At 70.3% G+C, this 113124-nt stretch carries 111 protein-coding genes, 1 tRNA gene and 1 riboswitch (2 of these 113 cut by a window edge); of the genes, 68 read left to right on the top strand and 44 right to left on the bottom strand.

Annotated elements, in window-relative coordinates:
- Positions 1-54, top strand: partial view of a phosphate signaling complex protein PhoU gene (gene phoU, locus ACWZJV_RS10315; RefSeq protein WP_457181360.1) — the 3' end only. It extends 597 nt beyond the left edge of the window; the window shows 54 of its 651 coding nt (coding positions 598-651); its start codon lies beyond the left edge, outside the window; its stop codon occupies positions 52-54.
- 78 nt (positions 55-132) lie between these two features.
- Here the strand turns inward: phoU and ACWZJV_RS10310 are convergent, their stop codons facing one another.
- The 3 genes from ACWZJV_RS10310 to ACWZJV_RS10300 all read right to left on the bottom strand — a co-directional run bounded on the left by ACWZJV_RS10310 (position 133) and on the right by ACWZJV_RS10300 (position 2598).
- A complete protein-coding gene (locus ACWZJV_RS10310) occupies positions 133-873 on the bottom strand; it encodes a phosphoglyceromutase (protein ID WP_008360784.1) in 741 nt (246 codons plus the stop codon).
- Positions 873-1685 carry a hypothetical protein gene (locus ACWZJV_RS10305; protein ID WP_457181359.1) on the bottom strand — a complete coding sequence of 271 codons (813 nt, stop codon included), beginning with the start codon at positions 1683-1685 and terminating at the stop codon, positions 873-875. Before ACWZJV_RS10305 ends, ACWZJV_RS10310 begins: the two co-directional genes overlap by 1 nt.
- 67 nt (positions 1686-1752) lie before the next feature.
- Positions 1753-2598 (bottom strand): UbiA family prenyltransferase, encoded by an 846-nt coding sequence (locus ACWZJV_RS10300; protein WP_457181358.1) that lies wholly within the window; start codon positions 2596-2598, stop codon positions 1753-1755.
- 235 nt (positions 2599-2833) lie between these two features.
- Here ACWZJV_RS10300 and ACWZJV_RS10295 point away from each other — a divergent pair, with 235 nt between their 5' ends.
- Together ACWZJV_RS10295 and ACWZJV_RS10290 are read left to right on the top strand one after the other, a co-directional pair.
- Complete coding sequence (locus ACWZJV_RS10295) at positions 2834-3319, top strand: CarD family transcriptional regulator (protein ID WP_008360791.1); 486 nt, start codon at positions 2834-2836, stop codon at positions 3317-3319.
- A 92-nt stretch (positions 3320-3411) separates the two neighbouring features.
- Positions 3412-4020, top strand: a complete 609-nt coding sequence (locus ACWZJV_RS10290) for a 2-C-methyl-D-erythritol 4-phosphate cytidylyltransferase (protein WP_196872751.1) — start codon at positions 3412-3414, stop codon at positions 4018-4020.
- A 22-nt stretch (positions 4021-4042) separates the two neighbouring features.
- On the opposite strand, the gene ACWZJV_RS10285 is transcribed toward ACWZJV_RS10290, so the two are convergent.
- A complete protein-coding gene (locus tag ACWZJV_RS10285) occupies positions 4043-4735 on the bottom strand; it encodes an IspD/TarI family cytidylyltransferase (protein WP_457181357.1) in 693 nt (230 codons plus the stop codon).
- A 169-nt stretch (positions 4736-4904) separates the two neighbouring features.
- Here ACWZJV_RS10285 and nirD point away from each other — a divergent pair, with 169 nt between their 5' ends.
- The 5 genes from nirD to ACWZJV_RS10260 are packed head-to-tail and all read left to right on the top strand — an operon-like array spanning position 4905 to position 9755.
- Positions 4905-5267: a nitrite reductase small subunit NirD gene (gene nirD, locus ACWZJV_RS10280; RefSeq protein WP_457181356.1), complete on the top strand. Its 363-nt coding sequence runs from the start codon at positions 4905-4907 to the stop codon at positions 5265-5267.
- Between the two features lie 38 nt (positions 5268-5305).
- Entirely contained in the window at positions 5306-5788 is a 483-nt protein-coding gene (gene ispF / locus ACWZJV_RS10275; RefSeq protein ID WP_196872753.1) for a 2-C-methyl-D-erythritol 2,4-cyclodiphosphate synthase, read from the top strand.
- A gap of 30 nt (positions 5789-5818) precedes the next feature.
- Entirely contained in the window at positions 5819-7228 is a 1410-nt protein-coding gene (gene cysS / locus ACWZJV_RS10270; RefSeq protein ID WP_457181355.1) for a cysteine--tRNA ligase, read from the top strand.
- Positions 7228-8184, top strand: a complete 957-nt coding sequence (gene rlmB, locus ACWZJV_RS10265) for a 23S rRNA (guanosine(2251)-2'-O)-methyltransferase RlmB (RefSeq protein ID WP_008360801.1) — start codon at positions 7228-7230, stop codon at positions 8182-8184. The genes cysS and rlmB overlap by 1 nt, the downstream gene beginning before the upstream one ends.
- Before the next feature lie 50 nt (positions 8185-8234).
- A complete protein-coding gene (locus tag ACWZJV_RS10260) occupies positions 8235-9755 on the top strand; it encodes a metallophosphoesterase (RefSeq protein ID WP_457181354.1) in 1521 nt (506 codons plus the stop codon).
- A 25-nt stretch (positions 9756-9780) separates the two neighbouring features.
- On the opposite strand, the gene ACWZJV_RS10255 is transcribed toward ACWZJV_RS10260, so the two are convergent.
- Genes ACWZJV_RS10255 through ACWZJV_RS10245 form a run of 3 tightly spaced genes read right to left on the bottom strand, consistent with a single transcriptional unit; the run spans position 9781 to position 12615 of the window.
- Positions 9781-10902, bottom strand: a complete 1122-nt coding sequence (locus tag ACWZJV_RS10255) for an ABC transporter substrate-binding protein (protein WP_457181353.1) — start codon at positions 10900-10902, stop codon at positions 9781-9783.
- 13 nt (positions 10903-10915) lie between these two features.
- The gene (locus ACWZJV_RS10250; protein WP_457181352.1) at positions 10916-11719 is read right to left on the bottom strand and encodes an amino acid ABC transporter ATP-binding protein; all 804 of its coding nucleotides are present in this window, start codon (positions 11717-11719) and stop codon (positions 10916-10918) included.
- Positions 11716-12615 (bottom strand): amino acid ABC transporter permease, encoded by a 900-nt coding sequence (locus ACWZJV_RS10245; protein ID WP_457181351.1) that lies wholly within the window; start codon positions 12613-12615, stop codon positions 11716-11718. Before ACWZJV_RS10245 ends, ACWZJV_RS10250 begins: the two co-directional genes overlap by 4 nt.
- Positions 12616-12693: 78 nt before the next feature.
- On the opposite strand from ACWZJV_RS10245, the gene ACWZJV_RS10240 reads away from it, so the two are divergent.
- Both ACWZJV_RS10240 and ACWZJV_RS10235 read left to right on the top strand, forming a co-directional pair.
- Complete coding sequence (locus tag ACWZJV_RS10240) at positions 12694-13407, top strand: GNAT family N-acetyltransferase (RefSeq protein ID WP_457181350.1); 714 nt, start codon at positions 12694-12696, stop codon at positions 13405-13407.
- 69 nt (positions 13408-13476) lie between these two features.
- Positions 13477-13552: transfer RNA gene (locus tag ACWZJV_RS10235), tRNA-Thr, on the top strand.
- Between the two features lie 13 nt (positions 13553-13565).
- Here ACWZJV_RS10235 and pdxY read toward each other — a convergent pair.
- Genes pdxY through ACWZJV_RS10215 form a run of 4 tightly spaced genes read right to left on the bottom strand, consistent with a single transcriptional unit; the run spans position 13566 to position 16383 of the window.
- Positions 13566-14414 carry a pyridoxal kinase PdxY gene (gene pdxY / locus ACWZJV_RS10230; RefSeq protein ID WP_400467121.1) on the bottom strand — a complete coding sequence of 283 codons (849 nt, stop codon included), beginning with the start codon at positions 14412-14414 and terminating at the stop codon, positions 13566-13568.
- 23 nt (positions 14415-14437) lie between these two features.
- Positions 14438-15055 carry a rhomboid family intramembrane serine protease gene (locus tag ACWZJV_RS10225; RefSeq protein ID WP_008360816.1) on the bottom strand — a complete coding sequence of 206 codons (618 nt, stop codon included), beginning with the start codon at positions 15053-15055 and terminating at the stop codon, positions 14438-14440.
- Between the two features lie 14 nt (positions 15056-15069).
- A complete protein-coding gene (locus tag ACWZJV_RS10220) occupies positions 15070-15636 on the bottom strand; it encodes a hypothetical protein (RefSeq protein WP_008360818.1) in 567 nt (188 codons plus the stop codon).
- A gap of 57 nt (positions 15637-15693) precedes the next feature.
- A complete protein-coding gene (locus ACWZJV_RS10215; RefSeq protein WP_196872762.1) occupies positions 15694-16383 on the bottom strand; it encodes a uracil-DNA glycosylase in 690 nt (229 codons plus the stop codon).
- A 52-nt stretch (positions 16384-16435) separates the two neighbouring features.
- On the opposite strand from ACWZJV_RS10215, the gene ACWZJV_RS10210 reads away from it, so the two are divergent.
- Together ACWZJV_RS10210 and ACWZJV_RS10205 are read left to right on the top strand one after the other, a co-directional pair.
- On the top strand, positions 16436-17428 hold the full coding sequence (locus ACWZJV_RS10210) for an LLM class F420-dependent oxidoreductase (RefSeq protein WP_196872763.1): 993 nt from the start codon (positions 16436-16438) through the stop codon (positions 17426-17428).
- A 64-nt stretch (positions 17429-17492) separates the two neighbouring features.
- Entirely contained in the window at positions 17493-19043 is a 1551-nt protein-coding gene (locus ACWZJV_RS10205; RefSeq protein ID WP_457181349.1) for an FMN-binding glutamate synthase family protein, read from the top strand.
- Between the two features lie 3 nt (positions 19044-19046).
- On the opposite strand, the gene ACWZJV_RS10200 is transcribed toward ACWZJV_RS10205, so the two are convergent.
- Together ACWZJV_RS10200 and ACWZJV_RS10195 are read right to left on the bottom strand one after the other, a co-directional pair.
- Positions 19047-20072, bottom strand: a complete 1026-nt coding sequence (locus ACWZJV_RS10200; RefSeq protein WP_196872765.1) for a Gfo/Idh/MocA family protein — start codon at positions 20070-20072, stop codon at positions 19047-19049.
- 41 nt (positions 20073-20113) lie between these two features.
- The gene (locus ACWZJV_RS10195) at positions 20114-21556 is read right to left on the bottom strand and encodes an alpha,alpha-trehalose-phosphate synthase (UDP-forming) (RefSeq protein WP_457181942.1); all 1443 of its coding nucleotides are present in this window, start codon (positions 21554-21556) and stop codon (positions 20114-20116) included.
- Positions 21557-21712: 156 nt separating this feature from the next.
- Here ACWZJV_RS10195 and ACWZJV_RS10190 point away from each other — a divergent pair, with 156 nt between their 5' ends.
- The 6 genes from ACWZJV_RS10190 to ACWZJV_RS10165 all read left to right on the top strand — a co-directional run bounded on the left by ACWZJV_RS10190 (position 21713) and on the right by ACWZJV_RS10165 (position 28416).
- Positions 21713-22009, top strand: coding sequence for a DUF3263 domain-containing protein (locus tag ACWZJV_RS10190; RefSeq protein ID WP_008360832.1), 297 nt, complete (start codon positions 21713-21715; stop codon positions 22007-22009).
- Entirely contained in the window at positions 22010-22531 is a 522-nt protein-coding gene (locus ACWZJV_RS10185) for a LytR C-terminal domain-containing protein (RefSeq protein ID WP_457181346.1), read from the top strand.
- A gap of 92 nt (positions 22532-22623) precedes the next feature.
- On the top strand, positions 22624-23475 hold the full coding sequence (locus tag ACWZJV_RS10180) for a trehalose-phosphatase (protein WP_008360836.1): 852 nt from the start codon (positions 22624-22626) through the stop codon (positions 23473-23475).
- Positions 23476-23557: 82 nt separating this feature from the next.
- Positions 23558-25882, top strand: coding sequence for an endopeptidase La (gene lon, locus ACWZJV_RS10175; RefSeq protein ID WP_457181344.1), 2325 nt, complete (start codon positions 23558-23560; stop codon positions 25880-25882).
- 159 nt (positions 25883-26041) lie between these two features.
- A riboswitch (SAM riboswitch) is annotated at positions 26042-26180 on the top strand.
- An 11-nt stretch (positions 26181-26191) separates the two neighbouring features.
- Entirely contained in the window at positions 26192-27463 is a 1272-nt protein-coding gene (gene thrC, locus ACWZJV_RS10170; protein ID WP_008360838.1) for a threonine synthase, read from the top strand.
- 41 nt (positions 27464-27504) lie between these two features.
- Entirely contained in the window at positions 27505-28416 is a 912-nt protein-coding gene (locus tag ACWZJV_RS10165; protein ID WP_457181342.1) for an SGNH/GDSL hydrolase family protein, read from the top strand.
- Between the two features lie 111 nt (positions 28417-28527).
- Here ACWZJV_RS10165 and ACWZJV_RS10160 read toward each other — a convergent pair whose 3' ends face one another.
- From ACWZJV_RS10160 to ACWZJV_RS10135, 6 genes are all read right to left on the bottom strand, one after another.
- Positions 28528-30126, bottom strand: a complete 1599-nt coding sequence (locus tag ACWZJV_RS10160) for an AMP-binding protein (RefSeq protein WP_457181340.1) — start codon at positions 30124-30126, stop codon at positions 28528-28530.
- 78 nt (positions 30127-30204) lie between these two features.
- Positions 30205-31773 (bottom strand): AMP-binding protein, encoded by a 1569-nt coding sequence (locus tag ACWZJV_RS10155; protein ID WP_196872770.1) that lies wholly within the window; start codon positions 31771-31773, stop codon positions 30205-30207.
- 17 nt (positions 31774-31790) lie between these two features.
- Positions 31791-33050: an RNA polymerase sigma factor gene (locus ACWZJV_RS10150; RefSeq protein ID WP_457181337.1), complete on the bottom strand. Its 1260-nt coding sequence runs from the start codon at positions 33048-33050 to the stop codon at positions 31791-31793.
- Positions 33051-33057: 7 nt separating this feature from the next.
- Positions 33058-33396, bottom strand: a complete 339-nt coding sequence (locus tag ACWZJV_RS10145) for a YciI family protein (protein WP_008360842.1) — start codon at positions 33394-33396, stop codon at positions 33058-33060.
- A complete protein-coding gene (locus ACWZJV_RS10140) occupies positions 33393-33740 on the bottom strand; it encodes a YciI family protein (RefSeq protein WP_457181335.1) in 348 nt (115 codons plus the stop codon). The genes ACWZJV_RS10145 and ACWZJV_RS10140 overlap by 4 nt, the downstream gene beginning before the upstream one ends.
- Positions 33740-34099 (bottom strand): YciI family protein, encoded by a 360-nt coding sequence (locus ACWZJV_RS10135; protein WP_196872773.1) that lies wholly within the window; start codon positions 34097-34099, stop codon positions 33740-33742. The genes ACWZJV_RS10140 and ACWZJV_RS10135 overlap by 1 nt, the downstream gene beginning before the upstream one ends.
- A gap of 212 nt (positions 34100-34311) precedes the next feature.
- On the opposite strand from ACWZJV_RS10135, the gene ACWZJV_RS10130 reads away from it, so the two are divergent.
- From ACWZJV_RS10130 to ACWZJV_RS10045, 18 genes are all read left to right on the top strand, one after another.
- The gene (locus ACWZJV_RS10130) at positions 34312-38151 is read left to right on the top strand and encodes a Pls/PosA family non-ribosomal peptide synthetase (protein ID WP_457181332.1); all 3840 of its coding nucleotides are present in this window, start codon (positions 34312-34314) and stop codon (positions 38149-38151) included.
- Positions 38152-38166: 15 nt separating this feature from the next.
- Entirely contained in the window at positions 38167-39501 is a 1335-nt protein-coding gene (locus ACWZJV_RS10125; protein WP_457181330.1) for a M1 family metallopeptidase, read from the top strand.
- A gap of 26 nt (positions 39502-39527) precedes the next feature.
- On the top strand, positions 39528-40061 hold the full coding sequence (locus ACWZJV_RS10120; RefSeq protein ID WP_457181328.1) for a GNAT family N-acetyltransferase: 534 nt from the start codon (positions 39528-39530) through the stop codon (positions 40059-40061).
- 210 nt (positions 40062-40271) lie between these two features.
- On the top strand, positions 40272-41903 hold the full coding sequence (gene groL / locus ACWZJV_RS10115) for a chaperonin GroEL (RefSeq protein ID WP_196872777.1): 1632 nt from the start codon (positions 40272-40274) through the stop codon (positions 41901-41903).
- Between the two features lie 98 nt (positions 41904-42001).
- A complete protein-coding gene (locus tag ACWZJV_RS10110; RefSeq protein WP_457181325.1) occupies positions 42002-43036 on the top strand; it encodes an alpha/beta hydrolase family protein in 1035 nt (344 codons plus the stop codon).
- Between the two features lie 272 nt (positions 43037-43308).
- Entirely contained in the window at positions 43309-43884 is a 576-nt protein-coding gene (locus tag ACWZJV_RS10105) for a hypothetical protein (RefSeq protein ID WP_040755985.1), read from the top strand.
- The gene (locus tag ACWZJV_RS10100) at positions 43881-44429 is read left to right on the top strand and encodes a nucleotidyltransferase family protein (RefSeq protein WP_457181322.1); all 549 of its coding nucleotides are present in this window, start codon (positions 43881-43883) and stop codon (positions 44427-44429) included. The genes ACWZJV_RS10105 and ACWZJV_RS10100 overlap by 4 nt, the downstream gene beginning before the upstream one ends.
- A 73-nt stretch (positions 44430-44502) precedes the next feature.
- Positions 44503-45381, top strand: a complete 879-nt coding sequence (locus tag ACWZJV_RS10095) for an AAA family ATPase (RefSeq protein ID WP_008360861.1) — start codon at positions 44503-44505, stop codon at positions 45379-45381.
- Positions 45378-46484, top strand: coding sequence for a vWA domain-containing protein (locus ACWZJV_RS10090; RefSeq protein WP_457181320.1), 1107 nt, complete (start codon positions 45378-45380; stop codon positions 46482-46484). Before ACWZJV_RS10095 ends, ACWZJV_RS10090 begins: the two co-directional genes overlap by 4 nt.
- On the top strand, positions 46477-47607 hold the full coding sequence (locus ACWZJV_RS10085; protein WP_457181318.1) for an XdhC family protein: 1131 nt from the start codon (positions 46477-46479) through the stop codon (positions 47605-47607). Before ACWZJV_RS10090 ends, ACWZJV_RS10085 begins: the two co-directional genes overlap by 8 nt.
- Positions 47608-47706: 99 nt before the next feature.
- Positions 47707-48930 carry a sigma-54-dependent transcriptional regulator family protein gene (locus tag ACWZJV_RS10080; protein ID WP_008360865.1) on the top strand — a complete coding sequence of 408 codons (1224 nt, stop codon included), beginning with the start codon at positions 47707-47709 and terminating at the stop codon, positions 48928-48930.
- Positions 48931-49028: 98 nt separating this feature from the next.
- Positions 49029-49544 (top strand): (2Fe-2S)-binding protein, encoded by a 516-nt coding sequence (locus tag ACWZJV_RS10075; protein ID WP_008360867.1) that lies wholly within the window; start codon positions 49029-49031, stop codon positions 49542-49544.
- Complete coding sequence (locus ACWZJV_RS10070; protein ID WP_457181315.1) at positions 49541-52018, top strand: xanthine dehydrogenase family protein molybdopterin-binding subunit; 2478 nt, start codon at positions 49541-49543, stop codon at positions 52016-52018. Before ACWZJV_RS10075 ends, ACWZJV_RS10070 begins: the two co-directional genes overlap by 4 nt.
- Positions 52015-52869 (top strand): FAD binding domain-containing protein, encoded by an 855-nt coding sequence (locus tag ACWZJV_RS10065; RefSeq protein ID WP_457181314.1) that lies wholly within the window; start codon positions 52015-52017, stop codon positions 52867-52869. Before ACWZJV_RS10070 ends, ACWZJV_RS10065 begins: the two co-directional genes overlap by 4 nt.
- Positions 52870-52872: 3 nt before the next feature.
- Entirely contained in the window at positions 52873-53571 is a 699-nt protein-coding gene (locus ACWZJV_RS10060; protein ID WP_457181313.1) for an SRPBCC family protein, read from the top strand.
- Positions 53572-53696: 125 nt separating this feature from the next.
- Positions 53697-55193, top strand: a complete 1497-nt coding sequence (locus tag ACWZJV_RS10055) for a flavin-containing monooxygenase (RefSeq protein WP_457181312.1) — start codon at positions 53697-53699, stop codon at positions 55191-55193.
- Positions 55194-55351: 158 nt separating this feature from the next.
- Positions 55352-56320, top strand: a complete 969-nt coding sequence (locus tag ACWZJV_RS10050) for an AraC family transcriptional regulator (protein WP_008360877.1) — start codon at positions 55352-55354, stop codon at positions 56318-56320.
- A 96-nt stretch (positions 56321-56416) separates the two neighbouring features.
- Positions 56417-58309, top strand: a complete 1893-nt coding sequence (locus tag ACWZJV_RS10045) for a hypothetical protein (RefSeq protein ID WP_457181311.1) — start codon at positions 56417-56419, stop codon at positions 58307-58309.
- 27 nt (positions 58310-58336) lie between these two features.
- On the opposite strand, the gene ACWZJV_RS10040 is transcribed toward ACWZJV_RS10045, so the two are convergent.
- The 6 genes from ACWZJV_RS10040 to ACWZJV_RS10015 are packed head-to-tail and all read right to left on the bottom strand — an operon-like array spanning position 58337 to position 63442.
- Positions 58337-59071 carry a hypothetical protein gene (locus tag ACWZJV_RS10040; RefSeq protein WP_457181310.1) on the bottom strand — a complete coding sequence of 245 codons (735 nt, stop codon included), beginning with the start codon at positions 59069-59071 and terminating at the stop codon, positions 58337-58339.
- Positions 59068-59970: a VWA domain-containing protein gene (locus tag ACWZJV_RS10035; RefSeq protein WP_457181309.1), complete on the bottom strand. Its 903-nt coding sequence runs from the start codon at positions 59968-59970 to the stop codon at positions 59068-59070. Before ACWZJV_RS10035 ends, ACWZJV_RS10040 begins: the two co-directional genes overlap by 4 nt.
- Positions 59967-61046 carry a VWA domain-containing protein gene (locus ACWZJV_RS10030; protein ID WP_457181308.1) on the bottom strand — a complete coding sequence of 360 codons (1080 nt, stop codon included), beginning with the start codon at positions 61044-61046 and terminating at the stop codon, positions 59967-59969. Before ACWZJV_RS10030 ends, ACWZJV_RS10035 begins: the two co-directional genes overlap by 4 nt.
- Complete coding sequence (locus ACWZJV_RS10025) at positions 61037-61540, bottom strand: hypothetical protein (protein WP_196872790.1); 504 nt, start codon at positions 61538-61540, stop codon at positions 61037-61039. Before ACWZJV_RS10025 ends, ACWZJV_RS10030 begins: the two co-directional genes overlap by 10 nt.
- On the bottom strand, positions 61527-62414 hold the full coding sequence (locus ACWZJV_RS10020) for a DUF58 domain-containing protein (RefSeq protein WP_457181307.1): 888 nt from the start codon (positions 62412-62414) through the stop codon (positions 61527-61529). The genes ACWZJV_RS10025 and ACWZJV_RS10020 overlap by 14 nt, the downstream gene beginning before the upstream one ends.
- A 14-nt stretch (positions 62415-62428) precedes the next feature.
- On the bottom strand, positions 62429-63442 hold the full coding sequence (locus tag ACWZJV_RS10015; RefSeq protein WP_008360887.1) for an AAA family ATPase: 1014 nt from the start codon (positions 63440-63442) through the stop codon (positions 62429-62431).
- 197 nt (positions 63443-63639) lie between these two features.
- Here ACWZJV_RS10015 and ACWZJV_RS10010 point away from each other — a divergent pair, with 197 nt between their 5' ends.
- The 4 genes from ACWZJV_RS10010 to ACWZJV_RS09995 all read left to right on the top strand — a co-directional run bounded on the left by ACWZJV_RS10010 (position 63640) and on the right by ACWZJV_RS09995 (position 66364).
- The gene (locus ACWZJV_RS10010; RefSeq protein ID WP_457181306.1) at positions 63640-64380 is read left to right on the top strand and encodes an SDR family oxidoreductase; all 741 of its coding nucleotides are present in this window, start codon (positions 63640-63642) and stop codon (positions 64378-64380) included.
- 43 nt (positions 64381-64423) lie between these two features.
- On the top strand, positions 64424-65314 hold the full coding sequence (locus ACWZJV_RS10005) for an SDR family NAD(P)-dependent oxidoreductase (protein WP_457181305.1): 891 nt from the start codon (positions 64424-64426) through the stop codon (positions 65312-65314).
- A 74-nt stretch (positions 65315-65388) separates the two neighbouring features.
- Positions 65389-65712, top strand: a complete 324-nt coding sequence (locus ACWZJV_RS10000; RefSeq protein WP_457181304.1) for a nuclear transport factor 2 family protein — start codon at positions 65389-65391, stop codon at positions 65710-65712.
- A gap of 49 nt (positions 65713-65761) precedes the next feature.
- A complete protein-coding gene (locus ACWZJV_RS09995; RefSeq protein ID WP_457181303.1) occupies positions 65762-66364 on the top strand; it encodes a TetR/AcrR family transcriptional regulator in 603 nt (200 codons plus the stop codon).
- A 7-nt stretch (positions 66365-66371) separates the two neighbouring features.
- Here ACWZJV_RS09995 and ACWZJV_RS09990 read toward each other — a convergent pair whose 3' ends face one another.
- Positions 66372-66983: an alpha-ketoglutarate-dependent dioxygenase AlkB gene (locus ACWZJV_RS09990; RefSeq protein ID WP_008360896.1), complete on the bottom strand. Its 612-nt coding sequence runs from the start codon at positions 66981-66983 to the stop codon at positions 66372-66374.
- A 126-nt stretch (positions 66984-67109) separates the two neighbouring features.
- Here ACWZJV_RS09990 and ACWZJV_RS09985 point away from each other — a divergent pair, with 126 nt between their 5' ends.
- On the top strand, positions 67110-67844 hold the full coding sequence (locus ACWZJV_RS09985) for a GntR family transcriptional regulator (protein WP_008360897.1): 735 nt from the start codon (positions 67110-67112) through the stop codon (positions 67842-67844).
- Positions 67845-67854: 10 nt separating this feature from the next.
- Here ACWZJV_RS09985 and ACWZJV_RS09980 read toward each other — a convergent pair whose 3' ends face one another.
- On the bottom strand, positions 67855-68202 hold the full coding sequence (locus ACWZJV_RS09980) for a hypothetical protein (protein ID WP_008360899.1): 348 nt from the start codon (positions 68200-68202) through the stop codon (positions 67855-67857).
- A gap of 79 nt (positions 68203-68281) precedes the next feature.
- Here ACWZJV_RS09980 and ACWZJV_RS09975 point away from each other — a divergent pair, with 79 nt between their 5' ends.
- Entirely contained in the window at positions 68282-68548 is a 267-nt protein-coding gene (locus tag ACWZJV_RS09975) for a DUF4031 domain-containing protein (protein WP_008360901.1), read from the top strand.
- Here ACWZJV_RS09975 and ACWZJV_RS09970 read toward each other — a convergent pair.
- The 8 genes from ACWZJV_RS09970 to ACWZJV_RS09935 form a co-directional block, all read right to left on the bottom strand.
- Complete coding sequence (locus ACWZJV_RS09970) at positions 68545-69780, bottom strand: MFS transporter (protein WP_457181302.1); 1236 nt, start codon at positions 69778-69780, stop codon at positions 68545-68547. The two genes, ACWZJV_RS09975 and ACWZJV_RS09970, sit on opposite strands and share 4 nt — an antisense overlap.
- Before the next feature lie 40 nt (positions 69781-69820).
- The gene (locus ACWZJV_RS09965) at positions 69821-70438 is read right to left on the bottom strand and encodes an HD domain-containing protein (RefSeq protein ID WP_457181301.1); all 618 of its coding nucleotides are present in this window, start codon (positions 70436-70438) and stop codon (positions 69821-69823) included.
- Between the two features lie 17 nt (positions 70439-70455).
- A complete protein-coding gene (gene serA / locus ACWZJV_RS09960) occupies positions 70456-71652 on the bottom strand; it encodes a phosphoglycerate dehydrogenase (RefSeq protein WP_457181300.1) in 1197 nt (398 codons plus the stop codon).
- A 74-nt stretch (positions 71653-71726) separates the two neighbouring features.
- On the bottom strand, positions 71727-72596 hold the full coding sequence (locus ACWZJV_RS09955) for a L,D-transpeptidase family protein (protein ID WP_008360909.1): 870 nt from the start codon (positions 72594-72596) through the stop codon (positions 71727-71729).
- A gap of 97 nt (positions 72597-72693) precedes the next feature.
- Positions 72694-73350 carry an exonuclease domain-containing protein gene (locus ACWZJV_RS09950; protein ID WP_196872796.1) on the bottom strand — a complete coding sequence of 219 codons (657 nt, stop codon included), beginning with the start codon at positions 73348-73350 and terminating at the stop codon, positions 72694-72696.
- Positions 73351-73394: 44 nt separating this feature from the next.
- Entirely contained in the window at positions 73395-73805 is a 411-nt protein-coding gene (locus ACWZJV_RS09945; RefSeq protein ID WP_008360912.1) for a hypothetical protein, read from the bottom strand.
- 37 nt (positions 73806-73842) lie between these two features.
- Positions 73843-74139, bottom strand: coding sequence for a DUF2087 domain-containing protein (locus ACWZJV_RS09940; protein WP_196872797.1), 297 nt, complete (start codon positions 74137-74139; stop codon positions 73843-73845).
- Positions 74136-75134, bottom strand: coding sequence for a TIGR01777 family oxidoreductase (locus ACWZJV_RS09935; protein WP_457181299.1), 999 nt, complete (start codon positions 75132-75134; stop codon positions 74136-74138). Before ACWZJV_RS09935 ends, ACWZJV_RS09940 begins: the two co-directional genes overlap by 4 nt.
- Before the next feature lie 91 nt (positions 75135-75225).
- Here ACWZJV_RS09935 and ACWZJV_RS09930 point away from each other — a divergent pair, with 91 nt between their 5' ends.
- Together ACWZJV_RS09930 and ACWZJV_RS09925 are read left to right on the top strand one after the other, a co-directional pair.
- Entirely contained in the window at positions 75226-75837 is a 612-nt protein-coding gene (locus tag ACWZJV_RS09930; RefSeq protein WP_457181298.1) for a hypothetical protein, read from the top strand.
- Positions 75834-76457: a TetR/AcrR family transcriptional regulator gene (locus ACWZJV_RS09925; RefSeq protein ID WP_196872800.1), complete on the top strand. Its 624-nt coding sequence runs from the start codon at positions 75834-75836 to the stop codon at positions 76455-76457. Before ACWZJV_RS09930 ends, ACWZJV_RS09925 begins: the two co-directional genes overlap by 4 nt.
- A gap of 42 nt (positions 76458-76499) precedes the next feature.
- Here the strand turns inward: ACWZJV_RS09925 and ACWZJV_RS09920 are convergent, their stop codons facing one another.
- Positions 76500-76796, bottom strand: coding sequence for a DUF1905 domain-containing protein (locus ACWZJV_RS09920; protein WP_008360921.1), 297 nt, complete (start codon positions 76794-76796; stop codon positions 76500-76502).
- Between the two features lie 71 nt (positions 76797-76867).
- On the opposite strand from ACWZJV_RS09920, the gene ACWZJV_RS09915 reads away from it, so the two are divergent.
- The 3 genes from ACWZJV_RS09915 to ACWZJV_RS09905 are packed head-to-tail and all read left to right on the top strand — an operon-like array spanning position 76868 to position 78272.
- The gene (locus tag ACWZJV_RS09915; RefSeq protein ID WP_008360924.1) at positions 76868-77329 is read left to right on the top strand and encodes a pyridoxamine 5'-phosphate oxidase family protein; all 462 of its coding nucleotides are present in this window, start codon (positions 76868-76870) and stop codon (positions 77327-77329) included.
- On the top strand, positions 77319-77972 hold the full coding sequence (locus ACWZJV_RS09910) for a hypothetical protein (RefSeq protein ID WP_457181297.1): 654 nt from the start codon (positions 77319-77321) through the stop codon (positions 77970-77972). Before ACWZJV_RS09915 ends, ACWZJV_RS09910 begins: the two co-directional genes overlap by 11 nt.
- A gap of 42 nt (positions 77973-78014) precedes the next feature.
- On the top strand, positions 78015-78272 hold the full coding sequence (locus ACWZJV_RS09905; protein ID WP_008360926.1) for a hypothetical protein: 258 nt from the start codon (positions 78015-78017) through the stop codon (positions 78270-78272).
- A gap of 3 nt (positions 78273-78275) precedes the next feature.
- Here the strand turns inward: ACWZJV_RS09905 and ACWZJV_RS09900 are convergent, their stop codons facing one another.
- The 3 genes from ACWZJV_RS09900 to ACWZJV_RS09890 all read right to left on the bottom strand — a co-directional run bounded on the left by ACWZJV_RS09900 (position 78276) and on the right by ACWZJV_RS09890 (position 86764).
- Positions 78276-82940, bottom strand: a complete 4665-nt coding sequence (locus tag ACWZJV_RS09900) for a family 78 glycoside hydrolase catalytic domain (RefSeq protein ID WP_457181296.1) — start codon at positions 82938-82940, stop codon at positions 78276-78278.
- A gap of 109 nt (positions 82941-83049) precedes the next feature.
- Positions 83050-84699 (bottom strand): DNA repair helicase XPB, encoded by a 1650-nt coding sequence (locus ACWZJV_RS09895; RefSeq protein WP_196872803.1) that lies wholly within the window; start codon positions 84697-84699, stop codon positions 83050-83052.
- A 49-nt stretch (positions 84700-84748) separates the two neighbouring features.
- Entirely contained in the window at positions 84749-86764 is a 2016-nt protein-coding gene (locus ACWZJV_RS09890; protein WP_457181295.1) for a helicase-associated domain-containing protein, read from the bottom strand.
- Positions 86765-87046: 282 nt separating this feature from the next.
- Between ACWZJV_RS09890 and ACWZJV_RS09885 the strand changes: the two genes are divergently transcribed.
- From ACWZJV_RS09885 to ACWZJV_RS09875, 3 genes are read left to right on the top strand one after another with little or no spacing between them, the layout of a single operon-like run.
- Complete coding sequence (locus ACWZJV_RS09885; protein ID WP_008360931.1) at positions 87047-87874, top strand: PP2C family protein-serine/threonine phosphatase; 828 nt, start codon at positions 87047-87049, stop codon at positions 87872-87874.
- Positions 87871-89766, top strand: a complete 1896-nt coding sequence (locus ACWZJV_RS09880) for an FHA domain-containing protein (protein ID WP_457181294.1) — start codon at positions 87871-87873, stop codon at positions 89764-89766. The genes ACWZJV_RS09885 and ACWZJV_RS09880 overlap by 4 nt, the downstream gene beginning before the upstream one ends.
- Positions 89767-89812: 46 nt before the next feature.
- On the top strand, positions 89813-90976 hold the full coding sequence (locus ACWZJV_RS09875; protein ID WP_457181293.1) for an RDD family protein: 1164 nt from the start codon (positions 89813-89815) through the stop codon (positions 90974-90976).
- Between the two features lie 85 nt (positions 90977-91061).
- Here ACWZJV_RS09875 and lepB read toward each other — a convergent pair whose 3' ends face one another.
- Positions 91062-91823, bottom strand: coding sequence for a signal peptidase I (gene lepB, locus ACWZJV_RS09870; RefSeq protein ID WP_196872807.1), 762 nt, complete (start codon positions 91821-91823; stop codon positions 91062-91064).
- A gap of 126 nt (positions 91824-91949) precedes the next feature.
- Between lepB and ACWZJV_RS09865 the strand changes: the two genes are divergently transcribed.
- Both ACWZJV_RS09865 and ACWZJV_RS09860 read left to right on the top strand, forming a co-directional pair.
- Positions 91950-92795, top strand: coding sequence for an ATP-dependent sacrificial sulfur transferase LarE (locus ACWZJV_RS09865; RefSeq protein ID WP_457181292.1), 846 nt, complete (start codon positions 91950-91952; stop codon positions 92793-92795).
- A 79-nt stretch (positions 92796-92874) separates the two neighbouring features.
- Positions 92875-93582: a M50 family metallopeptidase gene (locus ACWZJV_RS09860; protein WP_196872808.1), complete on the top strand. Its 708-nt coding sequence runs from the start codon at positions 92875-92877 to the stop codon at positions 93580-93582.
- A gap of 25 nt (positions 93583-93607) precedes the next feature.
- Here the strand turns inward: ACWZJV_RS09860 and ACWZJV_RS09855 are convergent, their stop codons facing one another.
- Positions 93608-94006 carry a cold-shock protein gene (locus ACWZJV_RS09855; protein WP_008360941.1) on the bottom strand — a complete coding sequence of 133 codons (399 nt, stop codon included), beginning with the start codon at positions 94004-94006 and terminating at the stop codon, positions 93608-93610.
- 514 nt (positions 94007-94520) lie between these two features.
- On the opposite strand from ACWZJV_RS09855, the gene ACWZJV_RS09850 reads away from it, so the two are divergent.
- The 5 genes from ACWZJV_RS09850 (at position 94521) to ACWZJV_RS09830 (ending at position 100131) form a co-directional block, all read left to right on the top strand.
- Positions 94521-97787 carry a nitrate- and nitrite sensing domain-containing protein gene (locus tag ACWZJV_RS09850; RefSeq protein WP_457181291.1) on the top strand — a complete coding sequence of 1089 codons (3267 nt, stop codon included), beginning with the start codon at positions 94521-94523 and terminating at the stop codon, positions 97785-97787.
- Positions 97784-98179 (top strand): roadblock/LC7 domain-containing protein, encoded by a 396-nt coding sequence (locus ACWZJV_RS09845; protein WP_008360946.1) that lies wholly within the window; start codon positions 97784-97786, stop codon positions 98177-98179. The genes ACWZJV_RS09850 and ACWZJV_RS09845 overlap by 4 nt, the downstream gene beginning before the upstream one ends.
- A gap of 27 nt (positions 98180-98206) precedes the next feature.
- Positions 98207-98557: a DUF742 domain-containing protein gene (locus ACWZJV_RS09840; protein ID WP_008360948.1), complete on the top strand. Its 351-nt coding sequence runs from the start codon at positions 98207-98209 to the stop codon at positions 98555-98557.
- A gap of 13 nt (positions 98558-98570) precedes the next feature.
- Positions 98571-99149 carry a GTP-binding protein gene (locus ACWZJV_RS09835; protein WP_008360949.1) on the top strand — a complete coding sequence of 193 codons (579 nt, stop codon included), beginning with the start codon at positions 98571-98573 and terminating at the stop codon, positions 99147-99149.
- A 187-nt stretch (positions 99150-99336) separates the two neighbouring features.
- A complete protein-coding gene (locus ACWZJV_RS09830) occupies positions 99337-100131 on the top strand; it encodes a DUF3027 domain-containing protein (RefSeq protein WP_457181941.1) in 795 nt (264 codons plus the stop codon).
- On the opposite strand, the gene ACWZJV_RS09825 is transcribed toward ACWZJV_RS09830, so the two are convergent.
- On the bottom strand, positions 100128-100514 hold the full coding sequence (locus ACWZJV_RS09825; RefSeq protein WP_457181290.1) for a DUF2530 domain-containing protein: 387 nt from the start codon (positions 100512-100514) through the stop codon (positions 100128-100130). The genes ACWZJV_RS09830 and ACWZJV_RS09825 overlap by 4 nt on opposite strands.
- Positions 100515-100587: 73 nt before the next feature.
- Here ACWZJV_RS09825 and ACWZJV_RS09820 point away from each other — a divergent pair, with 73 nt between their 5' ends.
- The 10 genes from ACWZJV_RS09820 (at position 100588) to ACWZJV_RS09775 (ending at position 110139) form a co-directional block, all read left to right on the top strand.
- Entirely contained in the window at positions 100588-100737 is a 150-nt protein-coding gene (locus ACWZJV_RS09820) for a DUF1059 domain-containing protein (RefSeq protein ID WP_008360959.1), read from the top strand.
- Between the two features lie 77 nt (positions 100738-100814).
- On the top strand, positions 100815-101276 hold the full coding sequence (locus ACWZJV_RS09815; RefSeq protein WP_040756146.1) for a MarR family winged helix-turn-helix transcriptional regulator: 462 nt from the start codon (positions 100815-100817) through the stop codon (positions 101274-101276).
- Positions 101273-102523, top strand: a complete 1251-nt coding sequence (locus tag ACWZJV_RS09810; RefSeq protein ID WP_457181289.1) for an MFS transporter — start codon at positions 101273-101275, stop codon at positions 102521-102523. The genes ACWZJV_RS09815 and ACWZJV_RS09810 overlap by 4 nt, the downstream gene beginning before the upstream one ends.
- A 263-nt stretch (positions 102524-102786) precedes the next feature.
- On the top strand, positions 102787-103158 hold the full coding sequence (rpsL, locus tag ACWZJV_RS09805) for a 30S ribosomal protein S12 (protein ID WP_008360965.1): 372 nt from the start codon (positions 102787-102789) through the stop codon (positions 103156-103158).
- A gap of 1 nt (position 103159) precedes the next feature.
- Positions 103160-103630, top strand: coding sequence for a 30S ribosomal protein S7 (gene rpsG, locus ACWZJV_RS09800; RefSeq protein WP_008360967.1), 471 nt, complete (start codon positions 103160-103162; stop codon positions 103628-103630).
- Positions 103631-103713: 83 nt separating this feature from the next.
- Positions 103714-105828 carry an elongation factor G gene (gene fusA / locus ACWZJV_RS09795; RefSeq protein WP_008360969.1) on the top strand — a complete coding sequence of 705 codons (2115 nt, stop codon included), beginning with the start codon at positions 103714-103716 and terminating at the stop codon, positions 105826-105828.
- An 84-nt stretch (positions 105829-105912) separates the two neighbouring features.
- The gene (gene tuf, locus ACWZJV_RS09790; protein ID WP_196872811.1) at positions 105913-107106 is read left to right on the top strand and encodes an elongation factor Tu; all 1194 of its coding nucleotides are present in this window, start codon (positions 105913-105915) and stop codon (positions 107104-107106) included.
- 79 nt (positions 107107-107185) lie between these two features.
- On the top strand, positions 107186-107908 hold the full coding sequence (gene trmB, locus ACWZJV_RS09785; protein WP_008360974.1) for a tRNA (guanosine(46)-N7)-methyltransferase TrmB: 723 nt from the start codon (positions 107186-107188) through the stop codon (positions 107906-107908).
- A gap of 57 nt (positions 107909-107965) precedes the next feature.
- The gene (locus ACWZJV_RS09780; protein ID WP_040755996.1) at positions 107966-108589 is read left to right on the top strand and encodes a hypothetical protein; all 624 of its coding nucleotides are present in this window, start codon (positions 107966-107968) and stop codon (positions 108587-108589) included.
- A gap of 86 nt (positions 108590-108675) precedes the next feature.
- Positions 108676-110139, top strand: coding sequence for a glycerophosphodiester phosphodiesterase family protein (locus tag ACWZJV_RS09775; RefSeq protein ID WP_008360979.1), 1464 nt, complete (start codon positions 108676-108678; stop codon positions 110137-110139).
- Position 110140: 1 nt separating this feature from the next.
- Here ACWZJV_RS09775 and ACWZJV_RS09770 read toward each other — a convergent pair whose 3' ends face one another.
- Entirely contained in the window at positions 110141-110998 is an 858-nt protein-coding gene (locus ACWZJV_RS09770; RefSeq protein WP_457181287.1) for an RDD family protein, read from the bottom strand.
- 23 nt (positions 110999-111021) lie between these two features.
- Between ACWZJV_RS09770 and ACWZJV_RS09765 the strand changes: the two genes are divergently transcribed.
- Entirely contained in the window at positions 111022-112017 is a 996-nt protein-coding gene (locus tag ACWZJV_RS09765; RefSeq protein WP_008360982.1) for a stage II sporulation protein M, read from the top strand.
- A 2-nt stretch (positions 112018-112019) separates the two neighbouring features.
- On the opposite strand, the gene ACWZJV_RS09760 is transcribed toward ACWZJV_RS09765, so the two are convergent.
- Positions 112020-113124, bottom strand: the 3' portion of a protein-coding gene (locus ACWZJV_RS09760) for a DUF58 domain-containing protein (RefSeq protein ID WP_008360983.1). It continues 197 nt past the right edge of the window; the window shows 1105 of its 1302 coding nt (coding positions 198-1302); its start codon lies beyond the right edge, outside the window; the stop codon is at positions 112020-112022.

The following is a 113124-nucleotide window of genomic DNA, read 5'->3' as shown; positions in this document are numbered from 1 at the left end:
GTGGCCAACCGGGTCGTCTTCGTGGTCACCGGCGAGGTCCCGGCCGACTCCTGACCCGCCGAGTCGGCTGGTCCTGACGCAAGAACCCGCCGAGTCGGCTCGTCTTGACGAGCCGACTCGGCGGGTTTGTTGCTACTGCTTGCCCTGGTTGGCGACAGCCTCGGCCGCGGCGGCCGCAGCCTCGGGGTCGAGGTAGGTGCCGCCGGTGACGACCGGCTTCAGCGACTCGTCGAGCTCGTAGACCAGCGGCTGGGCCGTGGGGATGTTGAGCTTGGCGATGTCGGTGTCGGAGATGTTGTCGAGGTGCTTGACCAGCGCGCGCAGGCTGTTGCCGTGGGCGGTGACCAGGACGGTCTTGCCGGCCTGGAGGTCGGGCACGATCGCCGACTCCCAGTAGGGGATCATCCGGGCGACGACGTCCTTGAGGCACTCGGTGGCGGGCACCTCGATGTCGGCGTAGCGCGGGTCGCCGGCCTGGGAGAACTCGGAGTCGGCCTCGATCGGCGGGGGCGGGACGTCGTAGGAACGACGCCACAGCTGGAACTGCTCCTCGCCGAACTTCTTCAGCGTCTCGGACTTGTTCTTGCCCTGCAGCGCGCCGTAGTGGCGCTCGTTGAGGCGCCAGTCGCGGCGCACCGGGATCCAGTGGCGCTCGGCGGTGTCGAGAGCGATGTTGGCGGTGTTGATCGCGCGACGCAGCAGGCTGGTGTGGACCAGGTCGGGAAGGATCCCGGCCTCGGCGAGCAGCTTGCCGCCGTTGACGGCCTCGGCGCGACCCTTGTCGGTGAGGTCGACGTCGACCCAGCCGGTGGACAGGTTGAGCGCGTTCCACTCGCTCTCGCCGTGACGCAGCAGGACGAGCTTGTAGGTCATCAGTGGGCTTCCTCGGCGCCGGGGAGGGCGGCCGGGGGGAACTCGCAGGAGTAGGGGTCCTCGGAGATCGTGCCCGCGGACTCGCCGTGCTCCTCGGTCTCGCCCTCGGCACCGGCCTCGGTCTCGGTCTCCGTGGCGTGCTCGCCCTCGGCGGCCTCACCCTCGGTGGCGTGCTCGTCCTCGGTGGCGGTCTCGGCCGGCAGGGTCGAGGCCTCCTCGCCGGTGGCCGCACCCTCGGACGCCTCGGCCTCGGCGTTCTTGCCCTTCTTCGCGGGCTTGGTGGTGGTCTCGTCGACCGCGGCGACGACCTCGGCGTAGGGACCGCACTGGGTGACCACGGGGACCGAGATGGTCCGCTCCTCACCGTCGGAGAAGGTGAAGGTCATCGGGATGCTGTCGCCGGGCTTGAAGTCACCGGTGACCGCGATCCCGCCGTTGGCCGGGTCTGCCAGGTTGATGATGCCGGCGGTGGGCAGCTCGATCGGGGTGAACGACTCGGGCGTGACCGTCTTGCTGGCCTCGGAGCCGGTCGCGATCGAGGTGACCGACGGCAGCGCCTCGCCGGCGACCGCCGGGTTGATCGCCGGGTCGAGCGAGAAGGTGCCGACCAGGATGCCGGAGCCTTCCTGCGCGGTCACGATGCGGGCCGCGTTGATCCGGATGGCACCGTCGAGCGTCGAGCCGCCGTGGGCGATCTCGTTGGGCCGGTCGGTCGCGTAGTCGAAGCTGCTGCAGGCGGTGAGCGCCGGCAGGGCGAGAGCCACGAGGGCGCCCGTCACCGCGAGCCGCTTCCGCATAACCTTGGTCGTCACGCGCGACACTCTATCCGCCCGATCCGGTGATCTCGGAAAAGGGTCAGGCACGCAGGTCAGGCGCCGGTCACGCACGCAGTCCGACGGCGCTCGCGGCGTACAGCATCGCGCCGATCACGGCGGCGATGTAGACCAGCGTGACGCCGAGCAGCTTCCCGGCCCCGAGCTGGAGCCCGGCCTTGAGCGGCAGGTACGTCCAGCCGTCCTCGTTGTCGGCGACGAGGCCCCACAGGGCGGTGAGGAAGTGGACCCCGACACCCAGCGCGGCGGCGAGCACCACCATCGCCCAGTGGGGCGGGCCGCCGGTGGTCTCGCCGGCCCAGCCCGCGTACGAGATGTATCCGGGGTAGCAGGCGAAGGCGGCCGCCCACAGGACCCAGGAGAAGAGGCCCTTGCGCAGCAGTACGTTGGCGAGCATCCCGATCACGAGCGAGCCCAGGTAGAACAGCCCCGCGACGGTGCCCGAGGTGACCGAGAGCGGGATCACGAGGAGCACGCCGCAGCACAGCGCGAACCAGACGCCTCCGGCTTCGAGGCGGCCGTCCGAGATCGGCTTGCCCTCACGCTCGTGACGGCGGTCGACGGCCTGGTCGACGAGGTCGTTGTGCCAGCCGAGGACGGCCTGGCCGACGAGCACGGTGACCGCGATCAGGGTGACCTCGCGGGTGCTCAGCCCGGCGAGGACCGCGGCGACCGAGAGGCCGATCGCCGTCAGCACGGCCTGACGGGGGTGAGTGGTGCGGATGAGGAGGAACGGGGCCCAGTTGCCGATCCTGTCCATGACGCTCTGACTGCTCGCCGGGGCATCAGGAACGGCCGACGCGCTGGGCTGCGTTTCTTCCGGGTCCTGATCCTGGGCGTGCGACGACACGGTGAAGATGGTCTTGGGGGCGCTCTGCGATGCATTCGCCATGGCGGCAGTATCGGGCACTCCGCCGACACGCGCAGGACAACAGGCTGGCTACGACGAGATTTCGGCCCCGTTTCGAAATCAGCCATGCTGCCACTCTTCACCGGCCTGCGCGCGCGGAACCACACAAGTTGTCATTCTGTCAACCCCAGATTGAGCCCCTGACCTGCAGAAACGCGGAATCCGAATTCTAAGATCCGTGGTAGACTTATGGTCCTAGGAAGGGGTACCTAAAAATATGACTTTCACCGTCGGCGAGACCGTCGTATACCCGAACCATGGCGCGGCCGTCATCGAAGACATCGAGATGCGCACCATCAAGGGCGAGGAGCGGCAGTATCTGGTCCTCCGCATCATCGCTCAGCAGGACCTCGTGGTGCGTGTTCCGGCCAACAATCTCGAGCTCGTCGGAGTTCGAGACGTCGTAGACAAGGACGGGCTTGATCGAGTCTTCGAGGTGCTTCGTGCGGAGCACGTCGAAGAGCCGACCAACTGGTCGCGTCGTTACAAGGCAAACCTGGAGAAGCTGCACAGCGGCGATGTCATGAAGGTCGCCGAGGTCGTGCGTGACCTGTGGCGTCGTGAGCGTGACCGTGGCCTCTCCGCCGGGGAGAAGCGCATGCTCGCCAAGGCACGCCAGATCCTCGTCTCGGAGCTCGCACTGTGCGAGCACACCAACGAAGACAAGGCTGAAGTCCTCCTCGATGAGGTGCTGGCCAGCTGACGCTGGTTTCGGTCTGCGTTACAGGCTCCGGGTCATCCCGGGGCCTGTTTCGCGTTTTCAGAGCGATCAGCCCGGCCGATACGGTGACCCCCATGGAGGACCCCTACGCCGACTACGACGAGATCGACGAGACCGCCGAGCTACCGCCGGCCCTCGGGATCGTCGCCGACGACGGCCGGGGCTCGCTGCCGTTCGCGCTGATCCACGGTGAGGCGCTGGTCGCCGCGGCGACCTGGTCCCTCGGCGAGTCCGGCGTGACCCCCGTCGACTTCACCACGTCGTGGGAGGGGATCGTCGCGGCCGAGGAGCCGCTGGTCCTGCACGACTCGCTGTGCCCGATGACCCCGCCGGCCTTCATCGCCCACTGCGTCTCGACTGCGCTCGCGCGCGAGGCGGTCGTGGTCGGCGTACGCCCGGTCACCGACACGGTCAAGAAGCTCACCGCCGAGGACGGGGTGCCGGTGCTCGGTGAGACCGTCGACCGGTCCGCGCTCGTCTCGGTCGCGGCGCCGATCGTGCTGCCTCCGGCCGTGGTCGCCGCGCTCGACGCCTGGCCCTCCGGCGACTTCGCCGAGATCGCGGGTGCCCTGGCCCGCCGGTTCCCGGTCGTCTCGGTCGAGGCGCCGCCGGTCGGTCGCCGGGTGACGTCGCCGGATGACGTACGCCTGCTGGAGGCGCTCTCGCGCAGCCGGATCAGCTGAGCTGTCTGCTTCGGGCTTCGCTTCAGCCGAGCAGCGCCGCGGCCGCCTGGAGGTCGTCCGCGAAGGTCACCTTGAGGTTCAGCGGCGAGCTGGGCACGGCGACGATGCGTACGTCGGAGGCGTAGCGCTCCAGCGTCGCACCGGTGTCGGTGCCGTCGAAGCCGTCGGCCGCGGCCTGCGCATAGGCGGCCAGGAGGTCGGCCGCCCGGAACGCCTGCGGTGTCTGTACGCCGACGAGAGCACCACCCACCGGCTGGAGGTCGCGCGCCGAGAGGTGAGTGAGCGGGGCGGCGGGGATGGCGCCCCCGTGCTCGCGGGCGACACCGATGACCGCGGCGTAGAGCTCGGGAGCGGCCAGCGGCCGGGCGGTGTCGTGGATTGCCACCACGTCGACCCGGTCGGCCTCGATGTCGGCACGGAGCACGCCGAGCGCGGCCTGCTCGGAGGCGTGGCGGGTGGCGCCGCCGGTGACCATCGCGACCTCGCGCTCGCCCAGCAAGGGTTGCGCGACAGCGGCGACCGCCTCCTCGTCGCCGCTGCGTACGACCAGGACCAGGCGGTGCACGTCGGGCACCTCGAGGGCGGTCCGGAGGGAGAGACCGAGGGCTGAGGAGGCCGGATCGTCGGACCCGTCGAGCGGGAGCAGCACCTTGTTGGTGGCGGCTCCGACGCGGGTGCCGGATCCGGCGGCCAGGAGTACGAGAGCGGCGGGCACCCCTGGAGGCTATCCGTTCGGTGGCGGAGACGGCCGAGGGGCTGGGCGCTGGTGTTTACGCACCCGTAACAGAGCGAAACAGGAGGTGTCCCTCACGCGTCCTACGGTTCAAATCCACCGAAGGGAGGACCCGACGAATGTCGACGAAGCGGCTCGGGCCGGCGACGTCATGAGTGCTCACGCGCAGCGGGACGACCACGCAGAGTGGCAGTCCGTCTGTCCCGTCGATGCGCTCGAGGTGAAGCGCGGCGCCACGGCACTGGTCCACGGGCAGGCCATCGCCATCTTCCGGATGCCCGACGACGCCGTCTATGCGCTGGGCAACCACGACCCGTTCGCCAAGGCATCGGTGATCGCCAAGGGCATCGTCGGGGTCCGCGACGGCGTGCCGTTCGTGGCCTCGCCCGCCCACCGGCACGGGTTCGACCTGCGTACCGGGCAGTGCCTGGAGGACCCGCACGTGTCCATCCCGGCCTACGAGGTCCGGGTCGTCGACGGGCTCATCCACGTCGGGCACCGGAAGGTCGCCTGACTGCACCCGATCGGCAGGCTGTCTGGGAGACTGCGGTCGTGCAGCTTCCTCTGGTCGGCATCGGGACCGACGTACACAGCCTTGCCGACGGTGTCCCGATGCACGTGGCCGGCCTCGCCTTCCCCGACGAGAAGCAGGGTCTGGCCGGGCACTCCGACGGCGACGTGGCCGCCCACGCCTGCTGCGACGCGCTCTTCTCCGCGGCGGGTCTCGGTGACCTGGGGTCGAACTTCGGCACCTCCGAGCCCGAGTGGGCCGGCGCGGCCGGGGTCGTCCTGCTGGCGGAGGCCGCGCGCCGGGTCCGGGAGGCCGGGTTCGAGATCGGCAACGTCGCGGTCCAGGTGATCGGCAACCGGCCCAAGATCGGTCCGCGGCGCGACGAGGCCAACCAGGCGCTCTCCGCGGCGGCCGGTGCGCCGGTCACGGTGACGGCGACGACCTCCGACGGTCTCGGGCTCACCGGACGCGGCGAGGGTGTCGCTGCCATCGCAACCGCGCTCATCGTGCGTCGCGATAGGTAGGGAACACGCGTCCGTCCCTAGACTTGGGGCATGGCACTCAGGCTCTACGACTCGGCGACCCGTGAAGTACGTGACTTCACCCCCTTGCAGCCCGGCAAGGCGTCGCTCTATGTCTGTGGCCTGACCGTGCAGAGCGAGCCGCATGTCGGGCACGTCCGCAGCGGGGTGAACTTCGACGTGCTGCAGCGCTGGCTGCGGGCGTCGGGGTATGAGACCACCTTCATCCGCAACGTGACCGACATCGACGACAAGATCCTGGCGAAGTCCGCCGACCAGGGGCGCCCCTGGTACAACCTCGCCTACGACATGCACCGCGAGCTCGACGCCGCCTACGCCTCGCTCAACGTCGCCCGGCCGACCTACGAGCCGCTGGCCACCGGTCACATCCCCGAGATCATCGCGCTCATCGAGGAGCTGATCGCGAAGGGTCACGCCTACGCCGCCGAGGACGGTTCGGCCGACGTCTACTTCGACGTGCGCTCCTGGCCCGCCTACGGCGAGCTGTCGGGGCAGAAGGTCGACGACATGGAGGCCGCCGCCGACGCCGACCCGCGCGGCAAGCGCGACCCGCGTGACTTCGCGCTGTGGAAGGGCCGGAAGGTCTCCGAGCCGGAGACCGCCTCGTGGCCCTCGCCCTGGGGGCTGGGACGTCCCGGCTGGCACATCGAGTGCTCGGCGATGGCCGGGAAATACCTCGGTCCCGCCTTCGACTTCCACGGCGGCGGCCTCGACCTGCGCTTCCCGCACCACGAGAACGAGCAGGCCCAGTCGCGCGCTGCCGGCCGGCCGTTCGCGAGCTACTGGCTGCACAACGCCTGGATCACCACCTCCGGCGAGAAGATGTCGAAGTCGCTGGGCAACTCGCTGGTCATCCCCGAGGTCCTGAAGAAGGTACGCGGCATCGAGCTGCGCTACTACCTGGTCGCGGCCCACTACCGGTCGCACGTCGAGTTCTCCTTCGAGGCGCTCGACGAGGCGGCTGCCGGGTTCCAGCGGATCGAGGGCTTCCTCGACCGGGCGGCTTCGGTGATCGGTGAGATCCCGGCCGACGGCGCCCCGTCCACCGACTTCGTCGCCGCGATGGACGACGACCTCGGCACTCCCGCTGCGGTGGCCGCCCTGCACGAGGTCGTCCGCGAGGGCAACAAGCTGCTCGCCGACGGCGACAGCCCGGCGCTGCGCGGGGTCGCCACGAGCGTCCGCGCGATGCTGGACATCCTCGGTCTGGACCCCGCCGACCCCTCGTGGGGTCCGGAGAGCGGTGCCGAGGAGAAGCTGACCGGTGCGCTGGACGTACTCGTCCGCGGGGTCCTGGACGAGCGCGCGGAGGCGCGCGCCGCCAAGGACTGGGCCCGCGCAGATGCCATGCGAGACCGGCTCAAGGACGCCGGGATCGAGATCGAGGACACCCCTGAGGGTCCGAAATGGAGCGTTAACTGATGGCAGGCAACTCCCAGCGTCGCGGAGCGATCGCGAAGGGACGCAAGAAGGGTGCCCAGGTCGGGTCCGGCGGCAACCGCCGTCGTGGGCTCGAAGGCAAGGGCCCGACGCCGAAGGCGAAGGACCGGCCCTACCACAAGGCCCACAAGGCGGCCCAGGCCGCCGAGCAGCGGGCCGGCAAGGGTCCGCGCAAGCGGGCCGCGGGCGACGCCGAGTGGATCATCGGACGCAACTCCGTGGTCGAGGCACTGCGCGAGGACGTACCGGTCAACGGGATCTACGTCGCCGAGGGCGCCGAGCGTGACGGGCGGCTGCGCGAGGCGTTCCTGCTCGCCTCCGAGAAGGGCATCTCGCTGCTCGAGGTGACCAAGGTCGAGCTCGACCGGCTCACCGGCTTCAACGGCCACCAGGGCCTGGCGGCGCGCATCCCCGCCTACGAGTACGCCCACGCCGACGACCTGATCGACCGTGCCGCCGAGATCGGGGAGAAGCCGCTGATCGTGGCCCTCGACCAGGTCACCGACCCGCGCAACCTGGGCGCCATCGTGCGTTCGGCCGCCGCGTTCGGTGCCCACGGCGTGGTGATCCCGGAGCGTCGTGCGGCCGGGATGACCGCCGCCGCCTGGAAGACGAGCGCCGGCGCGGCGTCCCGGATCCCGGTCGCCCAGACGGTCAACCTGACCCGACAGCTCAAGGCCTACCAGGACGCCGGCTGCATGGTCGTCGGACTCGACATGGAGGGCGACATCACGCTGCCCGAGCTGGGCGCACCCGACGGTCTCGCCGACGGTCCGCTGGTGATCGTCGTCGGTGCCGAGGGCGGCGGGCTCTCGCGTCTGGTCCAGGAGACCTGCGACCAGATAGTCTCGATCCCGATGGCCAACTCGGTGGAGTCCCTCAATGCCGGCGTCGCTGCGTCGGTCGTGCTCTACGCCGTCGCGGAGGCGCGCCGCTGATCTCCCGCCGCAGCCTGCTTCATGGCCTCGCCGTCTGGGCGGGGCTAGGAGTGCTGTGGCTCGTCCTCGCCGTGGCGCTGAGCGCGTGGCTGTTCCTGTCCAGCGAGCGCCAGGTGGTCCTGGCCGGGCACGACTCGGTCCTGCGACCGACGCTGTCGGGGAAGGCGATCATCCACACCGGACCGGTGCTTCCCGACGTACGTCTGGACGTGGCCGGTCCGGTCGGGGTCGACGTCACCCTCGGGAAGACCGAGCTGAGGTCGATGGACGAGCTCTTCGAGCGCTACGCGGTGCTCGGCTCGGCACCGGACGGTCAGCGCGCCGTCGTGGTGGAGCAGGTCGAGTCGATGCTCACCGCCGCCGTGCTCCGCGGCGCCGCGGTCTCCCTGGCGATCGTCGCCGGGGGAGTTTTGCTGTGGTGGCTGCCCGGCTCCGAACGCCGCGCCGAGCTGCGTCGGCGCACGGCGGAGGCGGTCCGTACGCGGCACGGTCTCACCACCGTGGGCGTCGGTGTGGTGACGGTGGCGGTGCTCGCCGTCGCGGTCTGGCAGCCGTGGGCCGAGTCCGCGGCGCCCACCGCGGACAGCAAGGCCGAACCGGTCGCCGGTGACTGGACCCCGCTGGGCGACTTCCTCGGCCCGGGGATCCCCGTGCCCGACGAGCTGGCCGGGGTGGAGGTGCGCGGCGACGCCTACGCGAACCAGACCCGGAGGCTGGTGGCCAGCGCCGTGGACACCTACAACTCCAGCCGCACCTTCTACGAGAAGGTGGTGGAGAAGGTCCCGGACCTGGCCCTGCGCGAGCCGGCCGAGGACGAGACCGTGGTGGCTCTGGTCTCCGACCGCCACGACAACGTCGGCATGGACTCGGTGGTGCGCGCGGTCGCCGACGAGGGCGGCGCGACCGGGATCCTGGACGCGGGCGACGACACCTCGACCGGGTCCGACTGGGAGACCTTCTCCCTCGACTCCCTCACCGACGCCAGCGACGGCCTGGACAAGTGGGCGGTCACCGGCAACCACGACCACGGCCCGACCGTCGGCGCCTACCTGGCCGACAAGGGCTGGACGATGCTCGACGGCGAGGTCGTCGACGGCCCCGGTGGCTCGACGCTCCTCGGCGTCCCCGACCCGCGCACCAGCGGCCTCGGCAACTGGATCGACGAGAAGGGCGTCACCCTCGAGGAGGCCGGCGAGAAGCTGGCCGACATCGCCTGCGACTCGATGGACGACGGCAAGCCGGTCGCGACGCTCCTCGTCCACGACCCGTCGCTGGGTCGCGAGACCCTGCGCCGAGGCTGCGCGACCCTCGTCGTCGGAGGCCACCGCCACGTGCACCAGGGTCCGAGCGAGGTGGCCGGCGAGAACGGCCAGGTCGGCTGGACCTACACCAACGGCACCACCGGCGGTGCTGCGTACGCCTTCGCGATGGGGAAGATCCGCCGCACCGCCGAGGTCTCCCTGATCACCTACGCCGACGGGCAGCCCGTCGGTCTCCAGTCGGTCGAGCTGGAGACCAACGGCGCCCTCACCGCCCACGAGTACGTCCCGCTGGAGGGTGCCGACCGGTGAGCCGGGCCGGGTGGTGCTCAGCGTGTCACTGGTTCTCCAGTGGCAGGCCGGGCGGGTTGATCTCGGACTTCTCCACGGCCTCGTTCGACAGGCCGTAGGTCTCCAGCCAGGTGGCGTACTGACCGTTCTCGATCAGGTAGTTGATCGCGTCGGCCAGCGCCTCGACCAGCCCGCTGTCCTTCTTGGTGGTCGCCGCGATCAGACCCTGCAGCGACTCGCCCGCACCGGAGAACGTGCCGGCGTTGCGGAAGGTGTCGCCGGTCCCGGCGATCTGGTAGGCGATGCCCGGGTTGGGTCCGAAGTACGCGTCGATCTGACCGGACTCGAGGGCGGTCCAGGTGGCCGGGTTGTCGGGGAAGTACGTGACGTCCAGCTTCTTGCCCTCGGCCTTCAGCTTCGCCTGCCACTCCAGCAGGATCTTCTCCTGGTTCGTGCCCGAGCCGACGGCGACCTTCAGGCCGTCGAGCGTGCGGTAGTCGCCGCCGAACTCCCAGGTCGAGGTGCCGACCGTGGCGAAGCCCAGGTTGTCCTGGCGGTAGGACGCGAAGTCGTACTTCTGCTTGCGCTCCTCGGTGTCGGTCACGTTGGAGATCGCGACGTCGCTGGTGCCGGCGTCGAGGCCGACGAAGAGGTTCTGCCAGGTCGCGTTGTTGAGCTCCGGCTTCAGGCCGAAGACGGCCGCGATGAGGCGGGAGAGGTCGGGTTCGGCTCCGGTGAGCGTCTTGTTGTCGGTGCCGACGAAGGCGAGGGGCGGGAACCCGGCCGGCAGTGCGCCCTGGCCGATCTCGAGGGTGCCGCGGTCGAGGATCTCCTGCGGCACCTTCTCCCGGATCTCGTCGACGACCGGGACCTCGATGGTGGTCGGCTTCGCGGCCGCGCCGGCCACCTCGCCGATCTTGACCTCGGTCACATCTCCGGACTCTGTCGCGGTCTCCTCGTCGGCCCCGCCGCCGAGCACGACGGCGGCGATGACGGCGATCACGGCGATGATCGCGACGGCCGCGATGATCAACGGGGTCCGGCGGCGTGGCGGGATCCCGGGGGTCTCGGGCTTCTCCGAGGTGGGGTCGGGGTCGGTCTTGTCGGGTGCGGTCTTGTTGTCGGGTTCGGTCTTGTTGTCGGGATCGGTCTTGGTGTCGTCGGACATGGCTGTTCTTCTCCTAGGTGGTGGGTTGGCGGACCTTGCCGAGAAACTCGCGGGTGCGAGCGTGCTGGGGGTGGTCGAGCACCTGGGCCGGCGGGCCCTGCTCGACCACGACGCCGCCGTCGATGAACACGACGTGGTCGGCGACGTCACGTGCGAAGCCGATCTCGTGGGAGACGACGACCAGCGTCCTTCCGCTCCGGGCGAGCTCCTTGATGACGGCGAGCACCTCGCCGACCAGCTCGGGGTCGAGGGCGGAGGTGGGCTCGTCGAAGAGCAGCAGCTCGGGCTCGAGGGCCAGGGCGCGGGCGATCGCCACCCGCTGCTGCTGACCGCCGGAGAGCTGGCGGGGATAGTCGGTGCAGCGGTGCTTCAGCCCGACCCGGTCCAGCAGCTCGTACGCCTTCGTGTAGGCCGCATCCCAGCCGGCGACCTTGTGCGCGAGCAGCGGTTCGGCGACGTTGGCGGCGACGGTGAGGTGGGGGAAGAGGTTGAAGCTCTGAGCGACGAACCCGATCCGGGCGCGCTGCCTACGCACGTGCCGTGGGCTGAGCTCGTGGAGGCGGCCGTTGTGCTCGCGTACGCCGATCAGCTCACCGGCCACCGAGACGTAGCCCAGGTCGAGCGTCTCGAGGTGGTTGAGCGTACGCAGCAGCGTGGACTTGCCCGATCCGGACGGCCCGATGACGACCGTCACCGTCCCCGGAGCCAGGTCGAGGTCGATGCCCTTCAGGACCGGGTGGGGGCCGAAGGACTTGTGCGCGTTGCGGACGCGTACGCCCTCGGTGGTCTTCTCGGCGGTCTCCTTGGTGGCGGTCATGAGCGGACCTCCCAGCCGCGGGAGTAGTGACGCTCGACGTAGTGCTGGAGGACGGAGAGGACGGCGGCGATGAGGAGGTACCAGGCGGTGCCGACCAGCAGGACGGCCACCTTGTCGCTCACGTGGGTGCTCTCGAGCTGGTAGACGATGCCGAAGAGGTCGACGAGGGAGACGTAGTAGACCAGCGAGGAGGCCTTGACCAGGCCGATCAGCTGGTTGACGTAGCCGGGGACGATGCTGCGCAGGGCTTGGGGGAGGACCACCTGGCGCAGGCGTCGCCACGGGGAGAGGCCGAGCGCGTTGGCCGCCTCGATCTGACCGTGGTCCACGGAGAGCAGACCGCCGCGGATGATCTCGGCGGCGAAGGCCGCCTCGTTGAGGCTGAGCCCGACGACCGCCGCCACGAACGGCACCAGCAGACCCTCGACGTCATAGGAGACCAGGCTCGGCCCGAACGGGACGTTGATCCCGATCTGCGGGAAGAAGAGGGAGGCGTTGAAGATGATGATGAGCAGTACGACCAGGGGCAGCGACCGGAAGAACCAGATGTAGAACCAGCTCAGGGCGTTGACCAGCGGGTTGCCCGACATCCGGCCGAGGGCCAGGACCACGCCGCCGACGAAGCCCACGACCGCGCTGACCGCGGTCACCTCGAGGGTGACCAGCAGCGCGTCGAGGACCACGTCGAGGGTGAAGTAGTAGGAGATCCGGTCCCACTGGTAGGCCGGGTTGGCCGCGAGCGCGCGCACCGCCTCGACGGTGAGGGCGAGGACGATCGCGGTGACGAGCCAGCGGCCGTAGCGGCGGCGTGGCGCGACCCTCCTCGTGGCCAACGGATCTTCTGGTGGCGCCGGCGGATCGGCCGCGGCCGTGGCCGGAGTGGCGGTGGTGGTCATGGCATCCTCGGGTCTCTGGGGGACCGCCAGACAAAACACATAATGTCTAGCGAGTTGCTAGAGAATAGGGTGCCGCGCGTGACCACTGACGCGCGACCGATTGCTGAGACAGGCTCCGGCCATGTGCTGGACAACATCGTCTGGGAGTCCCTCGTCGGGCCCAACCGGCATCTCGGGGAGATCTCCGGACTGGCGGCGCGCTACGACCCGCAGGTCGCCGCGTTCGCCGGCATCGCCGAGGACTCGCCGCAGGCCTGGGCCGACCTCGCCCGGCTCCTCGGGCCGGCCGGGACCTGCTTCTTCACCTCGTCGCGGCCGGTGCGCCCGCCCGTCGGGTGGGAGATCCTCGGCGGCGGCGAAGGTGTGCAGATGGTCGATGCCGGAGTCGTCGCCGTGCCCGATGCCGACGTCGCCGTCCTGGGCCCGGAGGACGTCCCGGAGATCCTCGACCTGGTCGCGCGCACCCAGCCCGGTCCGTTCGAGCCGCGCACGATCGAGATGGGCACCTATCTCGGCATCCGCGCCGGTGGTCGCCTCGTCGCGATGGCCGGAGAGCGCAACCACCCCCTCGGCTGGACCGAGATCAGCGCGGTCTGCACCGACGCCGCCTTCCGTGGGCAGGGGCTCGCCGGAAGGCTCGTGCGGGCGGTGACGTACGGCATCGACCAGCGCGGCGAGCGCGCCCTCCTGCACGCCAGCGGCACCAACGAGAACGCCATCCGGCTCTACCGCTCCCTCGGCTTCGCCCTCCGGCGGACCACCAACTTCGCCCACCTTCGTGCGCCGGGGTAGGGGCGTCGGATGCGCACAACGGGAGGTGACTGGCTACGATTGTCCCGCCGTCGCGGAGACGTACGGCATGCCGGTGTAGCTCAGTTGGTAGAGCGTTCGCCTTGTAAGCGAAATGTCGCGGGTTCGACTCCTGTCACCGGCTCCATCCACTACTTGCCTCAGCGGAGCTGGGTGACCTCGTACGTCGTCGGCGGGTTGGCGATGTCGTCCTGGGAGGCGACGAGCTCGAGCTCCCGGCGGCCCGACTTCAAGGTCCGGTCGAGGATGGCGAAGAGGGTGTTCGCGGTGCGGCCGAGGGCGGCCGGGGTGGAGCCGGTCGAGAGCAGGTGGGAGAGGTAGACCGCCGCGGTGACGTCGCCACCGCCGTTGGGGGAGATCGGGAGCAGAGGAGTGGTGACCGACCAGGCGCCCTCGTCGGAGACCGCGACCAGGTCGAGGTGGGTCGGGTCCTTGGTGATCACCGAGGTCACCAGCACGTTCGACGGGCCGGACTCGCGGACGATGTCGACGGCGGCGAGCACCTCCTGGAGCGTGTCGGTCGACTCGAGGCCGGCCAGGAAGTTCAGCTCGAAGTGGTTGGGCGTGATCACGTCGGCGGCGGGCACGACCTCGTCGCGCATGAACTCCGGGATGCCCTCTCGGACGAACATCCCGCGCCCGACGTCGCCCATCACCGGGTCGCAGCAGTAGAGGGCCCGCGGGTTGAGCGCCTTCACGCGGCGTACGGAGTCCAGGACGATCGCGCCGACGGCCGGGTCGCCCTGGTAGCCCGACAGCACGGCGGACACGGTGGAGAGACCGTCGCGCTCGGAGATCCCCTCGATGACCTCGGCGACCTGGTCGGCGGCGACGACGGGCCCGCGCCACTCGCCGTAGCCGGTGTGGTTGGAGAAGTTGACCGTGAGCACCGGCCAGACCTCGTGACCGAGGCGCTGGATCGGGAAGACGGCCGCCGAGTTGCCGACGTAGCCGAAGGCCACGTGCGACTGGATGGAGAGGATCTGCATGGGCCCAGTCTCCACCAGTCGGCTCAGGCGGCCTTCTTCTGGGCCTTGCTCTGGGCCTGCTTCTTGGGCGGGTCGTTGAGCAGCCAGGCCGCCAGCGCGCCGCCGATCGCGCCGAAGAGGTGACCCTGCCAGGAGACGCCGGTCTGTCCGGGGAGCACACCGAGGAGCAGGCTGCCGTAGGCCAGGAAGATGAGTACGCCGATGATGATCTGGCCGATGCGGTGGCTGAAAAGGCCCCGCATGATCAGGTAGACCAGCCAGCCGAAGATCAGCATCGAGGTGCCCGCGGTGATGCTGCCCGGAGGCGACATCAGCCAGACGCCGACGCCGCCGACCACCCAGATGATGAGCGTCGCCACGATCCCGCGGCCGACGCCCGAGGCGAGCACCAGGAACCCGAGGATGAGCGCGGGCAGGGTGTTGCCGTAGAGATGGGCCCAGCCGAAGTGGAGCACCGGGGCGAACACGATGCCGAGCAGGCCGGCGTCGGTGCGCGGCTGGATGCCGAGGGTGTCGAGCTGGTGGCCGCTGACGTAGTCGGTGGCTTCGAGCACCCACAGCAGAGCGACGAATCCGAGCGACCAAATGCCGGCCCGTAGCCAGTTGGCGCGTTGGGGCCGCGTGGGGGAATCCTGGCTCACGCCTGAAATCTTACCTACCGGTCAACAGCGGCGAGTCTCTGCTCGAGGCTCTCGTAGAGGTGGGGGACCGCGGCCGGGTAGGGCCCGGTCTCGTAGAGCTCGGTGGCCAGCCTGCGGGGCGACTCCCCGGTGTGCTCGTCGGCCCAGGTCTCACCGCCGTCGGTGATCCGGCCGCCGTCGAGGGGCAGGACCGCATCGGGCGCCAGCGCGACCCAGCGCCCGTCGCTGCCGCCGTCGTCGAGCCAGGCCACCGGCACGGCGTACGCCTCGCCCTCGGTCATCTCGGCCTCGACGGTGATCCGGCGACCGATCGGGTGGGCTCCCTGCCGGCTCCACAGGACGGTCGTCACGTCGAGCCGCCCTGCGTCGTCAGGGTCGGCGGTGCCCAGGACGAGGTGGTCGGCGAAGGTCGCCCAGTCGCGCACCTCGGTGGCGGGGTACTCCGGGGGACCTGCTCCGTCGAGCACCGCCCGGACGCCCAGCACGGCGGCCCAGGCCGCCAGCAGGACGACGACGATGGTGCCGGCGATCTTGAGCCGGCGTGGCACCGACAGCGTCGGCTCGTTCGTGTTCTCGCCCACGTGACCCCCGTTCACCGCGCCGATGGGTCGATGCGCCTGACCCTGATCCGACAGAGCCTAGTCCGGAAGGGACCAGTCGACCGGGGATCCGCCCTGTTCGACCAGGAGGGCGTTGGCGCGGGAGAACGGCCGCGAGCCGAAGAACCCGCGACGGGCGGAGAGCGGCGAGGGGTGGACGGACTTGATCGCGGGCACCCCGTTGAGCCGCGGCTCGAGGTTCTGCGCGTGCCGGCCCCACAGGATGGCGACCAGGGGTCCGCCGCGGCGGCCCAGGACGTCGATCGCCCGCCCGGTGACCTCCTCCCAGCCCTTCTTCGAGTGGGAGGCGGGCGCGCCGGGCCGCACCGTCAGCGAGGTGTTGAGCAGCATCACCCCGCGGTCGGCCCAGGTCGAGAGGTCGCCGTGCTCGGGCATCTTCAGGTCGAGGTCGGTGGCGAGCTCGGCGTAGATGTTCCGCAGCGACGCCGGCAGGGGACGTACGTCCTTCTCGACGGCGAAGCTGAGCCCGATCGGGTGCCCGATGGTCGGGTAGGGGTCCTGGCCGACGATCAGGACGCGTACGTCCCGCAGCGGGCGCCGGAAGGCGTTGAAGATGCGGTCGCCGTCGGGAAGGTAGGGACGCCTGGCCGCCAGCTCCTCGCGCAGGAAACGGCCCATCTGCTCGATCTGCGGCTCGGCCGGCGCCAGCGCCTCGGCCCAGTCGGCAGCCATCAGGCCCTTGTCCACGAGTCCGGCGAGTGCGCTCATTCCCTCAACATATCGTTCGCCACGCCCAGGGACCCTGGATAGGTTGTGGTGTATGAAGTTCGGACTCTTCATCCCGCAGGGATGGCGCTTTGACCTCGTCGGTATCGACCCGGCAGACCAGTGGACCACGATGAAGGACCTGGCACTCCACGCCGATGGCGGGAGCTGGGAGTCGATCTGGGTCTACGACCACTTCCACACCACCCCGGAGCCCTCGGACCAGGCGACGCACGAGGCCTGGACCCTGATGGCCGGCCTCGGCGCGGTCACCTCACGGGTGCGGCTCGGCCAGATGTGCTCCTGCATGTCCTACCGCAACCCCGCCTACCTGGCGAAGGTCGCCGCGACCGCCGACCACGTCAGCGGCGGCCGGATCGAGATGGGCATCGGCGCGGGCTGGTACGAGCACGAGTGGCGGGCCTACGGCTACGGCTTCCCGGAGGCGCGCGACCGGCTCGGGATGCTCCGCGAGGGCGTCCAGATCTTCCAGCAGGCCTGGACCAAGGGCGTCTCGTCCCTCGACGGGAAGTACTACCAGGTCGACGGCGCCATCTGTCAGCCGCTGCCGATCCAGAAGGGCCGTTCCGGGATCCCGCTGTGGATCGCCGGCGGTGGCGAGAAGGTGACCTTGAAGATCGCCGCTCAGTACGCCGACTACACCAACTTCGCCGGCGACCCGGAGACCTTCAAGGCCAAGTCGGACATCCTCGCGGCGCACTGCGAGAAGCTCGGCCGCGACTTCTCCGAGATCACCCGCTCCGCCAACTACAACGTCTTCATCGGTGAGACCGAGAAGGACGCCCAGGACAAGATCGACTGGTACGCCGACCACCTCACCACGTCGCTCGGGGAGGCCGCCGGCGCGGAGCACGCCCGCCGCAGCGGCAGCCAGGGGCTCGTCGGCACGCCCGAGCAGATCGTGGAGAAGCTGAAGTCGATGGAGGAGCTGGGGATGACGTACGCCATCACCTACTTCGGCGACGCCGCCTACGACCGCTCCTCGATCGAGCTCTTCGAGTCCCAGGTCCTTCCCGAGTTCGCCTGAGCGACGCCTGCCGACACCGCCACGGACGTTTACAACGCCGTGGCGGGCCGGTAGGAAGACGTACATGAAGATGTCGACCCTCCTCGGGGGCGCGGCGGTCGCCGCGGCCGTGGTCGCCGCGCGCGACCTGACCCAGCGCAAGCACGCGATCCTGCGGAACTTCCCGGTGATCGGGCACGCGCGCTATCTGATGGAGAAGATCGGGCCGGAGCTGCGGCAGTACATCGTCGCCGACAACGACGAGGAGCGACCCTTCAGCCGCGACCAGCGCCGCTGGGTGTACGCCTCGTCCAAGGAGCAGAACAACTACTTCGGCTTCGGCACCGACAACGACATCGAGCACACGCAGGGCCACATCCACATCAAGCACCGTACGTTCGCCGACAGCCTTCCCGACGACCACGACCGGGCCGCCAGGCTCCCGTCCGCGAAGGTGCTCGGAGGCCCGCGCGGGCGCGCGAAGGCGTTCCGACCGGAGTCGGTGGTCAACATCTCGGCGATGTCGTTCGGGTCGTTGTCCGGGCCGGCGATCACGGCGCTCAACCGGGGTGCGTTCAAGGCCGGCGCGATGCACAACACCGGCGAGGGCGGCATCTCGCCCTACCACCTCGCGGGTGGCGCCGACCTGGTGATGCAGATCGGCACGGCCTACTTCGGGTGCCGCGACGCCGACGGCAGCTTCTCGATCGACCGGCTCAAGGAGCGGGTCGCCACGGCGCCGGTCAAGGCCATCGAGATCAAGCTCTCCCAGGGCGCGAAGCCGGGGCTCGGCGGGCTGCTACCCGCGGCCAAGGTGACCCCGGAGATCGCCGCGATCCGCGGCATCGAGGCCGGCAAGGACTGCGCGTCGCCGTCTCGGCACTCGGCCTTCCACGACGTCGACTCGATGCTCGACTTCGTCGAGATGCTCGCTGCCGAGACCGGGCTGCCGGTCGGCATCAAGTCCGCGGTCGGCGAGATGGACTTCTGGCGGGAGCTCGCCGCCAGGATGCGGACGGGAGAGCGGGGTGTCGACTTCGTCACCGTCGACGGCGGCGAGGGCGGCACCGGCGCCGCGCCGCTGATCTTCTCCGACGCGGTCGCGATGCCCTACCGGATCGGCTTCTCCCGGGTCTACGGCACCTTCGCCGAGCTCGGCCTGACCGACTCGGTCACCTTCATCGGGTCGGCCAAGCTCGGCCTGCCGGAGAACGCCGCCGTCGCCTTCGCGCTCGGCGCCGACATGATCAACGTCGGCCGCGAGGCGATGATGTCGATCGGCTGCATCCAGGCCCAGAAGTGCCACGAGGACACCTGCCCGACCGGCGTCGCGACCCAGAGCAAATGGCTCTCCGGCGGACTGGACCCGTATGACAAGGGGGAGCGCTGCGCCAGCTACCTGCGTACCCTGCGCAGGGAGCTGACGAAGGTCTCCGCCGCCGTCGGTGTCGCCCACCCCGGACTGATCACGCCCCACGACATCGAGGTCATGAACGGCGACTACGAGTCACGCACCCTCGCCGGCGTCTACGGCTACAAGGACCCCTGGGGTGCCCTCGGCCCGGAGCTGGTCGGCGAGCTGCTCGACATCGTGCACCCGCACCGCACCTTCAACGAGAAGCCGACGACCGCCTGAGCCTCAGGACTCGTCGGCGAAGCGGGCGCCGATGGACTCGCGGATCATGTCCATCTGGCGCATCAGGCTGAGCGTCTGGCTGTGCGGCACCAGCGGGGACTCCAGCAGACCCTCGCGCAGACAGCGCTGCACCTCGACGATCTCGTTGCCGTACGCAGCGCCGATCACGGGCTCGTCACCGACGATCTCGACGGGCTCGTCACCGTTGGCGGGCTTGAAGACCGCCGAGGACGGGTGGTGGAAGTCGGTCAGCTCGATCCGGCCCTGGTCGGTGGCGATGGCGGCTGCCCGGGACGAGTAGGAGGTGACCGAGGAGACCATGGTGGAGAGCTCGTTGCCGGCGTACTTCCCGGTCATCACCAGGTCGAGGTCGAAGGTGCCGCCGTCGGCGCCCTTGCCCAGGTTGGCCTGGGCGGTCAGCGAGCGGGCCTCGCCGAAGAGCAGGTGGGCGAAGGTGAGCGGGTAGATGCCCATGTCGAGCAGCGCGCTGGCGCCGAGGGCCGGGTCGAGGAGCCGCTGGTGCCGCTCGGGGTCGGCGACGAAGCCGAGCTCGGCGTGCACGTGACGGGGGACGCCGAAGCGGCCCGACTTCACGTCGGCCACGAGGCGCCGGATGATCGGGTTGGTCGCCATCCACATGGCTTCCATGAGGAACAGCTTCTTGGAGGTGGCCAGGTCGACCATCGTCTGCGAGTCGGCGGCGTTGAGCGTCAGCGCCTTCTCGCACAGCACGTGCTTGCCCGCGTTGAGCACGAGGCTGGCGTGCTCGAGGTGGTGGGAGTGGGGAGAGGCGACGTAGACGACGTCGACGTCCTCGTCGGCGGCCAGCTCCTCGTAGGAGCCGTGCGCGCGGACCGGGCCGTCGGCGGCGGCGTACTCCTTCGCGAACGTCTCCGCGGACTCCTTGCTCCGTGAGCCCACGGCGACGAGTCGGCCGTCGGGGACGAGCATCAGGTCGGTGGCGAGGGAGTGGGCGATCCGGCCGGTGCCGAGAATTCCCCACCTGATCGGGTCAGAGTTGGTGGTCACGCGTCGACTCTAGCCACCTGAGCGGGGTCGGTGCGTCGCGGTCAGTGGCTGTTGGGCGGAAGGACGCTCTTGTTGTGGTTGCCCGGCACCGCGGCGAGCTCCTCGAGGAAGGTGTCGGCCCAGTGGCGTACGTCCCGGGCGGCGACCTGCTTGCGCATCGCCCTCATCCGGCGGGTGAGCTCCTTCGGCTCGGCCTCGTAGGCCTCGAGCAGGGCGGCCTTCATCCCGTTGATGTCGTAGGGGTTCACCAGCCAGGCCTGGCGCAGCTCCTCGGCTGCACCGGCGAACTCGGAGAGCACGAGGGCGCCGTCGTCCTCGTAGCGGCAGGCGACGTACTCCTTCGCGACCAGGTTCATGCCGTCGCGGTAGGGGGTGACGACCATGATGTCGGCGGCGCGGTAGAGGGCGGCCATCTCGGCGCGGGGGAGACTCGTGTGGAGGTAGGAGATGGCCGGGCGGCCGATGCGCCCCAGGTCGCCGTTGAGGCGGCCGACGAGGCGGTCGATGTCGTCGCGGAGCTTGCGGTACTGCTCGACGCGCTCGCGCGAGGGCACCGCGACCTGGACGAAGATGACGTCCTCGACGTCGAGCTTGGTGTCGCGCAGCAGCTCGCCGAAGGCGCGCAGCCTGGCGTAGATGCCCTTGGTGTAGTCGAGCCGGTCGACGCCGAGCATGATCTTCTTCGGGTCGCCGAGCTGCTGGCGGATCTCCTTGGCGCGCTGGTTGACGCCCTCGTCGTGGGCCATCTCGTCGAAGCCGATGAAGTCGATCGAGATCGGGAAGGCGGCCGCGTGCACGGTGCGCCCGTCGGGGAGGTAGACCAGGTCACGGTGGGTCTTGTGGCCGACGCGCTGGCGCACCAGGCGGACGAAGTTCTGGGCCGCCTGCGGAAGCTGGAAGCCGACCAGGTCGGCACCGAGCAGGCCCTCGAGCAGCTGTCTTCGCCAGGGAACCTGCTGGAAGAGCTCGGCCGGCGGGAACGGGATGTGCAGGTAGAAGCCGATGCGCAGGTCGGGGCGGAGCTCGCGGAGCATCTGCGGGACCAGCTGGAGCTGGTAGTCCTGGACCCAGACGGTGGCGCCCTTGGCGGCCACCTCGGCGCACTTCTCGGCGAAGCGCTTGTTGACCCGCTGGTAGCCGTCCCACCACTCCCGGTGGAACTCCGGCTTGGCCACGACGTCGTGGTAGAGCGGCCACAGGGTGCCGTTGGAGAAGCCCTCGTAGTGCTCCTCGATGTCCTGCGCGCTCATCGTCATCGGCAGCAGGTGGAGCCCGTCGTCCTCGAACGGCTCGAGGTCCTCGTCGGTGCCGCCGGGCCAGCCGATCCAGACGCCGTCGTTGGCCCGGAGGACCGGCTCGAGAGCGCTGACCAGACCTCCTGGCGAGCGGCGCCACGCCTTCGTGCCGTCCGGCATCTCCACTCGATCGACGGGGAGCCGATTGGCCACGATTACCAGGTCAGCCTGCACATCTCCGACTGTAATGGACCGGGGCCAGGTTCGGTGCGGTGCCGTTCCACTGGGTACTCTGCGGTCCCTCACAGGAATACCTGTCGAGTAACACGCCGGAGGGTGAACCACAGCGGTGTAGTTCGGCGCGTTAGTCTGTGGCCAGATGCAGACGACACCGGGGGACGAGGAATGAGCGCTGTAAACGTGCAGGTCACAGGCCCAGGCGAGGACCCCTCGAGCCTCAGTGAGCGCGACAAGCAGATCCTTGACTTCGAGCGCCAGTGGTGGAAGTACGCCGGCGCCAAGGAAGCTGCCGTGCGCGAGGCGTTCAACATGTCCGCCACCCGCTACTACCAGGTGCTCAACGCCCTGATCGACAAGCCGGAGGCCCTCGAGGCCGACCCGCTGCTGGTACGCCGGCTGCGGCGGCTCCGCGCGGCCCGGCAGCGCCAGCGCTCGGCGAGACGGCTGGGCTTCGAGGTCTGAATGACCGGCAGCGTACGTCCTTCGAAGGGGGAGCGTGGCGTCGCGCTCCCGACGCCCGTCATCGCGCTGAGCGTGGTGGCCGTCGTCGTCGCGGTGATCGTCTTCTGGGTCACCGGGGGCGACGGGGACGACCGGGACGAGAAGATCGCCCAGGCCGGTGGCAGCCCTTCTGCCTCGGCATCCGCATCGCCGAAGCCGGCCAAGACCGAGGCGAAGAAGCCGGCCAAGGCCGAGCCTTCGCCCGTCGACCGTGCCAAGGTCAGCGTCGAGGTCTACAACCAGTCCAACATCGGCGGCCTGGCCAGTGACGTCGCGGCGAAGGCGACCACGGTCGGCTGGAACGTCGTCGGCGAGGACAACTGGGTGGGCTCCGTCCCGGAGAACACCGTCTACTTCCCGCAGAAGATGAAGCGTGAGGGTGAGCAGCTCGCCGACGACCTCGGCATCAAACGCACCCATCTGTCGGTGGAGGGCTCGATGAAGGGCGACCGGCTGACGGTCGTCCTGACCGGTCCCCTCTGACGGTTCCCGGCCGTTCTCGACGGTGTGTGATCTGCCGCACGGCCCCGCATTCCCGGTCGGCCCGAAGGTCGTTGCCGTGTCACAGTTGAGGCATGGCCGAACTCCAGCCTGATGCCACTTCAGGAGAGCAGAAGTACGCCGCGGTGGCGGCTGCCGCCGCCGAGACCCTCATCGGTCTCGACTTCGACGGCACGCTCTCGCCGATCGTCGAGGATCCCGCCTCGGCCCGGATCCATCCGGACGCGGCCTCGGCCCTGATCGCGCTCGCGTCCCGGGTGAAGGCGATCGCCATCGTCACCGGCCGCCCGGCCGGACAGGTCGTCGAGCTCGGCGGGCTGGCCGCGATCGCCGACGGGCTCGCGGAGCTGGGCAAGGAGCTCTATGTCTTCGGGCAGTACGGCAACGAGCGCTGGAGCGGCTCGGACCGGGTCGTCGTCGGACCGCCGCCGCCCGAGGGGCTGGGTGCCTTCGAGGAGGCGCTGCCGGCGGTGCTCGCCGCGCACGGGGCGCAGGACGCCTACATCGAGGAGAAGGGCCTGGCCGTCGGGGTCCACACCCGTCGGTTCCCCGACCCGGACGGTGTCGCCGCGCGCCTGCTCCCGCCGTTGACCGAGCTGGCTGCCGAGCACGGGCTGATGATCGAGCCCGGCAAGCAGGTCATCGAGGTGCGCGCCCCCGGCATGCACAAGGGCCACGCCATCGAGACGCTGATCTCGGTGGTCGAGCCGGGCGCGATCCTGTTCGGCGGTGACGACCTGGGTGACATCGAGGCGTTCGAGGCCGTCAAGGCCTGGGGAAAGACCACCGGGTCGCCGACGCTGCTCGTCTACTCCCACGCCGGGCCCGACCGTGGCCCGCTCGCCGGGCTGGCCGACCTCGAGGTCGCCGGGCCGGAGGGTGTGCTGGGGCTGCTGCGTCGGTTGGCCGACGACAGCGTCCGCTGACAGCGAACACGCTAACCGGAGGGAACATCCGGTTGCTCTCGGAAGTTGAGCCAGTATCACTCAACTTTCTAGGAGGGTCCGCATGGACAAGCTTCCTGTGCTGTTCGTCTCGGATGCCGTGGTCCTGCCGGGGATGGTCGTGCCCATCGAGCTCGACGAGGCCGCGCAGGCTGCCATCGATGCCGCCCGAGCCGGCTCGGAGAGCCGGCTGCTGGTGGCGCCGCGGCTGGGGGACCGGTACGCGACGTACGGCGCTGTCGCCACGATCGAGCGCGTCGGCCGTTTCCGCGGCGGTGAGCCCGCGGCGGTGCTGAGGGCCGTCGGCCGGGCGAAGATCGGCTCCGGCGTGACCGGACCCGGCGCCGCGCTGTGGGTCGAGGTCGAGCCCGCCACCGAGACCACCACGGAGCACGCGAAGGAGCTGGCTGAGGAGTACAAGCGGCTGGTCGTCGCGGTGCTGCAGCGCCGTGAGGCCTGGCCGGTCATCGACCAGGTCAACCGGCTCACCGAGCCGTCCGAGATCGCCGACACCGCCGGCTACGCGCCCTACCTCGACGACGAGGCCAAGCGCGAGCTGCTCGAGACGCCGGACGTCGAGGAGCGGCTCGAGAAGGTGATCGCCTGGGCCAAGGACCACATCGCCGAGTCCGAGGTCAGCGACAAGATCGCCGAGGACGTCCGCGAGGGCATGGAGAAGACGCAGCGGGAGTTCCTGCTGCGCCAGCAGCTCGCCGCGATCCGCAAGGAGCTCGGTGAGGGCGAGCCCGAGGGCTCCGAGGACTACCGGGCCCGCGTCGAGGCCGCCGACCTCCCCGAGGCCGTACGCGAGGCCGCGCTGCGCGAGGTCGACAAGCTCGAGCGTGGCTCCGAGCAGAACCCGGAGACCGCGTGGATCCGCACCTGGCTCGACACGGTCCTGGAGCTGCCCTGGGGCGTGGTCACCGAGGACTCCACCGACGTGACCGCCGCTCGTGAGGTGCTCGACGCCGACCACCACGGCCTCGAGGAGGTCAAGGACCGCATCGTCGAGTACCTGGCGGTCAGGGCCCGGCGGGCCGAGCGTGGCCTGCAGGTCATCGGCGGCCGCGGCTCGGGTGCCGTGGTGCTGCTGGCGGGTCCTCCGGGAGTCGGCAAGACCTCGCTCGGTGAGTCGGTGGCGCGCTCGCTCGGACGGAAGTTCGTCCGGGTCGCGCTGGGTGGTGTCCGCGACGAGGCCGAGATCCGCGGTCACCGGCGCACCTACGTCGGCGCGCTTCCGGGCCGGATCGTACGGGCCATCAAGGAGGCCGGCTCGATGAACCCGGTCGTGCTTCTCGACGAGGTCGACAAGGTCGGCTCCGACTACCGAGGTGACCCCGCGGCCGCGCTGCTGGAGGTGCTCGACCCGGCGCAGAACCACACCTTCCGCGACCACTACCTCGAGCTCGACCTGGACCTCTCCGACGTGCTCTTCATCGCCACGGCCAACGTCGTGGAGCAGATCCCGAGCGCGCTGCTGGACCGGATGGAGCTGGTCACGATCGACGGCTACACCGAGGACGACAAGGTCGCCATCGCCCGCGACTTCCTGCTGCCCCGGCAGCTCGAGCGTGCCGCGGTGACGCCTGCGGAGGTCACGGTCGCCGACGAGGCGCTGCGTGAGCTGGCCGCGAACTACACCCGCGAGGCGGGCGTACGCCAGCTCGAGCGGCTCATCGCCAAGGCGCTGCGCAAGGCGGCGACGAAGCTGGCCACCGGCACGGAGCACGTCGAGGTCGACCTGGACAACCTCAAGGACCTCGTCGGACGGCCCCGGTTCACGCCGGAGTCGGCGGAGCGTACGTCGGTCCCGGGGGTCGCCACCGGACTCGCCGTCACCGGGCTCGGTGGGGATGTGCTCTTCATCGAGGCGTCGGCGTCCGACGGGCAGACCGGGCTGAACATCACCGGTCAGCTCGGCGACGTGATGAAGGAGTCCGCGCAGATCGCGCTCTCCTTCGTCCGCTCGCACGCCGCGGAGCTGGGCGTCGACCCGGCCGTGCTCGACCGTACGCTGCACGTCCACGTTCCCGCGGGTGCGGTGCCCAAGGACGGCCCGAGCGCCGGTATCACGATGGTCACCGCGCTCACTTCGCTCGCGACCGGTCGCCCGGTGCGCAGCGAGGTCGGCATGACCGGTGAGGTCTCCCTCTCCGGCCGGGTGCTGCCCATCGGTGGCCTCAAGCAGAAGCTGCTCGCCGCCCAGCGGGCCGGTCTGACCGAGGTCTTCGTGCCCCAGCGCAACGAGCCCGACCTGGACGAGGTGCCGGAGGACGTGAAGCAGGCGCTGAAGATCAACCTGGTGAGCGATGTCAGGGATGTCGTACGCGGCGCCTTGGCGCCCGCCGAGGGAGACACCACCGCGCAGAGCACGGTGGCCGCTGCCTGACCGGATCGTTCCGGATGCTGCCCGCTCGATGCCTCGTGCATCGAGCGGGCAGCTCGCATGTAGTCCGCGCTGAGCCCGCTTGTCCAGATAGCGGACGGATGGTCCGCGGAGTGGAACCCGAGTGTGTGGGGCGCCGGATACCTGCCGTACGATCGCTACTGCTCATCGAGAGGGACTGAGGGAACGGCCCAGTGAAGTCCCGGCAACCGACCGCGAGCCTCCTCCCGACCACGGGCAGGGCGCGGAGCAGGTGCTAATTCCGGCCCGGCGCGAGAGACGTGATCGGGGAAGATGAGGAGGAGGTTTCTCATGAGCGCTGCGACCACGGAGACGAAGGGCCTGCGCGAGGGTGCTTTCGGCAACGCCTCGGCGCTGTCGTGCCGGGAGTGCGGCAACCAGATCGACCTCGGTCCGCACTACGCCTGTCCGGAGTGTTTCGGGCCACTGGAGGTGGCCTATGACTTCCCGGCCGTGACCCGCGAGGAGATCGAGGCCGGACCCCGCAACATCTGGCGCTACAAGGCGCTGCTGCCGGTGCCCGACGACATCGAGCAGAGCCCCAACACCGAGCCCGGCTTCACCCGGCTCCTGGACGCGAAGAACCTCGCGCGTGAGCTCGGCGTCGAGAAGATCTGGGTGAAGGACGACTCGACCAACCCGACCAACTCGTTCAAGGACCGCGTGGTCGCCTGCGCGCTGAGCGCCGCCCGCGAGCTCGACGCCAAGGTCTTCGCCTGCCCCTCGACCGGCAACCTGGCCAACGCCGTTGCTGCTGCCGGTGCCCGTGCCGGGATCCCCACCGCGGTCTTCATCCCCAGCAACCTCGAGCAGCCCAAGCAGGTCAACTCGGCCGTCTTCACCGACAACCTGATCGCCGTCGACGGCAACTACGACGACGTCAACAAGCTCGCCCAGGAGATCGCCGCGGAAGAGGACGGCTGGGCGTTCGTGAACGTCAACGTACGTCCCTTCTACGCCGAGGGCTCCAAGACCCTCGGCTTCGAGATCGCCGAGCAGCTCGGCTGGCGCCTGCCCGACCAGATCGTCATCCCGGTGGCCTCCGGATCCCAGCTGACCAAGGTCGACAAGGCCTTCAAGGAGCTGATCAAGCTCGGTCTGGTCGAGGAGAAGCCCTACCGGATCTTCGGTGCCCAGGCGACCGGCTGCAACCCGGTCGCGACCGCGTTCAAGGCCGGCGTCGACGCGATCCGCCCGGTCAAGCCCGACACCATCGCCAAGTCGCTGGCCATCGGCAACCCGGCCGACGGCATCTACGTCCTCGACGCCACCCGCTCCTCGGGCGGCGCGGTCGAGGAGGTCACCGACGACGAGATCCGCGCGGCGATCGTGCTCCTGGCCCGCACCGAGGGCATCTTCACCGAGACCGCCGGTGGCACCACCCTCGCGGTCACCAAGAAGCTCGTCGAGACCGGCGCGCTCGACCCGAGTCTGGAGACGGTGATCATCAACACCGGCCACGGCCTCAAGACCCTCGACGCGGTCAGCGGCATCGTCGGCCCCCGCGCCACCATCGCCCCCAACTACGACGCCTTCGAGGAAGCCGGGCTCTCCCAGGCGTAGGTTGGCTTCGCGTTCACACTCGTGCGCTACAGATAAGGGATGTGAGCAGCGCGAAGACGAGTGAAGAGGCCAGGTGGCTCGGTATGGTCGCCGCCACCGCCGGAGTCGCCGGCGCGATCGGCGTGGTCGGGGCGGCGGCCGGTGCCGGGTTCGTGACGTTGCTGAAGAGACAGGCGGCGCACGCGCGCGACGTGATCGGCAAGCCTCTCGGCGAGGAGGCGATCGACGCCGACAAGGTCTACAAGAAGACCTATGGAGGTACGCCGGTTGAGCTCCTGATCCTCGGCGACTCGATCGCCGCCGGACTGGGCGCGGAGACCAGGGGCGGAACCCTCGGCGCCCGGCTGGCCAAGGGCACGGCCAAGGCGCTGCAGCGGCCGGTGCGGCTGCGTACGGCTGCGGTGGTCGGGGCCGAGACCTCGATGGTCCCGGCCCAGCTCGAGTCGCTGCCGGAGAGCTACCGGCCCGACGTCGCGGTGGTCATCGTGGGCGGGAACGACGTCACCCACCGGGTGCCGCAGAAGGACTCCACCCGCGTGCTCGGTGAGGTCATCGACGCGTTGCGCGAGCGCGGCGCCGAGGTGGTCGTCGGAACCTGCCCGGACGTCGGTGCGGTGCGGCCGCTGCCGCAGCCGCTGCGCTCGCTCGGGCGCAGGATCGCCAAGCAGCTGGCCGACGGCCAGCGTGAGACCGCGCTGGCCCGGGGCGCACACGTCGTGTCCCTCTCCGACGTCGTCGGCCCGTTCTTCATCACGAACCCCGACGAGATGTTCGCCATCGACCACTTCCACCCCAGCGCGATGGGCTACAAGCGCACCGCCAAGGCGATGCTGCCCTCCGTCCTGGCCGCCCTCGGCCAGCTCGAGCGGGTCCCGTTCGGCCACCACCTCCCCGAGCTCCCGCCCGAGGCGGAAGAGCCGCCTGCCCCCGACGACCCGGACCGGCAGCCCTGACCCGACGCGTCAGTCCCGAAAAATCGCGCCGAGTCGGCGCAACTGTCCCAAGCAGCTGGGACAGTTGCGCCGACTCGGCGTGTGGTGGCGGGACAGTCGCGCCGGCTCGGGCTACTCGGGGTCGGCCTCGTCCGTACGCTTGCCGCCGGTGCTGAGCAGGTCGGCGGTGAGGCCGGTGGCGGCGCGGTAGTCGACGGTCCCCGCCGGCGTACGCGGCACCGACTCGACCAGCAGGACGAGCTTGGGCTCGTGAGAGTCCCCGAGCACCGATCGGGCGTGCTTGCGCAGGTCGGCGGCGGCGATCTCGGAGCCCGGGGTCAGCTGCACCAGCGCCGCGACCTGCTGGCCCCAGCGCGGGTGGGGCATGCCGAAGACGGCGGCGTCGACGACGTCGTCGTGGGCGAGGAGCACGCCCTCGATCGTCTCCGGGTGGATCTCGAGATCACCGGTCCGCACCAACGTCGCGGCCCGGCCGAGCAGCGTGATCGAGCCGTCCTCCTCGCGACGGGCGAGGTCGCCGGGGAAGGTCCAGCGCCGGTTGTCGATCAGCTTGATCGCGGTGGCCGAGCGGGCGTTGTCCTTGTAGTAGCCGAGCGCGGCCGGGCCGGAGCGGGCCAGCAGCCCCTCGACGCCGGGAGCCGCCGGGGTGAGGTCGGGGTTGAAGACCTCCACCTCCGGGCCCACCATGAACCGCGCCTCACCGGGCGCGAGCGGCGAGCCGTCGTCGGCGCGGGACCCGGTGACGCCGGTCTCCAGGGTGCCGTAGGAGTCGACGATGACCCGGCGGGCGAACGCGTTGCGCAGAACGGCGAGGACGCCGTCGGAGAGCGGTGCCGCGGTGTTGGAGACGCCCGCCAGCGAGTGCAGCGGCCAGCGCTTCTTGCCGACGAGGCGCGCGGCCGCCACCGGCCGCGCCTGGGCGTCGCCGAGGAGGGTGATCGCGGTGGCACCGGACTTCTCGGCGAGGTCGAGGAACGCCTCGGCCGAGAACGACTCGGAGGTGTCGAGCACCGCGGTGCCGCCGGCGACCAGCGCCCGCAGGAGCAGCAGCTGGCTCTGGCCGTGCAGCAGCGGTCCACCGGCGAGCAGGACGACGCCCGAGTCGCGGGCGGCCGCCTCCGCGGCGAGCCCCTCGACCGACGGGATCGGCGCGTTGCGGCGGACGGTGTTCAGCGCCGCCCAGATCAGGTCCTCCTGGCGCCAGACCGCACCCTTCGGGGTGCCGGTGGTGCCGGTGGTGAAGATGATGTGCCAGTCGCCGGGCGTACGTCCGACAGTCGGCCGCTCCTTGGACGCCGCGGCGACCTTGGCGTCGTAGTCCGGGCCGAGGACGACCCGGTGGTCCAGCTTCAGCTCGAGCTCGTCGAGGTCGTCGGTGAACTCGGGGGAGACGATGGCCGCGACGCAGTCGGTGGCGGCGTACGTCCTGGCGAGCTCGTCGCGCCGGTAGGCGTGGTTGATGTTGACCGGGATCGTGCGGGCCTTGAGGCACCCGTAGAGGGCGTCGACCCATTCGATCCGGTTGGTCGCGTGGACGGCGACCTGGGCACCCGGCTCGAGGCCGACGCTCAGCAGGTGGTTGGCCAGGCGCGTGGCACGCTCGTCGATCTCGGCGTACGTGTAGGCGCGCTCGGTGGTGATGACTGCGGTGCGGTCGGGGATCGCATCGGCCATCGCTTCCAGGATGTCGGGCAGTGTGAGGGGGATCACGGCGGACACAGGGCGTATGTGCCTTCCAGTTGATAGAGGGCCGTACGGCACCGAACCGTACGTCGGATCAGCCGGTCGTCACGTACGCGCCTCGAGCAGCTCGGTAGCGACCGTAGCGCTCGCACGATAGTCCACCTTGCTCACGGGCGTGCGGGGGACTCGCTCCACGAGCAGGATGTCCTTGGGCACCTTGTAGGCCGAGATCAGGCTGCGGCAGTGCTCCCGGAGCGCGTCGATCGAGGTCGCGGCGCCCTCACGGAGCTGCACGAGCGCGGTGACCTGCTGGCCCCAGCGCTCGTGCGGCGTGCCGACGACCGCGGTGTCGAAGACGTCCGGGTGACGCAGCAGGACCGCCTCGACCTCCTCCGGGAAGACCTTCTCGCCGCCGGTGTTGATGCAGCCCGAGCCGCGCCCCAGGACGGTGATCGAGCCGTCCTCCTCGCGTCGCGCGAAGTCGCCCGGGATCGACCAGCGCTGCCCGTCGACCTCCTTGAACGTCGCCGCGGTCTTGACCGGGTCGTTGTAGTAGCCCAGCGGGATCGAGCCGGTGCGGGCGAGCATCCCGGTCTCACCCGGCGCGCACGGCTTCAGCTCGGTGTCGAAGACCTGGACGTCCATCCCGACCTGGAACTTCGGCGCGGCCTGTGCGCCGTCCTTGCCCTCGTCGACCTGCATGCCGGTCGCCCCGGACTCCGAGGCACCGTAGGAGTCGAGGATGTAGCGGCCCGGCAGCGCCTCCCGGAGCTGGGCGCGGACGCCTGCGGAGAGCGGCGCGGCGCCGTTCGAGACGGCGAACAGGCTGCTCAGGTCCCACCGCTCCGGCTCGCGCAGGATCGCCTCGGCGACCGGCCGGCCCATGGCGTCGCCGAGGAAGGTGAGCGAGTTGACCCCGGCGGCCTGGACGAGGTCGAGGATCGTCTCGGCCGACCAGGCCGGCTCGGTGTAGAGCGAGACCGTGCAGCCGGCGACATGGCCGTTGCCCATGATCCACTGGCTGCCGCCGTGCATCATCGGGCCGCAGGCCAGCAGCACCATCGGCGTCTCCTGCGCGGCGGCCTCCTCGGCGAGCTGCTCGACGGTGTCGAAGGGCGCTCCGAACCGGCTCGCGTTCAGTGCGGCCCGGATGATGTCCTCCTGGCGCCACACGACGCCCTTCGGCATCCCGGTGGTGCCGCCGGTGTAGATGACGTAGCGGTCGTCGGGGCTGCGCTCGATGTCGGGGCGCTCCTTGGACGCGGCGGCGACCGCGGCGTCGTACTCCTCGCCCAGCACCAGCGTCGGGATCCCGAGCCCGAGCGCGGCGACCGCCTCGACGTGCTCGGGACCGATGATCGCCATCACCGCGTCGGAGTTGCGGTAGAGGTGGTCGAGCTCGTCGTGGAGGTACTTGTGGTTGATGTTGATCGGCACGGCCCGCGCCTTCATGCACCCGTAGAAGGCGTCGACCCACTCGATCCGGTTGCGGGAGTGGACGGCGACGTGGTCGCCCGGCTCGATGCCCTGCGCGATGAGGTGGTTGGCCAGCCGGCTCGCGCGCTCGTCGATCTCGGCGAAGCTGTAGGCGTGTTCCATCGTGAACACGGCGGTGCGGTCGGGGACGGCGTCGGCCATCGCCTCGATGATGTCCGGAAGAGTGATCGGGGTCACAGCACCGAGTGTGGCAACTAGAACGTGTTCTCGTCTACCGGTCGGGATGCAAAACCTTGCAGAGCGTCCCGTCGTCGGGCGAGATCGGCCCGCTCCGGGCCGTGCGCGCAGAGCGCGATCGCCTCCTCGTAGGCCTCGATCGCGTCCCGGTGGCGTCCCGACCGCTCCAGCAGCTGCGCACGTACGGCAGGCAGCCGGTGCCCCGGCAGGGCGACCGAGTCCAGCTCCTTCAGTCCGGCCTCGGCGCCAGAGGCCTCGGCCACCGCGACGGCCCGGTTGAGACGTACGACCGGGGTGTCGCGCAGCGTGAGCAGCTCGTCGTAGCGCTCGACGATGCGGTCCCACGCGGTCGCCTCGGAGCTGGGCGCGACCGCGTGCTCCGCGGCGATCAGCGCCTGGAGCAGATAGGGCGCCGGTGCCGCATGGGCGAGCGGGGTGAGGATCGCGAGCGCCTCGGCGATCTCCTCCAGGCGCCAGGCGGTCCGGTCCTGGTCGGGGAGCAGCACCAGGCCCCCGTCGGGCCCGAGCCGCGCGTCCCGGCGCGAGTGCTGCAGGAGCATCAGGGCGAGCAGAGCGTCGACCTCCGGGTCCGGCGCCGGGAGCACCGCCCGCAGCACGCGGACCAGCCGGATCGCCTCGCCGGCCAGGTCGCTGCGTACGACGTCGGGGCCGGTGCCGGGCGCATAGCCCGCCGTGAACGCGAGATAGGCGACCTCGGCGACGATGCCGACCCGTTCCCGCAGGTCGGCGAGGTCCGTGGGTACCTCGAAGGAGGCGCCCGCGAGCCGCTTGCGTGCCCGGGTCAGCCGCGCCGCCATGGTCGCCCTCGACTGGAGGAACAGCCGCCCGATGTCCTCGGTGGAGACGCCGAGGACCAGCCGGAGGGTCAGCGCCGCGGCCGCCTCACGAGACAGCGTCGGGTGGGCGCAGAGCAGCACCAGCCGCAGCCGGTCGTCGGTGACCGCCTCGCCGCCGGCCTCGGCCGGCACCGTGGCCATCACCTGCTGGGCCTCCTGGGTGAGCCCGGCGTCGACCACGAGCAACGGCATCTTGCGAGCCAGCACCTCCTCCGAGCGCATCCGGTCGACGATCCGCCGGCGAGCGGTCGTGAGCAGCCAGGCGGGGCCGTTGTCCGGCTCGCCGTCGACCGGCCAGCGCGCGGCGGCCGCTTCGAAGGCGTCGGCGAGGCCTTCCTCGGCCAGGTCGAGACGGCGGAACTGCGCGACGAGCAGGGCCAGCAGGCGGCCCCACTCGTCGCGCAGCAGCGTCTCCAGCATCGCGTGGCTAGTCCGTCGCCCGGATCTCGATCGCCGACTCGACCGTGGCGAGCAGCCGGCAGCACTCGGCCAGGTCGTCGCGGTCCTCGGACTCCACGACGTAGAGCCCGGCCAGGTGCTCTGCCGTCTCGGTGTACGGCCCGTCGGTGATCCCGGAGGACCGTACGGTCACGGCCGTCGACGGAACGGCGAGCGCGGCGCCGTAGCCCTTCAGGACGGTGTGGCCGCGCTCGGCGAGCAGCGCCGCGAACTTCTCGTGCACGGCGAACAGCGCATCCTTCTCCGCCTCCGTCTTGGCCTGCCACTCGGCCTCGACGTTGGGGATGAGCAGGTAGTAGCGGGTCATCGGATCTGCACTCCCTGGGTGGGCCGGATCTCGACGGCGAAGTACTTCGGCAGCAGCTTCGCCAGGGCCACGGCGTCGTCGATCGAGGGCACGTCGATCACGTAGTAGCCGCCCAGCTGCTCGACCGACTCCGCGAACGGGCCCTCGGTCACGGCGCCGTCCTCGTGGACGGTCCGCGCCGTGGTGGCGGGCTGGAGGGCGTCGCCGTCGATCAGCTCGCCGCGCTCGGCGACCGCCTTCGCGAAGGCACCGAAGTCGGCGTACGCGGCCTGCTTCTGCTCCTCGGCGAGGGCGTCCCAGCGGGCGTGGTGGTCGGGGCCGCCGAGAAGGAGGAGATACCTCATCACATCTCCCCGTGCTCGACGATCTCGCGGACCTCGAGCGCCGTCTCGAGCTCGGCGAGCACCTTGCAGCACTCGAGCATGTCGGCGACGTCGTCGGTCTCGATCGTGTAGAAGCCGGTCACGTGCTCGACGGTCTCGGCGTACGGGCCGTCGGTGATCACCACCTCGCCGCCCTGCTTGCGCAGCGTCTTGGCCTTGCTGGAGTGGTGGAGCTCGGCGCCGCCGGTGACCTTGTGGCCGCGCTCGGCGAGCAGCTTGGCGAACTTGCCGTGCACCTCGTACCCGGCGGCCTTCTCCTCCGGCGTCGACTCGGCCCAGAAGGCCTCGTTCGTCGGCAGCAGCACCATGTATCTGGTCATCGTGGGTTCCCCTTCTCGTCTCGGTGTGAGTCTGTCACCGGGGATGACGGGTGGGACAAGGCCAAATCGACACCGAGAAGGACGGAAGATGTATGGCATCCGTTCAACTGACCCCGGAAGGCTCCGCGTGTGAGCGAGCGTCAGCGAGTGAACCATCCAAGCCTCACGCGACCGCGTCCGTATGATGGCGCTTGCGCTACGGACGTGGTCGCGTGAACGATCCCCTGCTGCGAGGCGATCTCGCGCCTGAGCCCCGGACTCTCGTCGACATCTTCCGGGCCACCGCTGCCCAGGTGCCCGACGAGCCGGCCGTCGAGGCGGGCAACGGCCTGCTGACGTACGCGGAGCTCGAGGAGGCCGCCGACGGGCTGGCCGCCGAGCTGAACGCTGCCGGGATCGGGCCCGGGGACAAGGTCGGGCTGCGGATCGCGAGCGGGACCACCGACCTGTACGTGGCGATCCTCGGCATCCTCTGCGCGGGAGCCGCCTACGTGCCGGTCGACGCCGACGACCCCGAGGAGCGGGCGCGGCTGGTCTTCGGTGAGGCGCAGGTCGCGGCGGTCGTGACGAACGACCTGCGGGTCACCACGACGGCCGGGCCCCGGGAGGCCCGCGAGCCGGAGGAGCCGTCGACCGGCGACGACGCCTGGGTGATCTTCACCTCCGGGTCGACCGGTACGCCGAAGGGGGTCGCGGTCACCCACCGCAACGCCGCCGCGTTCGTCGACGCCGAGTCGCGCCTCTTCCTCCAGGACGCCCCGATCGGGGTCGGCGACCGGGTGATGGCCGGCCTCTCGGTCGCCTTCGACGCGAGCTGCGAGGAGATCTGGCTGGCCTGGCGCTACGGCGCCTGCCTGGTCCCGGCGCCGCGGGCGCTGGTGCGCTCCGGGGTCGATGTCGGCCCGTGGCTGGTCGCCAACCAGATCACGATCGTCTCGACGGTGCCGACGCTGGTCGCGCTGTGGCCGCCGTCCTCGCTCGACCGGGTCCGGCTGCTGATCACCGGCGGCGAGGCGATCCCGCCTGAGCTCGCCGCGCGTCTGGTCACGCCCGACCGGGAGGTGTGGAACACCTACGGCCCGACCGAGGCGACGGTGGTCGCCTGTGGCGCCCGCCTGAGCGCGGAGGGGCCGGTGCGGATCGGTCTCCCGCTCGACGGCTGGGACCTCGCCGTCGTCGACCCGGCGACCGGTATCCCGGTCCCCGAGGGTGAGACCGGCGAGCTGATCATCGGCGGCGTCGGCCTGGCGCGCTACCTGGACGCGGCCAAGGACGCCGAGAAGTACGCACCGATGCCCACCCTCGGTTGGGAGCGCGCCTACCGATCGGGCGACCTGGTCGTCAACGACCCCGCCGGGCTGCTCTTCGGCGGTCGCGCCGACGACCAGATCAAGCTCGGTGGCCGGCGGATCGAGCTCGGCGAGATCGACAGCGCCCTGCTGCAGCTCGACGGTGTCGTCGGGGCTGCGGCCGCGGTGCGGAAGAGCACGGCCGGCAACAGCCTCCTGGTCGGCTACGTCACGGTCGACGAGACCTTCGACCAGGCCGCCTCCGTCGCGAGGCTGCGGGCCGACATGCCGGCGGCCCTGGTGCCGCGGCTGGCCGTGGTCGACAGCCTCCCGACGCGTACCAGCGGGAAGGTCGACCGCGACGCGCTCCCATGGCCGCTGGCGTCCACGGCGGGCGCGGGGGAGGGGCTGAGCGACACCGAGGCCTGGCTGGCCGGGCTGTGGAACGACGTGCTCGGTGCCGAGGTCTCCGGGCCGAAGGCGGACTTCTTCGACCTCGGCGGCGGCAGCCTGACCGCGGCCCAGATCGTCAGCCTGATCCGGGAGCGCTTCCCGGAGGTCGCGCTCGGTGACGTCTACGACCGGCCGAGCCTGGGCGCGCTGGCCGCCTATGTCGACGAGCTGGGCAGCTCCGCCACGGTCTCCGAGCGCGAGGTGCCGGCGGTACGTCTCGAGACCCAGGTCGCGCAGGTGGTCGCCACGATCCTGCTGCGCTGCCTGGCCGCGCCTCGCTGGCTGACCTGGATCGCGCTCGGGACGACGCTCGCGCAGCCGTGGGCGCCCTGGCTGCCCTCGCTCAGCTGGTGGGTCCTCGTCCCGGCCGCCCTCGCCTTCCTGACCCCGCCCGGACGGATGCTCCTCGCCGCGGGTGCGGCGCGGCTGATCCTGCGCGGCGTACGTCCCGGGCAGCACCCGCGCGGCGGCACGGTCCATCTGCGGCTCTGGCTGGCCACGCACGCCGTCGACGAGCTCGGGGCGCACGGACTGGCCGGGGCGCCGTGGATGCTCTGGTACGCCCGGCTGCTCGGCGTGCGGATGGGCAAGAACGTCGACCTGCACAGCCTGCCGCCGGTCACCGGCATGCTCACGCTCGGCAAGGGCTGCTCGATCGAGCAGGAGGTCGACCTCTCCGGTCACTGGATCGAGGGCGACGTGCTCCATCTCGGCGAGGTGTCGGTGGGCGATCGGGCCCGGGTGGGGGCGCGGTCGACGCTGCTGCCCGGCGCCCGGGTCGGTGACGACGCCGAGGTCGGACCCGGCTCGGCGGTCTTCGGCACGGTGCCGGTGGGCGAGTTCTGGTCGGGTTCGCCGGCCGTCCGCGCCGCCCGCGAGGCGCGTGGGCCCTGGCAGCCGCCGCAGGCACGGGCCCGGGTCTGGATGCTCCTCTACGGCATCGCCGCGGCCGTGCTCGCCCTGCTCCCCGCGGTCGCCATCGCCGTCGGCATCCTCGTCGGCGTCGCCCTGGCCGGCGTGCCCGGCTCCTACGCCGACATCGGACCGCTGCTCGCCTGGAGCCCGGTCGCGGTGGTGGCCGGCTTCGTCACCCTGGCCACCCTGATCTGGGCGGTGGTGCGCCTCGCCGGTCTGGCGATCCGTCCCGGCGTACATCCCGTACGCAGCCTGGCCGGTGTCGCGGTCTGGTCGACGATGCAGGTGCTCGACGAGGCGCGCACCTGGCTCTTCCCGCTCTACTCCTCGACACTGACGCCGCTGTGGCTGCGGGCGCTCGGCGCCAGGATCGGCAAGCACGTCGAGGCGTCGACGGTGCTGATGATCCCCGGGCTGACCCAGGTCAACGACCAGAGCTTCCTCGCCGACGACACCCTGATCGGTGGCTACGAGCTCGGTGGCGGCTGGCTGCGGGTCGAGCGGGTGAAGATCGGCAAGCGTGCCTTCGTCGGCAACTCGGGCATGGCGGCGCCCGGCCGCAAGGTCCCGAAGGCCTCCCTGGTCGCCGTGCTCAGCGCGGCTCCCCGTCGCAAGCGCGCGCAGAAGGGTGAGAGCTGGCTCGGCTCGCCACCCGCGCCGCTGCGCCGCGCGGCCGGCGAGGCCGACTCGGGACGTACCTATGACCCACCGGCACGCCTGAAGGTCGCCCGGGCGCTCGTCGAGCTGGCCCGGCTGGTGCCGCAGACGCTCGCGGCGCTGCTCTACGCCGGGGTGGCCTACGCCCTGATCGTGATCTGGGAGGCGACCGACCTGCTCGTTGCGGCCCTGGTCACCGGACCGGTGCTCGCGGCCGCCGGAGCGGTCGCGGCCGGCATCACCGTGGTGGCGAAGTGGCTGCTCGTGGGCAGGATCCGGGCCGGCTCGCACCCGCTGTGGAGCTGGTTCGTGTGGGCCAACGAGCTGGCCGACACCTTCGTCGAGGTGCTCGCCGCGCCCTGGTTCACCGGTGCCGTGTCGGGCACCCCGGTGCTCAACCTGTGGTTCCGTGCGCTCGGGGCGCGGATCGGCCGCGGTGTGTGGATCGAGACCCACTGGCTCCCCGAGACCGACCTGGTCGAGCTCGGCGACGGCGCCACCGTCAACGCCGGCACCGTCGTGCAGACCCATCTCTTCCACGACCGTGTGCTGGCCCTCGACACGGTCACGCTCAGGAGAGGCGCGACGCTCGGCCCCAACTCGGTGATCCTGCCCGCCGCCGCCATCGGCCGGCACGCGGTCGTCGGCCCGGTCTCGCTGGTGATGCGCGGGGAGAGCCTCCCGGACAAGACGCTGTGGATCGGCAACCCGATCGGTCCCTGGGACCAGGCCGGCTGAGCGGGTGCCCCTACGATGACCGCCGTGCCGAAGCTCCCCACCGCCGACCCTTACCTCCCGGGACACGGGGACCCGTCGTGGAGCGCGACCCACTACGACCTCGACCTCACCTACGACCTGGTCGGCAACCGGCTCACGGGCACAGCCACGATCCGCGCCGTCGCGGTCGACGACATCAACCGCGTCGTCCTCGACCTCGCCTACCTGCGTGTGCAGAAGGTGGCGATCGACGGCCGTCCGCCGGCCAAGTGGAGCCACCGCGACCACCGTCTGGTCCTGAACCTCCGCTCGAGGGTCGCGGCGGGCGAGGAGTTCGTGATCACGGTCAGGTACTCCGGCAAGCCCCGCCCGGTGGTGCTGCCACACCACGGCGACGCCGGCTGGGAGGAGCTCGACGACGGTGTCATCGTCGCCGGTCAGCCGCATGGTGCGCCCACCTGGTTCCCGTGCAACGACCGGCCCTCCGACAAGGCCCGCTACGCGATCAGCGTGACCACGGCGCCCGGCTATGCGGTCGTCTCCAACGGCGAGCTGACCTCCCGCGTACGCCGCGGCAGCGGGGAGACCTGGCGCTACTGGGAGGCCGAGCCGATGGCGACCTATCTCGCCACGGTGCAGATCGGCCGCTACCGGGTCATCGACATCGCGCCCACCGAAGGGCCGGGCGGTCGGGTGCCGATCCGGGCTGCGTACCCGGTCGACGCCGGCGCCGGGTTCGAGGCCTCCTTCGGGCGGCAGCGGGAGATGATGGCCTACTTCACCTCCGTCTTCGGGCCCTATCCGTTCGCCTCCTACTCCGTCGTGGTCACCGACGACGAGCTCGAGATCCCCCTCGAGTCGCAGTCGCTGTCGACCTTCGGGCGCAACCACCTCACCGGCGAGTGGTCGGAGGTACGCCTCGTCGCCCACGAGCTCGCCCACCAGTGGTTCGGCAACGCGGTGACGCTGCGCGAGTGGCGCGACATCTGGCTGCACGAGGGCTTCGCCTGCTACAGCGAGTGGCTGTGGTCGGACGCCTCCGGAGGGCGCGCGTGCGGCGAGCACGCGCGCCACCACCACCGCCGGCTGGCCGCGCTGCCGCAGGACCTGGTCCTCGCCGACCCCGGGTCCGCGGACATGTTCGACGACCGGGTCTACAAGCGCGGAGCGCTCACCCTGCACGCGCTGCGGCGCACGGTCGGGGACGACTCCTTCTTCCGGATCCTGCGCACCTGGGTCGCCCGGCACGGCGGCGGCTCGGTCACCACCGCCGACTTCGAGGCGCTCGCGGCCGAGGTCTGCGGCCGCGACCTCACCCCGCTCTTCGACGCCTGGCTGCGGCGGTCCGCGCTGCCGGACCTGCCCGCCTGATTGTCGCGCTGTCGTATCTTGGGCCCGTGCCCGAGCTGACCTTCCGTGACGCCACCTTTTCCGACGTGGAAGCCCTGGTCGGGCTGATCGAGTCGGCCTACCGCGGCGATGCCTCCCGCGCCGGCTGGACCACCGAGGCCGACCTGCTCGCCGGCCAGCGCACCGACCCGGAGGGCGTACGCGAGGTCATCACCGCGCCGGGCTCCCGGCTCCTGGTCGCCGAACCGGCCGCCGCGCGGTCGGGGGAGATCGTCGCCTGCTGCCAGCTGCAGAAGCGCGAGGCGTACGTCTACTTCGGCATGTTCTCCGTCGCGCCGAGCCTGCAGGGCGCCGGTGTCGGCAAGGCCGTGATGGCCGAGGCCGAGCGGATCGCGATCGAGTGGGGCGCCGAGGAGATCCGGATGACGGTGATCCGGCAGCGCGAGGACCTGATCGCGTTCTACGAGCGGCGGGGGTTCCGGCGTACGGGGCGCTTCGAGCCGTTCCCCTACGGCGACGAGCGCTTCGGCGTGCCGCTGCGCGACGACCTCGAGTTCGCGGAGCTCGCGAAGTCTCTCTGACCGTCGCCGCCCCGATCTTCTTGCACTCGCAGGGGCCGAGTGCTAAACATGAGGCTGGCACTCTTACCATGAGAGTGACAACAACCGGACCGGTGACGTTGAGGCGTCGCGAGCGGCAGGGAAGGGTTCTGCCGGGAGTGGCGTCGTCCGTCGCGGGCAACCCATCGGACCGGATCCAACGAACTTCCCAAGTGAAGGATCGCAGGAGCAATGCCGAAGCTCATCGCTTTCAACGAGGAGGCCCGTCGGGGTCTGGAGAAGGGTCTCAACACCCTCGCCGACGCCGTCAAGGTCACCCTCGGTCCCAAGGGCCGCAACGTCGTGCTCGAGAAGAAGTGGGGCGCCCCCACGATCACCAACGATGGTGTGTCCATCGCCAAGGAGATCGAGCTCGAGGACCCCTACGAGAAGATCGGTGCCGAGCTGGTCAAGGAGGTCGCGAAGAAGACCGACGACGTCGCCGGTGACGGCACGACGACCGCGACCGTTCTCGCCCAGGCGCTGGTCCGCGAGGGCCTGCGCAACGTCGCCGCGGGTGCCAACCCGGCCGGCCTGAAGCGCGGCATCGAGGCGGCTGTCGACGCCGTCTCCGAGCAGCTGCTCGCCCAGGCCAAGGACATCGAGACCAAGGAGCAGATCGCTGCTACCGCCTCGATCTCGGCCGCTGACACCACCGTCGGCGAGATCATCGCCGAGGCGATGGACAAGGTCGGCAAGGAAGGCGTCATCACCGTCGAGGAGTCGAACACCTTCGGGCTCGACCTCGAGCTGACCGAGGGTATGCGCTTCGACAAGGGCTACATCTCGGCCTACTTCGTGACCGACCCGGAGCGTATGGAGACCGTCCTCGACGACCCGTACATCCTGATCGTCAACTCGAAGATCTCCAGCGTCAAGGACCTGATCCCCGTCCTGGAGAAGGTCATGCAGACCGGCAAGCCGCTGGTCATCCTGGCCGAGGACGTCGACGGCGAGGCTCTCTCGACGCTGGTCGTCAACAAGATCAAGGGCACCTTCAAGTCCGTCGCCGTCAAGGCCCCGGGCTTCGGTGACCGCCGCAAGGCCATGCTGCAGGACATCGCGATCCTCACCGGTGGCCAGGTCATCTCCGAGGAGGTCGGCCTCTCCCTGGAGACCGCCGGCATCGAGCTGCTCGGCCAGGCCCGCAAGGTCGTCATCACCAAGGACGAGACCACCATCGTCGAGGGTTCGGGCGACCAGGGTCAGATCGAGGGCCGGGTCAACCAGATCCGCGCCGAGATCGAGAAGTCGGACTCCGACTACGACCGCGAGAAGCTGCAGGAGCGCCTCGCCAAGCTGGCCGGCGGCGTGGCCGTCATCAAGGTCGGCGCGGCCACCGAGGTCGAGCTCAAGGAGCGCAAGCACCGCATCGAGGACGCCGTCCGCAACGCGAAGGCTGCTGTCGAGGAGGGCATCCTCCCCGGTGGTGGTGTCGCGCTGATTCAGGCCGCGACCACCGCGTTCGAGAAGCTCGAGCTCGAGGGCGACGAGGCCACCGGTGCCTCGATCGTCAAGGCCGCCATCTCGGCGCCGCTGAAGCAGATCGCCATCAACGCCGGCCTCGAGGGCGGCGTCGTGGCGGAGAAGGTCGCCGGTCTTCCGGTCGGCCAGGGCCTCAACGCGGCCACGGGCGAGTACGTCGACCTGCTCCAGGCCGGCATCATCGACCCCGCCAAGGTGACCCGCTCCGCGCTGCAGAACGCCGCGTCGATCGCCGCGCTGTTCCTCACCACCGAGGCCGTCGTGGCCGACAAGCCGGAGAAGGCCGCCGCTGGCGACCCGACCGGTGGCATGGGTGACATGGGCGGTATGGGCTTCTGAGCCTCTTCCGCTAGAGCACACGTAGGTGCCCCCGCCGACCGGCGGGGGCACCTGTTCGTTTTCCCAGGGCCGTGGAGGTCAGGGCTACCCTCGACGGCATGGGCCTGAAGGCGGCGTCGGCGCTGGCGATCTCGGCCATGCTCCTCGCCGGCTGCGGCGGTGAGCCGGCCGCCGCGCCGTCCCGGACAGCGGCGCCGTCGGCGCCAGCGCCGGCCTCGTCGGCCGCACCCTCCCCGAGCCCGTCGGAGACGCTGCCCCCGGTGACCGACAAGGTCTCGCTCCCGCAGCTGATGCGCGAGGAGTTCCCGGGCGGCGAGGTGAAGGTGCTGCGGGAGTCGGGCAGCACGGACGCCTACCGACGCTTCGAGGTCAGCTACCCGAGCGGGCCGCTGACGATCACCGGGGTGCTCCTCCGGCCGCGCGGCGAGGGACCCTTCCCCGGCGTGGTCCTCGCCCACGGCCACATCGACACCGACATCTACGTCACCGGACAGGGTCTGAGGCGCGAGCAGGACCGGCTGGCCCGGGAGGGCTACGTCGTCCTGCACACCGACTACCGCGGCCACGCCGGATCCTCGCCCATCCCCGAAGGGACCGAAGAGGACGAGAGCCGCCTCGGCTACACCCGCGACACCATCAACGCCGTCCAGGCGATGAAGAGGCTTCCGTACGTCGACCCCGACCGCACCGCGCTGCTCGGCCGCTCCATGGGCGGGGCCGTGGTGATGAACGCGCTGGTCGCCCAGCCCGGCCTGGTGCGTGCTGGGGTGACGTACGCGTCGGTCTCCTCGGACATCGTCGACAACATCAACCGGTGGGCGGTGCCGTCGCGGCCCGAGGAGGTGGCCCGGCTCTACCGGCAGCACGGGGACCCGGAGCGGGAGCCGGAGTTCTGGGCGGGTCTTTCGGCCCGGACGTACTTCGACCGCATCGAGGTCCCGGTCCAGATGCATCACGGGACCGACGACGAGTCCTGCCCGATCCGGTGGGCCTACACGACGAGGGACCTGATGGAGAGCGCGGGCGTACGTCAGCGGCTGTGGGTCTACGAAGGCGAGCAGCATGCCTTCGGGCCGCAGTGGGACCTCTCGATGAGGCGGGTGATCGGGTTCCTCGATCGTCATCTGGGATGACCTGATCAGACGGAGCAGAGGGGTCCAGCGGTCCCATCCTTTTGGGGACTTTCGACACTGTCTCGACAACAGCTCGGTAACGCAACATGGGTGCTCCACACAGTGGCCGACTGCGGGGAAGCGTCTGGATCTGGGGGGCTTTGAAGCCCAAGGAAGTGTCCGGGTGAAGTTCTGCAGCGGCGGGCGGGGTCAGGGTCTTCGAGACCAGGGCCCCGCCTGCGTGTGTCAACCGGGTCCATGGATGACACCCAGCGGTGAGGCATGATGGCGGCATGAGTGTGGACGTCGGACCGAAGACCGGGATGCAGCCGCCGCGGTCACCATGGCGCTGGCTCGCGGCCGTCATCGCCGTCGCGGTCGTGCTCGTCGCCGTCGTCGCCTCCTTCGGCCTCCTCGGCTCCGACGACACCGCCGAGGACCCGGACGCCAAGCCACCCTCGCCGACCGCGACCGTCACCGAGACCGCGCCGGTCCCGTCGGCCTCCGCCCCGGCAGGCGGCGCGGGGACGACCGAGCTGACCGTCGTCGCCGACGCCGCCCGCTGCCTCCCGCCCACGTCGAAGTGGCTCTCCCAGAATGCCGCGCTGGCCTTCGAGGGCACCGCGGAGAGCGTGAGCGAGAGCGAGGCCGTGCTGAAGGTCAAGACCTGGATGTACGCCGACGGCTTCGGCGGCACCGACACCGTCCGGATCGTCCTGCCCGCGCCGAGCACGATCCCGATGCCCGAGTTCGAGAAGGGCAAGAACTACCTGGTCGCGGCCCAGGGCGACGCAGAGGTCATCGGCTGCGGCTACAGCGACGTCAAGAGCCCGAAGCTGCAGAAGCTCTACACCGCCGCGTTCAAGTGATCTCCGGGCTCCTCCTGGCCGCCGGCGCCGGGCGCCGGATGGGCAAGCCGAAGGCGCTCGTCGACGACTGGCTGGTCCGCTCGATCGGGGTCCTGCGCGAGGGCGGCTGCGACGACGTGCTCGTCGTGCTCGGGGCATCCGCCGAGGAGGCTCGGGCGCTGCTCCCGGCCGACCAACGGGTCGTCGTCGCCGAGGACTGGGACGAGGGCATGGGGGCCTCGCTGCGGGTCGGGCTGGAGGCTCTCGGGACGGACGTAGAGGCTGCCGTAGTTCATCTGGTCGACCTGCCCGACGTGGGTGCCGACGTGGTCGCCCGGGTGGTCTCGACAAGCTCGACCACCGGCACGGCCTCGTCGGCCGGGCTGGCGCGGGCCGCCTACCACGGGGTTCCCGGTCATCCGGTGCTGATCGGGCGCGACCACTGGGACGGGGTCATCGAGGCAGCCGTGGGAGACCAGGGCGCCCGGGGCTATCTCGAGGCTCATGACGTACACCTGGTGGAGTGCGGCGACCTGGCCGGCGGGGCCGACGTCGACCGCCGCTGACCGGCGACTCGTCCCTACCCTCGTAAGAGGTCGTCCAACCCTCAGCCAACGCTTCGCGTTCTAGGCTCAGGTCATGGACCTGACGCCCCGGGAGATCGCCGACCGCCTGGCGGCGACGGGATACCTGGCCGACCCGGAGCTGGCGACGGTGACGTTCCTCGCGCTCAGGATGCAGCGTCCGCTGCTGCTCGAGGGTGAACCCGGCACCGGCAAGACGGCGCTCGCCGAGGCCGTCGCCGAGGCGCTGGACCTGCCGCTTGTACGGCTGCAGTGCTACGAGGGGATCGACGCCACCCAGGCGCTCTACGACTGGGACTTCGCCCGTCAGATCCTGCACCTGCGCGCCCTCGAGGCGGCCGGTGGTGCGGGCGAGGTGGAGGAGGCCGAGAAGTCGCTCTACGACGAGCGGTTCCTGCTGGCCCGTCCGGTGCTGGCGGCGCTGCGGCAGTCACCGTCGGTGTTGCTCGTCGACGAGGTCGACCGGGCCGACGACGAGTTCGAGGCGTTCCTGCTCGAGGTGCTGTCCACCTACCAGGTGACGATCCCCGAGTTCGGGACGGTCGCCGCGGCGGTTCCTCCGGTCGTCGTGCTCACCTCCAACCGCACCCGCGAGCTCCACGACGCCCTCAAGCGCCGCTGCCTCTACCACTGGATCGACCACCCGGGCCTGGACCGCGAGATCGAGATCGTACGCAGCCGAGCCCCCGAGGTCGCCGAGGAGCTCGCCCGTCAGGTGGTCACGGTGGTCCAGCAGCTGCGCGGCGCCGAGGGTGCGAACGCCCTGCTCAAGCCTCCGGGCGTCGCCGAGACCCTCGACTGGGCCCGCGCCCTGCACCACCTCGGCACGACCGAGATGAACCTGGAGAGCGCCGCCGCCACGCTCGGCGCGCTCGTCAAGCACCGCGAGGACGCCGATCGCGTCCGAGCCGCGCTGGATCGGCTGCTGACGTGACCGTAGAACACGACGGCCCCGAGATCCTGCTCGGCTTCACCCGGGCACTCCGCGCGGCCGGGGTGCAGGTGACCCAGGACCGCGCCCACGGCTTCCTGCAGGCGACCGCGATCGTCGGCGCCGGCGACCCGGTCGCCACCTATACCGCCGGGAGGGCGACGCTGTGCGCCGGCCCCGACGACCTGCGCCGCTACGACCAGGTCTTCGAGGCCTGGTTCGGGCCGACGGCGACGCTGCCGAGACCACAGGGGCCGCCGCGTACCGTGTCGGTCACCTCCAGCCTCCCCGAGACCGAGCCGCAGGACGGCGAGGAGGCGGGGGAGGGGGAGAGCGACGCCATCCGGGCCCGCGCCAGCGAGATCGAGACCCTGCGACACCGCGACGTCGCGGACCTCGACCCGGCCGAGCAGGAGCGGGTGGCCGCGCTGATCGCCCGGCTCCGCCCACGGGCACCGCGAAGAAGGACACCACGGCAGGAGCAGTGGCGGCGGGGCCGAGTCGACGCCCACCGCACCCTGCGGGCCAGTCTGCGACACCTCGGCGAGCCGGCGGGGATCCACTACCGCAGGCGCGGCGAGCGGCCGCGCCGCGTCGTGTGGCTGATCGACGTGTCCGGGTCGATGAGCTCCTACGCCGACGTGCTGCTGCGGGTCGCCCACCGGGTGACCTCGACGACCGGGAGCGGCGCGGTGTTCACGATGGGCACCAGGCTCACCAACGTCACCCGCGCGCTGCGCCACCGCGACCCCGACCGGGCGCTCGTCGCGGCCGGCGAGACGGTGCCCGACTGGTCCGGCGGCACCCGGCTCGGCGACAACCTGCAGGCGTTCCTGCAGCGACATCAGGGACTGGCCCGAGGCGCGGTGGTGGTCATCGCGAGCGACGGCTGGGAGCGCGGCGACCCCGCGCTCCTCCAGGAGCAGACGGCGAGGCTGCACCGCCTCGCCCATCGCGTGGTGTGGGTCAACCCACACCGTGGCAAGGTTGGATATGAGCCGCTGCAGCGAGGCATCGTCGCGGTGCTTCCGCACGTGGACGACTTCGTCGCCGGACATTCGCTGGCGACGTACGAGGATCTGGTGGAGGTGATCGCGCGTGCGTGACGTGCTCGACGATCTGATGAAGTGGTGGGACGCCGGCGAGACCGTGGCGGTGGCCACCGTGGTCGCGACGTTCCAGTCGGCGCCCAGGCCGCCGGGCGCCTCGATGCTCGTCGGTCCTGACGACGCCGCGGTCGGCTCGGTCTCCGGCGGCTGCGTCGAGGGCGCCGTCTACGAGGTCGCCCGCGAGGTCGCCGAGTCCGGCGTCCCGGAGCTCCACCGCTACGGCGTCTCCGACGACGACGCGTTCGCGGTCGGCCTGACCTGCGGCGGCATCCTCGACGTCTTCGTCGAGAAGGTGTCGAAGGAGACCTTCCCGGAGCTCGGCGAGCTCGCCGAGGACGTACGCAGCGGCACCCCCGTCGCCCTCGCGACCGTCATCGAGCATCCCGACCCCGAGATCCTCGGGCGCCGCGTCCTGATCCGCCCCGAAGGAGTCAAGGGATCCCTGGGGAGCGCGAGGATGGACGACGCCGTCCACGACGACGCGCTCGGGCTCCTGGCCCACGGCACCAACCAGACGCTCTCCTACGGAATCGACGGCGAGCGCCGCGGCGAGGGCATGCGCGTCTTCGTGTGGTCCTTCGCGCCCAAGCCCCGGATGCTCGTCTTCGGCGCGATCGACTTCGCCGCCGCGGTGGCCAGGGTGGGAGCCTTCCTCGGCTACCACGTGACCGTCTGCGACGCCCGGCCGGTCTTCGCCACCAACTCCCGTTTTCCCGAGGCCGACGAGGTCGTCGTCGACTGGCCCCACCGCTTCCTGACCCAGGAGGTCGAGGCCGGCCGCATCGACCGGCGCACCGTGATCGCCGTCCTCACCCACGACCCGAAGTTCGACGTACCTCTCCTCGAGGTCGCGCTCCGCCTCCCCGACATCGCCTACGTCGGTGCGATGGGTTCGCGCCGCACCCACGACGACCGCCTCGCTCGGCTCCAGGAGGCCGGCCTCACCGAGGAGGAGATCGCCCGGCTGAGCAGCCCGATCGGCCTCGATCTCGGCGCCCGTACGCCGGAGGAGACCGCCATCTCCATCGCCGCCGAGATCATCGCGGGCCGTTGGGGCGGCTCCGGCGAGCGCCTCGCCACGACGCAGGGCCGGATCCATCAGGACGTGGAGTACCGCTGACGTTCATCAGGTACCACTGAGGGGATCGTGAGGTACGTCACAGGGTGCTACCTTGGGCAGGACCGAGCCTCGAGAGGCCGGACTCCGAAGGGGGATCTGATGGTCCGTAGCGATCTGCAGGAGCGTCGCATCAGCGCGGCGCGGGCGTGGACCGCCTTTGTGGAGAGCGGCGACGCCGCCGAGGACTTCGTGCGACCGGAGATCCTGACCAGCTGGACGCGCTCGGCGACGGCCATCAAGCCCGACGTGCGCGAGGCGCCGCTGGCGGACGAGGACGAGACCCGGGAGATGTGGCGCGGGTCGCCGCTCCAGGTGGCCGTCGAACGGGTCGAGGAGGAGCTGCGGTGCACCGCCGACGACGGCGACCTGGTCATCGCCGTCACCGACCCCGACACCCGGGTGCTGTGGACCTACGGCGGCCGGGTGATGCGCCACAAGGCGGAGTCGGTCAATTTCGTGCCGGGCGGCCGCTGGGACGACGAGAGCGCCGGCACCAACGCGCTCGACCTCGCCAACCGCACCAACTCCCCGTCGATGGTCTTCGGTCCCGAGCACTATGCCGAGGTCGTGCACAACTGGGTCTGCTGGGCCGCGCCGCTCCACGACCCGGTCACCGGCACGCACCTCGGCGTCCTCGACCTCTCCACCACCTGGGACCGCACGCACCCGATCGGGATGGCCACGGCCCGGGTGATGGCGCGCCTCATCGAGGGCGCGCTGCCGAAGATCCCGACCCCGCGGGCGGACGAGGCGATCGCCGAGCCCGGCCTGGTGCTGACCCTGCTGGGCACCGCGGAGACCTGGCTCGATGGGCAGCGGCTGCTGCTCAACCGCCGCCAGACCGAGATCCTCGCCCTGCTCGCGCTCCACCCCGAGGGCCTCTCGCTGGAGCGGCTGCACGCGATGGTCTACGGCGACCAGGCGGTCACCTTCTCCACGCTCAAGGCCGAGGTCTCCCACCTGCGCCATGCTCTCGGCGGCCAGGTCGCCTCCAGGCCCTACCGTCTGCTGATGCCGGTCGCGACCGACGTCGATCAGGTGCTCACGCTGATCCGGCACGGCCGGGTGGCCGCCGCGGTGGAGGCGTACGGCGGTGATCTCCTGCCCGGCACCAACAGCCCGGCGCTGGCCGAGATGGCCGAGTACGTCGCGGTCGCTCTGCGCGAGGCGCTGATCGCCGACCCGCAGCCGGATGCGGTGCTGCGCTACAGCGAGCTGGCTCCGTACGACACCGAGGTGGTCGACGTCTGTCTGCGGCGCCTCGGCGGCAGTGCTCACCCCGCGTTGCCCCTGCTCAGGGCACGTTTGGCTGCCAGCCGCTGACCAAGAAGAGGTAACCGGCAGCAGCAGCCAACCGGAGCCCAACCCTGCGCGTCCTACTGTGATCTGGCCCACACAGTGACGTCTGGCAGGGAGACAACATGGCCCGGATCAGCATGCGCGTCGACGGTATGAAGGTCACCGACGACGTCGAACCGCGGACACTGCTCGTGCAGTATCTGCGCGAAGGACTCGGCAAGACCGGCACGGTGATCGGTTGCGACACCAGCAACTGCGGCGCCTGCACGGTCCATCTCGACGGCGACTCGGTGAAGTCGTGCAACGTGCTCGCGGTGCAGGCCGACGGGTGCGAGGTGACCACGATCGAGGGCCTCGCCGACACGGTCGAGGGCGACCTCCACCCCGTCCAGGAAGCGTTCCGCGAGTGTCACGGCCTGCAGTGCGGGTTCTGTACGCCCGGCATGATCATGCAGTCGGTCGACCTGCTCAAGCGCAACCCGCAGCCCAGCGAGGAGGAGATCCGCGAGGGCATCGAGGGCAACCTGTGCCGCTGCACGGGCTACCACAACATCGTCCGCGCGGTGCAGTACGCCAGCGGCCACCTGGCCACCGCCGCCAGCCCGCGCGGCGCGACCGAGGAGGTGGACGCGCTGTGACCGCCGTCGAGGCTCGTCCGGAGCAGACCAACGAGATCGGCCGCGACCGGCGCCGCAAGGAGGACGCGCGCCTGATCACCGGCCGGACCCGCTGGACCGACAACATCAACCTGCCCGGGATGCTGCACCTGGCGATGGTGCGCAGCCCCTTCGCCCACGCTCGCATCACCGGCATCGACACCAGCGCCGCGGCGGACGCCGAGGGCGTGGTGACCGTGCTGGCCGCCGGGGACTTCGACGAGACCCTCGGCGTCTGCATCAACGCCTGGCCGATCACGCCCGACCAGAAGACGCCGGCCCACCCGCCGATCGCCACCGACCGGGTCACCTTCGCCGGCGAGATCGTGGCGGTCGTGGCCGCCCGGTCCGCGGCGGCCGCCCGCGACGCCGCCGAGATGGTCGAGGTCGACTACGAGGAGCTCCCCGCGGTCGTCTCCCTCGAGGACGCGGTCAAGGACGAGGTGCTCGCCCATCCCGACCTCGGCACCAACAAGTCCGCGCTGTGGGTCTTCGACAGCGCGCAGGCCGGCACCGGCAGCAGCGTCGACGAGGCCATCTCGGCGGCCCGCGACGACGGGATCGTGATCGAGCGGACCTACCGCCAGCAGCGCCTGATCCCGGCGTTCATGGAGCCACGCAGCGTCGTGTGCGACCCGACCGGTGAGCAGATCACCGTGTGGAGCGCCACCCAGATCCCGCACATCCTGCGGTTCGCCTTCGCCGCGACCACCGGGGTGCCCGAGTCGAAGATCCGGGTGATCGCGCCCGACGTCGGCGGCGGCTTCGGCGGCAAGCTCCAGCAGACGCCGGAGGAGATGATCGTCTTCGCGCTGGCCCGCCGGCTCGGCAAGCCCGTGAAGTACACCGAGACGCGCTCGGAGTCCCTCCTCAGCGCCCACCACGGCCGCGACCAGATCCAGAAGCTGACCCTCTCGGCCACGAAGGACGGTCAGGTCACCGGCCTCAAGGTCGAGCTCGACGCCAACCTGGGCGCCTACGTCGCCATCGTCGGCGGTGGTGTTCCGGTGCTCGGTGCGTTCATGTTCAACGCGATCTACAAGTTCCCGGCCTACCAGTTCAACTGCCAGACCCACTTCACCAACACCACCTGGACCGACGCCTACCGCGGCGCGGGGCGGCCGGAGGCGACGTACGCCGTCGAGCGGCTGATGGACGAGCTGGCCGCCGAGGTCGGGGTCGACCCGCTCGAGATCCGGGAGAAGAACTGGATCACGCACGAGGAGTTCCCGTTCACGACCGTCGCGGGGCTCACCTATGACAGCGGCAACTACGAGGCGGCGACGGCCAAGGCGAAGGAACTCTTCGGCTACGACGAGCTCCGTGCCGAGCAGCAGCAGCGGCGGGCGAACAACGACCCGGTCCAGCTCGGCATCGGCGTCTCGACCTTCACCGAGATGTGCGGCCTCGCCCCGTCCCGGGTGCTCGGCAGCCTCGACTATGGCGCCGGCGGCTGGGAGCACGCCCAGGTGCGGATGACGCCGACCGGCAAGGTCGAGGTCATCACCGGTGCGAGCGCGCACGGTCAGGGGCACGAGACGGCGTTCAGCCAGATCGTGGCGGACCGTCTCGGCGTACCGTTCGAGGACGTCGAGGTGCTGCACGGCGACACCCAGATCGCGGCCAAGGGCTACGACACCTACGGGTCCCGGTCGCTGGTCGTGGGCGGCGAGGCGCTGGTCAGGGCGGCCGACAAGGTGCTCGAGAAGGCCAAGCCGATCGCGGCCCACCTGCTCGAGGCGAGCGTCGACGACCTGGAGTTCACCGGTGGCAGGTGGACGGTGCGCGGCACCGACCAGGGCATGTCGATCGGCGAGCTGTCCACCGCGGTCTTCGCGGCGCACAACCTGCCCGACGGCGTCGAGGCCAACCTCGACTCCGAGGCCACCTTCGACCCGGAGAACTTCAACTTCCCGCACGGCACCCACCTGTGCGCGATGGAGGTCGACACCGAGACCGGGCAGGTGAAGATGCGGAAGTACGTCTGCTGCGACGACATCGGCAACATCATCAACCCGCTCATCGTCGCAGGTCAGGTCCATGGTGGACTGGTCCAGGGCATCGCCCAGGCGCTGTGGGAGGACGCCGTCTACGACGACGCCGGCACGCTGGTCGCCGGGTCCTTCGTCGACTACCTGCTCCCGACCGCCGCCGACACGATCAGCTTCGAGATCGACCACACCACCTCGCCGGCGACCACCAACACGCTCGGCACCAAGGGCGTCGGTGAGGCCGGCACGATCGCCTCCACCCCGGCCGTGGTCAACGCGGTCGTCGACGCGCTGCGCCCGCTGGGCGTGCACGACGTGGCCATGCCCTGCACGCCGGAGCGGGTGTGGCGGGCGATCAACGAGGGCTCGGCCGGTGGCGAGACCACCGGCGCGGCCGCCGCACACTTCGATCCGTCGACGGGCATGTCCGGGAACGTCGACCGCACGGAAGGAGACGTCCAGTGATTCCCGCATCGTTCGACTACGTCGCCCCGACCACGGTCGAGGAGGCCCTGGCCGCTCTCGCGCAGTACGGCGACGAGGCCAAGATCATCGCCGGCGGACAGAGCCTGCTGCCGGTGCTGAGGATGCGCCTCAACGCTCCGGAGTGGGTCATCGACCTGGGTCGCATCGACTCCCTCAAGGGCGTACGCGACGAGGGTGACTCGATCCTGATCGGCGCCATGACGCGCCACTGCGACGTCGCGGCCGATCCTCTGGTCGCCGAGCACGCGACCCTGGTCGCCCGTGCCACGGCGACGGTCGCCGACGAGCAGGTGCGCCACCGCGGCACCTTCGGTGGCGCGCTCGCCCACGCCGACCCGGCGGGCGATCTCGGAGCCCCGGCCCTGGCCCTCGACGCCGAGTTCGTCATCGCCGGGCCGGCCGGCGAGCGGGTCGTCCCGGGCTCAGAGTTCTTCCAGGGGCTCTTCGAGACGGCCGTCTCCGAGGACGAGCTGCTGGTCGGCGTACGCATCCCGAAGCACACCGGATGGACGGCCCACTACGAGAAGTTCGTCCGGGTCGCCCACCAGTGGCCGATCTGCGCGGTCGGCGCGACCCTCAAGGTCTCCGGCGGCGTGATCGAGGGCGCGGCGATCGGTCTCACCAACATGGGCTCGACCCCTCTGCGGGCCGCCGGCGTCGAGCAGGCGCTGATCGGCCAGCAGGCCACCGAGGAGGTCGTACGCAACGCCGCGGCCCTGGCCGCGGACGGCGCCGAGCCGCCCTCCGACCTCAACGGCGACGCCGACTACCGGCGCCACCTGGTCACGGTGCTGGCCCGGCGGGCGATCACGAAGGCACTCGGGGGCTGACGCGTGGATCTGACGCATCAGTTCACGGTTCCGACCTCGGTCGAGGAGACCTGGGACAGCTTCCTGGACATCGGCTCGCTCGCCGAATGCTTCCCGGGAGCCCAGGTCACCTCGGCCGAGGGCGACACCTTCACCGGCACGGTGAAGGTCAAGCTCGGTCCCATCGCCATGGTCTACGCCGGCTCCGGCACCTTCGTCGAGAAGGACGAGACCGCCCGGAAGCTGGTCGTCGAGGCCAAGGGGCGCGACAAGCGCGGCAACGGCACCGCCGGTGCCAACGCCACCCTGACGATGGCTCCGGAGGGCACCGGCACGAAGGTCGAGATCGTCACCGACCTCGCCGTCACCGGCAAGCCCGCCCAGTTCGGTCGTGGGGTCATGCAGGACGTCTCCGACAAGCTCCTCGGCCAGTTCGTCGCGTGCCTTGAGTCCAAGTCGGCCCCGGCCGCCGCCCCGGAGACCCCGGAGGCACCGGCCGCGGCGGAGCCCGTGGGTGGGGAGAGCTCGGAACCATCGCCGGCTGCCCCGTCGCCAGCCGCGGCGCCGGCGCCGCAGGCGCCGAGGCACGCCAAGCAGCCCGAAGCCATCGACCTGGGCGCGACCGTGGTGCCGGTGCTGATCAAGAACTACGGCAAGAAGATCGCCATCGGCGTGGCCGTGATCGCGGCGGCGGTGATCGTCTACAAGCTCCTGCGGGGCTGAGACCGGTGTGCGCGACAATCCGTCGCGCAAACCGGATACCTCTCGCGCAACCTGGATAGCGGAGCGCTGTTCCACCTCTCTAGCGTTTTGCCTACGCAGACCCCGCTGCGAGAGGAAACAGAAAAGTGAAGATCGCGGTCATCGGTGCCGGGTTCGCAGGTATTGCCTCGGCCAAGGTGCTCACCGAGCTCGGGCACGACATCACCGTCTTCGAGAAGACGCCCGATGTCGGTGGTGTATGGAGCCGCACCCGTCGCTACCCGGGCCTGACGACGCAGAACAACAAGGACTCCTACACGCTCTCGGACCTGAGGATGCCGAAGGTGTTCCCCGAGTGGCTCAGCGGCGAGCAGGTGCAGAGCTACCTCGAGATGTACGTCGAGAAGTTCGAGCTCGCCCCGATGATCAGGCTCTCCACCGAGGTGTTGAGCGCCCAGCCGGCTGGAGGGGGCGGCTGGGCCCTCACCTCGCGAGCCAGTTCCACTGCGGGGGCCGACGCCGAGACGACCGAGCACTTCGACCACCTGGTCGTGGCCAGTGGTGTCTTCTCGGAGCCGTTCTCCCCTGCGTACGACGGGGTCGAGGAGCTGAAGGCCGCCGGCGGCCAGATCCTCGCGGCGAGCGAGCTGCACGACCTGGAGACCGTCAAGGGCAAGGACGTCGTGGTCGTCGGCTACGGGAAGTCGGCCTGCGACGTGGCCGTCGAGATCGCCAAGGAGGCGTCCTCGACCACCGTGGTCGCGCGCCAGCTGCTGTGGAAGATGCCGCGCAAGATCAAGGGCGTCCTCAACTACAAGGTGCTGCTGCTCACGCGCATGGGGGAGGGGCTCTTCCCCTACCAGAACATCCGTGGCGCCGAGAAGGTGCTGCACGCGGGCGGGTCGAAGATGGCCGGTTCGATGGTCGGCAGCGTCGAGTCGGTCACCTCCAGCCAGCTGAAGCTGAAGAAGCTCGGACTGCTGCCGAAGGGCCAGTTCACCGACATCGCCCGCTCGACGGTCTCGCTGGCCACCGAGGGATTCTTCGAGGGCGTCGAGGCCGGCGACATCGCCGTCGAGCGCGACACCGAGATCGCCGCCTTCGTGACCAAGGACGGCAAGCCGTACGCCGAGCTCGCCAACGGCCGCGCGGTGCCTGCCGACGTCGTGGTGACCGCGACCGGCTTCAAGCAGGAGCTCCCGTTCTTCTCCGAGGAGATCCAGGACCAGCTCACCGACGACAACGGCGACTACCAGCTCTACCGCCAGATCCTGCCGCTGCGGGTGAAGGACCTGACCTTCGCCGGCTACAACTCCTCGTTCTTCTCGCCGCTCTCGGCCGAGATGAGCGCCGTCTGGATCGGCTCCCACCTCGGTGGCGGCCACGAGGTCCCGCCGGTCGAGGAGATGGAGGCCCACGTCGCCGCGCGGCTCGCCTGGATGCGGGAGCGCACCGACGGTCACCACGCCCGCGGCACCAACATCATCCCGTTCTCGATGCACAACATCGACGAGGTCCTCGGGGACGTCGGCCTCGACGTCGGCAGGCTGACCAAGGCAGCGCAGTGGCTGCTGCCGATCAACCCGAAGGCGTACGCCTCGGTCACTCCCAGGCTCGTGGAGAAGCTGGCGGCGAGGAGCTAGTACGGCGCGAGATGCCGGTTTCCTGGGTGGGACCGGCATCTCGACCGGGTGAGGACCTGGGCTGGGACCTTAGACAGTGATTGCGCCGTGTTCGCGTCGACGCGGCGCCGGCTCCGCTACGCTCTTCGGTCAATCGAGCCACGGTCCAGGAGCCTCCCTTGCCCCGTCCCCTGCTGAGCCGCCACACCGTTGTCGCCACCACTGACGTGGACCAGGCTCGAGAAGCCGTGGCGGAACGTTTCTGCGCCCACTACCTGGCGCTGACGAAGGCCGGCTCGCAGCTCGACATGGTGCACAACGCCGCGCCGCTGGGCGAGGACGTGATGCTCAACTACATGCGCTACGGCGACGAGGTGCGGATCACCCCGGGCACCTTCGACGACTTCTATCTCATCCAGCTCCCGCTCGCAGGCAGCGCCAAGGTCAAGGTCGGTGAGCACGTCGTCCTCGCCGACCGCACCCGCGGCTCGATCGGCTCGCCGACCGAGCCGGTCGACATGCTCTGGTCCGACGGCTGCGAGAAGCTGCAGGTCTACATCCGGCGCAGCGCGGTCGAGGAGGCGGCGGCGGGCATCGGCGGCTCCGGGCCGGTCGTCTTCGACCCGACGCTCGACCTGGGCCGACCCGAGGTGCGCGACTGGCTCAAGATGGTCCGGCTGGCCTACGACAACGTCGAGGCCGGTGGCTCGCTGATGAGCTCACCGCTGGTCGCCGCGCCCTACGAGCAGGCGCTCATCGGCGGCCTGCTGACGATCCAGGCCAACACGTCCCTGGAGATCGTCTCCGAGGGTGCGACGCCCACGATCTCCCGAGCAGTACGCATGGCCGTCGACCTCCTCGAGGCCCACCCCGAGCGCCCCTGGAAGGTCGCCGAGCTCGCTCAGAAGGTCGGCGTCTCGACCCGTACGCTGCAGGAGGCGTTCCAGCGCGACCTCGACACGACGCCCTTGGAGTACTGGCGGCGGACCCGGCTCGACCGAGCCCACTCCGACCTGCTCGCCGCCGACGCGACCGCCACCTCGGTCACCGCCATCGCCGCCCAGTGGGGCTTCTTCCACCTCGGCCGCTTCTCCCAGGCGTACCGGGCGCAGTTCCAGGAGCTCCCGTCACAGACCCTCATGCGCTGAGCGTGAGTGCGCCGATTGCAGTGGCGGGACGAGCCGTCGTTGGTCTAAGTTGACCTCCCCAAGCCTCGCGTGAGGCGGCCCACCTGGAGGACCACCATGGCCCGACTCGCGAGCGCGATCGCCATTCTGCTCATCGCACCATTGCTCACCTTCGCCTCCGCGGCGGCCGAGGCCGTCGAGTCTGACGGTGTGACGATCTCCCGTGCCTCGGAAGGGCCGTACCTCTGGGGTGAGCCGATGCTGCTCGAAGGGACGGTGACCGAGGGTGGTGTCCCGGTCGCCGACGCGACTGTGGAGCTCACGCAGGTCTATTCGGGTGAAGAGCCGTTGGCCACGGTGGTCACCGATGCCGCAGGCCACTGGACCTTTCAGTTCACACCAGCCGAGCCCGGGCACTATGTCCTGTGGGCACGATACGACAGCGTGACAGGCACGTTCGAGGCCGCGACGATTTTCGACGTCGTCAAGCACCCGACGACCCTCACCTTCTCCGACACCGGCCTTCGCCAGACAGACGAGCAGATCTCGTTCGACGTCCTCCTGTCCGGCGACGGTGCAGGGTTGGCCGACCGGGTCGTGCACTGGGACCTGCAGTGCTGGTACTCCGAGACCAGCCCGTTCTCGGTCGGCCGCATCACGGACAGCACCACCTCAGCCGCCGGCACGTTCACCGTGACGTACGACCAGCAGTTCCCGTGTCCTGAATACGCACTCATTGCTTGGTGGGACGGCGACCAGGACTATCAGCCGGTCAAGAGTTGGGCGAGAGAGCCGACCGCGTGGCGCCGGTCGGACCTCAAGATCCACACTCCGGCATCCGCCTTCGTCAACGACGACCTGGACGCCAGCGTCACTGTTCTCGTCGACGGTGCGCCGGCTCCGAACCGCACCGTCCACATCCGTTACTTCGCGCCGAATGCGACAGGGCCGACCTACCTGGACGTCGTATCGGGTCCGGACGGTGTCGCCGCGATCCCGATCAAGGCGACCGAACCCGGCAACTGGAACATCTACGCGACCATGGACGCCACCGACGACACCATGGCGGCCGAGCGATCCGTCAGGGTGCCCGTGTCCCAGGTCACGACCGACCTCAGCGTCTCGCCGATGGTGTCGTCTGTGCTCGTCGGCAAGCCCGTCACCATCCGAGGAAGCCTCACCCGAACCGACGGTCGGAACGCCGGGGTGACGGTGGAGCTCTACGCCATCGACGACGAATCAGGCGTCCGGCGTACGTATGAGGCGACGTCGGGTGCGGACGGGACGTTCGAATTCGCCGACACACCGACCGTCGCCGGATCGATGTCCTACTACGTCCAAGTCCCCGGCGACGACCGCTACGTCAGCGCCTCCCATCCGGGCCAGACGGTGACGGTGCAGCCGCAGGCGCCCGCTGTGACGCTGACAGCCAACAAGACGTCATACGCCGCCGGCGAGACCGCCACGTTCCGGGTCAACCTCACCAAGACCGACAGCCGAAGGGTGCGGGTCACGTCGCAGGAGGCCGGCGGCACCATCAAGGTCCTCTACGACGGCAACGTCCCGTCGACCGGGCTGGCTCTCACCCGCACGATGTGGCGGAACACCACGATCGTGGCCAGCCACCCTGCCGACTCACGGAGCACGGCCGCCAAGGCCACGCTCAAGCGATCCGTACGCCTCGGGCTCGCCACGAAGGCGTTGAATCCGCTGCGACGGGTCGGGGCGTACGCCGTGTACCGGCCGTCCGCGGACCCCACCCTCGTCACGTCGGTTCGCCCGGTCCGCTCCGGCCTCTGCGTCCGGATGACCGTCCAGAAGTACAAGGACTCGGCCTGGCGAACGGTCGCGACCTCGACCTGCCGGACCACCAACGCCTACGGCAAGGCCCGATGGACGCTCACGCGCTACCACCCCAGCGGCTCGCGATTCCGCATCGCGGCTCGATTCGCGGGTGACTCGACGAACGCCGCCGGGACCGGCCCGTGGACGTACGTCCGATTCCGCTGACCGCCCTGACGTCGGGCGGCCAGCGCCTCACCACTGGGGCTCGTCGCTGAACCCGCCGTAGTCGTCGAGGTCGGCGTCGTCGCGGCGGTAGCTCTCGCCGTCGCCGTTGCGCTTGTCGAGCTTGTCCTCCTTCTTGCTCTGGTCCTGCGGCGGGTCCGGCGGGTCGTCCTGCTGGTCAGGCCTGATCGGCGTCTTCGGGGTCAGCTTCTCCTGGAGACGCTCCTCGACGGACTCACCCTGCTGGGACTGCTCGGGGCCCTGGCCGGCGTCGGTGGGGCAGTCGCCCTCCTTCAGCGTGGCGAGCGCCTCCTCGTAGGCAGCCTTCGCGCCCTGCTGGTTGCCGGCGTCGCGGGCGCGGTCGCCGATCGCCTCCTGGGTGAGCGACATGTTGATGCGTACGGTGCACTCGTGGTCCTCGGGCACCCGCTCCAGGGCTTCGCCGTAGTAGGCGATCGCGCGGGCGTTCTCGCCGAGGAGGAAGGCGGCGTTGCCGGCGTCGAAGTGGGCGATCCACGGCTGCAGGATGTTGAGCTCACGGTTGGCGGAGTAGTGCTCCATCGCGGTCGCGGCGTCGCGTAGGTCCCAGGCCTCGCGGCCCGCGCGGTCGTGGTGGCCCATCAGGATCACCTTCATCAGGAAGGCCAGCCCGATCACGACCGGCACGATCCCGGCCAGCAGGAGCGCGCGCCGCACCTGCTCGCGGGCGGTGCGTACGGGGGGCTGCGGCTCGGTCGCCTCGGCGGGTGTCTCGGTCAGCGTCACGACAGCACCTCCTCGGCCTCGTGCCCGCGGCGGCGGTGGCCCCACATCTCCCACAGCAAGAGTGCCAGCAGGGGGAAGCCGAAGATCCAGGCGCGGGACACCTCACCGCCGGCCGAGGTCTTCTCCGTCAGCATCTCGGAGTCCCAGGTGGAGGCCTCGGTGGCGATCTCCTTGGTCTCCTTCGTCGTGCGGTGAAGCGTCTGCAGGCCCATCTGACCTGCGATCTCGCGCAGGTTGGCCAGGTCGATCCGGGAGCGGGCGTCCTGGCCCTCGCCGTCCTTGAGGTAGCCGTCCTGGGGGCGTTCGTCGTCCCACGGCATCCGGCCGCCCTCCTCGGTGCCGTAGCCGAGCACCACGCCGCCGGCGGAGAGGCCGTCGATCTCGCTGAACGACTGCTGGTCGACGCCCTCGCGGGTGTTCTCCCCGTCGGAGGCGAACACCACGATCCGGCGCCGCTCGGGGAAGCGCTCCTGGTCGCGCTCGAGCGCCGAGATGACCTCGTCGCGCGGGGCGTCGACCATCGAGCCGGACCCGTCGAAGGCCCGCTCGGCGTAGAGACCGTCGACCCAGGCGTTGAAGGCCGTGGTGTCGTAGGTGAACGGCATCTCGGTGCGCACGACCTCGCCGCCGAAGGTGATCGCCCCGAACCGCACCGACGGCAGTGCCGCCGAGAGCGCCTTGAGGTCCTTCTTGAGCTGCGTCATCCGGGCCTCGCCGCCGGGCCCGTCCTCGGCAACCATCGACCGGGTGCGGTCGACCACGACGAGGACATCGAGGTCGGCCGTACGCATCTCCGACGGCGCCGCGCCCCAGCTCGGCCGCACCAGGACGATGACGGTGAGCAGGACGATCAGTACGCGGCGTACGAGCGTGAGGATCTGCCATCCCAGAGCGCTCATCGGCCCACCTCGCTCGGTGGGCGAGTCTGCTGGGGCCACGCGGCCGCCGGGGGAGTCGACCGAGGCCGCGAGGCCGGGGACAGCCGCCCGGAGCGGACCAGGGCGTAGACCCACCCGGCGATCAGCATCAGGACCCCGAGGACGATCGTCGCGATCGGCCAGCCGGGGGCGTCGCGGACCTGGTACTTCGGCGGCTCGACGACCTCGTCGGCCGAGAGCCGGTCGATGCCGGCCAGGATGGACTCGATCGAGCCGTCGTCACCGAGCAGCGAGAAGGTGCCGCCGGTGTCGGTCATCGCCTTGTCGAAGGTGGCGCGCTTGTCCTCCTGGAAGCTGAGGTCGGCGGAGCCGATGCCGTAGAGCTGGACGTCGCGCTCCTTGGCGAACTCGGTGGCCTCGGGCAGCGAGTAGACCGGCGGCCCGCCCTGCGGGTCGTTGTCGGAGGCGACGATGACCGCCCGGCCACGCTCGGGGTTGGACAGGTCGAAGCGCTTGACGCAGGAGACGATCCCGTCGCTGATCAGGGAGGCCCGCTCCTTGCCGAGGTAGGTGCCGGCGACGTACTCCTGGTCGCCGAGGGCGAAGGCCCGGCCGGCGCGCGCCAGCTCGTCCTGCACCCAGCCGTAGTCGTCGGTGAGGGGGAAGACGGTGACCGCGGCGTCGCTCCACAGGACCAGGCTGACCCGCTCGCCGTTGAGGCCGGCGACGAGCTGGGAGTAGGCCTGGGTGACCTGGGTGTCCTCGTCGAACATCGAGGTCGAGGCGTCCAGGCAGAGCACGATGTCGCGGGTGGAGTAGCGGTTCTGGGTGATGTCGGTGGTCTGCGGCCGGGCGATCAGCCAGATGCACCCGATCACGGCGAGCGCGATCCCCGCGGTCTGCCACCAGGACAGCCAGCGTTGCTGGGTCGCGAGCTCCCGGAACCGGGGGAGCCGCTTGAGGCGCTCGGTGTGGGCGACGAGCACGGCGTCGGCCGGGCGGCGATGCACCCGGGCGGCGAGCACGACGATCGCAGCGACGGCGATCACCGTGACGACCAGCATGATCACGCCGAGGACGGGCCATCTCAGGTCCATGTCGTCACCACCTGCCGGGCCCGGCCGAGCGCCTCGGGGAAGCGCTCGGCCGCCTGGCCCTCCTCCTCGGAGGCGAAGGCGGGCGGGTACATCACCTCGACGGCCATCGCCAACGGGCGGGTGCGGGGGTCGCTGCGTACGGTCGCCTTCAGGTCGGCGAGCACCATCTTGTCGGCCGGGATCTGGCTGACCTCGGCGACGTAGTCGCGCACGGTGCGGCTCAGGTGCTGGTGGCCGACCCGAGCCGGTACGTCGCCACGGTGCACCGCCCGCTCGATCCGGTCGATCTCGGCCAGGTGCTCGGCGCGCAGGTCGCGTGGCTCGGGGACCCACGGTGTCTCGACCTCGACCACCGTCCGGCGCTTGCGGGTCAGCAGGATGACGGCGAGGTAGTAGAGCGCCACCCCGGCGAGCAGCGCGAGCGCGAGCACCAGCCACCAGCCCGAGTGGGCCAGCGGCTGCTGGAACTCCTCAGGGACGCTACCGGCGCGCATGACGGTGCCTCTCCAGGAGATGGAAGACGGCGCCGATGGCGGTGGTGTCGTCGCGGACCCGCTGGTAGGCGATGCCGAGGCGGTCCAGCGTGCTGCGCAGGCCGTGCTCCTCGGCGGCGGCCAGCTCGGCGTACTGGGCCTGGAGGACCGCGTCGCCGCTGAGCCATCCCGGCAGGGCCGCGACGGTGTCGACGTCGACGGTCGGTGCTCCGCCGGCCACCGCGGTGGTGGGGTCGAGGTCGTCGATGCCCGCGACCAGCACCTCGTGCTGGACGGTGAGGCGGCGCAGGATTGCGGCCATCTCGTCGCTGACCGAGTGCTCGTCGGTGACGACGAGCAGGATCGCCCGGCGGCGTACGTTGGTGGCGATGTGGCGCAGGACGGCGACGATGTCCGCCTCGGCGGCGTCGGGGGTGATGGCGTCGTGCGCCTGCCCCAGCGCCCGCTCGAGCGCGACCTCGGTGTCGGCAGGTTTGGTGAGCTTCTGGGTCTCCGAGTCGCCGTAGGCGACCGCGACCTTGTCGCCGTGGCGCACGCCCAGCCAGCCGACCAGGCCGGCGCTGAAGATCGCCAGGTCGCGCTTGGTCGTGGTGCCGGTCGCCTGGGCCGCCATGCTCCGGCCCGTGGAGATGGCCAGCAGCACCAGATGCTGGCGCTCGGCGGTGAACCGCTTGACCAGCAGGCTCCGGGACCGGGCCGTCGCCTTCCAGTCGATGTCCTTCACGTCGTCGCCGGGGACGTACTCCCGCAGGTCGTGGAAGTCCATCGAGCGCCCTGTCTGAAGGGACGCGTACTCCCCGTCGAGCAGCCCGACCACCTTGCGGTGGGCATGGATCATCAGCCGCGTGCGGATCCGAGGAAGGTACGTCGCCATGTGCTCAGGGGAGATCAGGGGCTGGGAACAGCGCGGACCAGTGCGTCGACGAGCATCTCGGGCTGGACCTTCTCGGCCAGCGCCTCGAAGCTGAGGTGGAGCCGGTGGCGCAGGATGCTGTGGCGCAGCTCGCGCACGTCCTCAGGGGTGACGTAGGAGCGGCCGAGCAGCAGCGCCGCCGCGCGGGAGGCCTGCAGGAAGGCGATCGAGGCACGCGGGGACGCGCCGATCTCGACGTAGGAGCCGGTCTCCGGCCCGAGGAGCTGGCGGGCGTTGCGGGTGGCCTGGACGAGGGCGACGATGTAGCGCTTGATCGCCGGGTCGACGTAGACGCGCTTGGTCAGCTCCTGGAGCCAGATCACGTCGTCGGGGTCGGCGACCGGACGGGTCTCCTCGTGGTCGGGACCGAGCGTGCCGGCCTCGATGCGCTCCAGGACGATGAGCTCCTCGCCGTCGCTGGGGTAGTTGACGATCTCCTTGAGCAGGAACCGGTCCATCTGGGCGTGGGGGAGGACGTAGGTGCCCTCCTCCTCGATCGGGTTCTGCGTGGCGAGCACCATGAACGGGCGTGGCAGCGGGTGGACGTGGCCGGCGATGCTCGTCTGGCGCTCCTGCATCGCCTCGAGCATGGCGCTCTGGGTCTTGGCGGAGCTTCGGTTGATCTCGTCCAGCAGCACGAAGTTGGCATGGACCGGTCCGAGCTGGGTCTCGAACTCGTGGTTGCGCTGGTCGTAGACCTGGGTGCCGATGATGTCGCTCGGCAGCAGGTCGGGGGTGCACTGGATCCGGGAGAACTGTGCCTTCACCGTCTGGCTCAGCGTGCTCGCGGCAAGTGTCTTGGCCAGTCCGGGCACGCTCTCCAGCAGCACGTGGCCCTCGGAGAGAAGCGCGATCAGCAGCGCTGTCCTGAGCCGTTCCTGGCCGACCACACGGCTGCTGAAGGCGGTGCTGATCCGCCCGACGATCTCCTTCGCCCTGGCGATCTCCTCGGCGGACGGCGGGGCGAGGGTGGGTGCGGTGGTGGTCAAGGCGGCTCCAGAGGCGTCGGCTGTCGGTCCCATCCTTTCCTACCAGCGTACGGAACGCATCTGGGGCCCACTCGAAAGCCGTTTCCGGGCACCGTGAAGGGCCTTCAACGGGTGGCATGAACCACATATGTGGACAGAGAGTTCATATCTGTGGTTATATGGACACATCGTTCACATCAACTCCTGAAGGAGGCACCATGACCACCATCAACAACACCCGCGTCGCACTGGTCACCGGCGGCTCGGGCGGCATCGGAGCGGCTGTCGTCGAGCGACTGGCCCGCGACGGCTTCGCGGTCGCCGTGCACTACGCCGGCAACGCGGAGCGGGCCGAGAAGCTCGTCGCGGAGATCGCCGCGGCCGGCGGCCAGGCGATCGCGGTCGGCGGTGACGTCGCGGACGAGGTCGCGATGGCCGAGGCCTTCAAGGCCACCAGCGAGGCGTTCGGCGGCATCGACGTCGTCGTCAACACCGCCGGGATCATGGCGCTGAGCCCGATCGCCTCGCTGGACCTGGACGTCCTCGACCGGATGCACCGCACCAACATCCGCGGCACCTTCGTCGTCTCGCAGCTCGCCGCGAACCAGGTCCGTGACGGCGGCGCCGTCATCAACTTCTCGACCTCGGTCAAGAAGGTCGCGCTGCCGGGGTACGCCGCCTACACCGCGTCCAAGGGCGCTGTCGACGCGCTCACCATGGTGCTGGCCAAGGAGCTCGCGGGTCGCGACATCACCGTCAACGCGGTCGCGCCGGGACCGGTCGCCACGCCGCTGTTCCTGGACGGCAAGGACGAGGAGACCATCGAGCGGATGGCCAACATGAACCCGCTGCACCGCCTCGGCACGCCCGACGACATCGCCGAGGTCGTGGCCTTCCTCGCGGGCCCGTGCCGGTGGATCAACGGTCAGGTCGTGTACGCCAACGGCGGCATGGTCTGAGCCGCAGAGAACCCCACGAAGAACCCCAAGGAAGGACATCGTCATGAACCAGATCGTCGTCATCACCGGGGCCTCGAGCGGCTTCGGTGCCCTCACCGCCCGCGCGCTGGCGCGGGCCGGACAGACCGTCTACGCCGGGATGCGCGAGACCAGCGGCCGCAACGCCCCGGCGGTCCGGGCGGCGGCCGACTACTCGGCCGAGCACGGGGTCGACCTCCGCGCGATCGAGCTCGACGTCAACTCCCAGGACTCGGTCGATGCGGCCATCGCCCGGATCGAGGCCGACAACGGCCGCATCGACGTCCTCATCCACAACGCCGGTCACATGGTCGTCGGCCCGACCGAGGCGTTCACGCCCGAGCAGCTGGCCGAGCTGTACGACGTCAACGTGCTCTCGACCCAGCGGGTGAACCGCGCCGTGCTGCCGGGCATGCGGGCACGTGGTGCCGGCCTGGTGGTGTGGGTGTCGAGCTCCTCGGTCAAGGGTGGTACGCCGCCCTACCTGGCGCCCTACTTCGCCGCCAAGGCGGGCATGGACTCCCTCGCCGTCTCCTACGCCGGCGAGCTGGCCCGCTGGGGTGTGGAGACCTCGATCGTCGTGCCGGGCTCGTTCACCAGCGGCACGAACCACTTCGCGCACTCCGGCCGGCCGGCCGACACGGCGGTCGAGGCCGCGTACGAGACCCGCTACGCCGGGCTCATGGGCCAGGTGGCCGAGAAGCTCGCCGCGCTGGCTCCGGCCGACGCGGACGCCTCGATGGTCTCCGACGAGATCGCGCGGATCGTGTCCCTGCCGGCCGGTGAGCGTCCGTTCCGGGTCCACATCGACCCGGCGGACGACGGCTCGGAGGAGGTCTCCGACGTGGCTGATCGTGTCCGCCGCGAGTTCCTCACCCGCGTCGACCTCGCCGACCTTCTGACCGTTGCTCGGTGAACGGGGTGCGGTCGACAGCGCCATCCCGCTGTCGACCGCACCTCAGCGCCGACCCACTTTCCAAGGAGCAGACAATGAACAACCTCCCGAGATCGATCGAGACCTTCGTCGAGGCGACCAACCGCGGGGACTCCGAGGCCTTCGCTGCAGCATTCACCCAGGACGCGCTCATCGTCGACTGGGGCCGGAGATTCCGTGGCCGCGACGGCGTACGTGCCTGGAACGAGACCGACAACATCGGCGTGCAGGCACACTTCGACGTCATCGACTGGACGCCCGGGGGCACCGGGGAAGCCTGGGTGGTCACGTTGCGGGTCAGCGGCAGCGGCTACAACGGCACCGGGCCGATGACCTTCGAGCTCCGCGACGGGCTGATCGCCGAACTCCGGATCGAGTGATGACTCCTCATACACTGGCTCACCGATCGACATCAGAAGGGGACGGATCATGACCGCCGAGGACGTTCCGCCACGCCGTGGACGGGGCCGGCGACCCGCCGACGAGGTCCGAGCCGACATCCTTCGTGCGACGGGTGAGCTGCTCCTCACCGAGGGCATCGCCGACCTCACTTTCGACCGGGTCGCCCGCCTCGCAGGGGTCAGCAAGACGACGCTCTACAAGTGGTGGCCGTCTCGGGGTGCGCTCGCTCTCGACGGTTACTTCCACGCGGTCGAGGACACTCTGGCCTTCCCGGACACCGGCGACATCCGGGCCGATCTCCTCAGCCAGCTGCACGCCTTCGTCGCGCTGATGACCGAGACGGCCGGCGGTTCAGCGCTCCTCCAGCTGATCGGGGAGGCGCAGACGGACCCCGAGCTCGCGGCCGCGTATCGAGCCCTCTACTCCGCCGAGCGCCGCCGCCTGGCCGTGGAGCGCCTCACGGCCGCTCAGGAGGCTGGCCAGATCCGGCCGGACGTCGACGTACGAGTCCTCATCGACCAGCTCTGGGGATCGGTCTACCACCGGCTGCTCATCCCTGACGAGCCCGTCACCCGTGAGTTCGCCACCGCCCTGGTCGCCAACCTCATGGACGGCGTCGCAGCATCCTGAGGGAGTCTCAGAAGACGTTGCGGGGCCGGAACTGGACCGAGATCCGGGGGCCGGCGGAGGAGACCTTGGGGATGGCGTGCTCCCAGGTGCGCTGGCAGGAGCCGCCCATGACGACCAGGTCGCCGTGGCCCATCTCGATGCTCATCCCCTTGCCGCCGCCCTGGGGCCGCAGCGCCAGACGGCGCGGGTCGCCGACGGAGACGATCGCGACCATCGTGTCGTTGCTGCGGCCGCGACCGATCCGGTCGCCGTGCCAGGCGACCGAGTCGTTGCCGTTGCGGTAGTAGCAGCAGCCCGCGGTCACGAACGGCTCGCCGAGCTCGGGCAGGTAGTGGGCGGTGAGGCGGCCGCGGGCCTCGGCGAGCCGCGGATGGGGGAGCGGGTCGCCCTGGAGGTAGGTGTGCAGGAGCCGGGGTACGTCGACGACGCGGTCGTACATCTGCCGGCGCTCCTCGCGCCACGGGACGTCGTGGACCAGGGCCGCGAAGACGTCGTCGGGATCAGGCAGCCAGCCACGGGCGACGTCCACCCAGGCTCCGCGGTCCAGATGGATCCGCTCGTAGGTCGTCTCGGTGGTCTCGTCGTCGGTGGGGGCGAAGAGTGTTCCCTGGAAGTCCACTCTGGCAGCATACCTCGGGATCGAACATGTGTTCTAGCGAAATCCTGTATTCGGGTTTCGTTGCACCTGATCTGCCTCATCTCATTGCAATGTCACAACTTGACCAAACCCGGGACCGTACGCCATGTGTACACCTACGCTCTGCTCATGGTCCGGTCGGTCGACGGTGAGCGTTCGCTCAAGCACGTCCAGATCCGGGAGTACGTCCGGGAGCTGGTCATCGGGGAGAGCCCGGGTGCGTCGGCACCCTCGGAGCGCGAGCTGGTCCAGAAGTTCAGCGTCGCCAGGGCGACCGTGCGGCAGGCGCTCGACGCGCTCGTCGCCGACGGTCTGCTGGTCCGGATCCCGGGCCGGGGCACGTTCGTGGCGCGTCCGCCGCGGGCGCAGAGTCCGGTGCTCGGGTTCAGCGAGGAGATGGCTCGCCGGGGGATGCAGGCCTCCTCCGAGACGCTGCTGCTGGGCCGGGAGAAGGCCGGGCCCACGATCGCGCGTGCGCTGGCGATCAAGGAGGGCGCGGCCGTCGTCCACTGGCGCCGTCTGCGCCGCGGCGACGGGGTGCCGATCTGCATCGAGGACGTCTATCTCGACGAGACGATCGTGCCCGGGATGCTCGAGCGCACCACGCCGACCAGCCTCTACGCCGAGCTGGCCCGCCGGCACATGCGCCCGTCGTGGGTCGACGACACGTTCCGCGCCGATGTGGCCAACATCGAGGAGGCCACGCTGCTCGGCCTCTCGGTCGGTGTGCCCGTGCTCCGCAGGCAGCGGAAGTCGGTGGCGGGGGACCGCTACGTCGAGGTCTGCCGCTCGGTCTACCGCGCCGACCGCTACGCGCTGCACCTGCAGCTCGGCCCCTCCTGACGCCTGCGGCTCAGAGATCGCCGAGCGGGGCGACCACGTCGCCGCTCTCCTCGCACACCCAGATCGGGTCCGGGCCGCCCAGGTCGGGGGTGATGTGGAGCGAGTGCACCGGGGCCTCGGGCGGACAGAGCGTGCACACGGGCCAGCGCTCGGAGTTCTCGTCGAAGAGCACGTCCTGCACGTCCTGGGCGACCAGGCCGGCGACGTACGCCTTGCCCTCCGGCCACTGCTCCACCCACCAGCCGCGCTCGGTCATCGCGTCCTCGAGGGCTGAGACGGCCGCCGCGCCGGCGAGTCCGCGCGCATCGAGGTCATGGAGCACCTTCGCCCGAGCCTCGAACAGCACTGTCGTGTTCATCACCGACCATTCTTGCCCACCGGTCAAGGAGGCGAGGGTCAAGCGGAAGCGCTCGCGAATTGCGGAGCAATCGCCAACAATGCAGCCTGTGATTCTGATCGATCCGCCGAACGTGCCCAGTCGTGGCCGGATGTGGTCGCACCTGGCCAGCGACACCTCCTACGAGGAGCTGCACGCCTTCGCGAGCCGGATGGGGATCCCGGCCCGCGGGTTCGACCGGGACCACTACGACGTCCCGGCGGAGGCGTACGACGACATGGTCGCCGCCGGTGCGGTCGAGGTGACGTCCCGGGCTCTGGTCTCTGCCCTGCTTGCTGCCGGCCTGCGGCGCCGCAAGCCGCGCTAGGCGGGTGACTTCTCGCCCGGGAGCGGCGCCTCCGCCGTGGGCTTCGTCATCCGCCGCACGGTGAGCCAGATCGCTGCCGCGATGAGCAGGCCGAGCCCGCCGCCGAGGATGAAGCCGCCCTGCCAGCCGATCAGGTCGATGGCGAACCCGGCGGTGGGTGCGCCGACGGCGCTGCCGAGGGTGATGGCCGAGCCGTGCCAGCCCATCACCTCGCCGCGTACGGTCGAGGGGACGCGGCTGGTGATCGCCTCGAGCGCCGCGGTCAGGGTCGGCGCGCAGAAGAAGCCGCTGAGCAGGAGCAGCACGGCGAACGAGACCGGACCCCAGGCGAACGCGGTGAGCACCGTCGTTGCGCCCAGCAGGACGAGCATCACCGCGGCGGACGGGTGGCGGTTGAGCGCGCCGTAGACGAGCGCGCCGACCAGGGACCCGAGCGCCCAGATCGCCATCATCAGCCCGAGGAGGGCGGTGCGGTCGAAGTCGCGCATCGCGGCCACGGTGCCGAGGTCCTCGGCGATGAGGATGAGCGAGGCGGTGAAGGTGCCGGCGAGGAGGAGTACGACGCCCGGGCTCACCCACGACGGGAGTGCGAAGCGGCGAGCCGGGGCGCCGGAGTCGCTGGGGACCGCGTCGCTCGGCACGGCCGGCTCGCCCTCGGTGATGCTCGGGTTGAGCAGCCACAGCACGATGGCCGCGGCGATCCCGAGCCACTGGGTCACCAGCAGCGCCCACGAGGTGCCGAGGTAGCTGGCGCTGAGCACGCCGATCACCGGCCCGACCATGAAGGCGAGCTCCGTCATGATCGCGTCGGCGCTGAGCGCCGCGGTGCGCTGCCCGGGTTCGACCGAGCGGAGCACGACCTGGCGCACGATCGACCAGGACGGCACGGTGAAGAGCCCGGCGACGGCGATCAGCACGATCAGCGGAAGGTAGCCGACCCAGGGAGCGATCGACCAGGCGATCGGGAGGATGGCCAGCGGCAGCAGGAGCGTACGCCGCAGCCCGAGGCGGTCGAGGAGCCGGCCGAGCCAGGGCCCGGAGATCGCCATCGCGATCGCGAGCACCGTCGAGACCAGGCCGGCCTCGGCGTAGGAGCGATCCAGGGGTCCGACCACGTGCAGGGTCACGATGACCGAGGACGCCGGCATCGGGACGCGCAGGAACAGACCCAGCACGAGGATGCGGCGAACGTCAGGGATCCGCCACAGGTCGGCGTACGTCTGGAAGCTCACCGACGGATTCTGTCACCCCGGAGGGGTATGGAACCAATTGTTATCGATCGGGTGACAGATATGGTGCGAGCGTCTCAAGCTCGGCCGAGATGTTGGCCCGCGCGGCGGCCTCCCAGCTGATCCGCGCGAAGGGTGTCGAGTAGAGCGACTCCTTCTCCAGCAGCCGCTCCAGGACCTGGGCGCGACCGACCCGGAACTCCTCGTCGGAGAGGTGCTGATACTCCTCGCGGACGCTCGCGACGTACTCCTCGTAGCGCTCCGCCGGGGCCGCCAGGATCGCCAGATCGGCGTCGGAGAGCACCCGGCCGCCGTGGTCGTCGGGCTCCGGGTCGTGGGTCTCGGTCAGCCGCACCAGACGAGCGACCTCGGCGACCACGTCGGGGTCCAGGTGGGCGGCCAAGGCGTCCTCGGCCCAGGTGGCCGAACGTTCCTCGGCGTCGCGCTCCCCGTCGTAGACGGAGTCGTGGAAGAAGGCCGCCAGGATGACGGTCAGCGGGTCGAAGCGCTCTCCCTCCTCCTGCAGCTCCTCGATCCGGTCCAGCACCTCGGAGAGGTGCCGGCGGTCGTGGTAGCGGCGGGTCGGCTCGTCGTACGCCGCCAGAACCTCACCGAGAAGGTCGGTCGCCTCTGGCAGCGGCCAATGTCGAGGGAGCTCCATGGGCCAGAACGCTAGCGTCAGGCGTGGTAGGCGCGCACCCACCTGGTGTGCGGGTTGCCCGCGATCTTCTCCAGTGTCGTGGGCGGAACGCTGGTCACATCGGTGACCACGAAGCCGGTCTCGCCGCTGGTGGCCAGGTACTGACCGGTCACGTTGACACCCTCGGAGGCGAGCAGGTTGTTGAGCTCGGCGAGCACTCCGGGGACGCTGTCGTGCAGCAGCGCGAGCCGCGAGCCCCCGGACATCGGCGGCGGCTGGACGGCCGGCAGGTTGACGCTCAGGGCGGTCGAACCGGCGCCGACGAAGTCGCGCAGCTTGCCGGAGACGAACCAGCCGATCTCCTCCTGGGCCTCCTGCGTGGAGCCGCCCACGTGGGGGGTCAGGATGACGTTGTCGAGGCCCTGCAGCGGGCTCTCGAAGGCGTCGCCCTGGGCCTTGGGCTCGATCGGGAAGACGTCGAGCGCGGCACCGGCGATGTGTCCGGACTCGATGTGCTTGCGCAGCGCGTCGTTGTCGACCAGGAAGCCGCGCGCGGCGTTGATGAAGAGCGAGCGCGGCTTCATCTTCGCGAACTGCTCCTCGCCGAACATGCCCAGGTTGCCCGGACGTCCGTCGATGTGGATGGAGACCACGTCGGCCTCCTCCAGGAGCGCGTCGAGCGACTTCATCCGGCGGGCGTTGCCGTGGGCGAGGCGGTCGGCGATGTCGTAGAAGATGACGTACATCCCCAGCGCCTCGGCGACGTTGGACAGCTGGGTGCCGATGTTGCCGTAGCCGATGATGCCGAGCGTGCGGCCGCGGACCTCGTGGGAGCCCTTGGCGGACTTGTCCCAGACGCCGGCGTGCATCTTCTCGGTCTTCTCCGGCAGCCGCCGGGCCAGGGAGATGATGTAGCCGATGACCAGCTCGACGACCGAGCGGGTGTTGGAGTAGGGGGCGTTGAAGACGGCCACGCCACGCTCCGCCGCCCCGGCCAGGTCGACCTGGTTGGTGCCGATGCAGAAGCAGCCGATCGCCTTGAGGTCGGTGGCCGCCTCCAGCACTCGCGGGGTGATGTGGGTGTTGGAGCGGATGCCGAGCAGCGTCACGCCGGGCAGGTCGGCCACTAGCTCGTCCTCGGAGAGGGACTTGCTGCGCAGCTCGACCTCGAAGCCGGCCTTCTCGAGGTTCTCGACAGCGACGGGATGGATGTTCTCCAGGAGCAGCGCCTTCATGGCTCAAGCCTAAGGCGCGCGGCGTACGCCTCCTCAATCGCGCCCGAGGGCCGGACGCCGGTCCGTGGCGGTTCTCAGGACCAGTAGATGACCACGCCGTCGCCGATGTTCACCTGGTCGTAGAGCGAGGTGATGGCGCCGTAGTCGCGTACGTTGACGCACCCGTGGGAGGCGCCGTTGTAGCCGTTGGCGGCGAAGTCGGGGGAGTAGTGGACCGCCTGGCCGCCCGAGAAGAACATCGCGAACGGCATCGGCGTCTTGTAGATGGAGGAGACGTGGTCGCGGCTCTTCGCGAAGACCGAGAACTGGCCCTCGCGGGTGGGCAGCTCCTGCGAGCCGAAGCGCACCTCGACGCTCATCTGCACCGCTCCGCCGACGACCCAGCGCAGCATCGAGGTGGACTTGTCGATGCACATCACCCGGCCGGTCAGGCAGCGCGGGTCGAGCTTGCCCGCCGGGACCGGGGGCGGGGCGTTGGTCAGCTCGGCCTCGGTCGGCTCGCGGGTCATCGCGTGGAGCCGGTCGAGGGTCGTCTGGTCCACGAACCCGGTCACCGCGATGCCGCGCTTGGCCTGGAAGCCGGAGACGGCCTCGGTGGTGACGTTGCCGTAGAACCCGGTCACGCCGGCGTTGAACCACCCGATCTGCTTCAGGCGCGCCTGCAGGTCACGTACGTCGTCGCCGCTGTCGCCCTTGCCGAACAGTCGCGGGCCCGAGGTGGGGGACGGCTTCGGCTTGGGCTTCGGCTTCGCGCTGGGCGTCGGTGTCGGCGTGGCGCTCGTCGACGGGCTCGCCGCCGAGGAGGAGGGGGCGGTCGAGGCGCTGGCCTCGGGGGCGGCGGCCGGCTCGGTGGCGCATGCCGCGAACGTGGTTGCCAGCAGGGCGGCGAGCGCCCCCGCGATCATTGCCCGCTTGACCATCTTCATCGCCTCGCTCCGGACCATGGCCCTTCAGGTTAGATCGGGCCGACGACATACTGATGCCCGAACGGGGTCCTCCGGTTGCATTTCTTCGGGAGATGTCCCGCGTGATGGGACGATCTCAACGAGATGGTCGAGCGAGGCCGCTGAACCAGCGGCGCAGGGTCCGCTTCAGCCGGTGTCGCGCGCCGTTGCAGGCGACCAGCGGCAGCACGAGACCGGCCCGGTCGGCGTCGGCCAGCTCGCGCAGCAGGATCTCCGCGGCCACCCGGGTGTCGTCGCCGGCGTCGTGCGCCTTCAGCTGCTCGACCGCGTAGTAGGCGGCGATGGTGGCCAAGGACTTGTCCGGCACGTCGAGGGCGAGCGCCTTCGCGAACCGCATCGTGCACAACCAGTCCAGGACCTCGAGCCGCACCCCTGCACGGTCGGACTCCACCGCCACGAACGCCCAGTCGAACGCGGCGTTGTGGGCCACGAAGACCCGGCCGGCGAGGCGCTCGGCGATCGTGGCGGCGACGTCGCGGAACGGCGGGGCCCCGGCGAGATCGGCGGTGGTCAGGCCGTGGACCTCGACCGGTCCCGGGTCGACGCCGGCACCTGGGTTGACCAGCGTCTCCCACTCCGACTCCGCAGTGCCGTCGGCGGCGATCTGGCGGATCGCCACCTGGATCACGCGGTCGCGGTAGGGGTCGAGCCCGGTGGTCTCGACGTCGAGGACCGCGAAGCCCCGTCGGTTGCCCCGGGCTTCGCTTCGGCCGCGCGATTCGGTGGTGGTCACGGTGCTGACGCTATCGGTGAGCACCGACACTCGAGCCGGGCCCGTCAGATCGTCAGCGCCACGATGCCGGCGATGACGAGCAACAGCACCACCAGGACGGCGACCAGCGCGAGCACGCCGGGCTTCTTCTGCTTGACGTGCCCGATCGCGCCCTTCTGGAACGTCGTGGCCGGCGCGGCGTAGAAGACCGGGACGGTCTGGCCCTCGGCGACGTCGAAGCTCAGCGACGCCCTACCGAACTTCCAGGTCCACTGGGTGTACATGTCGACGTTCCAGTGGCCCGGCGGCACCGGGAAGACGTTGCGGCCGTACCGGGTCGGCATCTGGTGGCCGTTGAGGAGCACCGTCGGCACGATCATGTTCGAGGTCATGTGACTGCCCTGGATGGTCAGGTCGATCCACCCCACGGGCGGCTGTCCGGGCACTGGCTGGCCCGGCTGGTCCGGCATCGTCATGGGCGCATCATGCCCGATCGGGCAGAGGCGTCGCCGATCAGATGTCGACGCTCCCGCCGTCGCGCCAGTAGAAGCCGCCCTCGCGCATCATGAACCCCTCCTCGTAGAGGTAGCGGCGCAGCGCGGCGACGTCCTCGTGGAAGCGGCCCAGGATCTCGTTGACCTCCCGCTCGGGATAGACCTTCCCGAGCTCGAAGGACTGCGCGAGCTGGTTGAGCACCACCAGCTTCTTGACGTGCTTCGACGGGATCGTGAGCAGCCGGCCGTCCTTGCCGAAGAACCGTCTCAGGGTCTCGGCGTCGTCGGGTCGGGGCTGCCAGGTCGCGCGGGTCACCCTTCCATCGTGCGCGCCGGGCGCCCGCGATGCGAATGGTTTCTCCGTCGCCGTGCTCGGGCGACGAGGTCGCGGGCGGCAGCCTCCCACTCGGGGAGCTCGAACTCGAAGCCCGCCTCGAGCAGCCGTCCCGGGGCGACGCGACGGCTCTTGAGGAGCAGCTCGGTGTCCGAGCGCATCACCCAGGCGCCGATCTCGGCCATCCAGGCGGTGGCGGGCAGGCCGATCGGCATCCCGGCCTCCTTGCGGAGCACGCGGATCATCTCGCGCTGGGGCAGCGCGCCGGGGGCGGCCAGGTTCACCGGCCCGGAGATGTCGGCGCGCTCGATGAGCAGGTCGCAGGCGCGTACGAAGTCCCGCTCGTGGATCCAGGAGACGAACTGCTCGCCCCCGGCGACCGGGCCGCCGAGGCCGAGGCGGGCCATGGTGAGGAGCACGTCGAGGACACCGCCCTTGTCGGGGCTCATCACCATCGCCGAGCGGAGCGCCACCTTGCGGGTGTGCGGTGTCGCCGCCGCGGCCTGCTCGGCCTCCCAGCTCTTGGCGATGCGCGTCGAGAACTCCCAGTAGCCGGGGACGTCCGGCTCGTCGCCGCCGATGATGCCGGTCGCCTCGTCGTTGGGCGCGTCGAAGCGGTGGGCGTAGATCGTCGCGGTGCTCATCTGCAGCCAGACGTTCGGCGGGTGGGCCGCCCTGGCGATCGCCTCGCCGACGACCCGGGTCGACTCGACCCGCGAGTCCATCATCTGCTTCAGGTTGGCCTCGGTGTAGCGGCAGCTGACGCTCCGGCCGGCGAGGTTCACCACCACGTCCACGCCGTCGATCTCCTCGGCCCACGGACCGATCGTCCGGCCGTCCCAGAGGCGATGGCGTACGCCCTCCTCCAGCTGTTCCGGGTGGCGGGAGAGCACCACGACCTCGTGCCCACGCGTGCTCCAGGCCCGCCGCAGCACGCCTCCGACCTGGCCGGTTCCTCCTGGGATGACGATCTTCATGGGGTGACCATAGAACCGATTTGAGCGATCGCTCAAGATCTGCGCTACCTTAGATTTGAGCAATCGCTCAAATCGACTCGAGGAGGCGTACGTGGCTGATCGGATGTGGTCTGTGTTCTGGGCGTTGTGCCGGTGGTGGTTCTTCGGAGCCGTGCTCGGCGTCGTCGTCGGGGGAGCCGTGGGGAGCGCCATGGTGCCGATCTTCGGGACGCTCATGGGCGCTTGGTACGGCGGCTTCGTCGGCGCCGTCGTCGGACTGATCGCCTCGGCACTGGTCGCGCCGGCCGTGCTGCTGCCGTCGTCGCCGGTCTTCGACCGGGTCTGGCCCGGCCTCGTGGGGTTCGGGATCACCTTCGCGCTGGGGTTCGCGATGTTCGTCGAGAACGAGGGGCGGGGCGTTGCGGGTGAGAACATCGGCGCCCTGCTCGCCATCGCCGGCCTCTCCGGGGCGGTGGCGGCCTGGTTCGGAGAAGCCGTGACGCGCGGCGTACGGATCCCGCTCCCGGACATGGTGATCGGAGCCGTCGCCCTCGGCATGGTCTGCAGCATCTCGAGCGCCGTGGTGGGCCTGTCGGATACCGGGCCGTCCGAGCCGGGCCTCGTCGCCGTGGTCATGCTGTTGGCGCTCGCCTGCGGGGGCATACTCGGCTGCGTGCTGATCCTCTTCGACCTGCTCGTCACCAAGGAGCCCGCCGCAGAATGAACCCCACCAAGGCCAAGCTGATGTCGGCGGTCACCGACCTGCTCAAGGAGGACGGGATCGCCGGCGTCTCGGCGCGGGCGGTCGCCGACCGGGCGGGGGTCAACCAGGCGCTGGTCTTCTACCACTTCGGAACCGTCATGGACCTGGTCGACCAGGCCTGCCGGGCAGCGACCGACGAGGCGGCGGCGTCCTACCGCGACGAGCTCGCCGAGGTGACCTCGCTGAGCGAGCTGCTGGCGCTCGGGCGGGTTCTCCACGAGCGGGAGCGAGCCGCGGGCAACATCACGGTGATGTCGCAGCTGCTGGCCGGTGCGCAGCGGGACAAGACGCTGGCCGAGACCGGTCGCTACGCGATGGGCCGGTGGAACGAGGAGATCGAGGCCGCGGTCGCCCGTGCGCTGGAGGGGAGCCCGGTCGAGAGCGTCGTGGACGCGCCCGGCCTGTCGCGCGCGATCAGCTCGGCGTTCGTCGGCCTGCTCATGTACGACGGGGTGGACCGCCCCGGCGCCGATTCGGCCTTCGCCGCCCTCGAGCAGCTCGGCTCGCTCGTCGAGGTCATCGAGGATCTCGGCCCGGCGGCCCGGCTCGTGCTCCGCTCCCGGCTCAAGGGACGCGGCTAGCGACGACCCGACTCCACCTGCCGGTGCATGGTCCCGCGGGCGTCAGACGAGGGTGATGGACACGAGCGCGCGGTCGCCGACCTGGAGGTCCTCCTTGCGGCGTACGGCCTTCTTGATCGGCAGCGCATAGCCTTCCTGACCTGGGAAGACGGACGTTCTCCAGATGGTCGTGCCGATCCGCGCCTCGACCCTCACCGAACCGAAGCCGCGGGGCGGGCCGGTCGCGACCGACGCCTCCCGGATCTCCTCGGTGACCTCGGGCGGAGCGGTCACGAAGATCCAGGCATCGGTCTCGCCCTTCCACGGCCACAGCTCGGCCTCGAACTCCCAGGTCTCCATGCGCCCATCCTCCTCCCGAACTCCCCAGAAAGCCGTAGGTCGCCCGCTCGGTCGGCGACTAGGGTGCGGCCATGGCTGACCCTCGCTCACTCGACCAGAGACTCGCCGACACCCGCGCCCGTCTGGAGAACGACGTCGACCTGTGGATCGCGTCGGCGCACGACGACCAGCCGTGGTTGGTGCCGATCTCGTTCGTGTGGTGGGAGGGCGAGATCTGGATCGCGAGCATGGGGGGAGCGCGTACGCAGCGCAACCTCTCCGCCTCTCCGGTCGTGCGTCTCGCGCTCGGCGAGCTGCGCGACGTCGTGATCATCGACGGCCGCGCCGAGGTCTCGCCGATGAACGGGACGCCGAAGGAGGTGCTCGAGATCTACGCGGCCAAGCAGGGCGGGGACCCGAGCAGCTGGGCCGACAGCCTGATCCGCGTCCGGCCGACCAAGGTCCAGGCCTGGCGCGAGGAGAACGAGCTCGAGGGCCGTCACCTGATGCGGAACGGCCGTTGGCTGGACGAGGGTGGGTCGGATGGGAGCTGAGCTGTCGCTGACCGATGACACCTTCCGTGCGCTCGCCCGCTCGTCGCCGTGGCGCTTCTCCGCGCTGCACTTCACCTGGCGGACGCCGACGGACGGCGACGTCGAGTGCTGGCTGCGGCGACCCGGTCGACTGCGGGTGCGCGACGCCGGCGGCGACCGCGCCGTCGACGAGAAGGTGACCGACCCGGTGCCCGAGCCGGTCCTGCGCGCCGACGGTCTCGTGGCGAGCCGGCCGCGGGCCCACACCCACGAGATCGACGACCCGATGTGGCAGAACTACGTGTTCGTGTCGATGCTCGATCCCGAGGAGCTGTCGGCCGACGTGGTGCTGAGCGACCTGCGCTCGGAGCCGCGGGCCGGCCGGGAGACCTGGTGGGCGCGGGCGGTGCCCGGTGAGGGGTACGAGCCGCGGTGCGGGTGCTGTCCGCTGCTGTGGTCGCGGGTCAGCGACTGGTTCGAGTACGGGGACGGGGCCCCGGGGTGGGAGCCGCCCGCAGGGACGGTCTACCCCGAGGCGTACGACATCGGGCTGGACGTCGCGACCGGCATCGTCGTGCACCTGACCCCGGTCGGCGGCTCCCGGCCCGACCTCGCTTTCGAGACCACGATCCACGAAGCAGAAATGTCGGTGGCCTCTGCTTAGGTGGTGGTGAGGACGACATCCGATCCAGACGGAGGAGATGTCATGACCATCAGCCCGACCATCGACGAGGAGATCGAACGGCTCGAGGAGGAGCTCGGCGAGCGGCCCGCCTGTGAGTGCAGCTGCGGCAGCCCGGACAGCGACGCGGAACCTTGTGGCGAGGTGGCGGCGTACGCGGTGACCGTGCTCTGTCCCGACGACCGCTGCACGCACACCTACCTGCTGTGCCGCGAGTGCCGGGACCAGTGGGTCGAGAGCTGTCCACCGCCCCATCAGCTGCGCGTCGTGGCGCTCGGATGAGCCTCACCCCACCGGCACCACCCACACGTCGGCGACCGACGGGTCGTAGTCGGCGCCGGTGTCCTGGAACCGGATCCGCACCGAGCCGTCCGCGGTCAGTGCCGAGGGCTCCACGAGGAACTGGTGGGTCATCGTGCCCTGACCGCCTGCCGTGCGGGTCAGGTCGACGCTGTGCGCCACCTGGCCGTCCATCTCGACGTCGTAGGTCTTGCGTCGTGCACCGTCGAACGTCTCGACGATGCGGACCACGAACGGTCGGTCCACCGGCACCGCGGCGTCGAGCTCGAACCAGCCGCCGGGGTAGGAGGAGTGTGTGTAGCGGCGGGTCAGCCCGGCCTCCTGATTGGTCCCCGACCGCTCGGAGGCGGTCAGGCCGTGCTCCGTCTCCGAGGTCCCCTCGCCGAGGTCGATGTGGTCGGTCGAGTCCGCGGGTGGCGTCGCGAGGGCGACCGTCACGGTCGTCGCCGCCTGCTCGGCCGGGGTCGCTCCGGTCGCGACGGTCAGGGACACCGGACCTGCCACCACCGTCTGTGGCACGACGACCTCGATGTCGACGTCGGCGTCCTGTCCTGCGGGGATCTCGAAGCCCTCCGACTCCGCTGACCAGCCGTCGGGGCCGGTCAGCGACAGCTCGCCGCGCTGGGTGACGTCGCTGCGGTTGTGCAGCGTCGTGGTGATGGTCGCGGTCTGTCCGCCGTCGACCGAGGCCGGAGCGCTCGACGACGCGGTGATCTGCACTCCTGAGCCGATCAGCAGGGTGCCTCCCACCGGCAGCATGGCGGTGCCGCCCGAGCGGCTGTAGGACAGCTCACCGGTCAGCTCGACGGGCCCGACGGCAGCATCTGCGGGCACCATGACCTCGTAGGTGTGCTCGACCTCGTCGCCGGCGGGCACGGTGTCGGCGTGGGCGCCGACCGGTTCCGCCGTCCACCCGTCCGGCAGCGCGAGCGACGAGCTGACCTGCTTCAGCGACTGCTTGCCGGAGTTGTCGACCCGCACCGAGACCTCGACGACGTCACCGGGAAGGACCTCGTCCTCGGGCACCTGCAGCGTGGCGACCGCGCCGACCAACCGGGCCGATGCTCGCGACAGACTCTTCCCGATCGACGTCAGCCGGTCGCGCAGGCCAGTCGCGGTCGCGTCGGCGAGGGTGCCGGCGTCGGCGTACATCTGGATGGTCCGGTCCAGGTTCGCAACGGCAGCGAGGGCGTGGTGGACCGCCTCGGCGACCTGATCCTCGTCGGCGTCACGGGCGGCGAGCTCCCATGCCTCGCCGATCTCGGCGCGCAATGACGCCGTCCGCTTCTCGAGGTCGCGCTTGGCGGCCCTGCCGGCGACACCGTCGAGCTTCAGGGAGGAGACCTCCGCCGCCGTCGTGGCGGCTTCCGCCCGGGCGGCACCGATGTCGCCGAGCGCGGGAGCGACCGCGAAGCTGTAGTCGCCCGACCCGATCTCGAGGACGACCACGTCCTCGCTGTCGTCGTAGCGTACGAACTCGACGTCCTCCGAGTCCTCGATCGGCGACCCACCCTCGGTCACCGCCCAGCGGTTGGCGGCCGGGATCCGCACCTCGGCGGTGGTGTTCGCGGGGACGGTCACGTCAAGGGTCATCGGCCCGTCGTCGGTCGCCCAGGCGCTCTTCACCGTGCCGTACGGGGTCTGCAGGCTGTAGTCGACGTGGTCGACCCCCGCGCCGGGTTCGGGCGCGATCGTCACCTTGCGGTAGCCGGGCTCGGCCGCCGAGACGCCGGCCATGGTGCGATACATCCACTCGCCGACGGCGCCGTAGGCGTAGTGGTTGAAGGAGTTCATGCCCACGTCGTTGAAGGTGCCGTCCGGGTTGATCGAGTTCCAGCGCTCCCAGATCGTGGTGGCGCCCTTGCCGATCTCGTAGCCCCACGACGGGTAGTCCTCGTGCTGCAGCAGCCGGTAGGCGATGTCGGTGCGCCCGGCCTCGGTCAGCGCCGGCAGCAGCCCGTCGACGCCGAGGAATCCGGTCGAGAGGTGGTAGTCACGCCGCTCGAGCGTCTGCACGAACTGGTCGTAGACCGCGTCGCGACGGTCCTCGGGCTCGAGGTCGTTGGTCAGGGTGAGGATGTACGCCGTCTGGCTGTCGCCCTTGACGGAGCCGTCGGCGGCGATGAACGCCTGCTGGTAGGCGGCTCGGATGGCCTCGAAGCGGGCCTGGTAGGCCGCGGCGTCGGCATCCCTGCCGATGGCCTTCGCCATCTGCGCGAACTCCCTGGTGCTCTTCGCGACGAACGCCGTGTCCAGGACGTCGGCGGGCGTCGGGTCGTCGAGGTTGAGCCAGTCCAGGTAGCCACCGGCGGACCGGATGTGTCCGGTCGAGTCGGCGTCGAGGAAGTCGACGTACCGCTTCATCATGTCGTAGTTCTCCGTGATGACGCCGGTGTCGCCGTAGGCCTGCCACAGCGTCCAGGGCACGTGCACGCCCGCGTCCATCCAGCCGGCCGACTCGTAGCCGCCGTCGAAGCGACCCGGGACGACCGGCGCGACGCCGGGCAGCGACCCGTTCGGGCGCTGGGTGTCGCGCAGGTCCTGCAGCCACTTGGTCAGGAACGACTCGGAGTCCATGTTGTAGACCGCCGTCCGGGCGAACACGTTGATGTCGCCGGTCCAGCCCATCCGCTCGTCGCGTGCCGGGGTGTCGGTCGGGATGGAGAGGAAGTTGCCGCGCATCCCCCACACGATGTTGCGATGCAGCTGGTCGACCAGGTCCGAGCTGGTGTCCAGGGTGCTGGTCAGGTCGCCGTCGGTGCCGACCACGACGCCGACGATGTCGGAGGCGTCGGGGGCCTCGTCCAGCCCGGAGATCTCGACGTAGCGGAAGCCGTGGAAGGTGAAGGACGGCTCGAAGGTCTCGGGCTCGTCGGAACCGATCGTGTAGGTGTCGGTGGCCTTCGCCGAGCGCAGGTTGGCCGTGTAGAGGGTGCCGTCGGGGTTGAGCACCTCGCCGTGGCGGATCGTGACCGTCTGGCCCTTCTCGCCCTGCACGGTGAGGCGGACGTGGCCGACCATGTTCTGCCCGAGGTCGTAGAGGTAGACGCCGTCGGTCGGCGAGTCGATCCGCTCGGCGGTCTCGAGCTCCTCGGTGACGCGTACGTCGACGGCCGTCTGCGGCTCGAGCACGTCGGTCGGCTCGTCCCTGACGGCGACCGCTGCCCAGTCCTGGGCGTCGAAGCCGGCCTCGTCCCAGCCGTCGACCTCGGCCGCGCGGCGGGCGTCGTACCACTCGCCGTCGAGGAGGTCGGCCTCGCGGGTCGGTCCGCCGGTCGTACGCCAGCTGTCGTCGGTGCGGACGACCTCGCTGGTGCCGTCGGAGTAGTCGACGACGAGCTCGGCGATCAGCGAGTTGTCGGTGCCGTAGACGTCGGTGCCGAACATCGCGACCTTGCCGGAGTACCAGCCCGGGGCGACCTCGGCCCCGAGCACGTTCGAGCCCGACCTCACCAGGTCCGTCACGTCGTAGGTCTGGTAGTCGATGCGCTTGTCGTAAGCCGTCCAGCCGGGCGCCAGCTCGGCGTCGCCGACCCGCTTGCCGTTGAGGCGCAGCTCGTAGACACCGCGTGCCGAGGCGTAGACGCGGGCGCGGGTGACCGTCTTCGACCCCAGGTCGACCTCCTTGCGCAGCAGCGGGACCGCGTCGTCGCCCCGCAGCCACGCCTCGCCGCCCGCGTTGTCGACACGGAGCCCGTCGGAGGTGACCGTCCCGGCGGTGAAGGTGCGGTCGCCGGTCGGGAAGTCGGTGTCCACGAGGACCGTGCCGCTCGCGCTGGTGACGGTCACGTCGTGGACCAGTCCGTGCTCGGACCCGCTCGTGCGGAAGCCCATCACCCCGGGCCCGCCGAAGGTGGCATCGGTGCGCCGGTCCAGCTGCTGCCCGTCGATCGTGGTGGTGATCGTGTCGCCGGCGACGGTGATCGCGTAGTCGTGCTCGGCGGCGAAGTCGAAGCCGCTCGGGACCGGCTTCGCCGGGAGAACGGAGTAGCCGCCCTTGCGCTTCACGTGCGGGCGGAGCGAGTCTTCGGCATCGCTGAACTGCCACATGTAGGCGTTCTCGGTGTTCTGGCCCCGGAAGTAGACGCCGAGCGCTCCGCCGATGTCGGAGGCGGTGAACTCGATCGTGTAGTCGGTCCACTCCGCGCCCAGCTCAGGAGTCTTCGCGCCGATCCAGTCCGCCGTCCACGCCTCGTTCCCGAGGCCGGTCGCGAACGTCGCCGGCTCGCTCCATGCGGACGCGACGCCCTCGTCGTCCCAGACCCGCACCGACCACACGTAGTCGGTGCGAGGCTTCAGCGCGGGCCCGGCGTACCGGACGTCGACGGACTGCCCGGACCGCACCTTCCGGCTGTCCCACACGTCGGGCGAGCTGAGCCGCCGCTCCGAGGTCGCGACCCGGATCTGGTACGCCTTCTGGGTCACCCCGCGGCGGTCGGAGTCGAGCTGCCACCCCAAGGTCGGGGCGGTGGTCGCGATGCCGAGCGGGTCGACCAGCGCATTCGTACGCAGCTCGCCGACGACGGGGACGGAGCCCGTCACCACGTCCTCGGTCGATGGGACGGCGCCGGCGGCGAGCGAGGGCAGTGCAGGCGAGAGGACGAGGGCGAGGGTGGTGGCCGTGACCAGCCCGGCGATGTGTCGGCGCACGCGGACTCCTGAAGGCGAGGGATTGAAACGCTTCAGCGAGTATGACGCTCGTCACATCGGATCGCAGTGAATTGACCGCATCCGGCCACGGCTAACGATTCAACGACCGTCAGGGCGTGAGGTCGCCGAGGGATTCGGCGTCGACGATCCGGTACGCGTAGCCCTGCTCGGCCAGGAATCGCTGACGGTTCTGAGCGAAGTCGGCGTCGACGGTGTCGCGGGAGACGATCGTGTAGAAGTGCGCGGTCTTGTTGCCGTCGCCGGGACGCAGCAGCCGCCCGAGCCGCTGGGCCTCCTCCTGGCGGGAGCCGTAGGCCCCGGAGACCTGGATCGCGACCTCGGCCGAGGGCAGGTCGATGGAGAAGTTGGCGACCTTGGAGACGACCAGGAGGTCGATCTCGCCGGAGCGGAACGCGTCGAAGAGCCGCTGCCGCTCCTTGACCGACGTCTTGCCCTCGATCACCGGGGCGTCGAGCGAGGCGGCGATCTCGTCGAGCTGCTCGAGATACTGCCCGATCACCAGCGTCGGCTTGTCGGCGTGGGAGGCGACGATCTCCTTGACCACGTCGATCTTGTGGTGCGTGCAGGAGGCGATCCGGTAGCGCTCGTCGGGCTCGGCGGTGGCGTAGACGAGCCGCTCGTCGGTGGGCAGGGTCACCCGCACCTCGACGCAGTCCGCCGGCGCGATCCAGCCCTGCGCCTCGATGTCCTTCCACGGAGCGTCGTAGCGCTTGGGGCCGATCAGGGAGAAGACGTCGCCCTCGCGCCCGTCCTCACGCACCAGGGTGGCGGTCAGGCCGAGGCGGCGGCGGGCCTGCAGGTCGGCGGTCATCCGGAAGATCGGGGCGGGCAGGAGGTGGACCTCGTCGTAGACGATCAGCCCCCAGTCGCGGGCGTCGAGCAGCTCCAGGTGCGGGTAGGCACCCTTCCGGCGAGCGGTCAGCACCTGGTAGGTGGCGATCGTGACCGGCCGGATCTCCTTGACCGACCCCGAGTATTCGCCGATCTCGTCCGGGGTCAGTGAGGTGCGGCGTACGAGCTCGTCCTTCCACTGGCGCGCGGAGACGGTGTTGGTGACGAGGATCAGCGTGGTCGCCTGGGCATGTGCCATGGCGGCGGCGCCGACCAGCGTCTTGCCGGCGCCGCAGGGGAGCACGACGACGCCGGAGCCACCGTGCCAGAACGACTCGGCGGCCTCGGACTGGTAGGGACGGAGCGCCCAGTCGGTGGTGTCCAGTGCGATCGGGTGGGCCTCACCGTCGACGTAGCCCGCATAGTCCTCGGCGGGCCAGCCGAGCTTGAGCAGCGCCTGCTTGAGGTTGCCGCGCTCGGAGGGGTGGACGACGACGGTGTCCTCGTCGAGCCGCTCGCCCAGCATCCCGGCGACCTTCTTGGCCCGGACGACCTCCTCCAGCACCGCGCGGTCGGAGGAGACCAGCACCAGCCCGTTGGCCGGGTTCTTCTCCAGCCGCAGTCGGCCGTAGCGGGCCATCGTCTCGGCGACGTCGACCAGAAGGGAGTGGGGAACCGGATAGCGCGAGAACTCCAGCAGCGTGTCCACCACCTGCTCGGCATCGTGCCCGGCGGCGCGCGCGTTCCACAGCCCCAGCGGGGTCAGGCGGTAGGTGTGGATGTGCTCCGGCGACCGCTCGAGCTCGGCGAAGGGCGCGATCGCCTTGCGGCACTCGGCGGCCCGGGCATGGTCGATCTCGAGCAGGAGCGTCTTGTCCGACTGGACGATCAGGGGGCCGTCGTTCACCGGACCAGCCTACGGGCCGAGCGATGCCGCGAGGTCCCGTGGCGGCGGCTCACGCCGGCCGGACGCTCCTGATCCGGGACAGTGCGAAGGAGCGTTCGTCGTCGTCGACCCGGGCCGTGAGCGAGCCGCCGTCGAGGTTCAGCGGCTCGACGCGCGCCTCGCCCGCGACCCCGCGGCCGTCGACGTAGGAGATGACGACCGGCTCCCCGGCGTCGATGGCCTCATGGAGGATCGCCATGGTCGAGGCCGGCTCGGTCGGCGCCGGCTCGGCCGGGGCCGGGCGTGAGGCGGCGGTCTCGTCGCCGCCCTTGATGCGCGCCGCCACGGCGGTCGCACGCACGGTGAGATGGGCCTGCTGGGCACCGGCCGGACGTGGGGCGTTGCGGGTCTTGGCACGCAAGGCGTCGGGCCGCGCCACGTGGACCGAACCGTCGGGCGCCTCGACGACCGGAGCCAGGCCGAGCTCGCGCAGCCGGGGGAGGAGCGAGTCGAGCGCGACGGTGCTGACCACCACCGTCGGCGCCAGCCGGCGCAGTCCCAGGGACTCGGCGGCCGGGTGGGCCAGCAGCTCGGCCAGCGCGGCCTCGTCGTCGCTGCGCAGGTAGGCGGCGGCGAACCCGACCCGGACCGTGCCGAACGTACGCGCCGTGTCGTCGACCAGGTAGCTCAGCGCCTGCGGCACCGGCGTGCGGGAGGCGGCGGTGAGGAACGCATGGATCTCGGTGGCGGTCCAGCCGCGGTCCATCGCCCGGCGCACGGACTCCTTGGTGAACCGGTAGACCGTCGCCCCGCCGTGCGACTCCACCGTCGCCACCACGGCCAGCGTGCGGGCCAGCGCGGGCTCCAGGGGCCCTGGCGCGACCGCGGTCAGGTCACCCTGCAGCAGCACGTGGTCGACCGGCTCCGGCAGCAGGTCCGCCAGGACCGGGACCGGGTCCAGACCCGCCACCAACCCCCGCCCGTACGCAGCCAGCCCCCCGAACGCCGCGAGCCCGAGCGTCTCCGCCTCGGTGAGCGTCCAGGACACCAGCGACTCCCGGGACTCGGTGCGGCTGCGCGGCCGTCGTGGCCGCTCCCAGGCCAGCCGTGCCGCGACGGCGGCAGGGCCGGTGCCGGCGGCGAGCACCTCGCCCTCCGGGATGTCCGCGAGCAGACCCAGCGTCAGCCGCCGCATCTCGACGGCCGACGCGCCGGCCATGTCGGGCGCCAGCGCGTTCCACGTCTTCCCTGCCGGGTCGCGCTGGCCGACCAGGCCGGGGAGCCGGGGCGAGCCGAGCCAGGCCGTGGCCACGTGTGCCCACCGGGCAGCCAGGGGCTGCTGCAGCCACTGGTCGAAGAGCTCGGTCGGCATCCAGGACGGGTCGCCCTCCTCGTCGGTGCCCAGCGCCAGCAGCCCGGAGGCCCAGGACACCTCGATCAGCAGCGCGGCGGTGGGCTCGGTGACATGGAGCCGCTCGGCGGTCGCCCTCAGGTCGCGCACCGTCAGACCGGTGCCGCCGCGCAGCGAGCGCGGCGGGGTGGCGCCCCAGGCGTCGAGCAGCAGCTCGAGGTTGCGGACGAGCTCGAAGGCGGCGCCGGCGGCCGCCCGGTCGACGAGCGCGGATGCTCGCGAGGAGGTCGGCAGGGAGGGTGGGAGGTCCACCCGTTCGCGCGTCGTCCGCCCACCGCGCAGTGTGAGTCCGACCTCACCGGGGAGAGTCAGTATCTCCTCGCCCGAGGACACCAGCAGCCCGTGTGCGATCAGCTCCTCCGCGGGTCCGGAGGCCTCGGCCACCGCCACGCGCGGGCGCGCGCGAGAGGAAGAGGCCTGCCCGCCGCCGGCGTCGACAGCCTCCAGCATCGCGCGGGCGTCGGCGGAGACGGCCGCCAGGCGGCGTACGACTTCTTCCTGGTCAGCCCCGAGATGGCCGGCGAACGGCTGCAGCCCGGAGGCTCCCGGGGAACCCCGCAACAGGGTCGCGACACCGGTCACGGCGCGCAGACCGCCGAGGGAGTGCCACACCAGGCCGCAGTCCTCCAGATGAGAAAGTGCCCGTGTCGCGGCGTCCACTTCCGCGTTCACCATGGAAGATAAGTGAGCTCGGGTGGTTTGATTCGCGAGGACAACGGCATCAAGCACGATCAGCTCGAGATGGTTAAGGTCATCCATCGCGTAGTGCAAGGATGTGCGAGTGGCTGCTCGGGCGGCGAGTTGGCCGGAGTCATGAGGGGACGGCGTGGCGAGATCAGGACGAGCAAGAAGCAGGCGTGAGATGCGCTCTGTGGGCCAAGAGCGCAACTGGTCTGCGAGTGAGCGGAAGCCTGTGTCCATCGGCATCACGCTATCCCGGCAGGCCTAGGGGGCGAGATGTCCAGGAAAGTAGTGATCGCGCACGGGGCCGCGACCGATGTCGGCCAGGTGCGGAAGGTCAACGAGGACTCCCACGTGGCCGAGCCACCCGTCTTCGTCGTCGCCGACGGCATGGGCGGCCATGACGGTGGTGACATCGCCAGCGAGATGGTGATCCAGGAGTTCGCCAAGCTCGGTGGCACCCATTACGTGTCCGAGTCCGGCAGCCAGGCGATGGTCGAGGCCCTCCAGGCCGCCCAGGACCGGATCGTGGCCTTCGCGCTCGAGCAGCGCTCGCGCGGAGCCTCGGACTACCAGTCCGGCACCACCTGTGCGGCGGCCCTGATCGCCGACGGCGGAAGCAGCCCGTTGTGGATCCTGCTCAACGTCGGCGACTCGCGCATCTACCGCTTCTTCGACGGTACGTTGAGCCAGCTCAGTCGCGACCACAGCCTCGTCCAGGAGTTGGTCGACTCCGGCCAGATCACCCGCGAGCAGGCCGAGCACCACCCCGAGCGCAACGTGGTGACCAGGGCGCTCGGCGGGATGGCCCCCGCGGTTCCCGACATCTTCCAGGTGACCCTGCCGGTGGGCGCCCGGCTGATGCTGTGCTCGGACGGCGTGAGCGGAATGATCTCGGATGCCGAGATCGCCGACATCCTCGCCGCCGAGGACACCGATGCACGTGACACGGCCGAGAAGCTCGTCGCCGCCGCGGTCGAAGCGGGTGGCAGGGACAACGCCACCGCGATCGTGGTCGATGTGATGGGATTGGCCGAGGAGAACCCGTATGACTCGGAGCAACAAAGGGTGAGTATGGAGCAGAAGCTAGGAGTGCTGCCATGAGTGAACAAGGAACCATCGCGAGCACGTCCTACACGCCGGGCACTTGGTTCGGCATCATCGGTGAGAGCGCCACGGTGCTGCTCCCGCCCTCGGAGAAGAGCCGCGCGGGTGCGCTGTGGGCTCTCGTCGACGACGGTGCCGGGTTCGACGAGGTGCTCGACGCCCTCGTCGCCACCGGGCTCAGTTCGTTGCCGGGCTTCGTCCTCGTCTCCGGGGACGTGACGCCTGACGGCGGCAGCGTACGCACCGTCGTGCGCGGTCCGTCGGTGGTCTCCTTCGAGGCCGGCGAGGGTGCCGTCGAGGTCGACGGCTCGTCGTCGAAGACGTGGGTCGAGCGCACCCTCGAGGGCGTCACCCGGATGTCCATCTCGCTCGGCGAGGAGGGCGCGACCGGTGAGCCGATGACCGCGCTCGGTGGCCTGCTGCGCGTCTCGGGCCTCGAGGTCCCGCCGCCAGCCCCGGAGTCCAGCCAGGACGACTCGCCCGAGAGCCGCGCGGGTTTCGTGCCCGCTCCGGTGGCGGTCGAGGAAGCCTCCGACGACAGCGACGACGGCGTGGACGAGCCGGTGCAGGCCGACCCGCTCACCGACCCGCTGCCCGAGGAGACCTACCCCGAGTCCGCCGAGGAGCAGGGTCTCGACGAGGAGGAGCCGGCCGCGGCTCCGCCGTCGCTCTCGGTCGTGCCGCCGATCCCGGTCTCGGGTGACCTCCCGGGTCTCGGGGCCGACGCCGACTCGGACGCCGACTCGGACGAGCCGGTCTCGGTCAACCGTGGTGAGGAGTCCGGCGAGGCGTCGGCGCCGCGCCACGACGACCTGACCGAGCCGACCGAGGCGTTCGAGATGCCGGCCGCGTCGGAGGATGCCGACGACCAGGACTACCCCGAGTCCGCCTCCCGGACCTACGAGGACGACTACGCCAGCGACGAGCACGCCGCCGCGGTGGCCTCGTCCTTCGGGCCGTCCGCGGTCTCCCCGGAGCCGGTGGCCGAGGCCGAGGTCGCCCCCGACGCCGAGACCGAGGTTCTCGCTGCCGTCGAGGAGCAGCCCTACGACGAGCAGCCCTACGACGAGCAGCCCTACGACGAGCAGCCCTATGACGAGCAGCCCTATGACGAGCCGCAGTCCTACGAGCCCGAGTCCGCCCAGGCGCCCGACTTCGGTCCGCCGTCGATGCCGCCTCCGCCGCCGCTGACCACGCCTCCGCCGCCGCCCGTCGACGTGCCTGCCGACGGTCTGATCGACTCCGCGCCGGTCGACGCCCCGATCGAGGCACCGCCCGTGGACGGCCCGCCGGCCCCCGCGCCGGTGACCGACATCCCTCCGGCGCCCCCGGCCCCGCCCGCCTTCCCGGCCCCGCCCGCGCCTCCGGCTCCGCCGGTGGCTCCGGTCCCGGAGACCCACGACGAGCCGGTCTGGGAGGAGCCCAACCCCGATGAGGACGACCACGACGGTCTGACCCGCATCGGTGTCGGCGAGGACCTCAACGCCGGACTCGCCGGGATCCCCGGCCAGCCCGAGGCCCCGAAGGTGACCGCCTACCCGGTCGCGCGGCTGGAGTTCTCCAGCGGCGACCGCGTCGAGGTCGACCGGGTCGTCCTCGTCGGCCGTGCCCCCGAGGCGAGCCGGTTCACGCCCACCGAGCAGCCGATGCTGGTGACCGTGCCGAGCCCTCACCAGGAGATCTCCTCGACCCACTGCGAGATCCGTCCGGGTGCCGGCGTCGACCACGGCGCCGCGGTGGTCACCGACCTCGGCTCGACCAACGGCACCGTCCTGGTCCAGCCCGGGCTCGGCCCGGAGGACCTGCGTCCCGGCGTACCCGTCCAGCTCATGCCCGGCGCCGTCATCGACCTCGGTGACAGCCTGACGATCCGGGTGACCAACCCGTGACCGAACGGCTCTCGCTCGTGTCGCCGCTCTCCTCGGAGGCGGCGGCATGAGCGTGGCCGGCCTCCAGGCTCCGTCGGTCGAGGCAGCGATCGCGGAGCCGGACCGCCGGTTCTACGCCTTCGCCATCGACCGGGTGATCGCGTGGGCGATCTTCGCCGCGGCGGGAGTCGCCGCCTGGCTGATCTTCTTCCGCAACGGGAACACGCTGGCCGGGACCGGCCTGATCGCCGGTGTGGTGCTGGTGGTCTGGTTGGTCGGCACCATCCTCACCGGCTCCGGTGGCAAGACGCCCGGCAAGATGGCCCTCGGGCTGCGCGTGGTCAGCGATGACTCCGGCGCCGCGGGCCGCCCGATCGGCGTCGGCAAGGCGTTCGTACGCCAGGCCCTGCTCGGTCTCTGCACGATCCCGACGCTCGGCATCGGCACCGCCACCTTCGCCTGGGTCGCGGCGATGGACGAGCGTGGCCGCCGCCAGGGGTGGCACGACCGCCGCGCCGGCTCGGTCGTGGTCGACGTACGTCCTCCGGCCGTCGTCGAGGCCGAGGAGGAGGCTCCGGCGCCGCGCCGCATCGTCAACCTGACCACCATGCGTCTCAAGCAGGCCGAGGCCACCCCGGAGCGTGCCGAGCGGCCGCAGACTCCGGCGGCTCCGACCCAGAGCCCCGCCGCCCACGCAGCGGCTGCCCGGGCCGTGGCCGAGGCTCAGGCGGCTCCGACCCAGGTCGGCGTGCCGGTCGCTCGTCAGGCGCCGCCGGCTCCCGTGCCGACACCGGCCCCGCCCGCACCGCCGGCTCCACCCGCCCCGCCGGCAGTGCCGCCCGTGGCCCAGCCCGCTCCGCCGGCGCCGCCCACAGCGGCTCCACAGCCCGCGGTGACGGCTCGCTGGCGGGTCACGTTCGACACCGGCCAGAGCTTCGTGGTCGAGGGGCTGGCGATCGTCGGCCGCGGCCCCGAGCCGCGCCCCGGCGAGGAGGTCTCCCACCGGGTGGCCCTCTCCTCGAGCGACATGTCGCTGTCCAAGACCCACGCCCAGTTCCAGGTCGCGGCCGACGGCACCCTCGTGGTCATGGACCGTGGCTCCACCAACGGCACCACCCTGATCCGTCAGGGTGCCGCACGAGCCCTCGGCGCCCGCCGCCCCGCGGCTCTGGTCGACGGCGACAAGGTCAAGTTCGGCGACCGCACCATGGATGTGGTCCGCGAGGCCTGACCCACCCGCCGAATCTGTAGTTGTGGGCGACGAGACGACAGTTTCGTCGCCCACAACTGCGTTCTCGCCCGAAACAACGGTAGATTCAGTCGACGGAGTCGAAGGTCTCCGGGCGGTGCTCGACGTCGAAGTGGTCGGTGGGCCAGAAGACGACGGCGACGCGCCCGACGACGTCGGAGACCGGTACGAACGCGCTCTGGCACCCCTCGTCACCGGACTTCTGACGCTCGGGGCTGCACAGGTGGAAGGACGAGTCGGCGGAGTTGGCGCGGTTGTCTCCCATCACGAAGAGCCGGCCCTCGGGGACGACGGCCTTCCAGCCCCGGCAGCCGCCCTCGACGTACGACCCGTTGTCCTGCGCCATCGGACCGTCACAGGTATCGGACGGGGCGATGAACGAGGACTCGTCCAGAGGCGTCCCGTTGACCACGATGCGACCCGACTCGCAGCACTCCACGGTGTCGCCGGCGACTCCGATGACCCGCTTCACCAGGTGGTCGCCGGTCGGGTAGAGCCCGATCTTGGCGAGCACGGCCCGGAAACCGGTCGGCGCCGGCGGCACCTGGTTGGTCGAGAGCCAGTCGCCGGGATCGGCGAAGACGACCACGTCGCCGCGCTCGGGTGTGCCGGTCCAGTAGGACGGCTTCTCCACCAGCACCCGGTCGTTGACCTCCAGCCCGGGCCGCATCGACTCCGAGGGGATGTAGAACGCCTGGGCCAGGAAGGTCTTGATCACCACCGCGAGCAGGATGGCAGTCACCGCGATGATCACGATCTCGACGACCGACCTCAGACACCCCCTCGACTGCCCGCCCGACCTCGCCGTCCCCTCCACCTCTGCCCCCATGGCCCCGACCCTATCCAGACGAGGGTCCACGTCCGGCGCAATCCGGAATTCGGGAGCGCGCGGCGTTCCCCCGCCCTGGTAGCTCCTCGCTCCGGGCCTTCTGGCGCACGTCGATAAGGTCGGAGCGTGTCCGATCTCGACCAACGCCTCCACGCTCTCGAAGCGGATCTCAGGACTAGGGGGAGCGTGCTGGTCGCCTTCTCCGGTGGTGCCGACAGCGCCTTCCTCCTCGCGGCTGCGACCAGGGCTCTGGGCAGCGCCGACGTCGCCGCGGCGACCGGCTACTCACACAGCCTGCCGGTCTCCGAGCGGGATCCGGCCGCCGAGTTCGCGAGGAGCCTCGGCGTACGCCTCATCACCCCGCAGACCCATGAGATGGAGCGGGAGGGCTACCGGGCCAACGGCACCGACCGGTGCTTCTTCTGCAAGGCCGAGCTGCTCGACACCCTCACCCCGTTGGCCCGCGAGCTCGGCCTGGCCCACGTCGCGACCGGCACCAACGCCGACGACGCGATCGAGGGGCTCAACGGTCTCCGGCCCGGCATCCGCGCGGCCGCCGAGCGTGGCGCGATCACCCCGCTCAAGGACGCCGGCCTGACCAAGGCGCAGATCCGTGAGGCATCGCGCCGCTGGGACCTGCCGACCTGGGACAAGCCGGCGGCCGCCTGCCTCTCCAGCCGGATCGCCTACGGCCTCGAGGTCACCCCGCGGCGGCTCGCGCGCGTGGAGAGGGCAGAGCAAGGCGTACGCAGCCTCCTGGCCACCCACGGCCACGACGCCGCCCGGGTGGACCTGCGCGTGCGCGACCACGGGGAGAAGGCGACGGTCGAGCTGTCGGCTAACCTCCTGCCTCTCGACCCCGACCATGCCGACGAGGTGCTCAGGACCGTGACAGACGCAGGATTTCCCGCCGCGGAGATCGACCCGCGGGGCTTTCGCTCCGGATCGATGAACCAGAAGGCCGTGAAGTGAGCGAGCGCCAGCGAGCGAGCCACGAGCACAACACGCCGTCTCCTTCGTATTCTTGCGCTTGCGCTACGGAGGTGGCGGCGTGAGGGAATTCTGGGCAACGATCACCGCCACCCAGACCGTTCCTGAAGCACCCTGGTTGATCGGCGCCGGGCTCGTCGCCCTGGCACTCGTCGTGTGGCGTACGTCCTGGCGCACCGTACGCCTCGGCGTCACCGTCGTCCACGAGGCCGGCCACGCGGTGGTGGCGGTCCTGGTGGGACGGCGTCTGGCCGGGATCAAGCTCCACTCCGACACCTCGGGCGTCACGCTCTCGCGCGGCAAGCCGTCCGGGCCGGGGATGGTGGCGATGCTCGCCGCCGGCTACCTCGCCCCGGCGCTCCTCGGCCTGCTCAGCGCGACCATGCTCGCCGCCGGCCACGCCCTCGGGCTGCTGTGGCTCCTGGTGGCGGCGATGCTCGTGCTGCTGGTGTGGGTACGCAACGGCTACGGCCTCGTCGTCCTGCTGGTGCTCGGCGCCGCGCTCGGCGCGATCAGCTGGTACGGCGACGACCGCATCCAGACCGTCGTCGCCACCCTGGTGACGTGGCTGCTCCTGCTCGCCTCGCCGAGGCCGCTCCTGGAGCTCCTCGGCCGCGGCGAGCGAGGCCGCCGCGGCTCCGACCCCGACCAGCTCGCCGGCCTGACCGGCATCCCGTCGGTGCTCTGGATCCTCGTCCTGCTGGTCGTGAACATCGCCGGCCTCGTGGTCGGCGTGCAGACCCTGATCCCGGACCTGAGCTGGATCTAGCCGGATCCAGCTCAGGTCCAGCCGGTCAGAGCTCGAACTCGTCGGCGATCTGGCGCAGCGCGGGGGAGACCTTCTTGGCCAGCTCGCGGGTGGGCGGGCGGCCCTGGGCGTAGCCGTCGCGGATGTCGTCGAGGAGCTTGATGACGTTCTCGACGATCAGCTCCATCTCCTCGGGCTTGCGGCGCTTGGCGGCACGCTGGCGACCGGAGACGGACGGGGAGCGCTCGAGGACGGTCACCGAGAGCGCCTGCTCGCCGCGGCGCCCCTGGGCGATGCCGAACTCCACCCGGGTGCCGGCCTTCAAGGTCTTGGCAGCGCCCTCGGGGAGCGCGTCGGCGTGGACGTACACGTCCGGACCGTCGTCCTGCGACAGAAACCCGAAGCCCTTGGTGGCGTCGAACCACTTGACCTTGCCAGTAGGCACGGCAGCTTGCCCCTTCCTCGCGCATCTGCGCTTCAAACGTACGTCGCCCGGCGACTGTGACGGCCGACGCGGGAGAGCCTAGTCCTCAGCGCCCAGCGACGCGTGAGGTATTCCCCTCTCCGGTCGCCTGCTGGCATCGACGGCATCCACGGATGGCTCGGTGTCTCGTCCCTCGTGCGGGTGGGGCATATACTCCGCCTACCCCTCCATAGATTTGCAAATGATTTCGTACACCATTGGTAATCGAGACCACTTATGACGTAAGTTTACGTCGCCAAAGACTGCAGACAGGCACGCCCGGGTGCCAGCAGGCTTCGCGGCGGGGGACTGGGGTGTGTGCCACAGACGGCGCATACCTCTCGGGAATGATGTGACATGGCCACGAGAGGGAGTAATGGCCGAGCCATACGCAAGCACAACCCACCGTCCGGAACGCAAGCCCTGGCAGGGAATTCGAGCGCGTCTGATCTTCGTGCTGCTCATCCCGACCATCGCGGCGATGGTGTTCGGCGGGTTGAGCATTTCGCGCGCCCTCTCAGCCCAGGCGGAAGCACGCCAGGCCGAGACTGTCGCCCAGGCACTGCCTGACACCTACAACCTCGCGATCAACATCCTGTTCGAGCGTGACGGTGCGCTCGCGGGTGTTCCCGAGGTCGTCATGCGGCCGCTGCAGCAGACGACCGACGAGTCGATCGAGGCCTGGAGCGCCAAGGCGAAGGAGATCGACGCCGGCGACGACAAGGACCTCGAGAACAGCATCGTCGAGATCCAGCAGGCGCTGAACGGCATCGACGACCTGCGCGCGCAGATCCAGGAGCGGGACACCCAGGTCGAGGCCCAGCTGGCCTACACGACCGTGATGAACAACCTCTTCGGGATCTCGGCGCAGATGCCGACCCTGGAGAACGACGAGGTCTTCTCCAAGATCGCCGCGATCAGCAACGTGCGTCCCGCCTCGGAGGCGATGGGCACCGAGCGCGTGATCATGATGGAGGCGCTGAGCAAGAAGGCTGCCGCCGAGAAGAACGGCCAGGTCAACCCCGACGTCCTCACCGACGAGCAGTTCGCGGAGCTCGCCCGCGCCGAGGCCAAGTGGCGCCTGTCCACGGCCGACTACTACCTCAAGACCTCCGACGAGATCCGCCAGCAGCTCGACGAGCTGACCAACGAGACCACCACCAACGGCTCGATCGGGGCACCCGCCCACCGGGTCGTCAACCAGGTGATCACCAGCGGCGGCATGGACCGGGTCAAGATGACCCCGGACCAGTACACCGGCGCCAGCACGGAGTTCATCCGCGGTCTGCAGAAGATGATCGTCGAGACCGCGCAGGAGATCAGTGACGACGTCGAGCAGATCAAGAAGGACGCGACCCGCGACGCGATCGTCATCGGTGTCCTCGTCCTCGGTGTGCTGATCTTCGCCCTCGCCGTCGGTCTGGTCGCCGCCCGCTCGATCCTGTCGCCGCTGAGCCAGCTGCGCCGCCTGGCCTACAACCTGGCCAACCACGACCTGCCGGAGCGAGTCGCCTACATGAACCAGGCCGACGGCCCGGTCGACACCCATGTGGAGCCGCTGGACATCGCTCGCCGAGACGAGATTGGTGACGTCGCGGACGCGTTCGACGCGGTCCACGTCGAGGCGATCCGGCTGGCGGGCGAGCAGGCCGAGCTGCGTACGAACGTCGACAAGATGTTCATGAACCTCTCCCGCCGTTCGCAGAGCCTCGTCGAGCGCCAGCTCCAGCTCATCGACCAGCTCGAGGCCAACGAGCAGGACCCCGACGACCTCGCGAACCTGTTCCGCCTGGACCACCTCGCGACCCGTATGCGCCGCAACGACGAGTCCCTGCTGGTTCTCGCCGGCGGCGAGATCGGTCACGCTGCGCGTGGCCCGGTCCCGGTCCTCGACGTGCTCCGTGCCGCGGCCTCCGAGATCGAGCAGTTCGCCCGGGTCGACATCGACTCCGAGGAGAACGCCGAGTTCGAGGGCGCGATCGCGGGTGACCTCGTGCACCTGCTCGCGGAGCTGATCGAGAACGCCACCAACTTCTCCCCGCCCGACACCGCGGTCACGATCCGCACCTTCCGCGCCGGTCCCGCCGCGCCGCTGCTGGTCGAGATCGAGGACCTCGGTATCGGCATGACGCCGGAGGAGCTCGACGCGGCCAACATGAAGCTGCGCCGCGCGACCGGCCTCGACGCCGACGTCGCCCGGATGATGGGTCTGGTCGTGGTCGCGCGCCTGGCGGCGCGTCACGGCCTCTACATCGAGCTCGTGCCCAACCGCCCCCGCGGCGTGGTCGCGCGCGTCGAGATGCCGGTCACCACGATCGTCGGCGCTCACGCGGAGGCCCCGTCGGGTCAGCAGCAGGGCTTCGACGCCTACGCCTTCCAGCAGGGCGCCTACGGCCAGCAGACCGGTGCCTACCCGGTGGCCGGCGAGCTTCCCTACGAGATGCAGTACGGGATGCCCGCCTACGACGCGCAGCCCTACGCCGGTGGCAATCCCTACGACGTGCCCGTCGGTGCGCTCCCGGCACCCGAGGCGCCCGCCGCCTCCGCGGCCGCGCCGCCGGCCCTGCCGAGCCGTACGCCCGGTGCGTCCAACCACCCCAACCTCTCCAACAACGGCGGTGGCGGCGGCTTCTCGCAGCAGGGCACGAACGGCCACAACGGCTTCGGCCAGAGCGGGCCGCACACGGGCCAGCAGCCTGCCTTCGGCGGCGTTCCGCCGATGCCGGGCGACCCGGGCTTCGAGTCCCCGGCCGCGCGCACGGGCAGCTTCCCGGCCCAGCCCCAGCAGTACAGCGGCGGCCAGCCGCAGTACGGCGGCGACCCGTTCGGTGGTGACCCGTTCAGCAGCAACCAGCCGTCGCAGCCGGCGCAGTCGAGCGGACCGCAGCAGAACTTCCTGTCCAACATGCTGCCGGTGCGCAAGGCCGAGGACCTGGCCGCGCGCTTCCCCGACGGCCGCTTCGACCCGAGCACCGAGACCGGCGACCTTCCTCGCCGCGACCCGGGAGCCCAGGGTGGCAGCCCGTTCGGCACCGACACCGGCGCGTTCCGCACCTTCGAGCGTCCCGCCGAGCGCACCACGCCGCGTACGCCGCCGCCGGGCTTCGGTCCCGACGACGACCCGTTCGGTCCCGCCGGTGACGCGATCGCCCCGATGGGCCCGATGGCCCCGGAGCCGACCAACTCGCCGAACCCGCTCGACTCGACCACCGAGGTCCCGATCCTCGACGACGAGGGCAGCTCGATCTTCGACGACCTCCAGTCCGAGTGGTTCACCCGTCGTCGCCCGCTCGGCGCGCGCCGGGCGATGGAGGCGAAGGGCGGCGACCCGCTGAGCGACCCGCTCGCCGGTCCGGCTGCCGGTCCGGCCGCCAAGGCCGGCCAGGGCCCCACGCCCGGCGACGCCGCTGCGCCCGCCCCCGCGGCGGACCGCGGCGAGGCTCCGGCCGTCCAGGACGACGAGCCGACCACGCCGGTCAGCTGGTCCTCGCCGGGTGATGAGGGCTGGCGTCGGGCGCAGGAGCTGGAGAAGCTGCAGGAGCAGGAGCCGGCGACGGTCACCCAGGGTGGCCTCCCGGTGCGTGTCCCGGGTCAGAACCTCATCCCAGGCGCGGCCCCATCGGTCACACCACCGTCATCAGGTCCGCGTAACATGGACGCGCGCCGCACCCGTGGCATGTCCAGCTTCCAGAAGGGCGTCAGCCGCGCCCGCAACAACCCCGCTGAGGCGGAAAGCAACCCCGAAGGTGAGGAGCAGCAGTGACAACGGCCCCCGCAGGACTGGACTGGCTTGTCGACAGCCTGACCCAGCGCACCCCCGACATCGCTCACGCGATCTTGGTGTCGGCTGATGGCATGCCGATGGCCAGCTCCGTCGACTTCCCCCCGGACCGGGCCGACCAGCTCTCGGCGATCGCCTCCGGTCTCACGAGTCTTACCCAGGGAGCTGCTCGGTGCTTCGCCGCGGGTAATGTCCAGCAGATGGTCATCGAGATGGACGGTGGCTATCTGGTCCTCATGGCGGTTGGTGAGGGTTCCAGCCTTGCTGCCCTCGCCGCCCCCGACTGCGATCTGGGACAGGTTGGCTACCAGATGCAGCTGCTGATCTCGCGTGTTGCCACCGCCCTCACCCCCGATACCAGAACCGGCGCCTGATGCGCGCCCGAGCTTAGGACCGAGATCGTGAGCAACCACGCCTCCGAACCGCCGCCCCTGGTCAGGCCGTATGCCCTGACTCGAGGCCGCACGCAACCCAAGCGCGTCTTCCCGATGGAAGCCCTGGTGATCACCGACCGCTACGTGATCGACGGCTACGTCCGGTCGCCAGAGGAGCGGACGATCGCGGAGCTCTGCCGCGAGAGCCGTTCCGTCGCCGAGGTTGCGGCGCTCATCCGGGTGCCCCTGGGTGTTGCCCGAGTCCTGATCGGTGACCTTGCGGAGCGCGGCGTGGTGCAGGTGCACGCCAGCAAGGTCCCGGACGCCCCGGACACCGCTCTCCTCGAGCGCGTGCTGTCCGGCCTGAGGAAGCTTTGACAGGAGTAATGCAGTGACCACCGACTCCAAGCAGGCGACGATGTCTGCGAAGATCGTCATCGCCGGCGGGTTCGGCGTTGGTAAGACGACCTTCGTCGGCTCCGTCTCGGAGATCGTCCCCCTGACGACCGAGGCCGTGATGACGCAGGCGACCGCCGGCGTCGACGACCTCTCCGCCGTGCCCAACAAGAAGACGACGACCGTCGCGATGGACTTCGGGCGGGTCTCTCTCGACTCCGACCTGATCCTCTACCTGTTCGGCACGCCCGGCCAGAACCGCTTCTGGTTCATGTGGGACGACCTGACCCAGGGCGCCATCGGCGCCGTGGTGCTCATCGACACCCGTCGTCTCGCCGACTCCTTCGGCGCGATCGACTACTTCGAGTCCCGCAACGTGCCGTTCGTCGTGGCCCACAACGTCTTCGGCGCCAACCAGGCCTACAAGCCGGAGCAGATCCGCGAGGCCCTGGCTCTGCGCCCGGACATCCCGATCGTCACGTGTGACGCCCGCGACCGTCAGTCGACCAAGGCGACGCTGATCTCGCTCGTCGAGTACGTCCTCTCCATGGTCTCCACGCGCGCGCTCCAGTAGCCGAGCGTCACCCGACACCCGCCGCAGCCACGCTCCGGCGGGTGTCGGCGTTTTGATGAGATCTCAATGGCTGCCGTGACTGTGCAGTAGCGGCGTGGGTCTGGGAGGATGACGCGTTGTGCGGAAGTTCAGGTTGTGGTGGCGCAAGGTGACCCCGAAGTGGAACCTGAGGCGCCTGTGGGCGAAGATGTGGTCCGTGATCACGACCCCGTACGCCGATGCGACGGCCGTCGCTGCCGTCGACGAGGCCCGCGCCGCGCTCCTGTCCGACGTCCCAGCCGGTGACGTCGGAGAACATCTCGGTCATGTGGCCGAGAATGGTGCCGGCCCAGGCGTCGTGACCCACCTGTTCGCCTGCACCCGCAAGGGCTACGTCGGCTGGCACTGGTCGGTCACGGTCGTCTACGTCCCGGTCCTGGGCGAGGCCTCCGAGGTGACCGTCAACGAGGTCGTCCTCGTTCCCGGCGACGCCGCGATCGTGGCCCCCGCCTGGGTGCCTTACCGCGACCGGATCAAGCCCGGCGATCTCTCGCCCGGCGACCTGCTCCCGGTCGAGGACGATGACGCCCGGCTGGTCCCGACGTACGCCTTCGGTGACGACCCGCTCGACGCCGACGAGAAGGCGCAGGTGCGCGAGGTCGCCAAGGATCTCGGTCTCGGTCGTGTCCGCACCCTGTCGACCACGGGCTTCGATGCCGCCGCCGAGCGGTGGTACGCAGGTGAGGGCGGCCCCGAGGCGCCGCTCGCCCAGGCCGCCCCCGACCAGTGCCACAGCTGTGGCTTCCTGGTCCGGCTGACCGGCCACCTGGCCTCGACCTTCGGCGTCTGCGCCAACGGCGACGCCAACGACGACGGCAAGGTGGTCAGCCTCAACCACGGGTGCGGTGCGCACTCGGAGGTGCGGCTGGCGAAGAAGCACGAGCCGCAGCCGCTGCCGGACCCGGTCTTCGACACGATCAGCGACGACGTCGAGGCGTTCTAGCCGAGGCCCTCGGCCCGCAGCCGACGGGCCTTGCGGCGCCGGGTCAGCTCGATGCCGATGGCACCGATGCCGAAGGCGGCCAGGCAGGTCCAGATCCACCAGGTCCAGCCGCGGTCGTTGAGCAGACCCCAGAAGGGGAGCAGGGCCACGAACCCGACGAGCCAGCCGAGGGTGGCGAGCTCGAAGGCGCGGATACCGTCCTCGTCGACCAGCTCGATCTTCGGCTCGGGTCGGGCCTCGACCGGCTCCTCGACGGGCGGCTGGTCGTAGCCGTAGTCCTGGGAGTAGTCGCCGTCCGCGGGGTAGTAGTCGCCCTCGTACCCGTCGTACTGCTGCTCCGGGTAGCCGCCGGAGTAGTCGTCATCCCGGTACTGGTCACTCATGGCCCCCAATCTATCGGGGGCTAGTCTGGAGACGCTGAGCCCCTGCGTACGACTCGACGACCTGGAGGTCCTGATGGCTTCGCTCCGCTGCCCTTGCGGCACCAACTTCCGCACCGAGACCGACGACGAGCTGGTCGAGCAGGTGCAGGAGCACCTCGCCGAGGCACACCCCGGTCGCACCTACAGCCGGGACGACATCCTCATGCTCGCCGCGATGTCCTGACCCTGTGACGGCGCCCTCGTCAGGGCGCCGTCTCTTTCCGGAATAGTTAGCGCCGGTAAGCAGTTATGCTTACCGACATGCCTACCGCACAGCCCGTCTCCGCGCCCGACGCGGCCTCCGACATCCCCGAGGTCGCCTCGGAGCTGCGCACCTCCGTCATGCGGATGCGCCGCCGCCTGGCCAACGAGCGCCACCCCGACAACGACCTCTCGCTGGGGTCGATGGCGGTCCTCGGGGCGCTGTACGCCAACGACGAGATGACCCTCGGCGCTCTCGCCGCACGCGAGCGGGTCCAGCCGCCGAGCATGACCAGGATGGTCAACTTCCTCGAGGAGGGCGGCTACGTCGTGCGCCGCCAGGGTGAGACCGACCGCCGCCAGGTGCTGGTCTCGATCACCGACAAGGGCCGCCGGACCGTACGTAAGGACCGGCTGAGCCGCGACGCCTGGCTCGCCCAGCAGCTCGTCGGCCTCGATGCCGACGAGCTCGCCGCCCTCCGCACCGCCGCTTCGATCATGGAGAGAATAGCCACCAGTTGAGTCCCACGTTCCGTTCCCTGCGCAGCCACAACTACCGCCTCTACCTAGCCGGAAGTGTCGTCTCCAACGTCGGCACCTGGATGCAACGCATCGCCCAGGACTGGCTCGTGCTCAGCCTGGGCGGCGGGGGAGCGGCACTCGGTATCACCACCGGTCTCCAGTTCCTCCCCATCCTCCTGCTCAGCCCCTACGCCGGCGTCATCGCCGACCGCTTCCCGAAGCGCCGCCTGCTGCAGGCCGCCCAGGGCTGGATGGCCCTGATGTCGCTGCTCCTCGGTGTGCTGGCGGTGAGCGGCCACGCCGAGGTGTGGATGGTCTACGTGATCGCCTTCCTGTTCGGCACCGGCGCCGCCTTCGACGGCCCCGGCCGGCAGTCGTTCGTCTCCGAGATGGTCCACCCCGACGACCTCACCAACGCCGTCGGCCTCAACTCGGCCTCGTTCAACCTCGCCCGCCTGGTCGGGCCGGCGCTGGCCGGTCTCCTCATCGGCTGGCTGGGCAGCGGCCCCGAGGCGACCGGCTGGGTCATCCTCGTCAACGCGGTCTCCTACCTCGCCGTGATCGGGCAGCTGCAGCGGATGAACACCGCCGAGCTCCACACGCCCGAACCGGTCGCCCGGCGTCGCGGGATGCTGCGCGAGGGCATCGGCTACATCCGTACGCAGCCCAAGATGCTGATGGTCCTCGTCATCGTCTTCTTCGTCGGTACGTTCGGTGCGAACTTCCCGATCACCTCGGCGCTGATGGCGACCGAGGAGTTCGGCAAGGGCGCCAGCGAGTACGGCCTGCTCGGCACCGTCCTGGCCGTCGGCTCCCTCTCCGGTGCGCTGCTCGGCGCCCGCCGCACCCGGATCCCGCTCAAGCTGATCGTGGGGGCGGCCACCGGGTTCGGGCTGTCCATCATCGTGTCCGGGTTCATGCCGACGTACGCCTTGTTCGCCCTGACCGGGCCGATCGTCGGGTTCTGCACCATCACGGTCCTCAACGCCTGCAACGCCACCATGCAGACCGAGGCGGCCCCGGCGTTCCGCGGCCGGGTGATGGCGATCTACATGACCGTCCTGATGGGCGGCACCCCGCTGGGCGCCCCGCTCATCGGCTTCGTCGGCGAGCACTTCGGCGCCCGCACGACCCTCTACGCCAGTGGCGCCCTTGTCCTCTTCGGTACGCTTGCGGGGGTGCTGCTCCTAGCCGCACTCCGAGGTGGTATCCGGGCCGTTTTGACCCCCTCTCAAGCCGCCGGGTAGCCTCTGAAGCGTGTCTGGGACAACCAGGCCGTCGCGCGTGCCCGGAACAAGCTCGAGAAAAGGGTCTCGGACCCGGGCTCGGCGCCCTCAAGTGGGGATTCGGTTCGAAAGATCCGTCTTCGTGCTGTTGAGGTAAGGGCGACACGCCCGACCTCGGGGGCGAGGCGGGACCAGTTGGTATCGCACCACCTGGACGCACACCATTGGATCCTTCGTGGCAGAGCGCCGCGTCGTGAGAGCAGAAAAGAAGGGGAACCACCGAGGTGCCCACCATCAACCAGCTGGTCCGCAAGGGCCGCGAGGACAAGGCGACGAAGTCGAAGACGCCTGCCCTCAAGGGATCGCCGCAGCGCCGTGGCGTCTGCACGCGCGTCTACACCACCACCCCGAAGAAGCCGAACTCCGCCCTCCGGAAGGTCGCCCGTGTGCGCCTCTCCTCCGGCGTCGAGGTCACCGCTTACATCCCGGGTGTGGGCCACAACCTTCAGGAGCACTCCATCGTGCTCGTCCGCGGCGGTCGTGTGAAGGACCTCCCCGGTGTTCGTTACAAGATCATTCGCGGCTCGCTCGACACCCAGGGCGTGAAGAACCGCAAGCAGGCCCGGAGCCGCTACGGCGCCAAGAAGGAGAAGTGAGATGCCTCGTAAGGGTCCCGCTCCCAAGCGTCCGCTCGTCGTCGACCCCGTCTACGGCTCGCAGCTCGTAACCCAGCTCGTCAGCAAGGTCCTCCAGGACGGCAAGAAGCAGGTTGCGCAGCGCATCGTCTACACCGCCCTCGAGGGCTGCCGGGAGAAGACCGGCACCGACCCCGTGGTCACCCTCAAGCGTGCGATGGACAACGTGAAGCCGGCCATCGAGGTCAAGTCCCGCCGCGTCGGTGGCGCGACCTACCAGGTTCCGGTCGAGGTCAAGGGCACGCGTGGCACCACGCTCGCGCTGCGCTGGCTCGTCGGTTACGCCCAGGACCGTCGTGAGAAGACGATGGCTGAGCGCCTCATGAACGAGATCCTCGACGCGAGCAACGGCCTCGGTGCCGCTGTGAAGAAGCGCGAGGACACTCACAAGATGGCCGAGTCCAACAAGGCCTTCGCGCACTACCGCTGGTGACGTACGGCGGGGTGCTCGCAGAACCACGTGGGCACCCCGCCCATCCAGACCGAAGACAATCTCTTTAAGGAACGCTGAAGACAGTGGCCGTCGACATCACCACGGACCTCAATGTGGTCCGCAACATCGGCATCATGGCGCACATCGATGCCGGTAAGACCACCACCACCGAGCGCATCCTGTTCTACACCGGTATCTCCTACAAGATCGGTGAGGTCCACGAGGGCGCAGCCACGATGGACTGGATGGAGCAGGAGCAGGAGCGCGGCATCACGATCACGTCTGCCGCGACGACCTGCTGGTGGAAGGACCACCAGATCAACATCATCGACACCCCGGGACACGTCGACTTCACCGTCGAGGTGGAGCGTTCGCTGCGCGTCCTGGACGGTGCTGTCGCCGTCTTCGACGGTGTGGCCGGTGTCGAGCCGCAGTCGCAGACCGTGTGGCGTCAGGCGAACAAGTACTCCGTCCCGCGGATGTGCTTCGTCAACAAGCTCGACCGCACCGGTGCCGACTTCTACATGGTCGTCGACTCCATCGTCGACAAGCTGCACGCCACCCCGCTGGTCCTGCAGCTGCCGATCGGTGCCGAGTCCGACTTCATCGGCGTCGTCGACCTGATCGAGATGAACGCCAAGGTCTGGCGCGGCGAGACCCAGCAGGGTGAGGACTACGTCATCGAGGCGATCCCCGCCGACATGACCGACAAGGCCGCCGAGTGGCGCGAGAAGCTCGTCGAGACCCTCGCCGAGGCCGACGACGACATCATGGAGGTCTACCTCGAGGAGGGCGACGTCTTCGACGTTCCCACCCTGAAGGCCGCCATCCGTCGCGCGACCCTCGCCGACAAGCTCAACCCGATCCTCACCGGCACCGCGTTCAAGAACAAGGGCGTCCAGCCCCTGCTCGACGCGATCGTCGACTACCTGCCCTCGCCCATCGATGTCGAGTCGATCATCGGCCACGACGTCAAGGACGAGGAGGTCGAGGTCTCCCGCAAGCCTTCCGAGGACGAGCCGTTCTCCGGTCTGGTCTTCAAGATCGCCTCCGACCCGCACCTGGGCAAGCTGTTCTACCTGCGCGTCTACTCCGGCAAGGTCGAGGCGGGTGCGACCGTGGTCAACCCGATCAACGGCCGCAAGGAGCGCATCGGCAAGATCTACCAGATGCACGCCAACAAGCGTGAGGAGATCAACTCGGTGGGCGCCGGCCAGATCGTGGCCGTCATGGGTCTGAAGGACACCAAGACCGGTCACACCCTGTGCGACCCGTCCAACCCGGTCGTGCTCGAGTCGATGAGCTTCCCGGCCCCGGTGATCGAGGTCGCCATCGAGCCGAAGACCAAGGGTGACCAGCAGAAGCTCGGCACGGCGATTCAGCGCCTCACCGAGGAGGACCCGACCTTCACGGTCAAGACCGACGAGCAGACCGGCCAGACCATCATCGCTGGTATGGGCGAGCTCCACCTCGAGGTCTTCGTCGACCGGATGAAGCGTGAGTTCAAGGTCGAGGCGACCGTCGGCAAGCCGCAGGTCGCCTACCGCGAGACGCTCCGCAAGAAGGTCGAGAACCACAGCTACACCCACAAGAAGCAGACCGGTGGTTCGGGCCAGTTCGCGAAGGTCGTCATCTCCGTCGAGCCGAACGTCGACGAGGAGACCGGCCAGGGCGCGGGCTACGAGTTCGTCAACAACGTCACCGGTGGTCGCGTGCCGAAGGAGTACATCCCCTCGGTCGACCAGGGTGCTCAGGACGCCATGGAGTTCGGTATTCTCGCCGGCTTCCCCATGGTCGATGTGAAGGTCTCGCTCGAGGACGGCGCCTACCACGACGTCGACTCCTCCGAGCTCGCCTTCAAGATCGCCGGCAACCAGGCCTTCAAGGAGGCCGCCCGCATGGCGAAGGCCGTCCTGCTGGAGCCGATGTTCGCCGTCGAGGTCACGACCCCCGAGTCGTTCCTCGGCACCGTTATCGGTGACATCAACTCCCGTCGCGGCCAGGTGTCTTCGCAGGAGGAGCGCCACGGCGACATGGTCGTCCAGGCTCTCGTCCCGCTGTCCGAGATGTTCGGGTACGTCGGTGACCTCCGGTCCAAGACCAGCGGTCAGGCGTCGTACTCGATGGAGTTCGACTCGTACGCCGAGGTTCCCACGAACGTCGCCGACGAGATCATCAAGAAGGCCCGTGGCGAGTGACCTTCGGGTCGCCCGTCCAGGGACTTCGGCAGCAACACCACTCAGTACGAGTCAGTAAGAAAATCACACCAGGAGGAGCCCACAGTGGCTAAGGCGAAGTTCGAGCGGACCAAGCCGCACGTCAACATCGGTACCATCGGTCACATCGACCACGGTAAGACCACTCTTACCGCGGCGATCTCGAAGGTGCTGCACGCGAAGTACCCGGACCTGAACCCGGAGTTCGCGTTCGAGGACATCGACAAGGCTCCCGAGGAGCGCCAGCGCGGGATCACGATCTCGATCGCGCACATCGAGTACCAGACCGAGTCGCGTCACTACGCCCACGTCGACTGCCCGGGTCACGCGGACTACATCAAGAACATGATCACCGGTGCCGCGCAGATGGACGGCGCGATCCTCGTGGTCGCCGCCACCGACGGCCCGATGCCGCAGACCAAGGAGCACGTGCTCCTGGCCCGCCAGGTCGGCGTGCCGTCGATCGTGGTCGCGCTCAACAAGTGCGACATGGTCGACGACGAGGAGCTCATCGAGCTCGTCGAGATGGAGGTGCGCGAGCTCCTCAGCGAGTACGAGTTCCCGGGTGACGACATCCCGGTCGTGCGCGTTGCCGCCTTCCCCGCCCTGCAGGGCGAGGAGAAGTGGATGAACTCGGTCGCCGAGCTCATGCAGGCCGTCGACGACTACATCCCGACCCCGGCTCGCGAGACCGACAAGCCGTTCCTGATGCCCGTTGAGGACGTCTTCACGATCACCGGTCGTGGCACCGTCATCACCGGTCGTATCGAGCGCGGCGTCGTCAAGGTCGGCGAGGAGGTCGAGATCGTCGGCATCCGCGAGACCTCTCAGAAGACCACCGTCACCGGTGTCGAGATGTTCCGCAAGCTGCTCGACGAGGGCCAGGCCGGTGAGAACGTCGGTCTGCTGCTCCGTGGCACCAAGCGCGAGGACGTCGAGCGCGGCATGGTTGTCATCAAGCCGGGCACCACCACCCCGCACACCAACTTCGAGGGCTCTGTCTACATCCTCTCGAAGGAGGAGGGTGGCCGTCACACCCCGTTCTTCAACAACTACCGTCCGCAGTTCTACTTCCGGACCACGGACGTGACCGGCGTTGTGACCCTCCCCGAGGGCACCGAGATGGTCATGCCGGGTGACAACACCGAGATGTCGGTCGAGCTCATCCAGCCCATCGCGATGGACGAGGGTCTGAAGTTCGCTATCCGTGAGGGCGGTCGCACCGTCGGCGCGGGTCGCGTCACCAAGATCATCAAGTGATCTCAGCGGCGTAAGCCGCGACCAGAAGGGCGTCCAGGCTTCGGCCTGGGCGCCCTTCGCCTTTTAGAATCGAGACACCATGAACGAGTCCGTACGCCCCGCCCGACCCCACCAGAAGCTGCTCGACGACGGCCGCACGGTACGAGAGGTCCTCACCTACACCCGCCGCGGCAGCCGCCTGGACACCAAGCAGCAGAAGGCCTGGGACGCGTACGCCGCCGAATGGGTGATCCCCGACGAGGCGGTCGACGAAGCGGGCTTCTCGCTGGAGAGCTGGTTCGGTCGCCAGGGTCCGCTGATCGTCGACATCGGCGGCGGCGTGGGCGAGGCGACCGCGGTGCTGGCGGCCAACCGTCCCGAGGCCAACATCCTGGCGCTGGAGGTGTGGCGGCCCGGCGTCGCGGAGAGCCTCGGCCGCGTGGGCGCGGCGGGCGCGACGAACGTGCGGTTCTGCAGCGTCGACGCGCTCTGGATGCTCGAGAACGTCGTCGCCCCGGAGTCGGTCCGAGAGATCTGGACGTTCTTCCCCGACCCGTGGCACAAGACCCGCCACCACAAGCGCCGCCTGGTCACCGCCACCAACGCTCGGATGATCGCGGAGCGGCTCGAGTCGGGCGGGACCTGGCGGCTGGCGACCGACTGGGTCGAGTACGCCGAGCAGATGGTCGAGGTCCTCGACGCGGAGCCGCTGCTGAGCGGTGGGGTGGTCGAGCGCTGGGACGAGCGCCCGGTGACCAAGTTCGAGCGCAAGGGTCTGGCCAAGGATCGGGTCATCACCGACCTGCTCTACCGGAGGCGTTGACCCCAACTACCCGTGTCGTCACTGATCTGTGGGCTCGGAGCCGTCAGGATCGACGACATGAAGTTGTACGCCGACACGCCCTCGCGCCGCGTTGCCCAGCTTTTCGCCGACCTGCTGACGGTGGCGTGGATCGTCGGTTGGGTCCTCCTCGGGAAGCTCGTCCACGAGCTGGTCTCGGCCCTCGCCGTGCCCGGCGAGAAGATGGACGAGGCCGGCACCTCCCTCTCCGCGAAGATGCTCGAGGCGGCCGGCCGGGTCGATGACCTGCCGCTGGTGAAGGACGGCATCGCCGCGCCGTTCGAGGGGGCCGCGAAGGCCGCCGACCAGCTCCGCGCCGCCGGGGAGGCCCAGGTCGATGCCGTCTCCACCATCGCGATCGGGCTGGCGATCGCCGTCGTGGTCGTCCCGGTGCTGATGTGGCTGCTGGTCTACGTCCCGCTGCGGTGGCGGTTCATCCGCACCGCGACCTCGACCCAGCGGTTCCTTGAGGCAGGCACCGGCGCCGACCTGGTGGCGCTGCGGGCGATGTCGACCCAGCCGCTGCACAAGCTCGTCAAGATCACCGACGACCCGGTCAGGGCCTGGCGCGACGGCGACGCCGACGTGGTGGCGAAGCTGGCCGAGCTGGAGCTGAGGTCCGTCGGTCTGAGCGCGAAGCGGCTGCGGGCGGTCGAGAGGTAGCCGCACCTGCAAGTTTCACGGAGCCGTCTCCTGCAGGCCAGTTCGGTGACGCCCGGCGGTCCGGGTCCACGGCCAGGGTTCTCCGCATGAGTCTCGCTCGCGGCGTACGCCGCCTCTCTGCAGCCTTCGCTCTGCTCTGTGTCGGTGCCACGGCCGGGACGATGCTCGCCGCCTCGACCCCCGAGAGCGTCGCCCTGTCCGCGGACGAGAGCGACGCGCTCCGGTTCGGCGGCCCGGGCCGAGGTGGCGCCACCGCGGCTGAGCGCGCCTACCGCGACCTGCTCGACCACGGTCCGAAGGCCAAGATCCTCACCGCCGCTCACCGCGCCCAGTGGCGTAAGGCGCCGGAGAACTCGCTTCCGTCCATCCGGTCCGCCTTCGCCGACGGCGCCGAGATCGTCGAGCTGGACATCCAGCTGACCGAGGACCGGGTACCGGTGCTGATGCACGACACCACCGTGGACCGCACCACCGACGGGACCGGCCGGGTGGACTCGTTCACCTTGGCCGAGATCAAGCAGCTGCGTCTGAAGAAGGGGCTCGGCGGGGCGCAGGCGGCGCTGACCGACGAGCAGATACCGACCCTGGCCGAGGCACTGGCGGTGATCAAGGACCGCGGCCTGGTCAACCTCGACAAGGGCTGGCCCTTCCGCGAGGAGATCTGGCGGGTGCTGGTCGAGACCGACACCGTGCGCAACGGCATCTACAAGTCCGATGCGTCCGTGGCGGAGGTGCGGGTCTTCCGCGATAGCCACCCGGGCGCGGTCTACATGCACATGGTCACCGACGCGAACATGGCCGCCTTCGACCAGTTCGGTGAGGAGCAGCCGGTCGCCTACGAGGTCAACTTCGACTCCGTCGACGATGCGGTCGCCCGACCGTGGTTCCTGGACAGGGTGGCCGCGAAGGCGAGGGTGTGGACCAACACGATGTGGTACGGCCTCCCCGACCGGATGACCGACGAGGCCTCACTGATCGATCCGCTGCGCGGCTGGGAGTCGCTGGTGCGGTCCTACCACACGACGATCTTCCAGACCGACGACACGGGCGCGCTCGAGCGCTGGCTGCGCACGGGCGAGGGAGACCCGGTGCCGCGCGGCGGTGTCCGGGTGCAGGCCGAGGACTTCCGGCCCGGCCGGGATGTCGGCTACCACGACAACGACGCCGGCAACCGCAGCAACCTGCAGCTGCGTCCCGGTGAGGACGTCGACATCCAAGACACCGACGGCGCGGTCAGCCTGGGCTGGCTGCGTGGCGGTGAGTGGTTGACGTACGAGGTCGACGTGCGCACTGCGGGCAGCTACGAGCTGGCATTGCGGGCCTCCAGCCCGTACGACCCGGCGGGCGCCTACACGATCTCCTTCGACGGCCGGGCGGAGAGCGAGACGGTGGCGGTCGAGAACACGACCAGCCACAACAAGTACGCCCTCCAGCCCAGTGGCGTGGTCACCAGGCTGACCGCGGGCAAGCACATCGTGCGGATCTCGCTGCCCGCCGACGCCTACCAGAACTGGAACCTCGACTACCTCCAGCTCACCCCGGTCCGCTGAGTCAGCGGCCGGCGGTGAGACGAGTCCGGAGCTCCGAGTCCCGGGCCAGCCTTGCCGCGTCGCGGTCACGGCGGGTGGCGAGCACTGCGGCCAGGTAGGCCTCCGGTGGTGTGCCCGGGGGAGGGCCGGGGGCGACGTACTCCTGCACGCTGGTCGCCAGACGCTCGGCCAGCGCGTGGCGGCGGACGGGGTCGGTGTGCGTGCCGACCTCCCCGGACAGGAACCGGCGCACCGCCAGGGACAGCCCGACCGGGATGGTGGCGACGTCGGCGCGGGAGGCCCAGGCGGCGAGCGGCGGAGGCATCTGGATCGGTGCCGGCGGGCGCAGCGGGACCCGCACCCGGATCACGTACGTCCCGGCCGCGATGTCACCCAGGCGCTTGCCGCGCGGGTGGATCATCGCGGTGAGGAAGGCCGCCGCGCCGCTGGTGCCGTAGATCTCGATGACGCCGACCAGGGCGCGCACGAACGCATGGTGGAAGCTGATCGCGCCGCCGTCGTCGCGCACCGTGCGCAGGCCGAGCGCGAGCTTGCCGAGCGAGCGGCCGCGGGTGAGCGTCTCGATGATCGTCGGGAAGACCAGCAGGACCGATGCGGTGGCGGCGATGTAGGCGGCCCAGGCGAGCGCCTCGTCGGTCGCCGGGGCGGCGGTCATGAAGACGAACAGCGTCACGACGAGCAGCGCGGTCACCACGAGCACGTCGATGAGGCCCGACAGCAGCCGCATCCCCAGGCCGGCGGCCGGAAGGTCCAGGGCCACCGCGTCTCCGGTGATCAGATCGTCCTCGGTGAGCAGTGCCCGCTCGGGACGTGCCCGCTCCTGGGGGCGCAGCTCGGGCGATTGCGGCGCGGGGGTCATGGCGGTCAGCGTACGCTGCGGGCGTGGATCTCGATGCGTATCTGGCTGCGACCGCGGCCGACCGGACCAGGCTCGAGCAGCTGCTGGGCGAGCGCCGGCTGAGCGGTGCCCAGGCCGACGAGCTGGTCGAGCTCTATCAGCGGGTGAGCACCCAGCTGTCCGTGGTCCGCAGCAACGCCCCCGACCCGACCGTCGTCCAGCATCTCTCGGTGCTGCTGGCTGCGGCCCGCAACCGCACCACCGGCACCCGGACGAGCACGTGGTCGGGCTTCCTGCGGTTCTTCACCCACCGGTTCCCGGCCGCGCTCTATCGGCTGCGTTGGTGGTGGCTGGGGATGATGGCGGCCAACGTGATCCTCACCGCGGTGATGATCTGGTGGCTGCTGCGCCACCCGGAGGTCGAGCAGTCGCTGCTCGGGCCGGAGCAGATCAAGCAGCTGGTCGAGCATGACATCGAGGGCTACTACAGCGAGCACGCGGCCTCGTCGTTCGCCACCCAGGTCTGGGTCAACAACGTCTGGGTCTCGTTCATCTGCATCGCTCTGGGTGTGCTCGGGCTGCCGGTGATCTACTCGATGTTCCAGAACATCTCCAACCTGGCGATCATCGGCACCCTGATGCACCGCAACGACCGCGGCGGCCTGTTCTGGGGCCTGATCCTGCCCCACGGTCTGCTCGAGCTCACCGCCGTCTTCGTCGCCGGCGCCGTCGGCCTGCGGATCTTCTGGTCCTGGATCGACCCCGGCTCGCTGACCCGCGGTCAGTCGATGGCCCGGGAGGGCCGCACCGCCGGCGGCATCGCCCTCGGCCTCATCGTCGTGCTGCTGATCTCGGGGATCATCGAAGCCTTCGTCACCCCCTCGCCCCTGCCCACCTGGGCACGTGTCGGCATCGGCATCCTCGCCGAGCTCGCCTTCTTCGCGTACGTCTTCATCGTTGGCCGTGCCGCCGCGTCTCACGGCGAGACCGGCGACATCGACGAGCGTCTCCTCGAGGACCGCGTCGCCACCCAGGCCTAGCGTCAGAGCTGACCGGTGGCCTTGAGCTGCAGGTAGTGGTCGGCGAGAGCGGGCGGGAGGGACTCGGCGTCGGCGTCGACGATGTCGACACCGAGGGTGCGGAGCATGGCGGCGGTGTGGTCGCGGCGGCGGAGGGTCTGCTCGGCGGCGGCCGCGGCGTAGACGTCGTCGAGGGTGTCGCGGGAGGCGGCGGTGGCCTCGAGCTCGGGGTCGCGGACGGAGGCGAGGACGACGCGGTGGTGCTGGGTCAGGACCGGTAGGACCGGGAGGAGCGACTCCTCGATCGCGTGCGGGTCGAGCGGCGTCAGCAGGACCACGAGCGCGCGGTGGCGGCCGAGGCCCGCGACGGCGCCGGCGAGGTTGGACCAGTCGGCCTCGGCGATGACCGGCTCGAGGTCGGCCATTGCCTCCTGCAGCCGCTGGGTGACGTCGCGCTGACCGGCGAGGCGGACCCGGGAGCGTACGCGCAGGTCGCCGGCGATGAAGTCGATCCGGTCGCCGGCCCGGGAGGCGATGGCGGACAGCAGGAGCCCGGCGTCCATCGCCGAGTCGAGCCGCGGCACCCCGCCGCCGGCACCCTCGACCCGGGCGGCCGAGGTGCGGGAGGTGTCGAGCACCAGCACCACCCGGCGGTCGCGTTCGGGCTGCCAGGTGCGGACCACGACGGTGCGGGAGCGGGCGGTGGTGCGCCAGTCGATGGAGCGTACGTCGTCGCCGCGGACGTACTCCCGCAGCGAGTCGAACTCGGTCCCCTGTCCGCGCACGCGCACCGCGGCCCGGCCGTCGAGCTCGCGCAGCCGCTGCAGCCGGGAGGGGAGGTGCTTGCGCGACTCGAAGGCGGGCAGCACCCGCACCGAGCCCTCCACCGGGACCGTACGCTGCCGGGCGCCGAGGCCGAGTGGCCCATAGGCCCGCACCGTCACGCCCAGCGCGCGCAGGTCTCCGCGGCGGCGCGGCCGGAGCGGCGTACGCAGCCGGGTGCTGTCGCCGCGGCCGAGCCGGATCCGGTGGCGGTTCGCCGTGGCGCCGGCGGTGGGCTGCCAGGCATCCCGCACCAGCGCCCGGACACGCCGGGCAGGGGAGCGGACCAGGAGCTCCGAGGTCGTC

The sequence above is a fragment of the Nocardioides sp. WG-D5 genome (genome assembly GCF_054031175.1).
This window is presented reverse-complemented; position numbering and strand designations above follow the sequence as displayed.

Bases quoted from the DNA above. Each gene is read 5' to 3' on its own strand.
- ACWZJV_RS10310 (WP_008360784.1), bottom strand. From the start codon at position 873: ATGACCTACAAGCTCGTCCTGCTGCGTCACGGCGAGAGCGAGTGGAAC.
- ACWZJV_RS10300 (WP_457181358.1), bottom strand. From the start codon at position 2,598: ATGGCGAATGCATCGCAGAGCGCCCCCAAGACCATCTTCACCGTGTCG.
- ACWZJV_RS10295 (WP_008360791.1), top strand. From the start codon at position 2,834: ATGACTTTCACCGTCGGCGAGACCGTCGTATACCCGAACCATGGCGCG.
- ACWZJV_RS10290 (WP_196872751.1), top strand. From the start codon at position 3,412: ATGGAGGACCCCTACGCCGACTACGACGAGATCGACGAGACCGCCGAG.
- nirD (WP_457181356.1), top strand. From the start codon at position 4,905: ATGAGTGCTCACGCGCAGCGGGACGACCACGCAGAGTGGCAGTCCGTC.
- cysS (WP_457181355.1), top strand. From the start codon at position 5,819: ATGGCACTCAGGCTCTACGACTCGGCGACCCGTGAAGTACGTGACTTC.
- rlmB (WP_008360801.1), top strand. From the start codon at position 7,228: ATGGCAGGCAACTCCCAGCGTCGCGGAGCGATCGCGAAGGGACGCAAG.
- ACWZJV_RS10255 (WP_457181353.1), bottom strand. From the start codon at position 10,902: ATGTCCGACGACACCAAGACCGATCCCGACAACAAGACCGAACCCGAC.
- ACWZJV_RS10250 (WP_457181352.1), bottom strand. From the start codon at position 11,719: ATGACCGCCACCAAGGAGACCGCCGAGAAGACCACCGAGGGCGTACGC.
- ACWZJV_RS10245 (WP_457181351.1), bottom strand. From the start codon at position 12,615: ATGACCACCACCGCCACTCCGGCCACGGCCGCGGCCGATCCGCCGGCG.
- pdxY (WP_400467121.1), bottom strand. From the start codon at position 14,414: ATGCAGATCCTCTCCATCCAGTCGCACGTGGCCTTCGGCTACGTCGGC.
- ACWZJV_RS10215 (WP_196872762.1), bottom strand. From the start codon at position 16,383: ATGAGCGCACTCGCCGGACTCGTGGACAAGGGCCTGATGGCTGCCGAC.
- ACWZJV_RS10210 (WP_196872763.1), top strand. From the start codon at position 16,436: ATGAAGTTCGGACTCTTCATCCCGCAGGGATGGCGCTTTGACCTCGTC.
- ACWZJV_RS10205 (WP_457181349.1), top strand. From the start codon at position 17,493: ATGAAGATGTCGACCCTCCTCGGGGGCGCGGCGGTCGCCGCGGCCGTG.
- ACWZJV_RS10190 (WP_008360832.1), top strand. From the start codon at position 21,713: ATGAGCGCTGTAAACGTGCAGGTCACAGGCCCAGGCGAGGACCCCTCG.
- ACWZJV_RS10185 (WP_457181346.1), top strand. From the start codon at position 22,010: ATGACCGGCAGCGTACGTCCTTCGAAGGGGGAGCGTGGCGTCGCGCTC.
- ACWZJV_RS10180 (WP_008360836.1), top strand. From the start codon at position 22,624: ATGGCCGAACTCCAGCCTGATGCCACTTCAGGAGAGCAGAAGTACGCC.
- lon (WP_457181344.1), top strand. From the start codon at position 23,558: ATGGACAAGCTTCCTGTGCTGTTCGTCTCGGATGCCGTGGTCCTGCCG.
- thrC (WP_008360838.1), top strand. From the start codon at position 26,192: ATGAGCGCTGCGACCACGGAGACGAAGGGCCTGCGCGAGGGTGCTTTC.
- ACWZJV_RS10150 (WP_457181337.1), bottom strand. From the start codon at position 33,050: ATGCTGGAGACGCTGCTGCGCGACGAGTGGGGCCGCCTGCTGGCCCTG.
- ACWZJV_RS10145 (WP_008360842.1), bottom strand. From the start codon at position 33,396: ATGACCCGCTACTACCTGCTCATCCCCAACGTCGAGGCCGAGTGGCAG.
- ACWZJV_RS10140 (WP_457181335.1), bottom strand. From the start codon at position 33,740: ATGAGGTATCTCCTCCTTCTCGGCGGCCCCGACCACCACGCCCGCTGG.
- ACWZJV_RS10135 (WP_196872773.1), bottom strand. From the start codon at position 34,099: ATGACCAGATACATGGTGCTGCTGCCGACGAACGAGGCCTTCTGGGCC.
- ACWZJV_RS10125 (WP_457181330.1), top strand. From the start codon at position 38,167: ATGACCGCCGTGCCGAAGCTCCCCACCGCCGACCCTTACCTCCCGGGA.
- groL (WP_196872777.1), top strand. From the start codon at position 40,272: ATGCCGAAGCTCATCGCTTTCAACGAGGAGGCCCGTCGGGGTCTGGAG.
- ACWZJV_RS10110 (WP_457181325.1), top strand. From the start codon at position 42,002: ATGGGCCTGAAGGCGGCGTCGGCGCTGGCGATCTCGGCCATGCTCCTC.
- ACWZJV_RS10105 (WP_040755985.1), top strand. From the start codon at position 43,309: ATGAGTGTGGACGTCGGACCGAAGACCGGGATGCAGCCGCCGCGGTCA.
- ACWZJV_RS10095 (WP_008360861.1), top strand. From the start codon at position 44,503: ATGGACCTGACGCCCCGGGAGATCGCCGACCGCCTGGCGGCGACGGGA.
- ACWZJV_RS10080 (WP_008360865.1), top strand. From the start codon at position 47,707: ATGGTCCGTAGCGATCTGCAGGAGCGTCGCATCAGCGCGGCGCGGGCG.
- ACWZJV_RS10075 (WP_008360867.1), top strand. From the start codon at position 49,029: ATGGCCCGGATCAGCATGCGCGTCGACGGTATGAAGGTCACCGACGAC.
- ACWZJV_RS10045 (WP_457181311.1), top strand. From the start codon at position 56,417: ATGGCCCGACTCGCGAGCGCGATCGCCATTCTGCTCATCGCACCATTG.
- ACWZJV_RS10035 (WP_457181309.1), bottom strand. From the start codon at position 59,970: ATGAGCGCTCTGGGATGGCAGATCCTCACGCTCGTACGCCGCGTACTG.
- ACWZJV_RS10030 (WP_457181308.1), bottom strand. From the start codon at position 61,046: ATGGACCTGAGATGGCCCGTCCTCGGCGTGATCATGCTGGTCGTCACG.
- ACWZJV_RS10025 (WP_196872790.1), bottom strand. From the start codon at position 61,540: ATGCGCGCCGGTAGCGTCCCTGAGGAGTTCCAGCAGCCGCTGGCCCAC.
- ACWZJV_RS10020 (WP_457181307.1), bottom strand. From the start codon at position 62,414: ATGGCGACGTACCTTCCTCGGATCCGCACGCGGCTGATGATCCATGCC.
- ACWZJV_RS10010 (WP_457181306.1), top strand. From the start codon at position 63,640: ATGACCACCATCAACAACACCCGCGTCGCACTGGTCACCGGCGGCTCG.
- ACWZJV_RS10005 (WP_457181305.1), top strand. From the start codon at position 64,424: ATGAACCAGATCGTCGTCATCACCGGGGCCTCGAGCGGCTTCGGTGCC.
- ACWZJV_RS10000 (WP_457181304.1), top strand. From the start codon at position 65,389: ATGAACAACCTCCCGAGATCGATCGAGACCTTCGTCGAGGCGACCAAC.
- ACWZJV_RS09995 (WP_457181303.1), top strand. From the start codon at position 65,762: ATGACCGCCGAGGACGTTCCGCCACGCCGTGGACGGGGCCGGCGACCC.
- ACWZJV_RS09980 (WP_008360899.1), bottom strand. From the start codon at position 68,202: ATGAACACGACAGTGCTGTTCGAGGCTCGGGCGAAGGTGCTCCATGAC.
- ACWZJV_RS09975 (WP_008360901.1), top strand. From the start codon at position 68,282: ATGCAGCCTGTGATTCTGATCGATCCGCCGAACGTGCCCAGTCGTGGC.
- ACWZJV_RS09965 (WP_457181301.1), bottom strand. From the start codon at position 70,438: ATGGAGCTCCCTCGACATTGGCCGCTGCCAGAGGCGACCGACCTTCTC.
- serA (WP_457181300.1), bottom strand. From the start codon at position 71,652: ATGAAGGCGCTGCTCCTGGAGAACATCCATCCCGTCGCTGTCGAGAAC.
- ACWZJV_RS09955 (WP_008360909.1), bottom strand. From the start codon at position 72,596: ATGGTCCGGAGCGAGGCGATGAAGATGGTCAAGCGGGCAATGATCGCG.
- ACWZJV_RS09945 (WP_008360912.1), bottom strand. From the start codon at position 73,805: ATGACGATGCCGGACCAGCCGGGCCAGCCAGTGCCCGGACAGCCGCCC.
- ACWZJV_RS09935 (WP_457181299.1), bottom strand. From the start codon at position 75,134: ATGAAGATCGTCATCCCAGGAGGAACCGGCCAGGTCGGAGGCGTGCTG.
- ACWZJV_RS09925 (WP_196872800.1), top strand. From the start codon at position 75,834: ATGAACCCCACCAAGGCCAAGCTGATGTCGGCGGTCACCGACCTGCTC.
- ACWZJV_RS09920 (WP_008360921.1), bottom strand. From the start codon at position 76,796: ATGGAGACCTGGGAGTTCGAGGCCGAGCTGTGGCCGTGGAAGGGCGAG.
- ACWZJV_RS09915 (WP_008360924.1), top strand. From the start codon at position 76,868: ATGGCTGACCCTCGCTCACTCGACCAGAGACTCGCCGACACCCGCGCC.
- ACWZJV_RS09910 (WP_457181297.1), top strand. From the start codon at position 77,319: ATGGGAGCTGAGCTGTCGCTGACCGATGACACCTTCCGTGCGCTCGCC.
- ACWZJV_RS09905 (WP_008360926.1), top strand. From the start codon at position 78,015: ATGACCATCAGCCCGACCATCGACGAGGAGATCGAACGGCTCGAGGAG.
- ACWZJV_RS09890 (WP_457181295.1), bottom strand. From the start codon at position 86,764: ATGGTGAACGCGGAAGTGGACGCCGCGACACGGGCACTTTCTCATCTG.
- ACWZJV_RS09885 (WP_008360931.1), top strand. From the start codon at position 87,047: ATGTCCAGGAAAGTAGTGATCGCGCACGGGGCCGCGACCGATGTCGGC.
- ACWZJV_RS09880 (WP_457181294.1), top strand. From the start codon at position 87,871: ATGAGTGAACAAGGAACCATCGCGAGCACGTCCTACACGCCGGGCACT.
- ACWZJV_RS09875 (WP_457181293.1), top strand. From the start codon at position 89,813: ATGAGCGTGGCCGGCCTCCAGGCTCCGTCGGTCGAGGCAGCGATCGCG.
- lepB (WP_196872807.1), bottom strand. From the start codon at position 91,823: ATGGGGGCAGAGGTGGAGGGGACGGCGAGGTCGGGCGGGCAGTCGAGG.
- ACWZJV_RS09830 (WP_457181941.1), top strand. From the start codon at position 99,337: ATGTGGTCCGTGATCACGACCCCGTACGCCGATGCGACGGCCGTCGCT.
- ACWZJV_RS09825 (WP_457181290.1), bottom strand. From the start codon at position 100,514: ATGAGTGACCAGTACCGGGATGACGACTACTCCGGCGGCTACCCGGAG.
- ACWZJV_RS09820 (WP_008360959.1), top strand. From the start codon at position 100,588: ATGGCTTCGCTCCGCTGCCCTTGCGGCACCAACTTCCGCACCGAGACC.
- ACWZJV_RS09815 (WP_040756146.1), top strand. From the start codon at position 100,815: ATGCCTACCGCACAGCCCGTCTCCGCGCCCGACGCGGCCTCCGACATC.
- rpsG (WP_008360967.1), top strand. From the start codon at position 103,160: ATGCCTCGTAAGGGTCCCGCTCCCAAGCGTCCGCTCGTCGTCGACCCC.
- trmB (WP_008360974.1), top strand. From the start codon at position 107,186: ATGAACGAGTCCGTACGCCCCGCCCGACCCCACCAGAAGCTGCTCGAC.
- ACWZJV_RS09780 (WP_040755996.1), top strand. From the start codon at position 107,966: ATGAAGTTGTACGCCGACACGCCCTCGCGCCGCGTTGCCCAGCTTTTC.
- ACWZJV_RS09775 (WP_008360979.1), top strand. From the start codon at position 108,676: ATGAGTCTCGCTCGCGGCGTACGCCGCCTCTCTGCAGCCTTCGCTCTG.
- ACWZJV_RS09770 (WP_457181287.1), bottom strand. From the start codon at position 110,998: ATGACCCCCGCGCCGCAATCGCCCGAGCTGCGCCCCCAGGAGCGGGCA.